This is a genomic window from Streptomyces sp. NPDC102514 (assembly GCF_055584525.1).
The window spans coordinates 115,344-216,574 of the sequence record NZ_JBVJLW010000011.1 but is presented as its reverse complement, the minus strand read 5'-3'; the positions used below and the strand labels follow the sequence as shown (position 1 = coordinate 216,574).

The window sequence follows — 101,231 nt, the reverse complement described above, 5'->3', positions numbered from 1 at the left end:
CGCCGCGCCCGCCCGGCGCGGGCGGCGGCGGGCCGCCGGGGCGCCGCCGCGCGCCCCCCCCCCACCACCCACGCCCGCCCGGCCGCCCGCCCCCCCCCCCCCCCCCCCCCCCCCCCCCGCCGCTTTTTTGTGGTCTCAGCCCAGCGGGTCCGGTTGTGGTGCCGGGGTCGGGTCCGGGCCGGGCGCGGGGCGCGGCGGCGGTCCCGGGACCGGGCGGGGCTTCGGGGTCGGCACCGGGTCCGGGAAGGGCTGCGGCCGGTCCGGGCCGGGCGTGGGATCCGGATGTACGGGGTCGGGGAACGGTTGCGTCATCATGTCCTCCAGCCAGAGGGAACGTCGGCTCTGGACTTCTCCCCCGCGTACCCGACTCCCGCGCACCCACTCACTCGGTCGCGGTCCCAACGGGGCCCATGTGGCCCCTTGAGAGGGGCCGGGCCCCGTGAGGGGCGCGGGGAACTGCGCGGCAAGCCCCCACCGTCCCGCACTGTGAACACCGACCCCGGCGACCCGACCCCGGCAAGGGGTTCGCTCAGAACAGACCAGGGTGCGCCTCAAGCCACCCCTTCGCCGCACTCAGCAACGCGGGGTCCGCCACCGGCGCCACGTCCGGGTGCCGCTCGGCCCACTTCACGACGTACGGGCAGAGCGGCGCGACCGGCACGCCCTCGCGCTCTGAGATCGCGTACAGCTCACGGGCGAGGGAGCCCGCGATGCCCTTGCCCTCGTGGGCGGGCTCCACGGTGGTGTGCACCGGGACGAGGGCGCGGCCGGGGCTTTCGAGGACGAAGTACGCGATGCGGCCCGCCACTTCGTCACCGGAGTACGCCTCCAGGCGACCGTGGTCCCGGTCGTCACGGATGGTGATGTCGCTCATGGATTCTCCTCGTGGGTACGGGTTGCGATGCCGGTACGAGTGCGCGTGCTGGTGTGGACGCGGGTCAGGCCGCCGGGACGGCTTGCGGGCTCCGCCGCTGGTCCGAGCCCGGTACCGGCTCGGAGGGGTCCGATCCGAGCGTCACGATCCGGTTGTCGCCGTCCACGTGCACGACCTGCGGCTTCAGCGCACGGGCCTCGGCGTCGGTGACCTGCGCGTAACTGATGAGGATCACCAGATCGCCGGGGTGCACGAGGTGGGCCGCGGCGCCGTTGATGCCGACGACCCCCGATCCGCGCTCACCCTCGATGACGTACGTCTCCAGACGGGCGCCGTTGGTGATGTCGACGATGTGGACCAGCTCGCCGGGCAGCAGGTCGGCGGCGTCGAGGAGATCGGCGTCGACGGTCACGGAGCCGACGTAGTGCAGGTCGGCCTGGGTGACGGTGGCACGGTGGATCTTGGACTTGAACAGAGTACGCAGCATTTCGGACTCCCAGAAGACAGCTCCCTGCTAGCTTTCTGCAGGTCAGGGGCGTACTTCACTGTACAGCGGCGGGTCTTCGACTCAAAGGCCCAGATCAGCGGGACGGCGGGTTGCGGCGCGGTGTGAGGACGGCGTTCGGCAGGGCCGGTGCGGGCAGGGGGCCGCCGGGAAAGTCCTCGATGACGCCGAAGCGGTCGGAGGACGCTTCCCAGTCCTCGCGGGCTTTCACCACGTCCTCGTGACTGCGGCCGACGAAGTTCCACCACATGACGATCTCCTCTCCGAAGGGAGGTCCTCCGATGAGGACGGCCCGCGCCGGGGCGTCGGTCTCGTTCACCATCGTCAGGGTGTCGGCGCCGGGAGGCACGTAGCCGAGTTCGGCGGGGCGCAGCACGGTGTCGATCAGGCGGATGTCCCCGCTGTCCACGAGGAGGCCGTGCTCGAAGGCCGCGTCCACGGCGAGGGTGAGCGTCGCGCGGGGTTCGACGACGATCTCGGCGCCGAGCAGCGGCGTGAAGGTCCGGGTTGGGGAGGTCCGGCCGGCGAGCGAACCGAGGAAGACCCTGATCACGGCCCCGTCGACCTGCACGGGTCCGGGTACGTGGTGCTGGAAGTCCCGGTCGGCGCGGCGGTGTTCCTCGGGCAGCGCGACCCATAGCTGGACGCCGTGGAGGACGGTGGTGTCCGGGGTGGAGACCTCCGAGTGGGCGATGCCGTGTCCGCCGGTCATCAGGTTCATCTCACCTGGCCGGATCAGGGCGTGGGTGCCGAGGGTGTCGCGGTGTTCGACCTCGCCGCTGAACAGCCAGCCCACCGTCTGCAGTCCGGTGTGGGGATGCGGAGGCATGTTCATGCCTCCCGAGACGGCGACCTCGTGCGGGCCGTAGTGGTCGGCGAAGCACCAGGCGCCGATGAGTGTGCGCGCCCGCTGGGGCAGGGTGCGCCGCACGCGCATCGCACGCGGGCCCCCGAGCGGGACGTCACGCGCCGACAGGACATCGACCGCGGGGGCCCCTGTCGGCCGGTCGCCCTCGACGACCGCACCGCCGTGCAGAGCCGCGCCGTCGGTTTCCGCGTTGCTCATCGAGAGCACCTCCCACAGGATTTGGTTGTCACATCAACTAGGATGGCACAGGGCGGGCCGACCGCCCAAGCACCGCACCACACAGGCCACTTCGAGCGTGGCCGGAAGGAAGCCCCGACGTGAGCGACCGCACCCAGGACTCCGAGCCCCGCCGGATCTTCATCGACAAACAGAGCCCCAAGGCCTTCCATGCCCTGGTGCAGGTCGCGGAGACGGTCCGGGCGACCGCCGCCGAGGCCGGCCTCGACCGCACCACCGTGGAACTGATCAACCTCCGCGTGTCCCAGCTCAACGGCTGCGCCTACTGCCTGGACAGGCACACCGGGGCGGCCCTGCGCGCCGGTGAATCAGCGCAGAGACTCGGAGTCCTGAGCGCCTGGCGGGACACCGGCCTGTTCTCTCCCCTTGAGCGCGCCGCCCTGGCGTTGGCCGAGGCCACGACGGATCCGACGGACGCCACGGCCCAGACCTCCGCCTACGAAGCCGCCCGACAGGTTCTCTCCGAGGACCAGATCTCGGCCGCGATCTGGGTGGCGGTCACCATCAACGCGTTCAACCGCGTGTCGATCCTGAGCAAGCACCCCGTACCGCCCGTCCACGACAAGCCTCACGACAGGGTTCCCACCGCGTAGAGGCGGCCGGCCCGCGCCCCCTCGCCGTGGGCGGACACCCTCGACCCATGGCCGGTCTCAGGCTCGGGGGCTCGGGGGCTCGGGGGCTCGGGGGCTCGGGGGCTCGGGCAACTCCCCGACCGGGACGGCATCGAGGAGCGCGGCCTCGTCACCGGCCGCAGGGTCCCGCGTGGTCGCAGTACGGCTGGAGGCGGGTCTGTCCGCAGCCGCACAGCATGACCCTGGTCTCGGCGCGTGCGCCCTGCGGCGTGTCCACGCTCAGCTCGCCGCGCACGGTCAGCTGCCCGGTGGCACTGCGGGTGATCGTGGTGGGCCCGTCGGGGGTTTCCGTTCCGCCGTCCACGAGTTCGTACCGCAGCGCGCCCGACGGACAGCGCCGCACGACGTCCGCCACGCGCTCGGCCGTGGAGGCGTCCGGCCGGATCCACGGCCGCTTCGTCGTGTCGAACACCTCGGGCAGGCCATGGACGCATTCGGCGGCATGGAGGCAGCGCCCGGCCTCGAAGGTCACCGTGATCGACTCCGCCCGGTACGTCTTCCGCTCGGGTTCGCCGCCCATACCCGCCTCCCCTGCCGCCGTGCCCGCCGTTTCAGTCACTGACCCTGCTGCGGGACTGGTACAGCAGGTCCTGGTACTCGGGGTGCCGGTTGATCCAGCCCGCGAAGAAGGGGCAGGTAGCCAGCACCCGCAGATTCGCGGCGCGCGCCTCGTCGAGGGCCGTGCGGGCCAGCGCGGAGCCGACTCCCGCACCCTCGTACGCCGCCTCGACCTCGGTGTGCACGAACGCGACCAGCTCCGTCGTACGGATGTACTGCGCGATGCCCGCCACCTTGGACTCGCCGTCGACGCGGGCCTCGTAACGCTTCGCCTCGGGTGCGTCGATCACTTCGACCGTCATGTGTCCTCCTCGTGGGGCCCGATCTCGCTCGACTCGGACTCTGCGAAATCCCGTCGGCCGGGGCATCAACCTAACTCCCTCAGGTTGATGCATCAACTTAACCACGACGGCCTCGCCGAGTGACGGCACCGTCACCACGACTGGATGAGGTGTCAACGATCTCGCTAGACTCCGGCCATGGACGCACCGCCGCGCTGGCTCAACCCGGAAGAGAAGGACGCCTGGGACAGCTTCATCCGCATGCACGAGAAACTCATCGGACGGCTGGCCCGCCGCATCCAGGCCGACTCCGGGATGTCCGCCTCGGACTACGTCGTCCTCGTCAGCCTCACCGAGAGGGGCGGCGGACGGATGCGCTTCCTGGATCTGGCGAAGCTCGTGGAGTGGGAGAAGAGCCGCATGTCCCACCAGGTCACGCGGATGGCGAAACGCGGGCTCGTGTCCAGGGAGGAGTGCCCCGACGACGGGCGCGGCGCGTTCATCGTCGCCACCCCGGCCGGTTACCAGGCGATCGAAGAGGCCGCGCCGCAGCATGTCGAGCACGTCCGCCGCCTGTTCATCGACGCCCTGACCCCGAACCAGCTCAGCACCCTCGGCCGGCTCAGCGAGCGCGTCCTGGACCACATGGAGCGGCAGCCGGACTGACCGGGCGGCAGTTCACTCACGTGCAGTCATGCTCGCCGCATCACCATGTGGTTGACACGACAACCAATCGAATGTCATGTTGACGCATCAACCGGATCGGCGGAGGTGGTGCGGGTGACCGCCGCACCTCGACACGACGAAAGCGTTGGACGAGTGAACACGACGGATGTCTCGCAGATCGAGTTCGGGATCGACAGCTTCGGGGACCGGCCCCGCAACGACCGGGGCATGATCCTCTCGCCCGCGCAGGCGATCCGCGCCGCGGTGACGGAGGCGGTTCTGGCCGACCAGGTCGGCATCGACGTCGTGGCGTTGGGCGAGCACCACCGACCCGAGTACGCGATCTCCAGCCCCGAGACGGTACTGGCGGGCATCGCGACGGCCACGAAGCGCATCCGGCTCGCCTCGGGCGTGACCGTGCTGTCCTCGGACGACCCGGTGCGGGTGTTCCAGCGATTCGCCACGGTCGACGCGCTCTCCAACGGCCGTGCCGAGGTGATCCTCGGACGCGGTTCCTTCACCGAGTCGTTCCCCCTGTTCGGGTACGACCTGAAGGACTACGAGGTGCTGTTCGAGGAGAAGATCGAGCTGTTCCACCGGCTCCTGGACGAGAAGCCGGTCACCTGGGAAGGCACCACGCGCGCCGCCCTGCACGACGCGGACGTGCACCCGAAGACGGATTCGGGACGCATCAAGACCTGGGTGGGAGTGGGCGGGACACCGCAGTCCGTGCTCCGCACCGCCCAGTACGGCTTCGGGCTCATGCTCGCCATCATCGGCGGCGCCCCCGACCGGTTCGCGCCCTACGTCGATCTCTACCGCAGTGCCAGTGCCGAGTTCGGCACGACCCCGCAGCCGGTCGGAATGCACTCGCCGGGGTTCGTCGCGGCCACCGACGAAGAAGCCAAGGAGCTTTTCCACCCCGGTTTCAAGGAGATCCGCGACCGGATCGGCGCGCAGCGCGGCTGGCCGCCGCTCCGCCGGGAGGAGTTCGACGCCGAGGTGGACCGCGGTTCGCTGTACGTCGGCTCGGTCGAGACGGTGGCGAACAAGATCGCCCATGCGGTACGGGTCCTGAACGCGGGCCGGTTCGACATGATCTACTCCGCCGCCGGCACCGTTTCGGCCTCCGCACGTCTCCGGTCGGTCGAGTTGTACGGCACCCAGGTCATCCCCCGGGTCCGCGAACTGCTGGCCGAGCAGCCCGCGGGCACGGCGGGCACTGGGGGGACGACAGGGGCGGCTGGCGCTGCGGGCGCGGCGGGGGCGACACGATGACCGACCCCGTCACGACCATCGGAATTCTCGGAGCCGGGAAACTCGGCACCGTTCTGGCGCGATTGGCGGTCGCCTCCAGCCATCGCGTCCTGATCTCCGGGTCCGGTGACCCGTCCAGGATCGCGCTCACCGCCAAGATCCTCACCCCGGGAGCGACGGCCGTGTGGCCGGCCCAGGCCGCGGGCGCCGCCGACGTGGTGGTGCTGGCCCTCCCGCTCGGCAAATACCTCGACCTGCCGGTTCCGCAGTTGGAAGGAAAGCTCGTCGTCGACGCGATGAACCACTGGTGGGAGGTCGATGGCCCGCGTGCCACGATCCTCCCGGCCGACACCTCGTCGAGCGAGGCCGTTCAGCGGTTCCTGCCGGGCTCGCGTGTCGTGAAAGCCCTCAACCACATGGGCTACCACGACCTCGAAGACGGGGCTCGTCCGGCCTCAGTCCCCGGACGCAAGGCCATCGCGCTCGCCGGCGACTCGCCCGAGGACCTCGCCGTCGTGTCCGCGCTGATCGACAGCCTCGGGTTCGACCCACTCGCCATCGGCGGCCTCGCAGCGGGTGTCCGGCTCGAACCCGGGACCCCCGCATTCGGAGCCAATGTCGACGCCGAGCGGCTTCGCGCGCTCACCGCCGCTCCCGCTCCCGCTCCCGCTCCCGCTCCGACGAGGCTGGCCGGATGACTCGGGAATTAACCGGCAGCTTCGGTACGTCCATGACGGTCGAGCTCGATCCCGCCGACCCGATCAGCTCCTACAGCGTAAGACGTGCCGACAGGACACCCCTCGGCACAGCCGACTTCGTCGTCGTTCCCGGCGCACTTCCCGGCGTAATTCCGGGCGCACTTCCCGGTGTGCGCGAAGAGCGAATATTTTTCCATACAGAGGTGTGCCAGGACTTCGGTGGGCGTGAACTGGTGGAGCTTCTGGTGAGCACGGCACTTACCGACAGCATGCGCGACAACGCCACGGTCGTGCCCTTGTGTCCGATGTTCGCCCGCCATCTGCGGGTGCACGGCGACACGTTCATCGCGAGGGGTGGCGTGTTCCGCCGGCCGGTCGCCGACGACATAGGAGTCATCACGCGCGCCACGCTCGGCGAGGTGTGAGGCGTTCGGAGCAGGTTGCCCCTCGGTTGACCCTCGACCTTGTCGAGGGCTCAGGGTTCCGGGTGTGGAGAACGAGATGCGCAGTATCGGGGAGATGGCCCGGGACGGTGGGCTGAGCGTGAGTGCGCTGCGGTTCTACGACCGTGCCGGGGTGCTGGTACCGGCCTGGGTGGACCCCGTCAGCGGCTATCGCTGGTACGAGCCGGGGCAGTTGGAGGAAGCCCACCTGCTGGCCCGGTTGCGCCGGGCGGGCATGCCGTTGGCGGACATCCGGCTCGTGCTGGCCGGGTGGGCGGGCGCGGACACCGATCTGGTGCGCGGGCTCCTCGATGCTCACCTGCGCCGCCTCGAACTGGGGCTGTCCGATGCCCGCAGTGAGTTCTCCACGCTCCGAGCTCTACTCGACCGCAGGGAGAACCCCATGACTTCGCTCCGCACCACCGCCGCGGCCACTACCGCTGCCGCCGCCACTGCCGCCGCCACTCGGGTGTCCACGTCGCCGCTGGAGCTGGCCGCCGCGCTGGACACGGTCCGTTTCGCGGCCGGCTCCGACCCGGAGCTGCCGATGCTCGCCGGCATCCTGTTCGACGTCGAAGGTGACGAACTCCGCCTGGTGGCCACCGACCGCTACCGGATGGCCGTCGCGCGAGCACACGCCACCGGGCACGACGGGGCCCGGACCCAGGTGCTCGTGCCTCTTCCGCTCGCCGACGCGATGCGGGCGCTGCTGACCGGCGGCGAGCCCGTCGACCTCGTGGTGGACGGTGACCGCGTCACGCTGGAGGCCGGGGAACGGCAGACGGCCGGGCAGGTCATCGGCCATGAGTTCCCGGACTACCGCCGCCTCGTCCACCTCCCGGCCGGCCGCCGGGTCCGCGTCGATACGGCGGTCTTCCGCACGGCGCTGGAGAACGGTCCTGTCCGCACGGGCGAGGCCGGGGAGCCGGACGGCGCGCCCCGCGACCTCAGCGTGCTCAGGGTGGCGGAGGACGGCAACGTGGTCGTGTGCGACGACGGTGGCGACGGTGACGACGAGCGGGACAACGTCGGTGTCGATCGCGAGTACCTGCTGCACGCGCTCACCGCCGGGGCCCGGGACGAACTGGTCCTGGAACTGGGTGCGCCCACGGCACCGCTCGTGATCCGCAGGCCCGACGACGAGGACGCCTTCTCGCTCCTGATGCCGGTCCGCCTGGAGAACTAGGCTCCGTGTCCGCCGACCTGCTGAGCAGGTCGGCGGACAGGCCGTGGTCGTGGTCGGGTTCGGCTTCGGCTTCGGCTTCGGCTTCGGCTTCGGCTTCGGCTTCGGCTTCGGCTTCGGCTCAGCCGGTGTGCGGGCAGTTGCCTCGGTACTCCTCGATGGTCGTACTCGCCGCGGGCAGCGGGCACAGGAACTGTTCGTAGCGGGTGTCGTTGTCGATGAACCGCTTCAGCCAGGAAATGCTGTACTTCGCGACCGTGGTGTTGGACGAGGTCGGGGCGGAGTGCGTGGCGCCGTTCAGCTCCAGGTACGCGCGGTTCAGCGCTGACGGCAGGCTGGTGTAGAAGGGCTCGGCGTGCGACGACACCGGGGCGACCGTGTCACCGTCCGCTCCGACGATCAGGGTGGGCGTCTGGACCTCGGGCCAGGTCTTGTCCGTGTTCCACGGTGTGAGCGGGACCGAGGCCTGCAACGACGGCCGGTCCTTGGACGCTTCGAGCGAGCCGCCGCCGCCCATGGAGTGCCCCATGACGCCGAGCCGGGTGCTGTCGATCCGGGTACGGACGCTGCTGCTCTGCGTCAAGTAGTCGAGTGCTGCCAGCAGTTGGTCACCACGGGCGGCCGGCTGGTCGAGGGTGCTGAGGGTGTCGATGGTGATCACGACGAAGCCCTGGGAGGCCAGCCTGGGACCCAGCCACGACACCGACGACTGAGAGGCGGTGAACCCGGGCGAGATGGCCACCGCCCCGAACGTGCCGTCACTGGTGCTGGTCGGGTAGTAGACGGTCCCGCCGCCGAAACCGCTGGTCCGGGACACGGTCGTCTGCGAGACGGCGTACGAGCCCCGGGCGGCCTCGATGCTGGCGTTGGTCGGCGCCGGGCCGCGCTCGTATGGGTTGTCCGCGGCGTCGGCGACACCGGTGAGGGAGGTGGTCAGACCGGCGAGCAGTGCGGCCGTGGCCGACAGCGCGGCGAGTCGGCCGCGCAGTCGGCGGCGGGGCGCGCGCTCCGCCCGCGCGGAGTGAGTGGTGGTGGATCTGGGTGTGGGGGATGCTTGCACGATCGGTCCTTTCACCAGGTTCCGTGGGTGACACGGGAGCGGTGACTCCGGTGGTGCGTGCCCTGCTCATGGCTGGTCGGGCGTACCCGTGGCTGGTCGAGCCCCGGCTTGCCCGGCCGTGTCCGACCCGAGTCGGAGGACGCGGTGTCACATCACGGAAGCAACGAGGTTGTCTCGGATGGCGCGTTGGGGCGGTGCACGGTCCTGTGTGCGAAATGAATCCGAAGGACGACCTGCGACCGGGCCGTGGGGGCCCGTGCCGCCTGAAGCAGCCTCACCATAGGGCCGCTCCGGCTCCACGCCATCGGTGATATCGCCGGTGTCATCGACGGCTCCGGCGTACTACGGCGTATTACGGGCGCTCGCTCAACCGCGCGACGGAACGAACGGCACCTCGCACCGCACGAGCGCCCTCGCGAACGGCTCGCCACTGCGCCGCGCGTACACCATCCGCTCACGGACCTCGCTCAGGGTCCGGGGCCGGTAACCGGGCCCACCGCAGCAGCTCTTGTGAAAACGGACGCCGGCGTGCAGCAACACGGACAGCGTCCGCCAGGCCGCGACGTCCCGACGCCGCGGCGCGGCAAAGGCGGAACCCACATGAATCAGCGACTGCGCACAGCGGGGGCAGATCCGCTCCCGGTCCCTGTCATAGGGCTGCTTGTACGAGGCCCTGCAGGGCAGGCAGGACAGGGCCCGTGGCAGGTCACTCACTCCTCCTGACCATCCACCGCCGATCCGTCAGTGATCGGGTGAGTTCGGCGTCGTACTGGTCGGCGTCGAAATAGAACGTCGGGGGCCGCTCCTTGTCCACAGGCACCTGCCAGTCGGACCACTCCACGAGCCCGCCTAGACGCTGCACGAACACGGACAGGTAGCCACAGCATCCGCCCGTGCACTCGGGCTCGCCCAGCACTACGCGTCGCCCCTCGCCGGTCGCCCAGAGAGGACCGTGACCGTGAGCGGGCAGCGCCTCCTCCGCGAACGGGCCGCGACCTCCCTCTCCCACCGCCTGTGCCACCACATCCTCACCGTCGATCCGGACCTGCACCCGGGCAGCCCAACGAAGGCCCGGCGGCACCACACTGACCTGAAGCCGATTGAACACCGGAGCACCCTACGTGTGTACCGGTCGCCACAGGAGTCAATTCACCGGCGGACAGCAGCAGTCGGATACACGAGGTTCGTGCCGTTCTTGTCGGACATCAGCCGTAGGGTGTTGCTGGAGTGCAAGGGGAGACGGGGAAACGATGATTGACTACCGCAAGGCAACCGTTCCGGTGTGGACACTGGCTACCGGCGACGTACGGGTGCCCGCAGTCGGCGGCGACGAGCCGATGACGGCCGAGCGCCTGGTCGAGCTGCGCGGTGTGCTGGCCGGTCTGGCCGCCCAGCCGATCGCCACACTTGAGTTGCATCCGCTGCCCGACGCGCTCGACCGCAGCCGAGGTATCCCGCTGGATGCCGTGAGTCCCTTGGCACAGCACCTGTCACAGCTCATTACACAGTCGGCGCGAAGTTCCTCCGTGGCGGCCAAGGCGACCGCTGCCGGCGATGGTCTGTATCGCATGGTGGTTCCCGCGAAGGTCGTCGCCCAGATCGGTCAGGGCATCGTTCGTCCGATGGCGGCGAAGGGCGTGGCCGGTGGCATCCGTGGCCCACTCGTGAACTCGGCGGGCCGCATCGCCGCCGGCGCGACGTTCGTGCCGGTCGGGCAAGCGGCAGCAGCGGGCGCGGTCGGTGGAGCCGGTGCGACAGCCGGTGCCGCACTCACCGGCAGCGCGGCGCTCACCGTGGCCGCGCCGCTCGTGCTCATGGCCATAGCGGTGGGAGTCAGCGCGAACGCCGATTCCAAGCGCCGACAGGCCATCGAACACATCACGGAGCTGCTGGAGCAGTTGCACGAGCACAAACTCGATGACGAGCACAGCGAACTCGACGGTTGTCGCGATGCCATCGACAAAGCAACCGCCATTCTCCTCGATCAAGGCAAGCTGGGCGTCTCCTTGGGACTGGACTCGGCCGTGCATGCCATCAACACCGCACTAGGCGCCGCCGACCGTCGCCTTGCCCGGTGGCGGAGCGCGCTCGACAAGCTGCCCGACGGCAAGGCTGTCGAGATCGACACGCTGACCAAGTCGTTTCCCGGCGTCGACGACCACGGGGGTACCTTCCGCGCCCATCTCGAACTCGCCGCCCTGGCGATCGCGCTGAAACGGCGGGTCACCGTCCTGCAGGCCGTCGAGCACGCCCAGGCCGACCCTGACAACCTGTTCGAGAACTTCGCCCGCGCTCTCAAGGCCGATCAACAGCGCCTCGACGAGCTGGAGTCGGGCATCGCCGGTGTACTGGTCCGTCTGTCGGCGCTGGAGCTGGCACGCCCTAACGGTCTACGGCCCGTTTTCACGACTGGTGAAGTCGATCGCCTGATGCGCGCGACACACCGGATTCACAAGCTGCGTGACGGCGCCGTGGACAACAGCCGCACGACAGACGTGGCGATCGAGATCGCCCGCGACAGCGACGGCTCGGTGATCGTGTTCCCCGCGGTGCCCGCGTCGGCGTAGGACGCGAACAGGTTTCGGGGTCCTGCGGATCAGCAGGTCAGTTCCCCCGTCGTGCCCGGTTCGTTGGCTCCTGTCGACAGGGCTATCTGTTTGACCTTGCCCGTGTAGTCGCCCACCGCTCCGTCCTCGGTTGCGCCGTCGGAGTAGAACATGGCTGACGCCCAGGGGGTCGCGTCCTTTTCCAGTCTGTCCGTCAGGGCCTTCATCGTCGATGTGCGGAAGTTGGTGTTCAGGCAGTCGCCGCCGAGGTACGACCAGTCGGGGTTGGTGCCCTCCGTCGGTTCCGTCGGTGAGGCGTCCGACGGGAGCAGGGCGAGTGCCGCCCTGCGTGCCCTGTCCTCGTCGACCGGGGACGCGAACACCACGTCCACGCTGATCAGGTAGTCCCGCAGGGGCGCCGCCGGCGGGACGGTGGCGCAGACCACCTCGTCCTTCGCCAGGCGGTAGGCCACGGGGTCACCGATGGGCATTCCCGTCTGTGCCGCGCACGCCTTGGACCACGAGACGCGCGGATAGCGTCCGTCCCACCAGGTCAGTGGTGAGGCGAGGCCCCGGCCGCCCAAGTCGTCCTTCGACGCCGCGTCGAGGGTCTGCTCGGGAAGCGGGGCCTCCTTCAACGCCTTGACGTTCGGGCAGAACTCCGTCCGCAGGAAGTCCGCCATCTCGGCGGCCTGTTCCTCGGTCGCGTCGTTCGCCTCGTCCGCGTACCGGATGCCCCGCCAGGTCCGGTAGCCGACGTCCACGTTGCGACACGTGTCCACCTGGACGACCGCCAGTCCACGGCGATCCTCCAGGTCGGTCTCCACACCCTCCCCGAGGCCGTAGCCGTTGGCGTCGCCGACCTCGCCGAGCCGGTTGACCAAGGCGTCGTCGACACCCGCGACCGTCAGGGCGTCCTCTATGGAGGTGTCGTCGGCCGTCACCGCGTTCGAGTCGTCCGTCGGTGGTGTCGGCTCGGCTTCCGTTTCCGTCTCTTCCGCCGGGACGGCCGAAGTACGCGTCGCCGACGGGGTTCCGCTTCCGCAGCCTCCCACGGTCAGCGCGGCGGCGATGAGCAGGGCGGTGCCGGCGGCACGGCGGTATCGGGGCATGGCGCAACTCCGTGCAAGCGACAGTTGATCAACATCAGTATGTGATCGACGCATTCAGTTCACAAGAGGTGAATATCCCTTTCGCGTATCGCTGTCACGGCCGGTGCGGACCTCCGCCCACACCGTTTTCGTGTATGTGTCGTGGACCGTGTGGCCCCAGCGGTCCGCGTAGGTCTGGACGAGGAGCAGGCCGCGGCCCGAGGGCTCGTCCGTGGGCTGTGGTGTCGCGGCCGGGGGTACGCGTTCGGGGCGGGTGTCCGTCACCTCGATGCGGAAGTGGGCGGGCAGGAGGTGCAGTGCCAGGCGGAAGTCCCGGCCGGGGAGGCTGCCGTGGCGCACCGCGTTCGACGCCAGTTCGGCCGTGACGAGGGCGACGGCCCTGGCCGGGTCGGAGTCGTACGGGAGGCCCGTCCACTCGGTGAACTGCTGGACGGTGAGTTGCCGGGCGAGGCGGGCGCCGCGTCTCGTGCCGCTGAGGCACAGGGCCAGTCGGCGGGCGGGCGTGTGCGGTGGCTTCGCCCCGTCGGTGAGCTGATCTTGGGTCACGGTTCCAGCGTGGGGCGACGAACGACCCCCTGAACAGGGATGACGGCCGTACTTCGTCCCTCTCGTACGGCACGCCCTTTGCTTGTACGGGAGTTGTACGGGCGTTGTACGGGTTCGGCGCGTGTCCCTGTTTCCGCGATCCGCGTTGGACATCGAACGGTGCGGTGCGGAGCGGATGGAAGGGCGTGGGCTGTGGGGACGGTACGGGGTGTCGGGGACACGCGGGCGGGGCGTACGGCGAAGCCGAAGGAGGAGGGGCCCGATCTGCCGGGGGCGTGGTCGGCGTACGGCGTGCTGCTCCGGCATCTGCGCAAACGGGCCGGCTTGAACCAGCAGCAGCTCGGCGAGGCGATCGGCTACTCCCTGGAGCAGGTCGCATCGGTCGAGCAGGGGCGGCGCCCGGCGAAGGTCGCGTTCACCACGGCGGCGGACCAGGCATTGAAAGCGGGCGGCGTCCTGGAGGTGTTGCAGGACGAGGTCGACCGGGCGAAGCTGCCGAGATTCTTCCGCAATTTCGCGTTGATCGAGGCGGGCGCCGTGAGCAGGTTCGAGTACGAGCCGCTGCTGATTCCGGGCTTGTTGCAGACGGAGGAGTACGTACGCGCCGTGTACGCGGGGCATCGGCCGAAGCTGGAGTCGGATGTCGTCGACAATCACACCGAGGCACGCCTCAACCGGCAGAAGATCCTCACGAGGGCCCCTGCGGTGGACCTGTCGTTCGTCATCGCCGAGACGGCACTGACCAACTCGGTCGGCGGCGCCGAGGTGATGCGCAGACAACTGCATCACCTGTTGGTGGTAGGCGAGTTGGAGAACGTACAGCTTCAGGTCATGCCCCCGGCACGCGACTTCCACCTGGGCCTCAACGGATCCTTCGTCGTGCTGGAGACAGGAGAGAACCAGCGGTTCGGATACGTGGAGTCACAGGGCGTCGGTGTCGTGGTGGCCCAGGTGGGCGCGGCCAGCCACCTCGGCCTGCGCTATGGGATGCTGCGGTCGCAGGCCCTCAACACCGAGCAGTCTGCACGCCTCATCGAACGTCTGGCAGGAGAGACAGCGACATGAGCAGCAGCGAGCGTCTGGCCTGGATCAAGAGCAGCTACAGCGGTTCGGACGGCGGCAACTGCGTGGAAGTGGCTGCCGGGTCGGAGGCTGTGTACGTTCGGGACTCGAAAGTCGTGAGTGACGCGCCCGTGCTGCGGGTCGGCCGTGGCGAATGGGCCTCGTTCATAGGCGGTTTGGCGCAACCCCTCGTTGGCTAGGGTGACAAGGGTGGCCTTAGAGACTGATACCCACCCAACATCCCCGGTGCTGCCCCAGTCGTTGCGCGCGGGGCTCGGGGTGATCGCGGTCCTCGCCGCCGCCGTTGTCGTCGCCCTCGGCGTCATGTACAGCGGGCACACCGAACCCGGCACCGTGGACAGGTGGTTCGTCGAGCCGACGGACGACAGTGTGCGGTCGCCGTGGCGGGGTGTCGCGCTCGCCATCGACTTCCTCGGCGAGCCCGTCGGAGCGGCGGCGCTCATCCTGGTCGCCGTGGCGGGCTGTCTGCTGCGTCGGCGAACGCGCGCCGCCGTGTTCGTCGTGGCCGGGGTCGGCGTCACCGTCGTGGTGGCGACCCTCTTCAAGTCCCTGGTGGGGCGGACCATCCACGGCCCCGACAATCTGTCCTACCCGAGCGGGCACACCGCGTTCCTCACCGCGCTCGCGCTCATCGTGGCGCTGCTCGCGGTCGGCCGGTCCGGTCTGGGCCGGGCGGCCGGCACGCTGCTCGTGCTCGGCGCGGGCCTGGTGGCGGGCGCCACCATGGGCTGGGCGCAGGTCGCCCTGGGCGCGCACTATCCGACCGACGTCCTCGGCGGCTGGTGCACGGCGCTGGCGCTGGTACCCGCCACCGCGTGGGTGATCGACCGGGCGGGCGACCGCCGTCGCCCGCCCGGTCAGCCGTAGTCCGCTGACGTCACCTCACACCGAGCGGCGGAACACCGGCTTCACCGGGCGTCCGGTCAGCCAAGGGGTGGGGTCACCCGCGTCCAGCGCCTTCCGGTACACCGCGCACGCCTGGGCCACCACGTCCACGGTGTGTTCGATGTCGGCGTCGCTGAGCGCGCTGCTCACCACGAACGACGGGGCGAGCACCCCGCCCGCCAGGAGCCGGTGCAGGAACAGGGTGCGGTACTCCTGCGACGGCTGCCCCTTCTCGTCGAGGGTCGCGAAGACCAGGTTGCTGGCCCGGCCCCGTACGACGACGTGGTCGCCGACGCCCATACCGGCGGCGGCCTCGCGGACACCGGCAGCCAGCCGCTCGCCGAGGGCGTGCAGTCGCGCGGTGATGCCCTCCTCGACGTAGGTGGTGAGTACCGCCATGGCCGCGGCGAGGGAGTGCGTCTCCGCGCCGTGGGTGGTGGACAGCAGGAACACCCGCTCGCCGGAGTGGCGCAGTCCGCCCCGCTCCATGAGGTCGCGGCGCCCGGCCAGCGCGGAGACCGCGAACCCGTTGCCGAGCGCCTTGCCGAACGTGGAGAGGTCGGGGACGACTCCGTACAGGCCCTGGGCGCCCGCCTCGGACCAGCGCAGGCCGGTGATCATCTCGTCGAAGATCAGTACGCAGCCGTGCCGGTCGGCCAGTTCGCGCAGGCCGGCGAGGTAGCCGGGCGGCGGCTCGGTGTGGGTGGCGGGTTCGAGGATCAGACAGGCGATCTCGTCCTGGTGCCGGGTGAGCAGTTCCTCCGTGGCGGCCAGGTCCCCGTACGGGAACGCGACCGTGAGGTCGGTGGTCGCCGCCGGGATGCCGGCCGCCATGGGTGTGGTGCCGATGAACCAGTCGTCGGTGGAGAAGAAGGGGTGGTCGCCGCAGATGGCGACCCGCGGGCGGCCGGTGACCGCGCGGGCCAGGCGTATCGCGGCGGTGGTGGCGTCCGAACCGTTCTTCGCGAACTTCACCATCTCGGCGGTCGGCACGGTGGCCAGGAAGCGTTCCGCCGCCTCGACCTCCAGGACGGACGGCCGGACGAAGTTGCTGCCGCGGTCCAGTTCGCGGCGTACCGCCTCGATCACGCGCGGGTGGGCGTGGCCGAGGCTGACCGACCGCAGGCCGGAGCCGTACTCGATGTAGCGGTTGCCGTCGACGTCCCAGACGTGGGCGCCGCGGCCGTGGTCGATGACCGGCGCCAGGTGCTCGGGGTACTGGTCGTCGCCCTTGGCGTACGTGTGCGCGCCCCCGGGGATCAGGGCGTGCAGCCGCTGGTTGGCCAGCGTCGACCGGGGCAGGGTGAACTCTTCGGTGTCCACGGTGACTTCAGCTCTCTCTCTGCTTCAGGACCTCGGCGAGGCTCGGGGCCTCCCGGTCCCGCTGGGACATCGAGGTGGCGGGCAGCGGCCAGGGGATGCCGAGTTCCGGGTCGTCGAAGGCGATCGTCACGTCCTCGGCCGGATCGTGCGGGCGGTCGATGCGGTAGGAGGTGTCGGTGGTCTCGGTCAGCGCCTGGAAGCCGTGCGCGCAGCCCGCCGGGATGTAGAGGGTCTTCTGCGTCTCGCCCGACAGCTCGAACGACGCCACGTTGCGGTACGTCGGCGAGTCCGGCCGCAGGTCCACGACGACGTCGAAGATCTTCCCGTACGAGCAGCGCACGAGCTTGGCCTCGCCCGCTCCGGAGCGCAGGTGCAGTCCGCGCAGGACGCCCCGGACCGAGCGGGACACGCTGTCCTGGATGAAGGCGTTCGGGTCCAGGCCCACCGAGCGGACCACGTCGGCGTCGAAGGTGCGGCAGAAGAAACCGCGCTCGTCGGCGTACGGCGTCGGTTCGAACAGGTACGCTCCGGCGATCGCCGGGACTTCGGTCGCTTTCATGAGGTTCACGAGGCCTTCCGCAGGGCGTGTTCGGGGTGGTCGGCCGGGAACAGGGCCGAGGTCAACGCGGCGAACTGGTCGTCGAGTTGGCGGGTGGCGAGCTGGTTCCGCTCGGTGAGGGTCCGCCGGATCTCCGGCGCTCTGCGCTCCAGTTCCCTGAACTGGCGCAGCAGTTCGTCGGGGTCGATCTCGCGGGCCGGGTGGGAGTACGCGTCGAGCCCCATCCGCGCCATCAGCGCGTCGCTCTTCGCCGCGTAGCTGAGGGCGAGCGTCGGTGTGCCGGCCTTCAGCGCGCAGACCAGGTTGTGGTAGCGGGTCGCCACGACGGTGTCGGCCGCCGCCATCTCCTTCATCAGGTCGGCCAGCGAGGACGCCTCGGAGGCGGTGACCAGGGGTGAGTCCACCGCGGCGAGGATCGCGGCGACCACCGACGCGTCGCACTCGTCGCCGGTGAGCAGCCGGACCGCTCTGCCGTCCTCGACGAGCGCGCGGACGAACCGGGTCGTCCCGTCGAGGTAGCGGCGGTGGATCTCCTCGGCGCGGGCGCGGTCGTCGTTGCCGCCGTGGAAGTCCATGACGCCGACGCAGACCGGGCCCCGGGAGCCCGCAGGCTGTTCGGAGGACGTGCTCGCCCGCGGTGTCGGCAGGGCGAACGCCAGGTCCGGGTAGACCTCGTCGTGTGCCGTGTCCACGCCCATGTCCCGCAGCGCGTCCCGCGAGAGGGCGTCCCGGTACGACCGGTACGCGGCCAGCCGCGCCGACCAGCGCACCAGGGCCCGGGTCGGCCGGTTGCCGATCGCGGCGGCGCCGACGCCGACGAGCGCGACGCGGGTGCCGAACAGCCGGCCGCTCGCGCAGAGCAGGAAGAGGGAGTAGGGGAAGCCCCACGGTCGCAGGGGCAGCGTGGCCTCCAGAACACCCATGCCCGGCACGATCACCACGTCGTGCTTGCGCACCCAGGCGGCGGTGCGGAAGACGTCGACGAACTTGCCGAGGCCCTTGCCCACCATCGAACCCAGGCGCGACGCGGTCCGGTACTCCCCCCGGTACCAGTGCAGCCGGGTCGCGGGGATCCGGTAGCGGGCCATGACGACGTCCGGTCCCCCGCACAGCGCGTCCACGGCCGCGTCCGGATGCCGGGCGCGGAGGTATCCGAGTACGGCCTCCAGCGATCCGTCGTTGCCGAGGTTCCCGGAGCCGAGAAGGCCGAACACCCCTACGCGCACCGGTGTTTCACCCCCAGGCACCCCGGCCGCCCCGGACCCGCCGGGCACCCCGGTTCCGGGCTTCACGCCTGCCTGCCCTCACGGCCGGCGACGACGGCGTCCACGGAGACGGCGTACCGGGCCGGGTCGACCGGGGCGCGGTCCTCGACCCGCTCGCCCGCGCCCGGCCGGACCCGGCTGGTCATCCACGAGGCCAGATGGCGGTGGCAGGCGCGCCGGTCGGCCGGGGACAGCGGCGCCCGCCGGATCGCCGAGGCGAAGCCCCACACGTACTCGGCGAGCAGCCGGGGCGTCGGGTGCAGGAGGCCTGCCCGGCGCGGGTCCAGGTTGACGCAGCGGGAGCGCTTGGAGGGGTTCGCCCGCTCGGCGCGGGTGGGGTGGTCGCGGCGGAAGTACAGCAGCTCCGGCACCTGGTGGAAGGGGCCGTGCAGGGTGATCTCGGCGACGAACGTGCGGTCCGCGTGGTGGTAGCTGTCGTGCGGCTTCACCCGGCGCAGCATGTCGGCCCGCATCACGCCGTAGAAGTCGTCGCCGCCGGGCTCGAACAGCAGGCTGCGGAAGCGCTCGGGCGCGTGCGGCGAGTCGGTGGCCAGCCCGTACTCGTAGGGGACCTTGACCTTGCCGTCGCCGTCGATGACGGCCTGGCCGCTGTGCGCGAGGACCACGTCGGGGCGCTCGTCCAGGATCTCGACACAGGCCCGCAGCAGGTCGCGGGCGTACAGGTCGTCGTGCGAGGCCCACTTGAACAGTTCGCCGCGGCACTCGGTGAACACATAGTTGTGGTTCGGCGCGGCGCCGATGTTGCGGGGCAGCCGGATGTACCGGATGCGCGCGTCCCGCGCGGCGTACTCGCGGCAGATGTCCTGGGTCCCGTCGGCCGAGGCGTTGTCGGAGATGACCAGCTCGAAGTCCTCGTACGTCTGGCCGAGCAGGGCGTCGAGCGACTCGGCAAGGTACTCCTCGCCGTTGTAGACGGGCAGGCCGACGCTCAGCCTGGGGTGGGCGGTCATGAGGTCCTCACTTCGGGAATGGGATGGTGGGCGCGCTCGCGCAGGGCGGACCGCAGTTGGAGCCACCAGACGGCCGAGGCGCAGACGGTCGCGGCGGCGACACCCCAGGCCGAGCCGACCGTGCCGGCCAGGGCGGCTCCGCCGAGGCCGCCGCCGACATAGCAGGCGGAGGCGAAGAGCTGGCAGCGCAGGCTGCGGCGGGCGGCGGCGAGCGCGCGCAGCCCGGCCGCCGCGCCGCTGCCGAGTCCGGCGCCCGCGACGCCGAGCGTGGCGGGCACGATGAGCTGCGAGGCGGAGTTCCAGACGTCGCCGAGCACGAACTCGCCCGCCCGGTCGGGCATCAGCAGCAGCGCAGCGCCCCAGAGCAGCGCGGCGGCGGCCTGTCCCCCGCCGAGGAGGAGGCAGAACTTGGCCAGCCGGTGCGGGGCCCGCCGCAGTACACGGGCCGCCTCCGCGACGGTGACCAGGGAAAGGCCCATGAGGAGGGCGAGGAACGGGCCGAGGAGCAGTTCCGCGCCCCGGACCGCGCCCACCGCGCCGACGCCGACGATCACGCCGAGCCCGTACGCGCGCAGTTGGCTCGCGCCGCTGAGGCTGACGTTCTCGACCAAGTACCGGTAGCCGAGGTCGCGTTGCTCGCTCAGCCAGCCGCCTGCCCGGGTGAGCCGGGGCCGGATGCCGGACTGGAGGCAGCCGTACCCGGCGGCGACCGCGGCGGACGCGCCCCAGGCGAGGACGAAGGCGGCGACGGTGTCCACGCGGGCCGCGATCACCATGGCCGGGACGAGCGCGACGCCCCACACGAGGTCGTTGACGAACGCCTTCCGTCCGGCGCCCGCGGCGAAGAACGCGAACCGCCACGCGTCCTGGAGGAGCAGTGCGGGCAGGACGACGCCGAGCGAGATGAACGCCGGTCCCACCCGTCCGCCGAGGCCGAGCCCGACCAGCAGGCACACCGCGCCGAGGGCCGCGCCCACGCCGAGCGCGGCCCCCGAGGAGCGGGCCGCCGCCGAGCGCCAGGACGCCTCGGGTACGCCGCTGAAGCGCACGACGAGCGGGTCGGTGGCCAGCCCGCGGGCGACGTTGAGCACCACGCCGTAGGTCAGCCAGGCCAGGCTGAACACGCCGAACGCGGTCAGTCCCAGCGACCGTGCCACGTAGATGCCCACCGCGAAGTTGGTCATGCTGGAGGCCGCCTGGTCGGCCAGTCCCCAGGACAGCCGGCCGACGATGCCCTTCCTGGCGGACGGGTCGGCGGACCGGTCGGCGGACCGGTCCGCGTTCGTGGCCCGGTCCGCCGGTGTCGGCGTCTTGTCCCCCTCGGTGGCCATCGGCGTCATGCCTTGATCAGCCCGGCGCCGTGCAGGGCGTCGGCCGCGACGGCGACGGTGTCGAACGGCAACTGCGACCGTTCGGCGACGTCCAGCAGGCTGTGTTCGCCGTCGGAGAGGCTGAGCACCCAGAGCATGGCCATCTGGGCCTGCTTGGCGTCGCTGCGCCCGCCGAGCGAGTCGTACAACCCGCGCCTTCCCAGCTGTGGTTCGCCGTAGGGGCTGAGGTTGACGTAACTGCGGTTGCGGTCGAGCACGGCGAAGGCCTCGCGGCAGACGGCGAGGGTGTCCTCCATCGCCTCCGGGGAGACGAAGTCCGGGTTGTCCCCCGAGGTGTGGTACTCGGGGTAGCCGGCGTACGGGGTCCGGCTGAGCGAGCCCACGCCGAGGTTGAACCCGGGTGAGCAGTACTGCCGCTCGTCGTAGCCGTACGGGGTGAACTCGTTGATCCGGTGCGGGCGTTCGGACGCGGTCAGCACATGTTGCAGCACGCGGTCGATCTCCGCGTCGCCGCGCCTGCTCTGCTTGTAGTTCACCTGGCCCGAGTCCCCCGCGCAGGCCAGTACGAGCCCGTGCTTGACGCGCTCGATCCGCTCCGCGTTGCGGGCCAGCCAGGTGATCGCCCCGACGGTGCCGGGCGCGAAGATGAACCGGTAGGTGTAGTACGGGGTCGTCTCCGCCAGGGCACGGGCCAGGTAGGTCGCCACCGCGACGCCCGCCAGGTTGTCGTTGGCCAGCGACGGGTGGCAGACGTGGCAGGAGACGATCACCTCGTCGGAGACCTGCCCCGGGACGACGTGCTCGGCGTAGGTGAGGTGTCCGTCGGCGAGCGTCGAGTCGATGCGCACCTCGTAGTCGCCGTCCGGCAGCCCGTCCAGGGTCTCCTGGGACAGGCAGAAGCCCCACTTCGGCTCGTAGTAACTCGTGCGGTACGGGACCAGGTCGGGCTGGTCCGGCAGGGTGTACAGGTGTTCGCGCAGCTCGGACAGCGGCATGGTGGCGGACACGGGGACGCTGTAGCCGAGCACGTGCAGGCTGGACGCGGCGAAGTCGACGACCCGGTTGCCCTCGGCATCGGCGATGTAGGCGTCCCGGATGTTCCACTCCTGCGGGACCGTCCAGTCGAGCACCTGCGTCCCGGTCGGCACCTCGTGCACCTGCAGCGGAACGTACTCGTCGACGATGTCCAGGGTGGCGCGCACCCCGTCGCCGGTGATGCTCCGGCAGAGCGGGTACAGCCGCTCCACCAGCGCGTGCATCTCCTCGCCGGGCGTGCTCATCGGCGCCACCGCAGGGTGTCGTCGACGGAGCCCGCCTCGGAGGCCGCGCGCAGCACGGCGAGGCGGGTGAAGCGGCGCTCGAAGTCCTCCTTGGTCAGCCCGTGTTTGCGGTAGGCGTCGGCGAGTTCGTGGGCGCCCTGCTTCACCGTCCACTCGCAGTCGAAGCCGGGGATCGCGGCGCGGAAGCGGGCGAAGTCCACGCGGTACGAGCGCGGGTCGGCGCCGTTCTCGCCGGTGATCCGCACCTTCGAGCCGGAGACCGCCTCGGCGACCTGTTCGGCGATCTCGGCGACCGTGACGTTGTTGACCTCGCTGCCGATGTTGAACGCGCGGTCGTGCACGGCCTCCCGGGGCGTGGTCAGCGCGGCCGTGAAGGCGCGGGCGATGTCGGCGGCGTGCACCAGCGGGCGCCAGGGTGTGCCGTCGGAGAGCACCAGCACCTCGCCGGACAGGAGCGCGTGGCCCACGAGGTTGTTCAGCACGATGTCGGCGCGCAGCCGGGGCGAGTAGCCGAAGGCGGTGGCGTTGCGCATGAACACGGGGCTGAAGTCGTCGTCGGCGAGCGCGTGCAGGTCGTCCTCGACCCGCACCTTGGACTCCGCGTACGGCGTCACGGGGCGCAACGGGGCGTCCTCGGCCACGAGTTCGTCGCCGCCGGCGGCGCCGTAGACCGAGCAGGTGGACGCGTACAGGAAGCGCCGCACCCCGGCCTCGCGGGCCAGCCGGGCCAGTCGTACGGAGGCGTGGTGGTTGATGTCGTAGGTGAGGTCCGGTGCCAGCGCTCCCAGCGGGTCGTTGGAGAGCGCGGCCAGGTGGATCACGGCGTCCACCCCGGCCACGTGCTCGGCCGTGATGTCGCGCAGGTCCACCCGGTGCCCCCGCGGGTCGTCGGGCTGCGGGCCGAGGACGCAGTCGGCGAACAGGCCGGCGTCGAGACCGACGACCTCGTGCCCGGCGGCGGCGAGGACCGGGGCCATCACGGTGCCCAGGTAGCCCTGGTGGCCGGTCAGCAGTACGCGCACGGTTCATTCCCCCAGTGGTGAAGTGCCCGGGTCACAAGTGCCCAGGTCGAGCGTGAGTTTGTGGACGGCGAACGCCTCGGCGTAGCGGGCGTGGCATTCGATGCCGCGGATGCGTGCGAGGCCGAGGAAGGCCTCCCGGTCGTACCAGGGCCGGTGCCGCTGCGAGGCGTAGTGCTCCTGCAGCAGCCGCACCTTCTGTTCGGCGGTGTCCGGCGTCAGCGGCTGGTACGCCGCCATCCGGCCGAGGTCGCCGTCCCATTTGACGATCTCGTAGCCCAGTACGAGGTGGTCGCGGAAGGCGGTGGGCAGCAGTTGCGCCAGGCCGCGGTGGTCCTGGTGCGCGTCGTCGGTCCGCGGTGCGAGGACCAGGTCCGGGTCGGTGCGCGCGCGCAGTTCCTCGACGGCGGCCTTGGCCTCCTCCCACTGCGCGGGCAGTCGGCCGTCCGCCAGTTTGAGCACGGTCAGCCGCAGGTCCGCGCCGGGGCAGAAGGCTTCGAGCGCGGCCTGCTCCTCCTGCTCGCGCTCGCTGCCGCCGCCGGTGAGGACCAGGGCGTCGACGCGGAGGCCGGGCCGGGCGAGGCACATCGTCAGCAGGGTGCCGCCGGCACCGATGGCGATGTCGTCGCAGTGCGCGCCCACCGCGACGATCCGGTCCAGGCGTCCGGACCCGAGCCCGATCACGCCGTCCCCGCCGAGACGCCGGCTCTGTGCCCGCTCACGCCGTCCCGCTCCCAGACGGCCCACGGGCGGTCGCCCCGGGCGTAGGCCTCGTCGAGCGCGGCCTTCTCCTTGACGGTGTCGGTCGGCTTCCAGAAGCCGCGGTGCTGGTGCGCCACCAGCCGTCCCTGCTTCGCCAGTTGGCCGCAGCCGTCGGCGACCAGGTCGCCGCCCTCCGGGATGTGGTCGAAGATCTCCTGGCGGAGCACGAAGTAGCCGCCGTTCTCCCACAGCGGCATGTCGCTGACCGCGGTGATGCCTCCCACCAGGCCGTCCTCGCCGAGGTCGACGCAGTGGAACGAGGACTGCGGCGGCACCACCATCATCGACGCGCCCGCGTCGCGGCGGGCGAACTGGTCGATCATCTGGGGCAGGGGTGCGTCGGTGAGCACGTCGGCGTAGTTGGCGAGGAACATCTCGTCGCCGTCGAGGTGGTGCCGTACCCGGCGCAGCCGCTCCCCGATCGGTGACTCGATGCCGGTCTGCGCGAACGTGATCGTCCAGTCGGCGATGTCGGTGGACAGCAACTCGGTCCGTCCCTGGCGCAGGACGAAGTCGTTGGACGTCGTCTCCTCGTAGTTGAGGAAGAAGTCCTTGATGTGGTGGGCCCCGTAGCCGAGGCAGAGGATGAACTCGGTGTGCCCGAAGTACGCGTAGTAGCGCATGACGTGCCAGATCAGCGGCCGGGGGCCGACCATGGCCATCGGCTTGGGCGTGTCGTCGGAGGCCCCGTTGCGCATGCGCAGCCCGTAACCGCCGCAGAACAGAACGACCTTCATGCTGCAATCTCCTTCACGACGCGTCCTCGACGATGCTGAGTTCCGGTATGGGAAAGACCAGCCGGCCGCCCCACTCGTGCACGAAGGACAACTGCTCGACCAGTTCGGTCCGCAGGTTCCACGGCAGGACGAGCACGTAGTCCGGCTTGTCGGCGGCGATCTGCTCGGGCGCCAGGATCGGGATGCGGGTGCCCGGGGTGAACCTGCCGTGCTTGTACGGGTTGCGGTCGACGGTGTACGCGAGCAGGTCGGGCCGGATGCCGCAGTGGTTGAGCAGGGTGTTGCCCTTGCCGGGGGCGCCGTAGCCGACGACGGTCTCGCCGCGCTCGGCCGCCTCGATGAGGAACTTCAGGAGGTCCCTGCGCACCTTGGCGACCCGGGCGGAGAACTCGGTGTACCCGGACAGTTCCTGGAGCCCGGCGGCCTTCTCCCTGGCCAGTACGTCGGCCACCCGCTGCGACGGTTCGCCCGCCACCTCGGCGGGGCGGGCATGGAGCCGGATGGAGCCGCCGTGGGTGGGCAGCAACTCGACGTCCACGAGGGCGAGTCCGCCGCTGGCGAGGGCCCGGATCGCGGACGCGACCGTGTAGTACTGGAAGTGCTCGTGGTAGATCGTGTCGTACTGGTTGTCCTCGATGAGGGTCAGCAGGTGCTGCACCTCGATGGAGACCCAGCCGTCGTCGGCGACCAGGGCCCGCAGTCCCTGGGTGAAGCCGACCACGTCGGGGATGTGCGCGTACACGTTGTTGGCGACGACCAGGTCCGCCGGGCCGTGCTCGGCGCGGACGGCGGCGCCGGTCTCCGGGGACAGGAACTCCGTGAGCGTGGGCACACCGGCGTCCCGTGCGGCGGCACCGACGTTCACCGACGGCTCGATGCCCAGGCAGCGGATCCCCCGGTCCACCACGTGCTTCAGCAGATATCCGTCGTTGCTCGCGACCTCGACCACGAAGGCGTCGGGGCCGAGGCCCACCCGCTCCACGGCGTCGGCGACGAACGTCCGCGCGTGCTCCACCCAGGAGGTCGAGAAGGAGGAGAAGTACGCGTACTCCTTGAACGTGTCCTCCGGGGTGATCAGCGGAGGGATCTGCGCGAGCCAGCAGTCGGTGCAGACCCGCAGGTGCAGCGGGTACGCCGGTTCGGCTTCGTCCAGTTGTTCCGCGGCGAGGAAGCTCTCGCACGGCGGGGTCGCTCCCAGGTCGACGACGCTTTCGAGCGCCGCCGAGCCGCAGAGTCGGCATCGTGTCATCTACTGCCCCCATCCCGCTCGCGCTGGTGCCCCCGGCGCGAGCCAGTGTTTCCGTCACGTATCGGCGGCGGGCTCTCCCCGCCGCCCGACCGCTCCGCGATCGCGGAGCGGTACCCCTCCACCAGGCGTTCGAGGCCGACGGCCGGGCTGAAGCCCTGCTCGTACCGGCGCCGGGCCGCCCGGCCCATTTCCTGGTTGCGCTCCTGACCGGCCGTGATCCGGCGCAGGCAGGCGGCGAGCAAGGCGGGGTCGCCCGGCCGGTGCAGCAGCCCGCTCACCCCGTCCTCGACGAGTTCGACGAACGCTCCGTGCGCGGCGGCCACGGTCGGGACCCCGGCCGCCATGGCCTCCACGACCACCAGGCCGAACGCCTCCAGCCAGGTCGAGGGGGCCACCACGGCGACCGACCGCGCGATGGCCTGCCGGCACCGGGCGGGGTCGTACAGGCCGACGTAGCGCACGTCGTCCCGGTCCGCCGCCCAAGCGGTCACCTCGGCCTCCAGCGGTCCCGTGCCGGCGATCATCAGTGGTACGCCCACCCCGCCGTTCGCCGCGAGCTCGTCCCACGCGGCCATCAGCAGCCGTACGCCCTTGGCCTCCGCGAGGCGGCCCAGATAGAGCACGTGCTCGCCGGGGCCCGTGCGGCGGACGTCCGGTTCGGGCACGAAGTTGTGCTTCACCGCGAGGCGTTCGGCGGGCATCCCGGACCGCACCAGGACGTCGCGCTGGGCGGCGGAGATGCAGAAGAACCGCTCCACGCCCGACCACCAGCGCCGCCGGTTGACCGACAGGCTGACCGCGAGCGGTACCGTCGCCAGCCGGGAGCCGCGGTAGCAGCCGTGCCGGACGGCGGGCAGCGGCGACGAGCCGACGCACTCGGTGCACGGCCGGCCGTCCCGCTGGAGCGTGCCGGGCGGGCAGACCTGGGTGTAGTTGTGCAGTGTGGCCACGGCGGGCACGCCCGCGTCGGCGCAGGCGGCGAGCACCGCGGGCGACAGGAGCGGGAAGACGTTGTGGATGTGCACCACGTCCGGCCGCTCGGCCCGGAGCCGGTCGGCGAGTTCCGAGCGGACCGCCGGGTTCCACGGCACCAGGAGCGGCAGCGCGGCCTTGCCCAGCAGGGACCGGCCGGCGATGTCGTCGCTGCGCCGCTCGAACAGGCCGACCCGGTGGCCGGCCGCGCGCAGCAGCTCGGCCTCCTGGTCCACGACGTTGTTCTCCCCGCTCGGCTGTGCCGAGTTGTAGCGGTTGTGCACCACGAGGACATGCATGGTCGAGGTCACCTCCCTTCCTTGGCCCAGCGCGGGACATGTCGTCTGGGGACCACTGGCTTCAATGGCGGCGCGGGCGGGGCGGGAATCGCCAGCAGCGAGGCGGCCAGGGCCAGATGGAGCAGGTACGGCGAGGCGTCGCCGAGGCCCGCCTCGGTGTACGACGCGATCGCGCAGTAGCTGATCAGGAAGATCGCGCAGGCCCTCGGCAGCGAGGGCGGCCGGAGCAGCGCGACCCCGCCCAGCACGGCGAACACGGCCGCCACGAGGACGACGCCGATCCAGCCCTGCTCGTGGTAGACGGCCAGCCAGCTGTTGTCGATCGGCAGCCCGCCGAACGACTTGTCGCCCAGGCCCATCCCGAACAGCTTCTCCCCGGTCGTCCGGGGCTCCGCCAGCAGGGCGTCCCAGACCTTGGCCCGGCCGGTGAGGCTGGTGAGGTTCTCCTGGCTCTGGCCGCGCAGGAACCAGGTCCGCAGCGCGGAGGCGAACCCCACCGCGGCCACCACGGCGACGAGGACCGCCCAGGTGAAGAAACGGCGGGCGGCGGCGCTGGTCAGGACGAGCGAGCCGATCGCCAGCACCAGCCCGATGAGCATGCCGATGGTGGCCGTGCGGGTGTGGGTCAGCGCGAGCAGGACCAGTGAGGGCACGATGACGACCGTCGCGCTGGTGCGGTCGGCCCGGCGGCCCAGCACGAGCAGCACGGTGAGCCCGATGATCACCGCTGCGTACTGTCCGATCTGTGGCGGGGTGAGCGGCCACAGGGCGCCGACCAGCCGTCCGCCGTACAGCTCGGGCATGGCCGCGCCCGGGGAGACGACCAGGCCCGCGGCGACCGACCCGAGGACCGCGAAGTACATCCGGATGTGGTGCCGTACGAAGGTCAGGTCGCCGTCCCACCAGCGGCTGAGCAGCCACAGCGTGCCGACGAAGAGGGCCAGCCGGGTGCAGCGGAACAACGCGCCGAGCCCCGACTCCAGTTGGAGGCTGGAGATCAGGCTCGGCACCAGCAGCAGGGTGAGCAGGAGCACGAAGGCGCTGGCCCGGATGCGCAGTTGGAGATTGAGCGCGAGCGCCAGCGTGAACGCGGCGACCAGCGCGCCCATGGTGACCAGCTGGATGAGCGAGCGCGGCAGCGGGACGATGGTCTTCGCCCCGGCGGAGCCCAGCGTGTTGAGGATCAGCAGGCCCCAGACGACGCCGACGAGTTTGGGTGTGCCGCTCCGCAGGTCCCCGGTCATCTCAACCACCGGCCTGCGGGTCGAGGGTGCTGCCGGTGTCCTGCTGGTAGGGCGTGCCCTGCCACTGGCCGAAGTCGAGCACCCGGCTGGGGTCGTGGGCGACGAACTGCCAGGGTCCGACGTACACGTTGTCGTGCCAGCGGTTGTGCTGCTTGCGGGTGATCGCCTCGGCCACCTTCTCGCCCTTGTACGGCGACCACTTGGGGTAGGTGCCGTAGTTGGACAGCACCGCCATGCGGTCGCACTTGGCCGTGCACTTGACGACGGACTTGTCCAGCGTGAAGCGGTTGTCGTGGATGTCCACGCGCTGGGTCTTCCACCGGCAGTCGCCGTACAGCGGTGCTCTGGCGATCGCGGGCCGCTTGCAGCGGTCGGTGTCCCGCATCAGCAGGGTGCAGTCACCGGACGAGGTGTTGGCGGGGCTGTTGCAGAACCGGTCGGCGTTCTCCCACAGGGTGATGCCGGACCAGTTGTTCTCCAGTACGTTCCCGTAGATCTCGATCTTGTCCGTGCGGGCGCGGACCCGGGGTTCGCCGCCGGACTCGGACAGGTAGACGGTCGCGAAGGGGAAGCTGTCGCCGCGCTCGGCGTACTTGCGGCCCTCGACCCAGTTGTTCCGCCGGATCGTGTTCTTCCGGATGACCGCGTTGTAGCTGGTCTCGTACATCAGCGCGGCGCCGTCGTTGTCCTCGAGGACGTTGTTCTCGATGCGGAAGTCGTTGTTGTTGGTGTCCGCCCACAGCCCGGCGCCACGGTTGTCGTGCACCCAGTTGCCGCGGATGTCGGCGCCGTCGACGGCCCAGAACTTGATGCCTCCGGTGCAGCCGCAGCCCTCCCGCCGCCGCTCCCAGTCGCCGGTGTTGTTGCCCGTGATCTCGTTGCCCTCGACCACCAGGTCCTTGAGGGGGTCGCCGGACTTGTACGCGTTCATGCCGTACTGGCCGTTGTCCCGCAGGCAGTTGGCGCGGACCTGCTGGCGGGCTCCGGCCATCAGCCCGGCGCCGGAGTTGCGCTGGATCGTGGCGTGCTCGATCACCCATCCGTCGGCCGAGTCGTGGTTGACCACGCCCTCGTCGTGCGGCGCGACGAAGTTCTGCACGGTCAGATGGCTGATGGTGACGTCACGGGCGGTGCCGCCGAACGCGTACTGGTTGGTCTTGTGGCCGTCGAGGACCGCGCCCGGCGCGCCGAGGTAGCGGTCCCCCTTCTTGGGGATGACCTGCGCGTAACGGTCCGCTTCGAGCCGGTGCGTGCCCGGCTTGAGCCAGAACGTGGTGTCCGGTGGGCTGCTCTTGGTCTTGGCGGCCAGGTCACCGGTCTTCGCGGGGTCGACCGTCACCGCTCCCGCCGGTGCCTTCGCCGGTCCGGGCGCGGGCTTGGCGCACACGCCCGCCACGGACCGGGCGCCGGACGTGGACGGCGCGGCGGTCGGCTCCGACGGGGCGTCCGACGTGCTCACACAGCCGCTCGCCAGGACGGCCAGCGCCGCCACCGGCAACGCCCGCCTCCGCCACTTGAATCGCACGCTTCCTCCCCCTTTCTGGTCGCGGACTTTCTAGTCGCGGAAGCTGAGTACGGTCGTGAACGGCTGGGCGCTGTCGGCGAATCCGGTGCCGACGAGCGTGGTGGCGGGCTCCTTGCGTCCGAAGCCCGCTGAGTACCAGCCGAGCGGCGGGTCGCTCTCGCCGCGGTGCGCCCGCCAGTTCAGCTCTCCGGGCAGATCGAGGACGGCGGAGCGGGTCTCGCCGTCGCGCATCCAGGTGAGTTCGGCCCGGTCCCCCGTCAGGTCCGCGGTGATCGCCGGCCCGAGGTGGAAGGCGAGGCGCGCGGCCCGGCGCGGGCCCCGTACCTCGTCGACCACGCGCAACTCGGCTGTTTCGGCGGTCAGTTCCACCCGGCGGCGGTGCACCGAGCCCTGGTAGCCGTCGTGTTCGGCGCACCAGCGGGAGACGCCCGCGTCGGAGGTGCGCGCGTCGAGGACGCGGGTGCGGGCGTGCCGGGTCCACAGGAACGGCCCGCCGGAGACGGACTGGTCGGTGCCGTCCAGTTGCAGGGTGTTGTGGCCGAGGGTGGAGCGGAAGTACTGCCGCCACTCGGGCTGCCCGTGGTAGCAGAACGTCCCCGGGTCGGCGAGGACGTCGACCCCGTCGTGCCGGACCTCCACGGACAGCGCGTCCGCGTGGGCGTGCGCGGCGATGGACAGGAAGCCGTGCGGACCGCCGTCGCAGCGGCACCAGATCCCGTCCGGGCCCCGGAGCACGGTGAGCCCGGCGTCGGCGAAGTGGGCCGGGCGCGATGCCGGGCGGGTCACCGCCGCCGTGGTCCCGTGGTGCGGGGACGGCTCGTTCTCCGCGTTCGGCCGCGCCTTCGCGGACGGGTGGATGAGCGCGGCCAGCAGCGGGGTGCGTACGTCGGTGCCGGTCACCTCCGGCCACCAGTCGAGCCGGCCGAACACGGCGTCCCCGGTGGCCAGCAGCGAGGCCCAGCGGTCGGTGCCCGTGCCGTCCACGATCAGACCGTGCCCGTCGTCCGCGTCCCCCTGGCGCGGTGGCCGCAGCCGGTCGTCCACGACGGCGGCGAGCGCGTCGGTCATCCGCAGCAGCACCAGACGCACCGTCGCGGGGACGGGTACGTCGGCGGCGTCCGCCTCGGCCAGCGCGGCCAGGCCGAGTTCCAGGACGAGTCCGTGGTACTCACTGGCCAGCTCGCGGTTGAGGCCGGAGAGGAAGGTGTTGGCACGCAGGTGCCGGTCGAGGGACCGCAGCGCGTCGGTGCGCCACCGGCCGGAGGAGGGGAACCAGTCGAACGCGCAGGCCGCGGCGAACTGTCCGGCGGTCTCGGCGACGATGTGGTTGTTCGCCGACGAGCCCCGGCTGGGGAAGGCGGCCAGCCAGCGCTGGTGGTGCCAGATCTGGTTCCGCGCCACCGCGTTGTCCTCGAACAGCCCGGCCGCGCCCTGCCAGCCGTCGAGGAGCCGGCGGATCCACACCCAGGACAGCAGCCGGATGCCCAGCTCGATACCGCTGATCCAGTGCACGCCCTGCAGCGGCGGGTTGGCCGTCCACCACGACCGCAGATGTGCGGCCACGCGCTCGGCGTACCGTTCGTTCCCGGTGATCGCGTAGGCGGCGGCGAGCACCGTGAGGTACTGGTGCCGGGACGGCTCCCAGATCTGCTTGATGTCCCCGGCCGCGTCCTCGCTGCGGTACGGCACGTCGAAGCCGTAGCCCCCCGGGGCCCGGCGCCCGGTCTTCGGGTCGTACCACCAGTCCGGGTCGGCCAGGTCGTCCCGGGCCACGCCGAAGAACTCGGCGTGGCCGTCCATCAGCCGGTCCGCCTCGGCGACGAGCCGTTTCGCGGCGTCCGGAGGTATCGCGGCGATCGTTCCCGCGGGCAGTGCCGCGGTGAACCGGGCGCCGGTCACGCTCGGCGCGTCGGGCGGCTGCGCCCGCCACCGCCGTCTGCGCACCGTGTCGCCCGCCCGGCCGGCGACCTCCAGCGGTCCCATCCGGGACAGCCGCCGCAGGTACCAGCCCGCGGTGGTGCTCACGGTCATCGCGCCCCCGTCAACGTCACCGGCGCGCCGCCGGCCAGGCCGGACGGCACGGCGAGGGTGGCCGCCGTGGTGGCGACCAGCGACTCCAGCGGCACCGGCATGGGCCCGCCGGTCCGCACGGCCCTGATGAACGCCGCCAGTTCGGCGTTCTGGCCCTTGTCCCGGGCCTTGGGCAGCCGTGAACTGACCCACCGCTTCCGTCCGGACCCGCCGTCGAAATACACCGAGGCACGGACGAAGTCGTCGAGCCGCAGCACCTTGCCGTCGGCGACGAGGTCCAGGGTCTCCTTGGGGAAGCCGGCCGCGCCCGTGGTGACGTAACTGATGGTGGCGGTGGACCCGTCGGGGTAGCGCAGCACGACGTTCAGGTCCTCGTTGCCGGGCGCGGCGGTGGCGTACACCGATTCCGGGTCCGCGTCGAGGAGCCAGCTCGCGGTGTCGATGAAGTGGCCGCCCTCACCGGCGAACCGGGAGCCCTCGGTGCCCTGCTGGAGGTACCAGCTGCCGCCCTGCAGGCGGCCCGCGTTGACCAGGTAGCGCAGGCTCGCCGGTCCTGTCCGGGCACCGAACTTCTTCCTGGCCTCCGTGAGCAGGGGCGCGAAGCGGCGGTTGAAGCCCACCTGCAGCCGGTCGTTGCCGGATTCCTCCACGGCAGCGAGCACACCGGCCAGCTCTTCCTCCGAGAGGGCGAGGGGCTTCTCCACGAACACCGCCTTGCCCGCGATGAGTGCCCGGCGGGTCAGTTCGGCGTGCGAGCTGTGCCGGGTGACGACGAACACCGCGTCGACGGACTTGTCGTCGAGCATGGCGTCGAGGTCGGTGCTCGCCTCCTTGAAACCGAACTTCCGCTTCGCGTTGGCCGCCGAGAGGGCCGTCGTGGTGACGACCGTGGTCAGCTCGACGCCGTCGCGCTGGGCCAGGTGCGGCAGCAGCATCGACGTCGCGTAGTTCCCCGCGCCGGCGAACGCCACCCGCACCGGCGCGTCGGCCGACCGGGCCGGGGCGGACGGTTTTCCACCGCGTCGCACCTCGGACACGGTCACCGTGGGCGCGGGGGTCCCCGCCCCGGCCGGGTCGTCGGCGCGGCCGGGGTAGCGGAACAGCACGGCTACGGCCTTCAACTCGCCGTCCTTGAGGCGCTGGTACGTCTCGACGGCGTCGTCGAAGGCGGCGACGTGCGAGATCAGGAGCTCCACGTCGACACGGCCACGGGCGGCGAGATCGAGGAAGCACGCCAGGTTGCGGCGCTCGGTCCAGCGCACATAGCCGATCGGGTAGTCCCGTCCCTCCAGCTCGTACGACGGGTCGTAGCGCCCGGGGCCGTAGCTGCGGGAGAAGCGGACGTCGAGTTCCTTCTCGTAGTACGCGTTCCAGGGCAGGTCCAGCCGGCACTTGCCGATGTCGACGACCCGGCCGCGGTCCCTGCAGAGCCGGGCGGCCAGCTCGACGGGCTGGTTGCTGCCGCCGCCCGCCGCCAGATACACCTGGTCCACGCCGTGGCCGTCGGTGAGTTCGGCGACGGCCGCCTCCACGGCCGCGGACGCGGGGTCCCCGCAGGCCGCGGCGCCCAGGCGTTCGGCGAGTTCGCAGCGCGCCGGGTCGGGGTCGGCCCCGACGACGCGTACTCCCGAGGCGGTGAGGAGCTGGGCCACGAGCTGCCCGATCAGGCCGAGGCCGATGACCAGCGCCACCTCGCCGAGCTGCGGCTCGCCCTGCCGGACGCCCTGCATCGCGATCGAGCCGACGGTACCGAAGGCCGCGTGCCGGGGCGCGAGACCGTCCGGGACCGGGGTGTAGAGGTTCTTCGGCACCCAGTTCACTTCGGCGTGCAGCGCGTGCTCGTTGCCCGCGCAGGCCACGAGGTCGCCGACCTTCACATCGTCGATGCCGGGGCCGACCTGCTCGACCACCCCGCACAGCGAGTAGCCGAGCGGGGTGTACGAGTCGAGCTTGCCCATCACCTTGCGGTAGGTGGCGGGCACGCCGTTGGTGGCCACGCTCTGCATGACCTTGGCCACCTGGTCCGGCCGGGAGCGGGCCTTGCCCACCATCGACATACCGGCCTCGGACACCTTCATGAGCTCGGTGCCGGTGGAGATCAGCGAGAAGGCGCTGCGGACCAGCACCCCGCCGGGCTTGCACCCCGGCACGGGCACGTCGAGCAGCGCCAGTTCGCCGCTCTTGTAGTTCTGCACAACCTGTTTCACCCGAGCTCCTCTTGATTTCTACGCCGTCGTGCCGTCATGCCGCCTGGCTCCGGTCGGAGCCGGAAGTAGCGTCGCGGTACCAGTACTCAAGGGTCAGCACATGCCACAGGTGCTTGGAGAAGTCCCGCTGTCCGGCGGCGTCCTCGGCGACCATGCGGGCCAGCGCGTCGCGGCGCAGGATCCCGGAGCTGACGAGCACACCGTCGTTCACCACCTCGCGCACCAGCGGTGCCAGGTCCCGGCTCATCCAGGCCCGCAGCGGGGCGCTGAACAGGCCCTTGGGCCGGTAGACGATCTCCCGGGGCAGGACCGAGGTGGCCGCCTCCTTGAGGACCGCCTTGCTCTGCCGTCCGGCGATCTTGCGACGGCCGGGGAAGGCGAACGCCGCCTTGACCACCTCGACGTCCACGTACGGCACCCGTACCTCGGTCGACGCGGCCATGCTGGAGCGGTCGGTGTAGGCGAGGTTCAGGCCCGGCAGGAACATCCGGGCGTCGCCCAGGCACATGCGGTTGACGAAGTCGTCGAGGTCGTTGTCCTCGTAGACGTCCGCGTGCTCGGTCAGCACGTCGTCGACCGTCCCGGCCAGGTCCGGATTGACCAGGGCGAGCAGTTCGTCCTGGTCGTACATGGTGTAGCTGCGCCGGAACGCGGTCTCCTCCGGCAGGTCGGCGAAGGAGAGGAACCGCTTCGCGAAGCGCACCGACCTCAAGCCGCGGCGCGAGGTGGCGACCGGCAGCCGGTCCACCGTCGCGGACAGGCCGCGCCGCAGGGGGCGCGGGATGCGCTGGTAGCGCAGCGCGAGCAGGTTGGCGAGGTGTTTGCGGTAGCCGGCGAACAGTTCGTCGGCGCCCATGCCCGAGAGCATCACCTTGACCCCGGCCTCGCGGGCGGCCGAGCAGATCAGGAAGGTGTTGATCGCGGCGGGGTCGCCGATCGGCTCGTCCAGGTGGTGGGTCATCCGCGGCAGCAGGTCGAGCACGTCCGGGGCGATCTCGATCTCGTGGAGGTCGACGCCGAACTGCTCGGCGACCTGCCGGGCGTAGCGCAGGTCGTCCGGCATCGCCTCGAACTTGGCGTCCTCGGGGCGGAATCCGATCGTGTAGGCGGAGATCCCGGGCCGGTCGCGGGCCGCCAGCGCGGTCAGATAGCTGGAGTCGAGGCCGCCGGAGAGGAAGGTCGCCACGGGCACGTCGGAGAGGAGGTGCTGCCGGGTCGACTCCTCGACGACGGCGGCCAGGTCGGGGAGTTCGCCACTGCGGGCGCGCTCCTGGCCCTCGGCGGCGACGTCCCTGAGGTTCCAGTACCGGCCGCGCTCGATCCGGCCGTCGGGCCGGCACCGCAACCAGCTTCCCGGCGGGAGTTTCTCCGCCTCGCTGAACGCGCAGCGCGAGTCCGGCACCCAGTAGTAGAGGAGGGAGGCCACCAGCGCGGCCTGGTCCACCTCCAGCGTTCCGCCGGTCACGGCGGCGAGCGCCTTGAGTTCGGAGGCGAACATCAGGCCCTTGCCGCGCCGGAGCAGGAACAGCGGCTTGATGCCGAGCTGGTCGCGGGCGAGCACGAGTTCCCCGGTCCGCTCGTCGAAGACGGCGAACGCGAACATGCCGCGCAGCCGGGGCAGGCAGTCGGTACCCCAGCGCCGCCAGGCCTCAAGGACCACCTCGGTGTCGGAGGTACCGCGGAACCGCACCCCGGCGGCGGCCAGTTCGGTGCGCAGTTGCGGCGCGTTGTACAGCTCGCCGTTGTACGTGAGGGAGAGGCCGTCGGAGACCATCGGCTGGGCGCCGGTCTCCGACAGGTCGATGATGGCCAGCCGGCGGTGCCCGAGGTGCACCTCGCCGTCACCGGCGGAGTGGCTGTAGCGGCCCGCGCCGTCCGGGCCGCGGTGGGCGAGGACATCGGTGAGCCGGTCGGTCACGGCCTTGCCGTCCGGCCACAGGTAAGTGCCTGCGATGCCACACATGATCTACCTGGCCTCCTGGTCGCTGTACGGGATGCGTGCGGCCGTCATGGAGGGCCGTTCCGTCCGCGGCTGGCCGGTCCCGTGCTGCCGGGCGGGCCGCTCATGGGCGCCGCGCAGCGCGGTCTGCAGCCCGTCCCACAGCGTGCCGTCGGTCCGGTCGCGCGGATCGGGGTCGATGAGCACCACGCCGATCACCGGGATGCGCTGGTCGGCGAGTTGCCGTGCCACGGTGTGCAGCCAGGCGGCGCTGCCGTGTCCGGCGCGCACGACGAGCACGCTCTGGCCGCCGAGGTACTGCAGATCGGTCCAGGCGGTGCCGGGGGCGACCGAGCCGACGCCGAGCCGGCGTGCCTGTTTCGGCACGGCCGCGGCGTCCTCGCCCCTGACGACGGTGGGGCCGCCGGGCTCCTGGCGGCTGTTGGCGAGTTCGCGTCCGGGCAGTCCGTCGATGACGACGACCGGGCCCTCCGTCGCCAGTGCTCGGGCGACGTTCAGGGCGATCACGCTCGTGCTGCGCGCACAGCCCAGTTCCAGCAGCGACACGGGTTCCGCGGAGCCCCGTACGGCGCGGACCAGGGTCGCGGTGAGGCGTTCGCGGGCCGCGCTGGTCCGCCGGGGCCGCCACAGCCCGGCCGACCAGCGGGGCACGGCGCGCAGTTCCGCGACGACCGAGGCGCCCAGGTTCGCCGCGATCTCCTTGCGCAGAACGGGCCGGTCCGCCACCACCGTGCCGACCGCGGCAAGGCCGAGGCCGAGGACGAGCCCGAGAACGAGCCCGATCACGGCGTTGGTGGCGGCCGACCGGGGCAGGGACTGCTCGACCGCGCGCGGGGCGTCCACGATCTGGGTGCCCGCGATGACCTTGGGTGTGCCGGTGCGCGCGTCCGCGGCGCGCTGGTCGAAGTCGGCGATCCGTGAGTTGAGCAGGGCCCGGCGGGCGAAGAGGGACTCCAGGCCGGCCGACGCCTGCGGGTCGCTCTCCGGTGAGCGGTCGCCGATCGCGTTGTTGACCTCGGTGAGTTCGTCCCGCATGCGGTCGCGCTGGTCGAGCAGGGCCTTGGCCTCGGCCTGCGCGGCTTCCCGCATCCTGCGCACATGGTCCGCGACGAACGCTTCGGCCAGCGCCTTGGCGCGGGCCACGGCCTCCTCCTCGGTCTTGCCCGTCACATCGATCTGCAGCAGGTTGTTGGTCAGGCCGGTGCCCCGGTAGTCCTTCATGAAGTCCTCGGGTTTCTCCGGGGACTTGAGGGCCTGCAGGGCCTTGTCGGCGATCCGTGTGGTGCCCAGCAGCGCGACGTCGGTACGGATCAGCGTCCCGGTGTCGTTCGGCTGGTCGTCCTGATGCACGACCAGCACCTTGGCCGTGGCGCTCGGCGGTGGCGGCAGCAGGACGGCCACGGCCGCGCCGAGGAGCAGCCCCAGCAGTGCCACGGAACTCCAGAGGCGGCGGCGCCTGCGCACCGCCACGACCAGTGCGTGCAGATCGAGCAGCGGAGTGGCGGCCGACGACTCCGCGGTCGTACTCGTCGTCATGCCGGACCTCCCGTGGTGGTGCCGGGAACCGCGAGCGCCAGCGGGGTGTTGTCCGCGGGCCGGTCGGCGGACCGGGTCGGCCGGGCCCGGACCGTGCCGGCGACGACGATGCCGACGACCTCGTGTCCGGCGTCCGCGCAGGCCTCGGCGACGGCGGAGAGGTCTCCGGCGGTCCAGCTGCCCGCGCTGAGCACGACCAGGACGCCGGACTCGGTGTCGCGGTCGGGCACCATCGGCTGGGTCACCTGGACGTCCACCACGCGCAGCACCGGATCGCTCTTGGCCTCGGTGACGAGCTGGTCGGCGGCCCGGCGGGCGGTTCCGTCGCCGTCCGGTACGACGACGAGCAGCCGCCGGGGGGCCGGCAGCTGGTTGCGCAGGCGTACGCAGACCCGCCGGTAGCGGATGCGCCGGCCGGCCTCGTCGCCGTACGTCTGCGGGTCCGGGGCGTCCCACCGGGTGTCGACGCCGAGCAGTCGGCGGATCCGGGCCGCCCGGCCGGTCTCCCGCCGCCCGTGCGCGGGGTGTTCCTCGGGTACGTCGACGGTGCCGAGGAGTGTGGAGCCCAGTGCCGCGGCGATCTCCGGTTCGGTGCGCAGCCGGCGGTTCATCCGGGCTGCGGCGAGATGGGCGACGACGGTGAGCAGGAACGCCAGCAGCGCCCCGCCGACGATGAGTTGCACCCTTGTCGGTGGCGCCTCGCCGGTCGGCCTGGCCGCCGGTCCCATGACCACCATGCCGGCCTTGCTGGTCGCCGGGTCGGCCTCGTCCAGTTTCTGCATGGCCTCTTCCAGCGCTGTGCGCAGATTCGCGAGCGCGGTGCGGGCCTGCACGCTCTCCACTGTCTGTCCCGGATCCGAGGCCTTGGACAGGTCGGTGATCCGGCGGTTGGTCTCCTCCACCTGCTGGCGCAGGGCCTCGGGGCCCGTGGCCGCGTCGGAGTCGGTGCTGTCGCCCGCGACGCGCGCGGCGAAGGCGACGAACTGCTGGGCCGACCGGTCGGCGAGCCGCTGGGCGCGCTCCGGAGTGTCGGCCGTGCCCGAGATCTTGATGATGTTCCCGTTGGCGGCGGCGGCGCTCACCTTCTTCCGCAGATCGCTGCCGCTGACGCCCTCCCAGTGGAGCGTGGCGGCCACGCGGTCGATCACGACCGAACTGGTCGCGATCTCCGCCTGGGTGAGCAGTTCGCGCTCCTCCCACTGCCCCGGCAGCAGGACCGATGCCGAGGCCGTGTACGCGGGTGGGAACAGCATCGAGGTGCCGTAGCCGACGAGCGCGCCCACCACGACGAGGAGGGCGAGGAGCCGCCGGCGCCGGCGGAGAATACGCCCGATCGTGACCAGGCGTATGGTGTCGTCGCTCAACGGAGCGGCCTCCTCCCTGTGCGGGTGGGGCCGCCCGCCGACACCGGAGTGCGGTCGCGGCAGGCAGCGGTGTAGGCGGCGAGCAGCGCCGCTTGCGAGTTCCGCCAGGAGAGCTGTCCGCTGATCCGCTCCTGGCCGGTCTTGCCCATCTCGGCGCGCATCGCCGGATCGTCCAGCAGCAGCGCGACGAGCTTCGCGAATTCGGCCTCGTCGTTGGCGGGCGCGTAGACGGCGGCGTCGCCGGCGGAGACACGTGCCTCGCGGAGGTCGAACGAGACGATCGGCCGGCCCATGGCCATGTACTCCAGGACCTTGTTCATGGTCGACACGTCGTTGAGCGGATTGCGCGGGTCGGGTGAGAGGCACACGTCCGCGGTGGACAGGTAGCGCACCAGGTCGGCGTCCGGGATGCGGCCGGTGAACTGCACCTGTTCGGAGAGGCCGAGCTGCCGGGACAGCTCCACCATGGCGTCGAAGGCGTCGCCGGAGCCGACGAACACCGCGTGCCAGTCGGTCCGGCCGAGGTCGTCGCGCAGTTTCGCGAGCGCCCGCAGGGCGTAGTCGACCCCGTCCTGCGGGCCCATGACGCCGAGGTAGCACAGCAGATGGGGCTTGCCGCGCTTGAGTTCCGGCTCGGGCGGTACCGGCTGGAACCGGTCGGTCTGCGGCGCGCTGCGCACCACGAAGACGTCCTGCGGCCGCTGCCCGCCACGGCCGACCGCGACGTCCCGGTAGCTCTCGTTGGTGGCGAGCACGACGTCCGCGGCCCGGTAGGTCATCCGTTCCAGTGCGCACACGCCGCGGTAGAGCAGGTCCTCGCCGCGGTCGAACCGGGAGAGGTACAGCTCGGGCACCAGGTCGTGCTGGTCGAAGACGAACCGGGCGCCGCGCCGCTTCATCCACAGCGCGGGCAGGAACAGCAGGTCGGGCGGGTTGCAGGCGTGGACCACGTCGACCGGGCCGACCCTGCGGGCCAGCCGGAGCGTGTGCCACAGCGCGGATCCGTACTCCCGCAGATAGCCGGCGGGTCCGCCGGTGGCGGCGCGCAACGGGTAGCGGTGGATCCGCACCCCGTCGATCACCGCCTCCGGCTCGGTGTCCCGTCTGGTTCCCTGCGGGCAGATGACGTGGACCTCCCAGCCCGCGTCGCGCAGCGTCGTGCACTCCTGCCAGACCCGCCGGTCGAAGGGCACCGACAGGTTCTCCACGAGGATCAGCGCGCGCCGGCCGGTCCTGTCGGTGCCGGTCGTCTCGTCGGACGATGTGTTACCAAGCAAGGCCCATGTACCCCGGTTCGGTCCGGCGCGCGTCGGCGTCGGGAAGGTGGATGAGATCGATGAGCACGGGGCCCTCGCCATGGGGCAGTGCCGACAGGACGGCCGGGTCCCTGGTGCCGACCAGGCAGACCTCGGCGTGGTCGAGCACCTCTTCGACGGAGTCCGCGAGGAGGTGTGCGAGGTGGGGCAGCCGGGTTTCGATGTACTCGCGGTTGGCGCCGAGCAGCCTGGAGAGGCTGACGTTGGCGTCGTAGATCTTCAGGTCGTACCCCTTGCCGAAGAGACGTTCCGCCAGTTCGACGAGCGGGCTCTCGCGGAGGTCGTCGGTGCCGGGTTTGAAGGACAGCCCGAACAGTCCGGCCCGGCGTTTTCCGGTGCGCTCGACCATCTCCACCGCGCGTTGCAGATGGGCGGAGTTGGAGGGCAGGACGTGGGACAGGATCGGTACAGAGACGTCGGCCCGCTGTGCCGCGTGGACCAGGCTGCGCAGGTCCTTGGGCAGGCAGGAGCCGCCGAAGGCGAAGCCGGGCCGCAGATAGGCGGGGCTGATGTTCAGCTTGCGGTCGGCCAGGAACACGTCGATGACCTGGTGCGAGTCCACGCCGAGCGCCTGGCAGACGGCGCCCAGTTCGTTCGCGAAGCCGATCTTGAGGCCGTGGAAGGCGTTGTCGGCGTACTTGATCGCCTCGGCCGTCGGGACCGGTACCCGGAACACCTCGCCGGGCAGGCCGTCGTACAGCGCCCGTACCGCGTCGCCGCTCGCCCGGTCGAGTTCGCCGATGACGGTCTTGGGCGGGTCGAAGAAGTCCCGCACGCTGGTGCCCTCGCGCAGGAACTCCGGGTTGACCGCGACCCCGACGTCCACCCCGGCCGTGCCACCGACGTACTTCTCCAGGATCGGCAGGAGCAGGTTCAGGCAGGTGCCCGGGAGCATGGTGCTGCGGAACACGACGGTGTGCCGCCCGCCCCGCTCGGCGAGCGCGGCGCCGATCTCCTCGGTGACACGCTCCAAATAGGTGGTGCACAGGCTGCCGTTGGCCTCCGAGGGTGTGCCCACGCAGACCAGCGAGATCTCGCTGCCCATGATCGCCTCACGGACGTCGTCCGTGGCTCTCAGGGCGCCGGTCCGTACGACGTCGGCGATGAGTTCGCCGATACGTTCCTCCACCACCGGGGCCTTGCCGTCGTTGACCAGGTCGACCTTGACCTGGTTGACGTCCACCCCGATGACCTCGTGCCCCATGCTGGCCAGGCACGCGGCTGATACGCAGCCCACGTAGCCGAGCCCGAAAACGCTGACCTTCATGATCCGTTTCTCCCCCCATGCAGGCCCTCCCGGCCTGCGGTCCGTGCGCCTACCGGCTTCCTGAGCCGCAGTCCCCCGCGCATCAGTACGCCCCGTGTCCGTAGAGCACCGCGCGTAGCGTCTTCCACAAGATCACCGTGTCCAGGGCGAGCGACCAGTCCTCCACGTACCGCAGGTCGAGGCGGACCGCCTCTTCCCACGGGAGGTCGCTGCGCCCGCTGATCTGCCACAGACCGGTGAGTCCGGGTTTGACCAGCAGCCGCCGCCGGATGTCCGGGCCGTACGCGGCGGACTCCTCCGGCAGCGGGGGTCTCGGGCCGACGAGCGACATCGATCCGGTGAGTACGTTGAAGAGCTGCGGCAGTTCGTCGATCGAGTACCGGCGCAGCACCGCCCCCAGCCGGGTCACGCGCGGGTCCCGGCGGAGCTTGAACAGCAGGCCGGCGCCCTCGTTGAGGTCGGCCAGTTCGGTTCGTGCCCGGTCCGCCCCGACGACCATGGTGCGGAACTTGAAGATGGTGAACTCGCGGCCGTCCTTGCCGACTCTTCGCTGGCGGTAGAGCGCCGCGCCTCTGCTGTCCATCAGCACGAGCAGCCCGACGAGCACCATCAGCGGTGCGAAGAGCAGCAGCAGGACGGCCGCGCCCATCCGGTCGACGACCCCTTTGACGGCCCGGCGGCCCCCGGTGAAGGTGGGCATGCTGACTCGCAGCAGCGGAATCCCGAGCACCGCGTCGACGTGCAGCCGCGGGCCGGCCACCTCCATCAGTACGGGGGCCACGACCATCTCGGCTTCGCTGCCTTCGAGGTTCCAGGCCAGCCGCTGCAGCCGGTCCGGTGACCAGTGCGGGTCCGGTGTGACGGCGACGACCCGGTAGCCGTCGCGCCGGACGTGGTTGGCGACATCCGCCAGCCGGCCGACGACCGGCACTCCGTCCAGTTGGTCACCGTCCGGCCCGAGACCGTCCGTCGTGCACACCCCGTCCACCTGCCAGCCGAGGTGCGGGAACTTGCGGGTGCGGTTGATCAGGTCGCGCACGGTGGCCGGGCTCCCGGCGGCGAGCACCGGTCTCAGGCACCGTCCTTCCTTACGCTGTTTGTGGAGCCGAAGGCGCAGCAGATACCGCGCGGTCATGGTGACGATCGCGATCGCGGGAATCGCGACGAAGATCCAGAGTTTGATGTTGCGCGAGGTCAGGGCGATTCCGCCGAGTGCCAGGACGACGGCCGCCGTGAACAGCGAGCGTCCGAGCCGGCGGAATTCCTCGGCCCCCTGGCCGAGCACGGCCGGAGCCCACGACCGGCTCACCGCGAGGGCTCCCAGCACCAGCAGTTCGGTGCCGAAGGCGAGAATCACCCATTTCTCGTGCCAGTTGGCCGCGTCCCGGGCCCCGAAGAAGTTACCGATCCCCGCCACCACGACCGCGGTCGCCACCGTATCGGTGATGATCACGGTACGGCGGTAGCGCTGTTCCCAGTCGCTCGCGGGCCGGCTGATGGTCTCGTTCGCCAGTCGCCCGCGTGCCGACGGAAAAGGGTTGACTAGATCCCCCCGTTGCACAGAACCCCCCAGGTCCCCAGTGGTTCGACGTGTTCGTACGACACCGCCCCTCCCCCCGGGAGGCCCCCGCCTCCCGCACCGGTCCTCCCCCCGGGAGGCACCGCCCCCCGTGTCGCGCCGTTCCCTCTTCTCGGGAGGCCCCCGCCTCCCGCGCATGCCGATTTCGCTGTGCGGGCGTTACTTGGTCGACGCACCCCGGCTACGGCGGACTCGAAGGTCGTGCCGGACTCTCAAGGTGCGCGGAATCCCCTCGGAACCCCGGGTGCTCCCCGCACTCGATGGTTCCTCCCGGGATCCGGGAGTGGATCACTGTCGCGTCGAGGGTCTGGGACGCGACTATTGCTTGTTTGTGGCGCCAAACCTTTTGATCGTTATTTGTCGCCATGTGTCCGAACAGCTGAAGCACGGTCAATCTAGACCATGAGGACCAGTATGTAGAGGGGATGTGTGCAACTTGCGCTCATCTTTTGAGTCTTGAGAGTGCCTTGACGAAAAACGCGTGCCGTGTGACCTGTGAACCGCACCGGGGTCCGTGGAAGCTATGCGCGTTGACTCCAGCCGCCGACTGGGGCCTGCGGTGGGCGTGATGGCCGCTCACGCGCTAGTGGGACGGGGTGCGCCCGGTCGAACCGTGAAAGCGCTGGTAGCCGAACCGGCCGATCCACTTCTTGGTGCCGGGACGGAAGCCGGGGAGGCCGCGGGAGGGCCCGCGGCGCTTGATCAACTCCCTTTCGCAGGAGCCGATCCGGGCTTCGGGAGCACCCGCTCCGAGGCGTCGCCGACCGTACCGATCAAGTCGCCGACGCCGTTCTCGAGGAGCCGTTCGTTGAACATGAAAGGCCTGTAATGACCGCCCGCGTCCGAATGACGAACCGCTCGGGCCCTCACAAGTGGCCTACGCGACCGCTTCTCCCGCAACCGCCCCTCCCGCACCGGCGATCCCGGTCACGCCGGCCCCGTCCGTGCGGGCCCGGCCGTCGCGGACCGGCCTGTCGAACTGGGTTCGGTACAGCTGTGCGTACCGGCCGCCCGCGGCCAACAGCTCGTCGTGCGTGCCGCGTTCGACGATGTGGCCCGCCTCCACCACCAGGATCAGATCGGCGGCCCGTACCGTCGACAGCCGGTGGGCGATGACGACGGCGGTGCGTCCCTCCAGGGCTTCGGCGAGGGCCGCCTGGACGGCGGCCTCCGAGGTGTTGTCCAGGTGGGCGGTGGCCTCGTCGAGGACGACGACGCGCTGGCGGGCGAGGAGCAGCCGGGCGATGGTCATGCGCTGGCGTTCGCCGCCGGAGAGCCGGTAGCCGCGCTCGCCGACCACCGTGTCGAGGCCGTCGGGCAGGGAGCGCACGAGGTCTTCGAGGCGGGCCCGGCGCAGTACGTCCCACAGGTCGTCCTCGGCGGCGTCCGGCCGGGCGAGGAGGAGGTTGGCGCGGACCGACTCGTGGAAGAGGTGGCCGTCCTGGGTGACCATGCCGAGGGTCGCGCGCATCGACTCGGCGCTCAGTTCGCGGACGTCGACGCCGCCGATGCGTACGGTGCCTTCGTCGGCGTCGTACAGCCGGGGCAGCAGCGCGGCGACGGTCGACTTGCCCGCGCCGGACGAGCCGACGAGGGCGACGGTCTGGCCGGGTTCCGCGCGGAAGGAGATGCCGTGCAGGACCTCGGCGCCGCCCCGGGTGTCGAGCGCGGCGACCTCCTCCAGGGAGGCGAGGGAGACCTTGTCGGCGGACGGGTACGCGAAGCGGACGTCGGTGAACTCGACGGAGGCCGGCCCCTCGGGCACCGCGCGGGCGTCCGGCTTCTCCTCGATGAGCGGCTTCAGGTCGAGCACCTCGAAGACGCGCTCGAAGCTGACCAGGGCGCTCATGACCTCGACGCGTGCCCCGGCGAGCGAGGTGAGGGGCGCGTACAGGCGGGTCAGCAGCAGGGCCAGCGAGACGACGGCGCCCGGTTCCAGGCTGCCGCGCAGGGCGTACCAGCCGCCGAGGCCGTAGACCAGCGCGAGGGCCAGGGCGGAGACGAGGGTGAGGGCCGTGATGAACACGGTCTGCGCCATCGCCGTGCGCACCCCGATGTCCCGTACGCGGCGGGCGCGGGCCGCGAACTCCGCGGACTCCTCGGCGGGCCGGCCGAAGAGTTTGATCAGGGTGGCGCCGGGCGCGGAGAAGCGTTCGGTCATCCGCGTGCCCATCGCGGCGTTGAGGTCGGCGGCCTCGCGCTGGAGTTTCGCCATGCGCCTGCCCACCCGGCGGGCCGGGATCACGAACACCGGGAGCAGGACGAGCGCCAGCAGGGTGATCTGCCAGGACAGGGTGAGCATCACGGCGAGCGTGAGCAGCAGGGTCACGACATTGCCGACCACTCCGGAGAGGGTGTTGCTGAAGGCGCGCTGGGCACCGATCACGTCGTTGTTGAGACGACTGACGAGCGCGCCCGTACGAGTGCGTGTGAAGAACGCGACCGGCATGCGCTGCACATGATCGAACACGGCTGTCCGCAGATCTACGATGAGTCCCTCGCCCAGCGTCGCGGAGAACCAGCGGCTCACCAGGCCGAGCGCCGCCTCGGCGAGCGCGATCACCGCGATGAGCAGGGCGAGCCGGACGACCGTCGCCTCGTCGCCGCCGGCCACGATCGCGTCCACCACACGTCCGGCGAGGACCGGCGTGGCCACGGCGAGCAGGGCCGTCGCCACGCTCAGCACCACGAACTGTCCGATCCGGCGCCGGTGCGGGCGGGCGAATCCGGCGATACGTCGGAGGGTGACGCGGGCGAAGGGCCGGCGCTCCCGCTGGGCGTTCATGACGCTGTACAACTGCGTCCAGGCTGTCGTCTCCATACTCATGGGACCGACCGTAGAACCTCAAGTTTTCTTGAGGTCAAGGGAATCACGATGACACTCACCGAAACGAATTACCTTCCCGGCATCCCGGCCCCCGCCGAGGCGGGCGACGCGAGGCCGTGCGCAGCGTGTCAGCCCGTGTCCCCGTGTCCGCAACCCCCCGTTGGTGCGGCACGGAAAGCCTCTTGCGATGTGACGGTCGAACGGCTCCCCCACAGCCTCCCCAGACGCCTTCCGGTCCGGCAGATCCTCTGTCTGCTCCCGCTCGCCCTCGTGGCCGTGGTCGCGGTGCAGCACCGGTCCGTGCTGGCGGAGGGCTTCGGGTATCTCGCCTCGGCGAAGTGGCCCTGGCTGCTGGCCGCTGCCGCCGCGACCTGTATGACGTGGGTGGCGGCCTCCGTCACCCGGCAGGGCGCCCTCGTCCAGAAGCTGCCCAAACGGCGGCTGCTGGCGACGCAGTTCGCGGCGGGCGCGGCCAACCACCTCCTGCCGACGGGCCTCGGCGCGAGCGCCGTCAATCTGCGGTTCATGACGGTGTGCGGGGTTCCGCTGGCCCGTTCGTCGTCCGCGCTCGCGCTGTATCTGCTGGCGGAGTCCATCGCACGGGTCGGGCTGCTGCTGGGCCTGCTGATCGCCTTCCCCGACGCGCTGCGGGTCGGCGGTCTCCTCCCGGACGGCGCGGTGGGACCGCTGCTGCTCACCGTCGGCGCGGTGGTGCTCGTCGCGGTGACGGTCCTGCTGCTCGTACGACGGGTGCGTACCGCCGTGTTCTCCTTCCTGCGGACCGCGCTGGGCGAGGCCCGGTCGGTGCACACGCGGCCCGTTCGCGCGCTGGCGCTGTGGGGCGGCTCGTTCTCGTTCCCCGTCTTCCAGGCGGCGGGGCTGGCCGCGGTCGGCCAGGCGCTGGGGCTGCCGGTGCCGCCGCTGCACATCGCGGTCGCCTACCTGGCGGCCACGGTCGCCGTCGCGCTGGTGCCGACGCCGGGCGGGATCGGCTCGGTGGAGGCCGCGCTCATCGTGGCGCTGGTCGCGGCGGGCGGGCCTGCCGCCCTGGCGACGGCGGTGGTGCTCGCGTACCGCATCATCACGGTCTGGCTCCCGCTGCTGCCGGGGGCGCTCACGCTGGGCGCGCTGGTGCGGCTGAAGATGATCTGAGCGGGTGCGCTGGCCGCTTGGTGGAGTGTCGTGGCGGTTGCGCTGGGCCGCTTGCTGAAGTGTGGCGGCTGCGGGTGCGCTGGGCCGCTTGCCGAAGTGCCGCTTGCCGGAGTGTCGCGGCTGCGGTTGCGCTGTGCCGCTTGCGGGAGTGTCGCGGCTGCGGGGGGTGTGTGGCTGGCCGCGCCGTTCCCCGCGCCCCTGAAGGCGGGGCTGCGCCCCTGCCTTCCGCGCACCGCGCCCCGCGCCCCTGAAGGCGGGGCTGCGCCCCTGCCTTCCGCGTACCGTTCCCCGTGGACCTGGAGGCGGGGCTGCGCCCCTGCCTCAGGGCGGTCCGTGACGTGTGAGGTGCCTGTGTCGATGGATCCAGGCCAACTTGGTACCTGGCCCGGAACAGCCTCGCCGTCGGCCCGCCGGGGCGGGCGGCAGGGCGGACTCGGTTCCCGTACCGGCCGGAGCGGGCGTCAACAGGCGCGGAGATGTACCGAGTTGGCGCCGTTGTCCGTGGGAGATGGCCTGACCTGTGCGGCTGCGCCGCGAAGCACCCGCACGCATGTAGCAAGATGAGCCAGTCCCGCCGGTCGACACCATGTCAGGACCGACGGGGCGGCACATCCCGGAATCGAGCAGCAGGTGGCTACCAGGTGACGACACACATGACGGGCGTACGCCCTCTCCCCCGCACGACGGGAGGCAGTCGGTGAACCGAGACCTCACTGCCCACGACTGGATCCTGGCAGGCGTCTGGCTGATCGCCGGGCTCGTGGCGACCGTCCTGCTCCGCTTTCTGCTGCGCTGGCTGGGCAAGCACGCGACCCGTACCCGGTGGACCGGCGACGACGTCCTCGTCGACGCGCTGCGCGCGCTGGTACCGGTCGCGGCGATCACCGGCGGAGTGGCCGCCGCGGCGGCGGCACTGCCGCTGTCCGGCAAGGTCAACCACACCGTCAACCAGATCCTGACGGTCCTGGTCATGCTCGCCGCCACCATCACCGTGGCCCGTGTCCTCGCCGGTCTGGTGCGGGCCGTCACCCAGTCCCGTTCCGGTGTCGCCGGATCGGCCTCGATCTTCGTCAACATCACCCGGGTCGTCGTCCTGGCCATCGGCTGCCTGGTCGTGCTGCAGACCCTGGGGATATCGATAGCCCCGCTGCTCACGGCCCTGGGCGTCGGCGGTCTCGCGGTGGCGCTGGCACTCCAGGACACCCTCGCCAACCTCTTCGCGGGCATCCACATCCTCGCCTCGAAGACGATCCAGCCCGGCGACTACATCCGTCTCACCAGCGGGGAGGAGGGGTACGTCGTCGACATCAACTGGCGCAACACCGTCGTACGCAACCTCTCCAACAACCTGGTCATCATCCCGAACGCCCAGCTGTCCAGCACCAACATGACCAACTACAGTCGGCCGGAACAGGAGATGACCCTGATGGTGCAGGTCGGCGTCGGTTACGACAGCGACCTGGAGCACGTGGAGCGCGTCACCTCCGAGGTCGTGACCGAGGTCATGACGGAGATCGACGGCGCAATGCCCGAGCACGAACCCGCCATCCGCTTCCACACGTTCGGGGACTCGCGGATCAGCTTCACGGTGATCCTGGGCGTCGGCGAGTTCAGCGACCAGTACCGGATCAAGCACGAGTTCATCAAGCGGCTGCACAAGCGGTACCGCCTCGAAGGCATCCGCATCCCCTCCCCCGCGCGCACGGTCGCGCTCCAGCAGAACGGCGTGGCGATTCCCCCGCAGCGCGACGGTTCCCTCTCCCTCCCGTAGAACAGGGAGGACGGAGAGAACGTCGAGACGAAGGCGGGGCGCGGGGACATGACGGTGCTCGGGGTCGACATCGGTACGTCCAGCAGCAAGGGCGTGCTGGTGGACGAGGACGGAACGGTCCTCGCGACGGCCGTACGGCCGCACACGGTCGACCGGCCGCGCCCCGGGCACGTCGAGATGGACGCGCGGGTGTGGTGGGACGAGTTCGCCTCCCTCGCCCGGGAGTTGCTGAAGTCCCCGCACGACGGCGTGTCCGTCACCGCGGTCGGCGTCAGCGGGATGGGCCCGTGCGTCACGCTCACCGACGCGGCGGACACCCCGCTGCGTCCGGCGATCCTGTACGGCGTCGACACCCGCGCCACCGAGCAGATCGCCCGTCTGGAGGCCGAGTTGGGCCGTGACGCCGTACTGCGGCGCTGCGGCTCCCTGCTCTCCACCCAGGCCGTGGGCCCCAAGATCGCCTGGCTGGCGGAGCACGAACCGGAGACGGTCGCGCGGGCCCGGCGCCTCTACATGCCCAGCTCGTACCTGGTACGGCGGCTCACCGGGGCCTACACGCTCGACCACCACTCGGCGAGCCAGGCCGTCCCGCTGTACGACTCCGTCGCCCAGGAGTGGTACGCGCCGTGGACGCGGCACATCGCACCCTGGCTGGAGCCGCCCCGGCTGCTGTGGCCCGGGGACATCGCCGGGCGGGTCACGGCCGAGGCCGCGGACGCCACCGGCCTGCCCGTCGGAGTCCCGGTGATCACCGGCACGGTCGACGCCTGGTCCGAGGCGCTGAGCGTGGGGGCCCAACACACCGGTGACCTCATGCTCATGTACGGCAGCACCATGTTCCTGATCCACACCCTGGCCGACCGTCTGCTGGTGCCCGAGCTGTGGAGCACGGTCGGGGCCCTGCCCGGCACCCGCAGCCTCGCGGGCGGCATGGCCACGTCCGGCGTGATCACGGACTGGCTGCGGGAGTTGTCCGGGGCACCCGACCACGCGACCCTGCTCGCCGAGGCCGCGGCGTCCGGGCCGGGTGCGCGCGGGCTGCTGATGCTCCCGTACTTCGCGGGCGAGCGGACGCCGGTGGCCGATCCGCACGCCCGGGGTGTGATCGCCGGGCTGACGATCGAGCACACCCGCGGCGATCTCTACCGCGCCGCCCTGGAGGCCACGGCCTTCGGTGTCCGGCACAACGTCGAGGCGATGCGCGCGGCCGGGGCGGACGTCCGCCGGGTCGTCGCCGTGGGCGGCGGCGTCCGCGGCGGCCTGTGGACCGGGATCGTCTCCTCGGTGACCGGCCTGGAGCAGGAGGTCAGGACCGTGTCGCTCGGCGCGAGTTACGGGGCCGCGTTCCTGGCCGCCGACGCGGTCGGCGACCCGCGCATCGACGCGTGGAACCCGGTACGCGAGCGGGTCGCCCCCGACCCGCTCCTGCGCGCCCGCTACGACGAGTTGTACGCCCTGTATCTCGGGCTGTATCCGGCGACGCGGGACATCTCCCACGCGCTGGCCGGACACCAGCTGTCCGGACACCAGCTGTCCGGACACCAGCTGTCGGGAGACGGGCCGTCCGTCGACAGGCAGTCCCGCGACGGGCAGTCCGGTCGCCGGCGGGACGCCCACGGCTGAGCGTCCCGCACGGCGGCCCTCACCGTGGGCTCAGTGGGCGGTGACCAGCCCCTGAGGCGTGTCGCTCCCCGCCGCCCGCTTGGCGCTGCGCAGCGCGGCGATGCCGATGAAGACCATCGACGACAGGCCCGCGATCGCGAAGGCGGTGAAGCCCCAGTCGCCGTTCCCGGCGGCGAGCAGCTGCCCGCCGAGCCAGGGCCCGAACACCGCGCCGAAGCGGCCCATGCCCGAGGTCCAGCCGACGGCGGTGGCGCGGCTGTCGGGGGTGGAGCGGATCGAGACCGTCGCGTAGATCATGACCTGGGCGCTGTTGAGGAACACCCCGGTGAGGAAGACGACCACGAAGGTGAGCTCCAGCGGCATGTGGACGCTGAGCAGGAAGACCCCGGCGGCGGTCAGCGCGAACCAGAGCGAGGAGATGCGCGGGGCGCCGAACCGGTCGGCGGCCCGTCCGGCGACCAGCATCCCGACGATGCCGCCGAGGTTGAAGAGGACGACGAAGGTCAGGGCCGAGCCCAGTTCGTACCCTTCGCCGCGCATCAGCGTGGGCAGCCAGGTGGCGACTCCGTAGACCAGCAGCAGACCGCCGAAGGAGGCCAGCCAGTACAGCAGGGTCTGGGTCCACTCGCCGCCGCGGAACAGGTTCGCGAGGGCGTTCCAGCGGTCACCCGCGGCCTTCTTGCCGCTCTCGGCGGGCAGTTCGACCTCGAAGCGGCCGGCCAGTGCGCGGGCCTCCTCGGTGCGGCCCTTGGCGACGAGGAAGCTCAGCGACTCGGGCATGAACTTCGCGAGGGCCGGGACGAAGAGCAGCGGGACCACGCAGACCCAGAACGCGGCACGCCAGCCGAGGGGTTCCACGATCCACAGGGCCACGTAGGCGGAGAGGATGCCGCCCGCGTGGTGGGCGGTCATCAGCAGGCCGATGGTGAGGGCGGCGCGGGTGCGCGGGGCGTAGTCGGAGACCATGCTGATCGCGGTGGGCAGCAGCCCGCCGAGACCGACACCGGCGAGGGTCCGGCCGAGGCCGAAGACCGCCACGCTGCCCGACAGGGCGCAGAGGCCGGAGGCCAGCGAGAAGAGCGTGACGCAGGCGACCATCAGCTTCTTGCGGCCCACCCGGTCGGCGACGGTCCCCGCGGTCAGCGCGCCGATCAGCATGCCGAAGGTGGCGTAGCTGCCGAGGTCGCCCGCCCGGTCCGGGGTGAGGCCGAGGGACTTCTCGGCCAGCATGTGCGGCAGCACGGAGCCGTAGATGAACATGTCGAGGCCGTCGAAGAGCACGGCCAGCCAGCACAGGCCCAGGACCAGGAGGGCCATTCTGCTGCCGCGTGAGGACAGGGCGAAGGAGGAAGAGGAGGGGGACATCGTTGTTCCTCTCGTCCAGGAGTCGGGTTCCTGGAGGGGATTCGGGAGGTGGGCCGCGCGATCCGTGCGACTGACGGCCGACGGCTGACCCGGTGATGCGCTTGACGCTAGGAATCCGCCCTATGATTGTCAACGTTTTTGTCAACAATCATAGGAACCGACGGGGTGGGCGGTCGCCGGAACGGCAACCGGTGGCGTGGCGGCCTACGGAGCGGATACCGGCGGAGTGCCGTGGGTGTGGAAGGACTCGATGGTCTTGAGACCCCACGCCTGGCCCTTCTTGCGCTCGTTCTCCGTCCAGGTGACCAGCGGCCAGTCGGGGGCCAGTACCAGCCTGGTGAGCGGGTTGCACAGTTCGATCCGGTTGCCGCCGGGCTCGTACACGTACAGGAAGAACGTCTGCTGGATGGCGTGCTTGTGCGGGCCCGTCTCGATGAACACACCGGTGTCCAGGGCGAGATCGGCGGCCCGCAGGATGTCCTCACGGGTGTCCGTGGCGAACGCGATGTGGTGCAGGCGCCCGGTCGAGCCGGTCCAGTCCTCGGTGTAGACGACGTCGTACGACTTGCTGCTGAAGGTCAGCCACTGGGCGGCGATCCTGCCGTCGTCGAGCTGGATCTGCTCGGTCGGGCGGGCGCCGAGCACCTCGTGGACGAAGTCGCCGTTCGAACCGACGTCGGAGGCAAGGAAGTTGACGTGGTCCAGACGGCGTACGCCCACGCCGTGGCCGGGCTTGGCCTGCGGCTGGTTCTTCAGGCCCGGCTTCAGGCCGTCCGGCGCCCTGTACCACTCGCTCTCCCAGTAGAGGGCGATCTCGTGGCCGTCGGGGTCGGTGGTGACGTACAGCGGGCCGAGGCCCGGCTCGTCCTCGACCCAGCGGCCGGTGCGGCCGGCGCTCTCGGCCTCCTTCACCCGGCGCTGGAGCGCCTCCTCGCTGGAGGCGCGCAGAGCGGTGCGGCGGATACCCGATGTCTCGTGCGCGGTCAGGACGAGGCTGTGGTGTTCGTAGTCGTCCCAGGTCCGCAGGTAGACGGAGGTCCCGTCCGCCGAGCGGCCGTTCTCGGTCAGCCCGAGGTACTGGGTGAAGAACCGGACGCTGGCGTCCAGTTCGGGGGTGAGCAGTTCGACGTGCCCGAGGTGGGCGATGTCGCCGAGCGGCGGGGCCATGAGGCCTCCTCAGGGGTGGGGTGCGGCTCAAGGGCGGTACTCGGCCAGGGTGGTGCGCGGCCAGGGCTGGTGCTCGGCTCAGACGGGCCGGGGGAAGACCGTGCCGTCGAAGATCTTGCGCGCGGTACGGACGACGGCGGTGCGCCGGGCGACGGGCGCGCCGCCCGGGAGGTCGTGGGCGAGGGCCGTCTCGATGTCGAGGAAGCCGGTGGGGTGCTCGATGCGCATCCGGTCCCCGTGCTCCGGCACGCTCGCCACGCCCTCCCCGACCCCTCCCTCGATACGTAGTCCCGCGGCGACGCTCGCCGCGCCCAGGACCCCGATCGAGGTGTGGCAGCGCACGGGTATGAAGGTGCGCGTCATGACCGCGCCGCCGTCCGACGGGGTTGCGAGCAGGCTGAGTTTGGGCACGGTGGTGTTCTCCACATCGCCCAGGCCCATGAGTTTCCCGGCCTCCAGCCTGATCTCCCTCAGCCGGTCGGCGAGTTGCCGGTCGGCCTCCAGGTCGGCGGGCTCCTCGTAGCCGGTGACACCGAGCGAGGACGCCGCGATCAGTACGGTCGGCATGCCGTTGTTCACGCACGTCACCGGGGTGCCGGCGACGAGGTCGCGCGCACGGCCGGTCGGCAGCAGCGGGCCGGTCCCCGGCGGGAACTCGATGACCACCGGCGCGGCGGACCCCGGTACACCGGAGATCTCCGCCGAGCCGGAGTAGTCGACGCGCCCGCCCGGCGTGGGGAACTCCGCGACGGCGAGGTCCCCGGTGTTCAGCATGCGGATCCGTACGGAGCTACGGTCGCCGTCCGCCGGGACCAGACCGCGCTCCACGGCGAAGGGGCCCACGCCCGCGAGGAGGTTGCCGCAGTTCTGACGGTCACTCACCTCGGGCTTCTCTACGCCGACTTGGAGGAACAGATAGTCGACGTCCGCCTCCGGGTCGGCGGACACGGAGACCACCGCCACCTTGCTGGTCAGGGGATGCGCACCGCCCAGGCCGTCGATCTGCCGCGGGTCGGGGCTGCCCATGATCCGCAGCAACAGGGCGTCGCGCGGGGCGGGTTCGGCGGGCAGGTCCCCGGCGAGGAAGTAGGCGCCCTTGGAGGTACCGCCGCGCATGAGCATGCAGCGCACCTCGTCGGTACGGACTCCCGTGGGGGCCTGCGTACGGGGATCGGCGGCGCCGGTCACGACCCGCCTCCGTGCCGCTCACCGCGCCGCCCGCCGTCCCGCTCCCCCTCGCGCTCCCGCTCGTACTCGTCGTACGACTGGTAGGAGACACCGAGGCGTACGAGGGTCTCGCGCAGGCCGTAGCGGTCGAGGCCGAGCTGGCCCTCCTGGAAGGCGGCGCGGGCCCCGGCCTCCTTGGCCTCCCGGGCCTCGGACGCCTCGGCGGTCCTGCGGGCCCGCTCGCGCGGCACGCACACCACGCCGTCGTCGTCGGCGATGATCACGTCGCCGGGACGGATCACCTGGCCGCCGACGACCACCGGCACGTTCACGCTGCCGCCGGTCGCCTTGACCGTGCCCTGCGGGCTGACCGCGGCGGACCAGGCGGGGAAGCCCATCTCGCGCAGCTCCACGGTGTCCCGGATGCCCGCGTCGATGACCAGGCCGCGCACTCCGCGCCGCTGCAGCGCGGTGGCGAACAGTTCGCCGAACATGCCGTCGGTGGAGGGCGAGGTGGTCGTGACGACCAGGATGTCGCCCTCGCCGCACTGCTCGACGGCCGCGTGGATCATGAGGTTGTCGCCGGGCCAGGAGAGCACCGTGACCGCGGTGCCCGCGACCCTGGTGTCCTGCTGGACGGGGCGCAGATGGGTGCCGAGCAGGCCGGTGCGGCCCATCGCCTCGTGCACGGTGGCGACTCCGTAGGCGGCGAGCGCCTCGACGTCCTTCGCTTCCGCCCTGGGCGGGTCGGTGACGATCACGCCGCTCATGCCAGCTCCCCTGTGACCTGCGGATAGGGCCGCATGTACGCCTCGGCCATGGTCTTGTGTGCCAGACCCAGATTGGGTCCGGCGTTGCGCTTCAACTGGACACCGCGGCGGACGGCGAGGTCCGTGTAGTAGTCCCACAGGTGCTGCTGGGCGGCCAGGCACTCCATCGCCTTGCGCTTGGTCTCCCAGACCTCCGAGATGTCGAGGAGCACCTGCGGCTTGAAGCCGCACATCTCGGGCTGGTGGGGCTCGAAGAAGAACACCGGCGGGGCGCCGATGATCTCCCCCTCGGCCGGGTAGCCGATGGCCTGCGCGAGGACACGGGCGTCCAGGGCCATACGTGCGGCGGCCGGGTGGTCGCCGTTGTAGGGGTCGTCGAGCGGGTGCGTGAGCACGACGTCGGGCTGGGACGCGCGGTAGACGCCCACCAGACGGTCGGTCAGTTCCGGGGTGACGGTCAGGGGGTAGTCGCCGGCGTCGAAGAAGACGACCTCGGCGCCGAGCGCGGCGGCTGCCGCCTCGGCCTCGCCGCGGCGGATCCCCTTGATCTCCTCCAGGGACTTGCCCGCGCGCCACGCCTTCGCGGACTCGCCGCGCTCGCCGTAGGTCAGGCAGGCGATGGTGACCTTCTCACCGCGGGCGGCGGCGAGGGCGATGGCTCCTCCCGCCCGCCACACGAAGTCCCCGGCGTGGGCGGTGACGACGAGCGTCGACCGTGGGGTGTTGGGCGCGTTGCCGTGGGTCATACCTGCAATCTCCTTGCTGGACAGGCCGGTTGACCCACCCCGCGGCGTCATGCACGCGTTACGTCATTCACGCAGCGCGTCGATCACACCCGCGAGGTGGGAGCGGACGGCCTCTTCGGCCGCCTGCGGGTCCCGGGCCCTGATCGCGTCGATCATGGCCAGATGCTCACTCAGGGACTTCTGGGGGCGCCCCGGGCGCAGCGCGAGCTGGAAACGGTGGCGTACCAGCTGGGCGTTGAGCCGTTCCAACAGTCCCACGGCCACCTGTTGGCCGCTGAACTGCCGGATGTGGGCGTGCAGTTCGTGGTTGAGGTCGGAGTAGGTCACCGGTTCGCCGTCGGCGACGGCCTTGGACATCGCCTCGCCCAGGGCGGTCAGCTGGTCCAGCTGCTCGTCGGTGGCCTCGACGGCGGCCTTGCCCGCGCACAGTCCTTCCAGGACCATGCGGCACTCGGTGATGGCGACCGCCTCCTCCACGGTCACCACGCGGACGCGGGAGCCGCGGTTGCGGATGCGTTCGACGAGCCCTTCCGACTCCAGCTCGATCAGGGCTGCGCGGACACTGGCCCGGGTGACCTCGAACTGCTCGGCGAGTTCGTTCTCCACGAGGCGTTGGGCCGGGGCCATGTCGCCCTGCAGGATGGCTTGCCGCAGCTGCGTGAGCGCATGCTGCTTGGCTTGCTCTCCGGTGCTCGGACGGGCTTCTTTCGGCATGTGCGCCCTCCCTGAGTGAGTGCGTGTCGAACCTAAATCTAGACGAACAAGATTGTCAACAATTTTGTTCGTGATTTGGCTCGACATGCCCCTGCACCTCACGGCGGCTTGTCCGTCACCTGCGGCCCGGTGGGGGCTGATCGCGCAGTTCCCCGCACCCCCGCCCCGTCAGGGGCGCGAGGAACGGCGCGGGCAACGTCACACCGGCCCGCAGCCAACGTCACACAGCCATCAGACGGCGCCCCTCAGGGGCGCGGGGAACTGCGCGACCAGCCACAACGCACCCGCAGCCAGCGACAGCCAGTCGCCACGCGGCGCCCCCAGGGGCGCGAGGAACGGCGCGGGCAACCCCCACCGGCCTGCGGCCAACGACAGCCGGTCGTCGGACCGCGGCCTTCAGGGGCGCGGGGAACGGCGCGGCCGACCCCCACCCACCCGCACCCGACGATGGTGGGCAGTCATCCGTTGGGAAAACCCGCGCTGCGCAGAACCCCCCGCCCCGCGTCCACCGCGAACACCTCGCACCCCCCACGCGCCGCAGCCCACTCCACCCCTTCCGCCCCCATCGCGAAGCCCGCCGTCGCCACCGCGTCCGCCTCCGTCAGGGTGGGCGCCACGACGGTCAGGCTGAGCAGCCCGGTCGCCGGCAGACCCGTACGGCCGTCGAAGATGTGGTCCCCCCGCTCGTACCGCCCGGACGTGGCCACCGCCCCCTCCGCGACCTCCGCCACCGCGCAGACGCGATCGGCCCGCTCGGGATGCCGTATCCCGATCCGCCAGGGCCGGCCCGCCGCGACCACGTCACCGCCCGCGTTGAGGCAGAACGTGGTCACCCCCGACGCCCGCAGCAGCTCGGCCCCACGCTGGACGGCCCAGCCCTTGACCATGGCGCAGGGATCGAGCCCCCGGCCGGGCAGCCGCACCTGGAACGCGCCGCCGCTCTCGACCCGGTACCGCTCGCACAGGTCGAGGACCTCGACGAGATCCGGGCTCAGCCCGTCGTCCGCCAGTTCGCCCCGGTCCAGCCGGGACACCTCGCTGTCGGGCAGGAAGGGGCTGAACCGCGCGTCGACCTCACGCAGCCAGGCGAACACCCGGTCCGCGGCGTCGACGGCGTCCCGGGCCGGGACGCCGTCCTCGATCCGCAGGGAGATCGGCAGCCCCATGATCTGCTCGACCCGATGGACCGGGCCGGTCACGGAGGCTTCGACACCGGGTACGACCACTGTCATCAGCCCCTCGCGTCGAGGGCCGCCTGCAGCGACTCGACGTATCCCTCGCTCGTGATCGTCGCGCCGGACACCGCGTCGATGTCGGCGCTCTGCGCCTCAAGCGTCGACGCGATGAGCTTCGGCACGGCCGCCTCGGTCTGCGGATGGTTCGGCTGCTGGAGCATCCGTACCGAACCGATGGTGTCGCCGTCGAAGGTGACCTCGACCTGGACGGTGCCCTTCTCGGTGTTCACCGCGGACCCCGCAACGACCTGGGACGCGGCGGCCGACGCGGACGGCGAGGAGGAGGCCGCCGCGGCGGACTCGGCCTGCGCGTCGATGGCGGCCTGCAGCGACTCCCGGTAACCGTCGCTGGTGATCGTCGCCCCGGACACCGTGTCGACGTCGGCGCTCTGCGCCTGGAGCGTCGACGCGATCAGCTTCGGCACGGCCGCCTCGGTCTGCGGATGGTTCGGCTGCTGGAGCAGCTTCACGGCCGTGATCTTGTCGCCGTCGAAGGTCACCTCGACCTGGACGGGACCCTTCTCGGTGTTCACCGTCGTGCCCTTGACCACCTGGGACGAGCCGTCCCCGGAGGAGGACGCGGAGGGCGTCGAGGCGGGCGCCGAGGCCTCGGTGGTCGTCGTCGTGCCGTCCGAGGGGGCGTAGCGCCACACCGGGATCAGGCCCGCGACACTCAGGACCAGGACAGGTATTGCTCGCTTCACGATGTCTCTCTCATCCTCATCCCGCTCACGGTGTCTCTCAGCCCGCCAGGCTGAAGCGCTCGAAATGGATCTGCGGCTTGGGTACGCCCAGCTCGCGCAGGCTGCCGAGGACCGCGTTCATCATCGGCGGCGGCCCGCACAGGAAGACGTCCCGGTCGTTGATGTCCGGCACGAGCCGCGCGAGCTCGTGCGGTGCCAGCTTGTCGGGGCTGACAGGACCGGACACCAGGTGCAGCTCGGCACCCTTGGCGTGGGCGAGTTCGCGCAGTTCCTCGTACAGGACCGCGTCCCGGTCGGAGCCCACCCGATAGATGACCACGGCGTGCCCGTGCAGTTCCTCCAGCAGGGCCCGGATCGGGGTGACTCCGACGCCGCCGGCGATGAGTACGGCCTCGGAGCGGGTGCGGTGCATCGCGGTGAAGGCGCCGTACGGGCCCTCGGCGAAGACCCGCGTGCCCACCTTGAGGTGTCGCAGGGCGGCGGTGCCGTCACCGGCGGTCTTGGCGGTGAGCCGCAGCGAGCGGCCGTCGGGGGCCGCCGACAGGGAGAACGGGTTGGCCTGCCACCAGCGGTCCCTGGTGAGGAACCGCCACAGGAAGAACTGCCCGGCGCGGGCCGGCAGCCGGTCGAGGTCGCGTCCCGTGATGTAGACGGACACGACGGTGTCGGACTCGGGCACCACGGCGGAGACCCGCAGCTGGTGGCGCATGTTCCGCCACAGCGGCAGCACGACCCGGCCCAGGAGCACCGCGCCGAGGGCGACGCCCCACAGCACGTACCAGTACGTCGTGGCGGCGGACGACGCGGTGAACGTCGTACCGGCCGCGACCTGGTGCGTGAACGCCAGCACCACCGCGACGTACGCGTACAGGTGGATGAAGTGCCAGGTCTCGTAGGCGAGCCTGCGGCGGGCGAAGCGGGCCGAGACCCCGCCGATCACGAGGATCAGGCCGAGCGCGACGATCGCGCGGAACACGCCCTCGACGGTCTGCCCGAGGTCGATCAGCTGGTTCACCGGGTCCATCGAGGACGACTGGGCGTAGCCGAAGGTGATGAACACGGCGTGCCCGAGCAGGGTGATGAGCAGGCCGAAGCCCACCCAGCGGTGCCAGGAGGTCAGCCGGTCCATGCCGATACGGCGGTCGAACCACGGCAGCCGGGCGACCAGCAGCAGCTGGAAGGCCATCAGGAGCGCGCCGTACAGGCCAGCGAGTCTGCCCAGCACGATGAGGGCGTTCGAGGCGAACCCTGCCTGGATGAAGAACACGGTCACGACGACCACGTTCAGGGCCAGCACGCCGTACAGGCCGGCGCGGGCCACCATCTTGGGGCGCACCGCCGCGGTAGGCGGCGGAACGGTCGTCTGGACAGTCGTCACGGACGGCAACTCCTTGATCGGGTCCTCGGACCCTCGAATCGGGCCCTGGATCCTCATTCGGGTCCTGGGACTCCGAGCCTGCCTCGCCAACCCTGTCGTTTTCCTGTCGATGAACTTTCAAGTGTTTATCGATCTGGTCCCGGAGGGTCCTCGCCCATGACGCATCCGGCCACGTGAAGCACTATGGGCACGTGGAAAAAGTACGGCTTCTCGTCGTGGACGACGACCCGCCCATCGCCGACCTGGTCGCGACGGTCGCCCGCTACGAGGGCTGGGAGGCGGTCACCGCGAACTCCGGCGAGGAGGCGCTGCACCGCGCCGCCGAGTTCCACCCGGACATCGTGGTGCTCGACCTGATGCTGCCGGGGCTCGACGGTTTCGCCGTCCTGGACCGCCTGCGCCTCTCCGGAACGATGGTCCCGGTGGTCTTCCTGACCGCCCGGGACGGCGTGGCGGACCGGGTCGCGGGCCTCACCAGGGGCGGCGACGACTATCTCGTCAAACCGTTCGCGGTGGAGGAGCTCATGGCCCGGCTGCGGACCGTGCTGCGCCGCAGCGCGGGACCCGCCTTCCAGCGGTCCGTGCTGACGGTCGCGGACCTCACGATGGACGAGGACACCCGCGAGGTGCGCCGGGGCCAGCGGCTGCTGACGCTCACCCCGACCGAGTACGAGGTCCTGCGCTACCTGATGCGCAAGTCGCCCACCGTGCTGACCAAGGCCCAGATCCTCGACCACGTCTGGGAGTACGGCTTCGGCGGCCGCTCGAACGTGGTGGAGCTGGTCATCAGCCGCCTGCGCCGCAAACTCGACGGCGACCCCGACACGACCGCCGACGCCAAGGACGACGAGCCGCAGCTGATCCACACCGTCCGGGGCGTCGGCTACGTCGTCCGGCAGGTCACCGAGTGATCGGCCGGCCCGATCTCCGCGTCGTCCAGGAGAACGTCGTCCGCGCACCGTCGCGCGAGCGGCGGGCAGTGCTGTCGGCGGAGTGGCAGGTCAGCCCGTGTCCTGTGCGGACGACTCGGGCCCGGATCGCCGAGCGGTTCCGCGCCCGGAACGAGCTGCTCCGGTGACATGTGCACCGGCAGGAACCCGGGGTCGGCAAGCTGCTCGAACGCGGCGCACCCTCGCCCCCCATACGACGGCGACGGGACAGGCGGAGTGGTGAACGTCAAGGGCACCCCCTCTTCGCCCCTACCGATTTGACCCGGTTGCCTAGATCTTCCCGAACGTGCGCACGGTCGCTCGCGAGGCATTGACACCGGTGCGGCCACCTCCCCATCCTGATCACGACCCGGCGGCCACCGGTGCGAACACCCCCCTCGTCCCACCGCACGGCACCGCTGTGCCCGCGCGCGGCTAGGCGATGAACACGAAGCGTGCGCCGCTGTCGCACGGTCCCGGGCCCAGACCTGGAACCGGATCCGATCCCACGTTCGGTCCCGGACCGCGCGGTCCGGCCGTGACCGAAGGAGAGCACCGCGTGGCACGTGGACCGCAGTCCGATCTGCCCGTCGGGGCACTCCACGGCGTCGAGCGCCGCACGGGCCGGGATTCGGCGGAGCGGGTGGCGGAGCCGGCCGCGTGCCCCTGCGCCCGGGACGCGTACCGACCGCTGGAGGCCGGGCGGCCCCTGGAGGCCGAAAGGCCGTGCCCGCTGCCTCAGTACACCGGCTTCGGTACGGCGACCGCGGCCAACGCCCGCTATCAGCAGCTCGTCTCCAGAGGCACGACGGCCCTGTCGGTCGTCTTCGACCTGCCCACACAGATGGGGTACGGCTCCGACGCGCCGCTCGCCCTGGGCAAGGTCGGCAGGTCGGGAGTGGCCGTCGACTCCCTCGACGACATGCGGGTGCTGTTCGGCGGCATACCGCTCGACCGGGTGTCCACGTCGATGACGGTCAGGGCCCCGGCCGCGCTGTTGCTGCTGATGTACCAGCTGGTGGGCGAGGAACAGGGCGTACCGGCCGACAGGTTGACCGGGACCATCGAGTACGACGTGCTCACGGAGTACATGGCCCGGGGCAGCCACGTCTTCCCGCCCGAGCCGTCGCTCCGGCTGGTCGCCGACACCATCGGGTACTGCCGGACCCAGCTCCCCCGGTGGAACACCGTGTCCTTCTCGGGCCGCCACATGGCCGCGGCGGGGGCCACTGCGGCGCAGGAGGTCGCCTTCGCGCCGGCCGACGGCATCGCGTACGTGCGGACCGCGGTGGCAGCGGGGACGGACGTGGACGACATCGCTCCGTGGCTGTCCTTCTCCTTCGCGGCGCGCGTCCCCGCGTCGGAGGAGGTCGCCGGGTTCCGGGCGGCACGACGGATCTGGGCGCGGGTGACGCGTGGGGAGTTCGGGGCGGAGCACCCGGCGTCGTTGACGCCTCGTCCCGGCACGCGCAGATACGGAGTGCTGTCTGCCGCACACCTGCCCGAGGCGAACCGGATGACCGCCGACATCGAGGTGGCGGTCGTCGAACTGCTGGCCAGGATCGAGGAGTTGGGCGGCGCGGTCGGCGCCGTCGAACACGGTTTCCAGAAGGGCGAGATCGAGCGTTCGGCGCGCGACGTCACCCGGCGGGCCGGCGCCCGCGAACGCGTCACGGTCGGCGCCGACGGTGCACGGCCCGCCGGGGAGGAGCCTTGCGCGTTCCTTCTCGTCGACCCGGCCGTCGAGGCCCGACAGGCCGAACGCATGGCGAAGTTACGGGCCTGGCGCAGCCATGAGCGGGTGGACGCGGCACTGACCGGGATGCGGCGGACAGCCGCGAGCACGGGCAACGTGCTGTATGCGATGAAGGACGCCCTCGCCGCCGGTGCAACGGTCGGCGAAGTCTGCGACGCCTTGTGTGAAGTGTGGGGCACCTGCACCCCGCGCGGCTTCTGACAGCGGTCCGCGGCCGATTGTCCACGAGCCCGGCGATACGGCACGCACCCGCCGATCGGTGTCACATCGGACTTCAATTGTATTACCTCCGGGTAAGGACGACGTGAACGGCTCACCCGCTGTCACGGGCCTTGCCCGGACGGGCAAAAGAACGGGCAATCTTCAAAGCGGACGAAGGCACTCGTCGTCGCGGCGAAGTGAACTTGCACACGCCCGACAGGCATTTGTTGAACGACGCTCTGCTTTTCCGGAACCTCCCGCCGCGCGCCCGGGCAAGATCGAATCCTGACCTCATCGGGCCGGAGCGCGGAACGCGGATGCAAAGTAGATCACGCCAACACTTTCGCGCCATGCGGCCCGTACTGCCTCCGTACGGGAAAACCCTCTGGCGGACGCGCGTATCACCCCGTCCGGGGCACCACACTTTGCTCTGCCCCCGGGAGTCGGCGACCGCTAACACGACCGCGTCGACGGTCGGCCGGTGGAGCTGCCGTCAGACCAGAACCGGACAGTAATGTTCCCCTTCCCAGGGTTAAAAAAAAGACAACACAACACCTCCTATGGGCACCTTCTCGGAGAGATCCAGCCACCCGATCGGGCATGACTCACGGGTAATTTCGTCTCGGCATCGACAAAAACACAGTTCAGAGCAGCAATGGGGGCGTGCCCGAGAGCGCTCGACCAGTCGCGGCACGCCAAATATTTGGCTGCTGGACATTGCCCGAATGAATGTCACAAACTTGCAGGGCTTCCGTCGCATACCACGTCGGAGGCGGGCCGGCTCCATGCTCAAAGATTGACAGGGGTGTTCCAAGCAGTGTTACGGGAACGCAGCAAATTACTCGAACAACTCGACGACGTGCTGATCCAGTCCTCGCGCGGCAGCGGCGTCATCGCCACCGTCAGCGGGGCCACCGCGGTGGGGAAGACAACGTTATTCCGCACTCTGACGGAACGGGCCGCCTCGGCGGGCACCATGGTGCTCAGCGCTGTGAGTTCAGCCGATGAGCGACACGTCCCCTACAGCGCACTCGCCCAGCTCATGCATTCGATCAATGCCCACTCGTCCGCCACCGGTGCCGGGTACGCCGGGAACGCAGGCAGCGCCCGGCCCGACAGGCAGTCGGGCCTGACCATCGTTCCCACGCCGCCCGACGCCCGGGACGATCCGCTGACCGTCGCACGGCAGACCTACCGGATCATCACGCAACTGGCGGCCCGGCGGCCCGTGCTGATCGTCGTGGACGACGTCCAGCACACCGACCCGGCGACGCTCTCCTGCCTGCGCTACCTGGCTCAGCGCCTGAGCCAGCTGCCACTGGCGCTGGTGCTCATGCACGGTGTCTCGGTGGACGAGCAGCCACCGCCCGTCCTGCACGATCTGCTGTACCGGACGAGCGCGAAGCACCTCTACCTGGAACCGTTCTCGCCGCTTGGCATCAAGGAACTGGCCGCGAACCGGCTCCCGTCGCTGCCTTCGGACCGGGTCGTCGTCGAGATACACCGGATGAGCGGCGGCAATCCGTTGCTCGCCGAGGCACTCGTCGAGGAGCACCGGCTGCACGCCGCATCCGGATCCGCATCAGCCGCGGAGCCGACGTCCGTCGACGCGGCGATCGGTCCCCTCTTCCACCAGGCGGTCCTCGCCTACCTGCACCGGCTCGGTCCGCGCGCGGTCCGGCTCGCCCAGTGCCTCGCGCTGCTGGACGCCCCGGTCAACCCCGTCCTGCTGAGTCGTCTGAGCGGCATCGACCCGGAACTGCTCAAACGTTACAGCGGGTTGTTCTCGGGCGTCGGCGCGCTGGACGGGCCCCGGCTGCGGCAGGCGGGGGTGCGACAGGCGATCCTCGGCGAGATGTCCCACCACAAGGTGACGCACCTGCGGTACCGCGCCGCCCGTCTGCTGCACGACAGCGGGGCCCCGCCCCAGACGGTCGCCGTGCACCTGGTCGGCATCGGCCCGCTGCACGAGGAGTGGGTGCTGCCCGTCCTCCGTGCCGCCGCGGCCCAGTCACTGGAGGAGGGGGCGCTGCCGCAGGCCATCCGGTACCTGGAGCTGGCCCGCGAGTGCTCGTCGGACGAGACACAGCGCCTGTCGGTGAGGTCCCAGTACGCCTACGGCCAGTGGCAGCTCAGTCCCGCCGACTCCGCCCTGCACTTCCTCGGCCTCAAGGACCCCATACTCGAAGGGAAACTGACGGGGGACGACGCGTGGTGGATAGCCGAGGGCATGCTCTTCCACCTCAGCTTCGACGAAGCCGTGGAAGTGGTCGACCACCTCAACGACAACGACGAGGAGGCGGCGACCGCGCTGTACAGCACGCGGATGCTGATGGCCTCGGAGGTGCCGGGAGTGCTCGACCGGCTGAGTCGTCCGCTGGAGGCCACCACGGCGCCGGCGACGTCCCACTCGGAACTGCGTGCGAGGCACGCCCTCGCCCTCGTTCTGGAACGGGGGGCCGACGAATACGCGGTGGCCCTGGCGGACCAGACGTTCCAGGGCACCAGGAACCGGCCGACGTCGCAGCTGAGCGGCCTGCCCAAGGCACTTCTCGCCCTGTGCTACGCGGACCGGATCGAGGCCGCCGACAAGTGGTACGAGGTGATCGCCGCCGACGCGGGGAACTCCGACGCACCCGGCTGGCGGGCCCAGGGTGAGTGCGTCGGCGCGCTGATCGCGCTGCGGCGCGGCCGGCTGGACGATGCCGTGCGCCGAGCGGAGGCGGCGTACGCGAGGTTGTCCGGGCCGAAGTGGAACGTCAGCAGTGCACTGGCACTGGCCATCCTCATAGAGGCCCACACCGCTCGGTGCGACCACCGTGCCGCGGCCAAGTACCTGGTGGCCGAGCCGCCGCCCGCGTTGTTCCTGACCCGGGCGGGGCTGCACTATCTGTACGCGCGGGGCCGCCATCACCTCGCGACCGGCAACACGTACCTGGCGCTCAGCGACTTCCAGGAGTGCGGCCGGTTGATGCGCCGCTGGAATCTCGACACACCCGCCCTCGTGCCGTGGCGGCTGGGTGAGGCCGACGCGTGGCTGCGGCTGGGCGAGAAGGACCGGGCGGTCCGGCTCATCGAGGAACAACTCGCAAAACCGGACAACGGGCTCACCCGCTCGCACGCGATGGCCCTGCACTCACTGGCCCTGACCCAGGCGGCCGCGAAGCAACTCCCGCTCCTGCGGGACGCGTTCAGGCTGCTGGAGACGTGCGGTGCACGGTACGAGGCCGCCGCCGTCCTGGCCGACCTGAGCCGCGCCTACCAACGGCTGGGCGACAAGCGGGCGCAACCGACCGCGCGACGGGCCTGGCGGCTGGCCAAGGCCTGTCAGGCGGAGTTCCTGTGCCAGTCGCTGCTTCCGACGTCCACGCCCCAGAGCGTCGCCTCCCGGGACAACGCGGCTTGCCGCACCGGTGACAGCACGGGCCAGGACGACTTCGACGGGCTCAGTGAGTCCGAGCGGCGCGTCGCCGTCCTCGCCACCCAGGGGTACGCCAACCGCGAGATCGCCGAGAGGCTGTTCGTCACCGTCAGCACCGTGGAACAGCACCTGACCCGCGTCTACCGCAAGATGGGCATCAGGAACCGCGAGCAGCTCCTGCAGGCAACCCACACCGTCACCCCCCAGTCGGCCTGACACCCTTCGCCGTCGTCCGCCCGGCCCGTCACCACGGGCCGGCCGGCTTCGTCGGTCCCGCCGGAGTCCCTTCCCCCGATGGCCCCGGCCGACACATGTGGCACAACAGCACCTGGCGGCAGGGGCTTTGGTGTGAGCCCTGCCGCCAGGTGCACCGCCCGCCACCGGCACCTGCCGAGCAGGTCACCGAGACCACGACGGCCCCGACGGAGTCCTATAGGGGGCTGTACGGGTAGCTGGGGGTGGGTGGCGGAACCAATCATCAATCCCTCAGGACGAACGCCAGTCCGGGCGTTTTCGGAGCGCGTGATGAGGGAGGCGCTCGCCACCATGACGAGTGATCTTGTGCACGGTACTGACGCCATCGCCATCACCGGCTTGTCATGCCGCCTCCCCCAGGCACCGGACGCCGGCGCCTTCTGGGAGCTGTTGCGCGCGGGCCGGAGCGCGATCACCGAGGTACCCCCGGACCGCTGGAACCCGGACGAGGTGCTGCCGGACGCGTCGGAGCGGCACCGTGCGGGACTGCGCCGGGGCGGGTTCCTCGACCGGCTGGACGGTTTCGACGCCGAGTTCTTCGGGATCTCACCGCGCGAGGCCGTCGCGATCGACCCGCAGCAGCGGCTGTTCGCCGAGCTGGCCTGGGAGGCGCTGGAGGACGCGGGCATCGTGCCGGAGACGCTGCGCTCGACCTCGACGGGCGTCATCGTCGGGGCGATCGCCGGCGACTACGCGGCGCTGGCACAGCGCGGTGGCGCGATCACGCAGCATTCGCTGCCGGGTCTGAACCGCGGTGTCATCGCCAACCGGGTGTCCTACGCGCTGGGCCTGCACGGCCCGAGCCTGTCGGTGGACTCCGCACAGTCGTCGTCACTGGTCGCGGTCCACCTGGCGGTGGACAGCCTGCGCAGGGGCGAGTGCACACTGGCCCTCGCGGGCGGTGTGGCGCTCAACTTCGCGCCCGAGAGCGCCGAGGTCGCCGGACGCTTCGGCGGTCTGTCGCCGGACGGACGCTGCTTCACCTTCGACAGCCGCGCCAACGGATACGTACGCGGTGAGGGCGGCGGAGTCGTCGTGCTGAAGCCGCTGGCACACGCGGTGCGCGACGGCGACACGGTGTACGGGGTCATCCTCGGCAGCGCGGTCAACAACGACGGCGCCACCGAAGGCCTCACCGTGCCCAGCGCCGAGGCTCAGGCGACGGTGCTGCGCCAGGCCTGCCTGGACGCGGGCGTGGACCCGCAACAGGTCCGCTACGTGGAGCTGCACGGGACGGGCACCCCGACCGGCGACCCGCTGGAGGCGGCCGGCGTGGGCGCCGCGTACGGCAGCGCCCGTCCCGCGGACTCCCCCGTCCTCGTCGGCTCGGCCAAGACCAACGTCGGGCACCTGGAAGGTGCGGCGGGCATCGTCGGACTGATCAAGACGGCGCTGAGCATCCGGCACCGGGAGATCCCGGCCAGCCTCAACTACGAGACCCCCAACCCGGCCATCGACCCCAGGACGCTGAACCTGCGCGTGCAGACCGAGTGCGGTCCGTGGCCGGACGCGCCGCTGCTGGCAGGGGTCAGCTCCTTCGGTGTGGGCGGAACGAACTGCCACGTGGTGCTCGCCGAGGCGCCGGAGCCGGCCACGGCCGAGGAGGAGGCGCCGGGGGCCGGCGAGCCGGAGATCCCGCTGGCCCCGTGGCCGGTGTCCGGACGAACGGACGCGGCTCTGCGGGCCCAGGCCGGAAGGCTGCTGGAGCGGCGGGCCGCCGACGCCGACGCATACGACGTCGGGTCGTCGCTGGCCGGCTCGCGCACGCACTTCGAGCACCGCGCGGTCGTCCTCGGCCCCGACCACGACGCGCAGTTGGAGGCGTTGCGGACGGGCGCCGAGATCCCCGGGCTCATCACGGGCCTCACCGGCGACCACGGCAAGGTCGCACTGGTCTTCCCGGGTCAGGGCTCCCAGTGGGAGGGCATGGCGCGCGAACTGCTGCGTACGTCGGCGGTCTTCCGTACGTCGATCGAGGCGTGCCACGAGGCCCTCGCCCCGTACGTCGACTGGTCGCTGGTGGACACACTGCGCGGGGAACCCGGCGCGCCCGCGCTGGACCGTGCCGATGTCGTCCAGCCGGTGCTCTTCGCGGTGATGGTCTCGCTCGCCCGGGTCTGGGAGTCGCTCGGTGTGCGGCCGGACGCGGTGGTCGGGCACTCGCAGGGCGAAGTCGCCGCGGCCCACATCGCGGGCGCGCTGGACCTGGCGGACGCCGCGCGGATCGTGGCGCTCCGCAGCCGGACGATCATGACGCTGGCGGGCACCGGGGCACTGGCGTCGGTGCCGCTGCCTGCCGACCGTGTCACCGAGTACATCGCCCCGTCCGACGGGGAGTTGAGCATCGCCGCGGTCAACGGGCCGGGTGCCACGGTCGTGGCCGGGTCCCCCGCCGCCGTGGCCGAACTGCTGGCACGCTGCGAGGCCGACGGGATCCGCGCGAAGGCCGTCCCCGCCGTGGACTTCGCCTCGCACTCGCCGCACATGGAGGCCATCCGGGAGGAGTTGCTGGAGCAGCTCGACGGGGTGACGCCGCGTTCGTGCGACATCGCGTTCTACTCGACGGTCAGCGCGAGCGCCGTCGACACGGCGGGGCTGGACGCCGGGTACTGGTACACCAACCTCCGTCAGCCGGTTCTCTTCGAGGCGACGCTGCGGGTCATGGCGGAGGCGGGGTTCGGCACGTTCGTCGAGTCGAGCCCGCACCCCGTTCTGACGCTCGGGGTGCGCCAGACGCTGCCGGACGCGATCGTCGTGGGGTCGCTGCGCCGCAACGAGGCGCCGTGGCCGCTGCTGTTGACCTCGCTGGCGGAGCTGCACGTGCGCGGTCTGCCGGTGGACTGGTCGGCCGTCTTCACGGGACGGCCGCCGCGCCGTGTCGAGCTGCCCACCTACGCCTTCCAGCGCAGGAGTTACTGGCCCGAGGTGCCGGACACGTTCCGGTCCGCCGCGCCGGCCGCGGCGCCCGACCGGCCGGAGGAGCTCGACGAGGCCCCGGCGGCGGGCCCCGCGTGGCCGGACCTGCTGGCGGCGCTCCCGCGGGAGGAACGCCATCGTGAGGCGCTGAAGCTGGTGCGGCTGCGCACGGCCATCGTGCTCGGTCATCTGAGTACGGACACGGTGGACGTCGACCGTGCGTTCCGTGAGCTGGGCCTGGACTCCACGATGGCGGTCCAGCTCCGGCAGAGCATCGCGAGCGCCACCGGACTGGCCCTGCCCGAAAGCCTCGTCTTCGACCACCCGAGCCCGTCGCGGCTCGCCCGTCGACTGTGCGAACTCGCCCTGGACGAGGGCCCCGTACCGGCCGTGGCCCAGGTGGTGACGTCGGCGGTGGACGCCGACGACCCGATCGTGATCGTCGGCATGGGCTGCCGATTCCCCGGCGGCGCCGGTTCGCCCGAGGACCTGTGGCGGCTGGTCGACGACGGGGTGGACGCCATCTCGGGCTTCCCCACCGACCGCGGCTGGGACCTGGACGCGCTGTACGACCCCGAGCCCGGCGTGCGCGGCAAGACCTACACGCGGCAGGGCGGATTCCTGCACGACGCCGCCGAGTTCGACACCGAGTTCTTCGGCATCAGCCCCCGCGAGGCCACCGCGATGGACCCGCAGCAGCGGGTGCTGCTGCAGGTCGCCTGGGAGGCGGTCGAACGCGCCGGCATCGATCCAGGTGAGCTGCACGGCAGCAGCACCGGCGTGTTCGTGGGTGCGATGTCCCAGGAGTACGGCCCACGGCTGCACGAGGGCGACGACGGGCTGGGCGGCTATCTGCTCACCGGCAACACCGCGAGCGTCACCTCGGGCCGCCTCGCCTACACCTTCGGTCTCGAAGGGCCGGCGGTGACGATCGACACGGCCTGCTCGTCGTCGCTCGTCGCGATGCACCAGGCGGTGCAGTCCCTGCGGGCCGGTGACTGTTCGCTGGCCCTGGCGGGCGGTGTCACGGTCATGGCGACCGCGGGCATGTTCGTGGAGTTCGGGCAGCAGCGGGGCCTCGCGGCCGACGGCCGGTGCAAGTCCTTCGCGGCCGGCGCGGACGGCACCATCTGGGCCGAGGGCGCGGGCATGGTCCTCCTCGAACGCCTCTCCGACGCCCGGGCCAAGGGACACACCGTCCTGGCCGTCATCCGTGGCTCGGCCGTCAACCAGGACGGTGCCTCCAACGGCCTCACCGCACCCAACGGCCCCTCCCAGCAGCGCGTCATCGGCGCGGCGCTGGCCGGGGCCGGGCTCACCCCCGACCAGGTGGACGCGGTCGAGGCCCACGGCACGGGCACCTCGCTGGGCGATCCCATCGAGGCGCAGGCCCTGCTGGCCACGTACGGACAGGATCGTGACGAGCCCCTCTGGCTGGGTTCGCTGAAGTCGAACATCGGCCACAGTCAGGCGGCGGCCGGTATCGGCGGGGTCATCAAGATGATCCAGGCCATGCGCCACGGCACCCTGCCCCGGACCCTGCACGTCGACGAGCCCAGCCGGTCCATCGACTGGAGCGCGGGCAACGTGAAGCTGCTGACGGAGGCCCGCCCCTGGCCCGAGACCGGCCGGCCCCGTCGCGCCGCCGTCTCCTCCTTCGGCATCAGCGGCACCAACGCCCACCTCATCCTCGAAGCCCCACCCGCACCACAGGACACGGACACCCCACAGACACCGGACGTTCCCGAGGGAACCCTCCTGCCCTGGACGCTGTCCGCCAGAACCGGACCGGCTCTTCGTGAGCAGGCCGAGCGGCTTCTGGAGCACGTCACCCGGCATTCACACCTCCACCCGGCGCACATCGGCCACGCCCTCGTCGCCACCCGCGCGCGCTTCGGGCAGCGGGCCGTGGTCGTCGGCAGCGGGCGCGACGAACTGGTCGCCGGTCTGCGGGCGCTGAGCCGCCAGGAGGCATCGCGCGCGGTCGTCACGGGCGTGGCACGCGAGGGTGCGACGGCGTTCCTGTTCACGGGTCAGGGGTCGCAGCGAGCAGGCATGGGACGACGCCTGTACGACACCCACCCCGTCTTCCGCGACACCTTCGACGAGGTCTGCACCACCCTGGACCACCACCTCAACGCCGAACACAGCGTCAAGGACGTCGTCTTCGACGACGACCCCACCCTCCTCAACCAGACCCGCTACACCCAGGCCGCCCTCTTCGCCCTCGAAACAGCCCTGCACCACCTCGTCACCTCCTACGGCATCACACCCGACTTCGTCACCGGCCACTCCATCGGCGAAATCACCGCCGCCCACGTCGCAGGCGTCTTCTCACTCGACGACGCCTGCCGACTCGTCGCCGCCCGCGGCACCCTCATGCAGGCCCTCCCCACCCACGGCGCCATGATCGCCCTGCGCACCACGGAGGACGAGGTCCGTCCGCTGCTCGAAGGTCTGGAGCAGCACGTCTCCATCGCGGCGGTCAACGGCCCCTCCTCCCTCGTCATCTCGGGCGACGAGGACCTGACCACGGACCTCGCCGCCGTCCTCAAGGAGCACGGTGTCAAGACCCGGCGCCTCACCGTCTCCCACGCCTTCCACTCACCCCACATGGATCCCATGCTGGAGGCGTTCGAGCGCGTCGCCGCGGACCTCACCTACCACGCACCGGCCATCCCCCTCGTCTCCAACCTGACCGGCCTGATCGCCGATCCCGACCACCTCACCACCCCCGCCTACTGGGTCCGTCACGTCCGGGAAGCGGTCCGCTTCGCCGACGGCGTCAGCACCCTCCACGAACAGGGCGTCCGCCACTTCATCGAACTCGGCCCCGACCCGGTCCTGACCGCGCTCGTGAACGAGGCCACCGCGGGGAAGGCCACCGGCACCGCCGTCCTGAGGACCGGGCACCCCGAGCCCGTCACCTTCCTCACCGCCCTGGCGCAGGTCCACGCCAACGGGGCACCGGCCGACCTGACCGCGCACCTCGGGGCGCCTCGCACGCTCCCCGACCTTCCCACCTACGCCTTCCAGCGGGAACGGCACTGGTTCACCGCCGGCACCACGGGCGACGTGGCGTCGGCGGGTCTGACCGCCACGGGACACCCGCTGCTGACGACCGCGGCCGAACTGCCCGACCAGGGCGGGCTGCTCCTGACCGGCCGGGTGAACGCCTCGGCCCCCGCCTGGGCGGCCGAGCACGCCGTCTTCGGCACCCCGGTCATGCCGGGCGTGGCTTTCGTGGACATGCTGCTGCACGCCGCGACCCTGGTGGGCTGCACCCGCGTCGAAGAGCTGGTTCACCACGCGTTCCTGGCCCTTCCCGACCGCGGCGCCCTGCACCTGCGGGTCCTCGTCCGGCCGGCGGACGACACAGGGCGGCGGGCCTTCGCCGTCCACACCCGGCCCGAGGACGCCCCATGGGGCTCCGACTGGACCTGTCACGTCACCGGCACGCTCACCGACGCGCCGGCGGGCAGCGCCGCACCCACCGCTCCGGCCCCGGACGCGGACTGGCCCCCGGCCGCCGCGGAGCCCCTGGACACCGACGGCTTCTACCGGCGGATCGCCGAAGCGGGGCTCGGCTACGGACCGGTCTTCCAGGGCATGAAGGCCGCCTGGCGGGACGGCGACACGCTGTACGCCGAGGTCGCGCTGCCCCCCGGTACCGGCCCGGATCGTTACGGCGTCCACCCCGGTCTGCTCGACTCCGCGCTGCATCCGTTCCTGCTGGCCACGTCCGACGCGGACGGCACGATTCATGTGCCCTTCGCATGGAGCGAAGTGACCCTGCACGCGACCGGTGCGCACGCCCTGCGCGTCCGGATCACCCGCCCGGCACCGGAGACGGTTTCGCTGCGGATCACGGACCCCTCCGGCCTGCCCGTCCTGACCGCCGCCTCCCTCGCCCTGCGTCCGGTCCGCCCCGAGCAGCTCGAAGCGGCCCACTCCGGCCGCGACGGCGCGCTGCACGAGGTCGTGTGGCGCACGGTGCCCACCCCGCCGGACGCCGCCGCATCCGTCGAGGGGAGCACCTGGGCCCTGGTGGGAGAGGCGAGCGACCGGCTCGGCGCCGCGGTCCTCGTGGCGCTCGGCCCCGCCGCACAGGCGTACCCGGACGCGGCAGCGCTGCGTACGGCCCTGCGCGGCGGTGCGATCCGGCCCGGGACGGTCGTCGCCAGGGTCGCCGCCGGCGACGGCACCGACCTGGCTCAGGCGGCGCACACCGCGACCGCCCACGTGCTGGAACTGCTCCAGGAGACGCTGGCCGACGGGGGCGCCGGCTCCCGCCTGGTCGTCCTCACCGAGGGCGCGGTGTCCACGGACGTGGCCGCGGGCCTCGGCGGCTCCGACGCCGGTCCGGCCGCCGCGGCGGTATGGGGCCTGATCCGCTCGGCGCAGTCCGAGCACCCGGACCGGCTCACCCTCGTCGACCTCGACGGCTCACCGGCCTCCGCCGAGGCCGTCGGCGCGGCCCTGGCTGCCGGGGAGCCGCAACTGGCCGTGCGTGAGGGCCGGTTGCTCGTCCCCCGGCTCGTTCCCGTGACCGTCGACCCGCTGCCCGTCACGGCGTTCGACGCGGAGCGGACGGTGCTCGTCACCGGTGGCACCGGCGCCCTCGGTGCCCTTCTCGCCCGCCACCTGATCACCCGGCACGGTGTCCGCAGGCTGCTGCTGACCAGCAGGAGTGGGCCCGACGCGGCAGGCGCCCTCGTCGAGGAGCTGACCGGTCTCGGCGCCGAGGTCACCGTCGCGGCCTGCGACGTGGCCGACCCCCGGTCACTGGAGGATCTGCTCGCCGGGCTTCCGGCGGAGCACCCGCTCGGCGCGGTCGTGCACTGCGCAGGTGTGCTGGACGACGGAGTGGTCACCGAACTGGACCGCGACCGGCTGGACGCGGTGCTGCGTCCGAAGGTGGACGGTGCGTGGAACCTGCACCGACTGACCCTGGACATGGACCTGAACGCCTTCGTGCTGTTCTCCTCCGTGGTCGGTGTCCTCGGCTCCCCCGGCCAGGCCAACTACGCCGCCGCCAACACCTTCCTCGACGCACTCGCCGAACACCGCCACACCACCGGACACCCCGCCACATCCCTCGCCTGGGGCCTGTGGCAGACCGGCATGGCCGACACCCTCGACGAACAGGACCGCGCCCGCATGACCCGCGGCGGGCTGGCCCCGATGCCCGCCGCACGCGCGCTGGCACTCTTCGACACGGCCCTCGGTACGGAGCGGGCGGCACTCGTGCCCGCCGGCGTCGATGTCGCCGGTGCCCGCGCGGGACGCGCGCCGGCTCGGCTGTCCCCGATGCTGGCGGACCTCGTTCCCGCGCAGGCACCGCCCGCCGCCGAGCGGCGGAACGACCCGGGCCAGGACGACTCCTCGCTCGGCCGGCGCCTCGCCGCACTCGACGAGGAGGAACAGCACGACCTCCTCCTGGACGTGCTCAGCAGGCACGCCGCGATCGTCCTGGGCCACAGCTCCCCGCCGGTGATCGACCCTGAGCACCCGTTCAAGGACCTCGGCTTCGACTCGCTGGCCGGCATAGAACTGCTCCTCGCCCTCGGCGAGACGCTGAGCCTGCACCTGCCGTCCACCATGCTCTTCGACTACCCCACGCCCGCCGCGCTGATCGCCTACCTCCGGAACGAACTGGTCGACGACCAGGCTCCCTCGACGGCCGAGGCCGCGGAGCCACTCCGCGGCGCGGAGACCGGGACCATGGGCACCGCGCCCGACGACGACCCGATCGCCGTCGTGGGCATGGGGTGCCGCTTCCCGGGCGACGCCGGTTCGCCGGAGGACCTGTGGCGGCTGGTCACCGAGGGAGTGGACGCCATCGGAGCGTTCCCCGCCAACCGTGGCTGGGACCTCGACGACATCTACGACCCGGATCCCGACGTGCGGGGGAAGTCCTATGCCCGTGAGGGCGGCTTCCTCTACGACGCCGACCGCTTCGACGCCGAGTTCTTCGGCATCAGCCCACGTGAGGCCCTCGCACTCGACCCCCAGCAGCGACTCCTCCTGGAGACCGCGTGGGAGGCCTTCGAGAACGCGGGCATCCGCCCCGACACCCTCCGCGGCAGCGCCACCGGCGTCTTCGCCGGAGTGGTCACGCAGGAGTACGCGTCGCTGACCTACCAGGACGGCGAACCCGTCGAGGGCTACCTCCTGACCGGCACCACCGCGAGCGTCGCCTCCGGACGCCTCTCCTACACGTTCGGCTTCGAAGGCCCGGCCGTCACCGTCGACACCGCCTGCTCCTCCTCACTGGTCGCCCTCCACCTCGCCTGCCAGTCCCTGCGCAACGGCGAAACCACCATGGCACTCGCCGGCGGCGCCACCATCATGGCCAACCCCGGCATGTTCATGGAATTCAGCCGCCAACGCGGCCTCGCCCCCGACGGCCGCTGCAAATCCTTCGCAGCCGCCGCCGACGGCACCATCTGGGCCGAAGGCGCAGGCATGGTCCTCCTCGAACGCCTCTCCGACGCCCAGGCCAACGGACACACCGTCCTGGCCGTCATCCGCGGCTCCGCCGTCAACCAGGACGGCGCCTCCAACGGCCTCACCGCACCCAACGGCCCCTCCCAACAGCGCGTCATCAAAGCAGCCCTCGCCAACGCCCGCCTCACCCCCGACCAGGTCGACGCCGTCGAAGCCCACGGCACCGGTACCTCGCTGGGCGATCCCATCGAGGCGCAGGCCCTGCTCGCCACGTACGGACAGGACCGTGACGAGCCCCTCTGGCTGGGCTCGCTGAAGTCGAACATCGGTCACGCGCAGGCGGCGGCGGGTATCGGCGGGGTCATCAAGATGATCCAGGCCATGCGCCACGGCACCCTGCCCGCGACCCTGCATGTCGACGAGCCCAGCCCGCACATCGACTGGACCACCGGCAACGTACAACTCCTCACCGAAGCCCGCCCCTGGCCCGAGACCGGCCACCCCCGACGCGCCGCCGTCTCCTCCTTCGGCATCAGCGGCACCAACGCCCACCTCATCCTCGAAGCCCCGCCCGCGCCACAGGACACGGACACCCGACAGACACCGGACGTCCCCGAGGGAACCCTCCTGCCCTGGATCCTGTCCGCCAAGTCCGAACAGGCACTACGCGCCCAGGCCGAGCGGCTGCGTGTCCATCTCGGTCGTGAGTCGGGGCTGCGTCCGGAGCGGGTCGCGCATGCTCTCGCCACCACCCGCACCCTGTTCCCGCACCGGGCCGTCGTGATCGCCGACAGGCACGAGGACTTCGACCGCGCCCTCGACGCCCTCGCGGCCGGCGGACCGTCACCCGCCCTGGTCCGCGGCACCCCGCACACCGGTAGGACGGCGTTCCTGTTCACGGGTCAGGGGTCGCAGCGAGCAGGCATGGGACGACGCCTGTACGACACCCACCCCGTCTTCCGCGACACCTTCGACGAGGTCTGCACCACCCTGGACCACCACCTCAACGCCGAACACAGCGTCAAGGACGTCGTCTTCGACGACGACCCCACCCTCCTCAACCAGACCCGCTACACCCAGGCCGCCCTCTTCGCCCTCGAAACAGCCCTGCACCACCTCGTCACCTCCCACGGCATCACACCCGACTTCGTCACCGGCCACTCCATCGGCGAAATCACCGCCGCCCACGTCGCAGGCGTCTTCTCACTCGACGACGCCTGCCGACTCGTCGCCGCCCGCGGCACCCTCATGCAGGCCCTCCCCACCCACGGCGCCATGATCGCCATCGAAGCCACCGAGGAGGAAGCGACCCCGCACCTCACCGAACACACCGGCATCGCCGCCATCAACGGACCCCACGCCCTCGTCATCTCGGGCGACGAACACGACGTCACCACCATCGCCCAGCACTTCGCCACCCAAGGACGACGCACCCGCCGCCTCACCGTCTCCCACGCCTTCCACTCACCCCACATGGATCCCATGCTGGAGGCGTTCGAGCGCGTCGCCGCGGACCTCACCTACCACGCACCGGCCATCCCCCTCGTCTCCAACCTGACCGGCCGGGCTGCCGCCCCGCGTCGCATCACCACCCCTGCCTACTGGGTCCGTCACGTGCGGGAAGCGGTCCGCTTCGCCGACGGCGTCGGCACCCTCCACGACCGGGGCGTCCGCCACTTCATCGAACTCGGCCCGGACGCCACGCTGACCACCATGGCCAAGGAGTGCGTGCCGCAGGGCGACGACGTCACGTTCGTCCCCCTCATGCACCGCGACCGGAACGAGGCCCAGGCCTTCCTCGCCGCCCTGGCCGCCGCGCACACCCACGGCAGCAGCCTCGACTGGACCCTGCTGACCGGCACGGCTCCCGCCGCCGCCCTTCCCACCTATCCCTTCCAACGCCAGAGCTACTGGCTGGAGGCGCCGAAGCCCACCGCGGGTGCCGGCGGTCCGGGGCTGACGGCGACGAGCCATCCGGTACTGACCACCTCGGTCGAGCTGCCCGACGGCGGCGGACACCTGTTCATCGGCCGCGTCTCGGCTGCCGACCCCGCCTGGATCCCCGAACACACCGTCTTCGGCACCCAGGTGCTGCCCGGCGCGGCGTTCGTCGACCTTCTCCTCCACGCGGCGGGGCACGTGGGCTGTGAGCAGATCGAGGAACTGACCCACCATGTGTTCCTCGCCGTGCCGGACCGCGACGCGCTCCAGCTGCGGGTCCTCGTCGAGGCCGCGGACGAATCCGGACGCCGCCGGTTCGCTGTCTACTCCCGGCCGGAGGACGCGCCGACGGGCGACGACTGGACCCGGCACGCCACCGGCGCACTCACCGCCGAGCCCGGTGCGGTCCCCGCGTCGGCCGACGTGTTCTCGGACGACCTCTGGCCCCCGGCCGCCTCGGCCTACCTGGACCCGGAGGAGTTCTACGACCGGATCTCCGAAGCGGGACTGGGATACGGGCCGCTGTTCCGCGGACTGCGGTCGGCCTGGCAGGACGGGGACACGCTGTACGCGGAAGTCGCCCTCCCCGCGGGCACGGACCCGGGCACGTACGGCATCCACCCGGCCCTGCTCGACGCGGCGCTCCAGCCTGCGGCGTTCGTCGCGGGTGACGGGACGGCCGGCGACTCCGTCAGGGTCCCGTTCTCCTGGAGTGGTGTGTCCCTGTACGCCACGGGAGCGACCGCGCTGCGGGTCCGCATCGAATCCTCCGCCCCGGACACCGTTTCGCTCGTCGTCGCCGACCGGACGGGTGCGGCGGTGCTGACGATCCGCTCCCTCAGCCTGCGGACCGTCGGCGCCGACCAACTCGCTGCCGTGCGTTCAGCCGACACCGCGGAGCTCTACGGGGTCGACTGGCTCGCCCTTCCCGTACCGGCGGACAACGACCGGGCCACTGCCGAGACCGCGTGGACCGTGGTCGCCGATCCGCACAACCACCACCTCGCGTCGCCGCCGACGGCGCTCGGCACCGCGGTGGAGGTCCGGCCGGACTCGATGACGCTCCCGGCGGCGGCACCGCCGGACAGGGCTTCCGGACCGGCGGTGTTCGTCACCTGGTGCGTCTGCGAACCCGGCGCCGACACGGTGCGGTCCGTACGTTCCGTCACGCGCCACGTGCTCGGCCTCGTCCAGTCGGTCGTGGCCGACGAACGCACCGACTCCCGTCTGGTGGTCCTCACCAGGGGCGCGACGACCACCGGCAGCGGCGACGAGTCGGCCGACCTGGCCGGAGCGGCGGTCTGGGGGCTGATCCGCACCGCGCAGTCGGAACACCCCGGCCGGTTCACCCTGATCGACCTCGACGGCTCGGACGCGTCCCTGCGGGCCGTACCGGCCGCCCTGGCCACCGCGGAACCGCAGCTCGCCGTACGCGACGGTTCGCTCCTCGTGCCGCGTCTCGGCCGCATCCGTCCCGGCGCCCCCGTACCGGCGCCGGACGGCTCGGAGTCGCAGGACCCGACGTCGAACGGCTCGGAGCCGGACGGCTCACCGGTGCGGTTCGACACGGACCGGACGGTCCTCGTCACCGGCGGAACCGGCGCCCTGGGCAGGCTCCTCGCCCGTCACCTGGTGGTCACGCACGGCGTCAGGAGGCTGCTGCTCACCAGTCGCCGCGGCGCAGCCGCGGGCGACACGCTCGTCGGCGAACTGGCCGAGCTGGGCGCCGAGGTCACGATCGCGGCCTGCGACGTGGCCGACCCCCGGTCGCTGGAGGATCTGCTCGCCGGGCTTCCGGCGGAGCACCCGCTCGGCGCGGTCGTGCACTGCGCAGGCACCCTCGACGACGGCATCGTGACGGCGCTCACTCCCGAGCGGTTCGACGCGGTGCTGCGTCCGAAGGTGGACGGTGCGTGGAACCTGCACCGGCTGACCCTGGACATGGACCTGAACGCCTTCGTGCTGTTCTCCTCCGTGGTCGGTGTCCTCGGCTCCCCCGGCCAGGCCAACTACGCCGCCGCCAACACCTTCCTCGACGCACTCGCCGAACACCGCCACACCACCGGACACCCCGCCACATCCCTCGCCTGGGGCCTGTGGCAGACCGGCATGGCCGACACCCTCGACGAACAGGACCGCGCCCGCATGACCCGCGGCGGGCTGATCCCGATGCCCGCCGACGATGCGTTCGCGTACTTCGACGCGGCGCTCGGCGAGGACCGTGCGGTGGTGGTCCCGGCCAAGCTCGACCTGGCGGGCCTGCGCACCCGTGCCGCGTCCGCCCCGGTGGCTCCGGTCCTGCGCGCACTGGTCCGCACGCCGCTGCGCACCGCGGCGCAGTCAGCCGAAGCACAGCAGGACGTCGGCGGTCTGCGGGAGTCGCTCGCGGGCCGCACCGAGTCCGAGCAGGAGCGGATCCTGCTGGACTTCCTGCGCGGTCACGTGGCCGCCACCCTCGGGCACGCGTCGTCCGACGCGATCAACCCCGCGCAGTCCTTCAAGGATCTGGGCTTCGACTCGCTCAGCTCGGTGGAACTGCGCTACTCGCTGGACGAGGCGTCCGGGATGCAGCTCCCGTCCACGCTGCTGTTCGACTATCCGACCCCCGCGGTGCTGGCCGCCCACATGCGGCGCGAACTGCTGGGCGACGAACAGGCGGAGACCGCCCTCGCGGAGGCCGCCGACACGGTCCGTACCGTGCCGGCGGACGGCGACGCGGACGATCCGATCGCGATCGTCGGTATGGGGTGCCGTTTCCCGGGAGGCGCCGATACGCCGGAGGAGCTGTGGCAGCTGCTGGCGGACGGGCGGGACGCGATCGGCGCGTTCCCGGACAACCGTGGCTGGGACATCGAGAACCTCTTCGACACCGATCCCGACGTGCGGGGGAAGTCCTATGCCCGTGAGGGCGGTTTCCTCTACGACGCGGACCGCTTCGACGCCGAGTTCTTCGGCATCAGCCCGCGTGAGGCCCTCGCGCTCGACCCTCAGCAGCGACTTCTCCTGGAGACCGCGTGGGAGGCCTTCGAGAACGCGGGCATCCGCCCCGACACCCTCCGCGGCAGCGCCACCGGCGTCTTCGCGGGTGTGGCGGCCGGGGAGTACGCGTCGCTGACCTACCAGGACGGGGAACCCGTCGAGGGCTACCTCCTGACCGGCACCACCGCGAGCGTCGCTTCGGGACGCCTCTCCTACACGTTCGGCTTCGAAGGCCCGGCCGTCACCGTCGACACCGCCTGCTCCTCCTCACTCGTCGCCCTCCACCTCGCCTGCCAGTCCCTGCGCAACGGCGAAACGACCATGGCACTCGCCGGCGGCGCCACCATCATGGCCAACCCCGGCATGTTCATGGAATTCAGCCGCCAACGCGGCCTCGCCCCCGACGGCCGCTGCAAATCCTTCGCAGCCGCCGCCGACGGCACCATCTGGGCCGAAGGCGCAGGCATGATCCTCCTCGAACGCCTCTCCGACGCCCAGGCCAACGGACACACCGTCCTGGCCGTCATCCGCGGCTCCGCCGTCAACCAGGACGGCGCCTCCAACGGCCTCACCGCACCCAACGGCCCCTCCCAACAACGCGTCATCAAAGCAGCCCTCGCCAACGCCCGCCTCACCCCCGACCAGGTCGACGCCGTCGAAGCCCACGGCACCGGCACCACCCTCGGCGACCCCATCGAGGCGCAGGCCCTGCTGGCCACCTACGGACAGGACCGCCGCCCCGACCTGCCGCTGTGGCTGGGCTCCTACAAGTCCAACATCGGTCACGCGCAGGCGGCGGCCGGTATCGGCGGGGTCATCAAGATGATCCAGGCCATGCGCCACGGCACCCTGCCCGCGACCCTGCATGTCGACGAGCCCAGCCCGCACATCGACTGGACCACCGGCAACGTACAACTCCTCACCGAAGCCCGCCCCTGGCCCGAAACCGGCCGGCCCCGACGCGCCGCCGTCTCCTCCTTCGGCATCAGCGGCACCAACGCCCACCTCATCCTCGAAGCCCCACCCACACCACAGGACACGGACACTCAACACGCACCGGACGTCCCCGAGGGAACCCTCCTCCCCTGGATCCTGTCCGCCAAGTCCGAACAGGCACTACGCGCCCAGGCCGAACGGCTCCTGGAGCACGTGAACGAACACCCCGAGCTCCACGCTGCCGACATCACCCACTCCCTGGCCACCACGCGCACCACCTTCGAACACAACGCCGCTGCCGTGGGCGCCACCCGTGAGGAGTTGCTCGCACAACTCGGCGCCCTCGCGCAGGACCCCTCCCCCGTCGCCTTCCGTGCCCAGCCGCCCACCGAGAAGGTCGCCTTCCTCTTCACCGGTCAGGGCTCCCAGCACCCGGGGATGGGACGCGCTCTCTACGACACCTATCCGGTCTTCCGCGAGGCCTTCGACGAGGCCTGCGCCGCTCTGGACCGGTACCTCGACGCCGAACACAGCGTCAAGGAGGTCGTCTTCAGCGACGACCCGGCCCTGCTGAACGAGACCCGCTACACCCAGCCGGGGCTTCTGGCGCTGCAGACGGCGCTCGCCCGGCTCGTGGTGGACCGGTTCGGCGTCTCGCCCACCCACCTGATGGGCCACTCCGTCGGTGAGATCGCGGCCGCCCATGTGGCGGGAGTCCTCTCACTCGACGACTCCTGCCGACTCGTCGCCGCCCGCGGCACCCTCATGCAGGCCCTCCCCACCCACGGCGCCATGATCGCCGTCGAAGCCACCGAGGACGAAACAACCCCACACCTCACCCAACACACCGGCATCGCCGCCATCAACGGACCCCACGCCCTCGTCATCTCCGGCGACGAACACGACGTCACCACCATCGCCCAGCACTTCGCCACCCAAGGACGACGCACCCGCCGCCTCACCGTCAGCCACGCCTTCCACTCACCCCACATGAACCCCATGCTCGACGACTTCGAGCACATCGCCGCGGACCTCACCTACCACGCACCCGCCATCCCCCTCGTCTCCACCGTCACCGGCGGGTTCGCGGGTTCCGAGGTCACCGGGGCCGGCCACTGGACCGACCACGTCCGCAGCACCACCCGCTTCCACGACGGCCTCAAGGCACTGCACAACGACGGCGTCACGCTGTACCTGGAGATCGGCCCGGACGCCGTCCTCACCGCGCTGGCCCGCGAGGCACTGCCCCAGGCGAGCGCCGCGGCGCTGGTCCGGCCGGGGGCCCCGGAGCCGGCCACCCTGCTCGCCGGCCTCGTCCAGGCACACGCGGGCGGTGTCGCCGTCGACTGGACGGGCGTCCTCGCCGGGCGCGTGGCCCGGAACGTCACTCTTCCCACGTACGCGTTCCAGCGTCGTCGTTACTGGCTCGACGCACCCGAGCCCGCCGGTTCCCCGGCCGTCCTCGGCCTGGAGTCCACCTCGCATCCGCTGCTGGCCACGGCGACCGAACTCCCGGACGGCAGCCACCTGTTCACGGGCCGGGTGACCCTCAACTCGCACGCGTGGCTGAGCGATCACATCGTCATGGGGACCGTGGTCCTGCCGGGCACCGCGTTCATCGAGCTCGCGCTGCACGCGGCCCTGACGGTGGGTCTGGACGAGGTGGCGGAACTCGTTCTGAACGCGCCCGTCACCTTCGGCTCCGAGGACGCCGCGCTGCTCCAGGTGGTCGTCGGTCCCGAGAATCCGGCGGCGGGCCGCAGCCTGACGATCAGGTCCCGCTCGGTGAAGGACCACGCGTGGACGGACAACGCCACCGGCACGCTGGGCGTGCCCGCGCCGGTTCCTTCCTGACCCCGGCCGGGCCGGCGGCCCCTCCCGTCGACAAGCCTGCGCCCCCTCACCGCTTGGTGAGGGGGCGCAGGCTTGTCGACGGGAGGGGGTGCCCCACCAGGACGGTGGGCACCATGGCCCCGCCAGGGGCGTGGGGAACTGTGCGCTCAACCCGCGGTGACCGACACACAGCTCCTCGCGCCTCTTGCTGGCCCTGCGCGTTCCCCGGACGGCGAACGCCCTCCCGCCGGTTCGGCGGGAGGGCGTTGTCGGGCTGTGCCGGGAGGTCAGCCGAAGCGCAGCGGCGTGAAGGGCAGTACCTGCGCCGGCGGCGCCGTGTCCGTGAGGTAGGCGGCCATCGCCGCCGCGGTGACCGGAGCGAGCTGGACGCCCATGCGGAAGTGGCCGGCGGCCAGGTACACGTCGGGCACGGTGCTCGGGCCGATGACCGGGAGTTCGTCGGGTGAGGCGGGGCGGAGCCCGGCGCTCATCTCGGCGAAGCGGAGGGCGCCGACGCCGGGGACGATCTCGGCGGCGCGGGTCAGCAGGTCGTGGGTGCCCTCGGCCGTGATGGTCTCGTCGTAGCCGCGTTCCTCGTAGGTGGAGCCCACCACCAGCTCGCCGTCCGTGCGGGGTATCAGGAGGAGGGAGCGGCCCTTGGACAGGGCGCGGGTGGCCACGCTGACCAGCGGTGGGTCGGAGTGCAGGCGCAGGATCTGGCCCTTGACGGGACGGATCTCCGGAACAGCGTTCTCGGGCAGCCCCCCGATCTGGTGCGTCCAGCAGCCGGCCGCGAGGACGAGCCGGTCGAAGGCGACCTCGTCGCCGTCGTCGAGGACGACGGTGTGGTCCCCGACGCGGACGGCCCGCTTGCGGACGACGGTGCCGCCCAGGGCGGCGATGGCCGTGAGCAGCGCGGCGTTCAGGGTGCGCGGGTCGACGGCGCCCTCGTCGGGCGACAGCAGGCCGCCCGCGGTCGGGGCGAACGCCGGCTGGAGCTTGGCGCACTCCTCGGGGGTGAGCCGTTCGGTGCGGACGCCGAGCGACTCCTGGAAGGCCTGCTGGCGGTCGAGGCTGTTCAGGGAGTCTTCGTCGAAGGCCGCGTCCAGTACGCCGTCACGCCGGAACCCGGCGGGGGCGAACTCCTCCAGCTCCGCCACGAAGGTCGGGTAGAGCGCGCGGGAGGCGAGGCACAGGCGGCGGAGGTCCTCCTGGTCGTAGAGCTGCTCGTTGACAGCCGGGAGCATGCCTCCCGAGACGTGGGAGGTCTTGCCGGCCGGTGTGGGGTCGATGACGGTGACGGAGAGGCCTTGGCGTGCGGCTCGCCACGCGGTGGCCAGGCCGATCACGCCGCCGCCGACGACAACGGTGTTCACTGTTTGTTCTCCTGAAGGAGTCGCCGCAGGTGGGAAGCCAGAGCCGCGGGGGTCGGATGGTCGAAGACGAGGGTCGCGGGGAGTTGCAGTTCGGTGGCGGTCGACAGGCGGCGGCTGAGTTCGAGATTGCCGATGGAGTCGAGGCCGAGAGCGCCGAACTCCCGCTCGGCCTCGATGTCGTCGGGGCTGTCGTAGCCGAGGACCGAGGCGGCGACCGCGCGGACGGATTCCAGGACGGCGGCGTCGCGCTCGGACTCGGGCAGATCTGCCAGCAGGGCGCGCAGCCGGTGGGTGTCCGGGCCGGCGGAGGCGGCGGGCGCCAGGTCGGCGAGGACGGGCGGGACGTTGCCGGTGAGGGCCGCCTCGTTCAGTCGTACGGGTGCGAGGACGGCCTCCTCGGCGGCGAGCGCGGCGTCGAAGAGCGCCAGGCCCTGTTCGTGGCCGAGCGGTGCGAAGCCGGAGCGCCGGATGCGCATGAGGTCGGTGGCGGAGAGGCCGGAGCCCATACCGTCCTCGCTCTCCCACAGGCCCCAGGCGAGGGAGAGTCCGTGCAGGCCGAGGGTGCGCCGGCGGTGGGCGAGCCCGTCGAGAACGGCGTTGGCGGCGGCGTAGTTGGCCTGTCCCGGGTTGCCGATCAGGCCGGTGACGGACGAGAACATGACGAAGGCGCAGTCGGGGTCCCTGATCAGGTCGTTGAGGTGGAGCGCGGCCTCGGCCTTGGGCCGCAGGACCTTGTCGAGCCGGCGCGGGGTCAGGGCGTCGACCGTGACGTCGGACAGCACGCCGGCGGTGTGGATGACGGCGGAGGGCGCCGGCACGTCGGCCAGGGCGCCTTCCAGCGACGTACGGTCGGAGGTGTCGCAGGCGACGATGTCGACGCGGGCGCCGTGCGCGGTGAGTTCGGCGCTCAGGTCGGCGGCTCCGGGGGCGTCCGGGCCGCGGCGGCTGAGCAGGACCAGGTGCCGCACTCCGTGGCGGACGACCAGGTGCCGGGCGAGCAGGCTGCCCAGCGCTCCGGTGCCGCCGGTGATGACCACCGTGCCCGTGAGGTTCGTGCGCCGGGGCGGTGGGAAGCGGACCAGTCGGGGCCGGAACAGGGCGCCGTGGCGGACGGCGAGCTGCGGTTCGTCACAGGCCGCGGCGGCGACGAGGGCGCGGCCCGAGTCGTCGGGGTCGTCGACGTCGACCAGTACGAAACGGCCGGGGTGTTCGGACTGGGCACTGCGCAGCAGTCCCCACACGGCGGCGCCCGGCAGGTCGGACAGCGCCTCCTGGCTGTGGGCCGCGACGGCTCCGCTGCTGACCAGGAGGAGGCGGGCCCCGGCGAGGCGTTTGTCGGCCGACCACTCCTGTACGAGCATGAGGGCGCGCTGGGCGGCCGAGCGCACGGGCGAATCCTGGTCCGTGCACGACACCACGACCACGTCGGGTGCCGGTGCGCCTTTGCGGAGGGCGGCGTCCAGCGCGGCGAGCGAGGCGTAGGAGTCGAACGAGCGGCGGACGGACTTCAGAGCGCCGGTGACACCGATGTGGTCGGTGCCGAGGAACGCCCAGTGCTGCTGGTCCACGGAGGCCGGCCTCTGCTCCACGGCCTTCCACACCGGGCGGAGCAGGCGGGTGCGCTGTGCCGCGGCGTCGAGCTGGTCGGCGGTGACGCGGCGTCTGACGAGGGTGCCGACCGTGACGACCGGTTCGCCGTCCGCGCCGGTGAGCGCGAGGGAGACGCCGTCCTCGCCGGGCACGGTGTGGACGTTGACGCTGCGGGCACCGGCCTTGTGCAGGCGGATCCCCCGCAGCGCGAACGGCAGGAAGGTGCTGTCGTCGTGGTCGAGGTCCGGCACCAGCGCGGTCTGCAGGGCGGCGTCGAACAGCGCGGGGTGCAGGAGGTAGCCGTCGTCGCGGGCGGCGGCGCCGTCCAGTCCGGCTTCGGCGTAGACCTCCTCACCGTGCGACCACACGGCGCGCAGGTTGCGGAAGGCCGGACCGTACCGCAGGCCTCGGTCGGCGAGACGGCCGTATATGTGCTCGATGTCGATCTGCTGTGCTTCCTCCGGAAGCCCAGGCCGTTGCGTGCTGCTCATCGTCGCGTCCTCCGCGGAGCCGGGCCGGTTCACTTCTCGGGCGGATTGGTGATGGCGGCGCCGATCTCGCCGTGGCTCTCGCCGCCCTGCTCGTCCCAGTAGTGGCACCGGGTCCGCAGCATCACCAGGGCGTCGCGCAGATCGTTGCCGTCCCAGTCGGCGATGTCGGCGATCTCGATGCGGCCGCGGAAGTGCCGGCCGCTCATGGCGCTGCGGAAGCTGCTCCTGAAGTCGGTGATGAAGATGTCCCCGAGCTGGCGGGTCCAGAACTCCTCGATCGTCCAGCGGGAGAACGGTTCGATCAGCGACTCCTTCACCGCCTTGGCGACGAGGTAGTAGGCCATCTGGTTGAAGCAGATGTTGAACTCGACCGAGTTGAAGTGCCCGGTGTCGTCGATGTAGCAGGACTCGGGGATCAGGAAGGAGCAGTCGGCGCTGAGCCGGGCGCCGTCCTCGGCGGTGTCCTTGAGGACGACCGTGGCCGAGGTGAGGTACTCGCACCGCTTGGCCCGGTAGGGGGTCAGTACGCGGTGCAGCAGTTCCTCGTCCGTGGGGTAGACGCGCTGTTCGGTGGCGTCGAGCAACTGGGTCATGTCGGATCTCCTGATCGTCGTGCGGTGAGGAGCAGCTCGGCCAGGCTCATCTTCTGGATCGCCGCGGTGCGGTCCGGGGCGTCCTCGGCGGGCTCCTGTGCTGTCTCCGGTGCCGGGTCCGGTTCGCCGAGCGCCAGTTCCGCGAGCAGGTGGCGCGTGAGGACGAGCGCGGTCGGGTGGTCGAAGACGAGGGTGGCGGGCAGCCGTTCCCCGACGGCCTCGCCGAGGGCGTTGCGGAACCGCACGGCGGCCAGGGAGTCGAAGCCCATGTCGCGGAACGACCGTTCCGCGTCGACCTCGTCGGCGTCCGCGAAGCCCAGGGTGGCGGCGGCCTGGGTACGGACGATGTCGAGCAGTGTCTGTTCGCGGCGGGCCGGCGACAGGGTGGCCAGTCGGTCGCGCAGGCTCTCGGCGGGCTCGGGGGCGGCGGTGGCCTCGACGACCCGCCGGGCCGGGCCACGCACCAGGTCCCGCATCAGGTACGGCAGGTCGGAACGGCGCTGTCCGGTCAGGTCGAGCCGGACGGGGGCCAGGAACGCCCGGTCGAGGCGTCCGGCGGCGTCCAGCAGCGCCAGGCCCTCGTGGGAGGCGATGGGCAGGACACCGTCGCGCTGCATGCCGGCCACGTCGGTCTCGTCCAGGGTTCCGGTCATGCCGCTGGCCTCCTCCCACAGTCCCCAGGCCAGTGACTGCGCGGGCAGGCCCCGTGCGCGCCGCAGGGCGGCGAGGCCGTCGAGGAAGGAGTTGGCGGCGGCGTAGTTGCCCTGGCCGGCGCCGCCGGTCACGCCCGCCGCGGACGAGAAGAGCACGAAGGCCGAGAGTTCCTGACCTGCGGTGAGTTCGTGCAGGTTGAGTGCCGCGTCGACCTTGGGGCGCATCACCGCGGCCATCTTCTCCGGTGTCAGGGAGGAGATGATCCCGTCGTCGAGGACGCCCGCGGTGTGCACGACTCCCGCGAGGATACGGCCGGCGAGTACGGCGGCCAGGGCGTCCCGGTCGGCGGCGTCGCAGGCGGCCACCTCCACGCGGGCGCCCAGCTCGGTGAGTTCGGCGGCCAGTTCGGCGGCGCCGGGTGCGTCGGGGCCGCGGCGGCTGGTGAGCAGCAGTTCGGTGACGCCGTGGGAGGTGACGAGGTGGCGGGCGACCAGGCTGCCCAGGGTGCCGGTGCCGCCGGTGACGAGCACGGCTCCGGGCCGGTCGCCGAAGGCCGTCGAGGGGGTTTCGGCACCGGTCCGGCCGGCGGTGACGCGGGTCAGGCGCGGGCGGTGGAGGGTGCCCGAGCGCATCGCGATCTGCGCCTCGCCGGTGGCCACCAGCGGGCCGGGGTCGACGGAGGCGTGGCCGGTGTCGCCCGGGTCCAGGTCGATCAGCACGACGCGTCCCGGGTTCTCCGTCTGGGCGCTGCGGACCAGGCCCCAGACCGCGGCGCCGGCGAGGTCGGTGACGTCCTCGCCGTCGACCGACACGGCGCCCCGTGTGACGACCGACAGCACGGCGTCGTCGCGGTCCTCCGCGAGCCAGGACCGGAGGATGTCCAGCACCGAGGCGGTCTCCGCGTGGACGGCTTCCGCGGTCGTGCCGCCCACGCAGCGGTGCACGACCGTCGCGGACGCGGTCCCGCCCGGTTCGACGGGGGTCCAGGTGAGTTCGAACAGCGAGTCGTGGGACACGTCCGTGCGGACGAGTCCGCCGGCGGACACCGGACGCAGGACGAGCGACTCGACCCGGGCCACGGGTCGGCCCGTGGTGTCGGTCAGGCGCAGCGCGAACTCGTCCTCGCCCAGGCGGGTCATCCGCAGCCGCAGTGCGGCCGCGCCTGCGGCGTACAGGTCGACCCCCGTCCACAGGAACGGGAGCGTGATGCGCCCGTCGTCGGCGGCGAGCAGCGCGGTGGCGTGCAGGGCCGCGTCGAGCACGGCCGGGTGCAGCCCGTACCGGACGGCCTCGGTGGCGGTCCGCTCGGGCAGCTCGACGTCCGCGAACACCTCGTCGCCGGACCGCCAGGCGCCGCGCAGGCCCTGGAAGGCGGGCCCGTACAGCAGGCCGTCGTCGGAGGCCGGGTCGTAGAAACCTGTGAGGTCGACGGGTTCGGCGCCCGGCGGCGGCCAGGACGTGGCCTCGGGGTCCGGTTCGGGGCTGGCCTCGGCGAGCGTGCCCTGGGCGTGCCGGGTCCAGGCGCCGTCGGCGGGGGCGTCCTCGGACCGTGAGTGGACCGAGACGGTGCGCAGGTCGACGACGACCTGGATCGCCACGCCGCCGCGCTCCGGCAGGACAAGGGGGGCCTCCAGCATCAGTTCGTCCACGCGTCCGCGGCCGACCTCGTCACCGGCGCGTACGGCCAGTTCCACGAAGCCGGAGCCGGGGAACAGGACCGTGCCGCCGACGGCGTGGTCCGCAAGCCACGGCTGGCCGGCGAGCGACAGGCGGCCGGTGAGGAGCACTCCCCCGGCCCCGGCGATGCGTACCGCGGCGCCCAGCAGCGGGTGGTCGGCGGAGGCCTGCCCGTTGGCCTGCGGATCGGCGGTCTCCTCGGACATGTGCAGCCAGTAGGACTTGCGCTGGAACGGGTAGGTGGGCAGGTCCACGCGCCGGGCGCCGGTTCCGGCGAACGGGGTCTCCCAGTCGACGCCGGCGCCCCGCACGTACACCTCGGCCAGTGAGGTGAGGAACTTCTGCGGGGTGCCGGACTTGCGGCGCAGCGTGCCGACGAGGGTGACGGCCGCGCCGGCCGACTCGGCGGTCTCGCCGAGGCCGGTCAGCAGGCCGGGGTGCGGGCTCGACTCGACGAAGATCTCGAAGCCGTCGGCCAGCAGGGCCCGGGTCGTCTCCTCGAAGCGCACGGGCCGGCGCAGGTTGGTGTACCAGTACTCGGCGTCGAGGCCCGCGGTGTCCAGGGTTGCGGCGGTGACGGTGGAGTAGAACGGGACGGACGAGGTCCGCGGCGTCAGACCGGTCAGTTCGGTGAGGAGCCGCTCGCGGATCTCCTCCACGAACTCCGAGTGGGAGGCGTAGTCCACGGGGATGCGGCGGGCCTGGACGCCGTCGGCGTCCAGGCGGGCCCGCAGTTCGTCGAGGGCCTGCGGGTCGCCGCAGACGACGACGGAGCCGGGACCGTTGACGACGGCGAGCTGCAGCCGGCCGTCCCAGTCGGCCAGGTGCTCCGTCGCGCGGTCGGACGACAGGGCGACGGACATCATGCCGCCCCGGCCCGCCAGGTCCTGGCGGATGACGCGGCTGCGCAGGGCGACGACGCGTGCGCCGTCCTCCAGCGACAGGGCGCCCGCGACGCAGGCGGCCGCGATCTCGCCCTGGGAGTGGCCGACGACGGCGGCAGGTTCCACGCCGGCGGCGCGCCATGCCTCGGCCAGTGACACCATCACCGCCCAGAGCACGGGCTGGACGACGTCGACGTCGTCCAGGCCCGGCGCGCCGGGCGCGCCGTTCAGCACGTCGAGCAGGTCCCACTCGACGTACGGCTCCAGGGCCTTGGCGCATTCGCCGACACGGGTGGCGAAGGCCGGGGAGTACGACAGCAGGTCGACGCCCATGCCCTGCCACTGCGAGCCCTGGCCGGGGAAGACGAACACGGGGCGCGGGTCGCCGCGTTGCACGCCCTGGACGACGGAGGCGGACGGCTTCCCGGCCGCGAGGGCGTCGAGTCCGGCGAGCAGAGCGGCCCGGTCGGTGTCCACGACCACGGCCCGGTGTTCCAGGGCGGCGCGGCCCCGGGCGAGCGAGGCGGCGACGTCGAGTTCGTCGAGGTCCTCGTGGTCGCGCAGGTGGGCGGCGATCCGCGCCGCCTGGTCGCGCAGTGCCTCGGCGGACGCCCCCGACACCGTGAGCGGGACGGCCGGGGGCCGTTCGCCGCGCGGTTCCTGCGGGCCGGGAGGCGGCGCCTCCTCGATGACCACGTGGGCGTTGGTGCCGCTGACACCGAACGAGGACACGGCGGCGCGACGCGGCCGGCCGTGTGCCGGCCACTGCCTGGCCTCGTCGAGCAGTTCGACGGCGCCCTCGGTCCAGTCGATGTGCGGGGAGGGCGTGTCGGCGTGCAGGGTGCGGGGCAGCACGCCGTTGCGTATCGCCATCACCATCTTGACGATGCCGGCGACTCCGGCGGCGGCCTGGGTGTGCCCGACGTTGGACTTGATCGACCCGAGCCACAGCGGTTCGCCGCCCGCGCGTTCCTGTCCGTACGTGGCCATCAGCGCCTGGGCCTCGATGGGGTCACCGAGGGTGGTGCCGGTGCCGTGGCCCTCGACCGCGTCGATGTCGGCGAGGGTGAGGCCGGCGGAGGCCACGGCCTGCCGGATGACGCGCTGCTGGGCCGGGCCGTTGGGCGCGGACAGGCCGTTGGACGCGCCGTCCTGGTTGATCGCGGAGCCGCGGACCACCGCGAGCACCGGGTGTCCGGCGCGGCGCGCGTCCGACAGGCGTTCCAGCAGGAGCAGTCCCGCGCCCTCGCCCCAGCCGGTGCCGTCGGCGCCGGCGCCGTACGCCTTGCAGCGGCCGTCGGGGGCCAAGCCGCTCTGCAGGCTCATCCCGACGAACGTCTCGGGGGTGGCCATCACGGTGACGCCGCCCGCCAGGGCCATCGTGCACTCGCCCTGTCGCAGCGCCTGCATGGCCCAGTGCATGGCGACCAGGGAGGAGGAGCACGCGGTGTCGATGGTGACGGCCGGGCCGTGCAGGCCGAGGGTGTAGGCGATGCGGCCGGAGGCGATGCTGCCGAGGCCGCCGCCGGCGGTGAAGCCCGCGAGGTCCTCGGGAACGGAGCCCGAGCGGTTCGACCAGTCGTGGTACATGACCCCGGCGAACACGCCCGTGGAGCTGCCCTTCAGGGAGTGGGGGTCCAGCCCGCCGTTCTCGACGGCCTCCCAGGCGACCTCCAGCAGCAGCCGGTGCTGGGGGTCCATCGCCTGCGCCTCCTTCGGGCTGATGCCGAAGAACGCGGGGTCGAACTCGGCGGCGTCGTACAGGAAGCCGCCCTCCCGGGTGTAGGTGGTGCCGTGCTTGCCGGGCTCCGGGTCGTAGATCTGCTCGGTGTTCCAGTCGCGGTCCTCGGGGAAGGCGCTGATCGCGTCGGTGCCGTCGGCCACCAGCTGCCAGAGCTGCTCGGGGGTGGTCACCCCGCCGGGGTAGCGGCAGGCCATCGCCACGATCGCGATGGGTTCGTCCGCGGCCACCCGCACGGTGGCCGGCGCCGGGGCGGCGGCGGGGGCCGCGCCGGCCACCTTGTCGAGTACGTGCTCGGTCAGGGCGCGCGGCGTGGGGTGGTCGAAGATCAGCGTGGAGGTGAGGCGCAGTCCGGTGGCCGTGCCGAGGGCGTTGCGCAGTTCGACGGCGGCCAGGGAGTCGAAGCCGAGGTCGGTGAAGGCACGGCGGGGGTCGATCGCGCCGCCGCTCTCGTGGCCGAGGACGCCCGCGATCTGCGCCCGGACCAGGTCGGAGACGATGCGTTCGCGTTCGGCGTCCGTCTTCCCGGCCAGCCGGTCGGCGAGCGCCCCGGAGGATCCGGCCGCGCCCGCGGTGGCGGCGTGCCTGCGGACGGGCCCGCGGACCAGGCCGCGCAGCATCGGCGGGATGCCGTCGGGGCGGGCGCGCAGCGCGGGGGCCTCGACGCGCAGGGGCACCAGGGCCGGTACGCCGGCGGTGAGGGCCCGGTCGAGGAGGGCGAGGTTCTCCTCGGCGTCCAGGGCGGGCAGTCCGGAGCGTTCGGCACGGCGGAGGGTGACCTCGTCCAGGTGGGCTCCCATGCCCGCGTCGCCCGCCCACAGGTTCCAGGCCAGGGAGGTCGCCGGCAGGCCGCTTGCGGCCCGGTGCTCGGCCAGTGCGTCGAGGAAGGCGTTGGCGGCGGCGTAGTTGCCCTGTCCGGGTGAGCCCACGGTGCCGGCCGCGGACGAGAACAGGACGAACGCGGCGAGCGGGCGGTCGCGGGTCAGTTCGTGCAGGTGCCAGGCGCCGTCGGCCTTGCCGTGGAAGACGGTGCGGACCTGTTCGGGCGTGAGCGATCCGGCCAGTCCGTCGTCGACGACGCCGGCGCAGTGGACGATCCCCGTCAGCGGATGCCGGTCGGGGACCGTCGCCAGCAGGGCGGCCAGGGCTTCGCGGTCGGCGACGTCGCAGGCGGCGACGGTCGCCTCGGCGCCCAGCGCGGCCAGTTCGGCGGTCAGTTCGGCCGCGCCGGGGCCGTCCGGTCCGCGGCGCCCGGTGAGCAGGAGGTGCCTGACGCCGTGGCGGCGTACGAGGTGACGGGCGACGAGGCCGCCCAGTCCTCCGGTGCCGCCGGTGATGAGTACCGTGCCCTCCGGATCCCAGGCGACGGGCCGCGGGTCGTCCGGCACGGGTGTCCGGGTCAGTCGTGGCACGTACGTCTGCCCGTCGCGCAGGGCCAGTTGCGGCTCTCCGCAGGACAGCGCGGTCCGCACCTGCGGTTCGGGCACGTCGTGGTCCGCGCCGATGAGCACGAACCGGCCGGGATTCTCGGCCTGGGCGGACCGCACCAACGCCTGGACGGGGGCGAGTGTCAGGTCGCCGGGGGCGTCGCGCGTGACGATCGCCAGCCGGGTGTCGTCGCGCAGCGCGTCCTGGACGAGCCCCAGGGCGTGCAGTGTCGCTTCCTGCGCCGCCTCGGCGGGGGAACCGGCGAAGGTGTCGGGGACGAATGCCAGGTGGAACTCCGCGGCGGCCGTGTCCGGTTCGGCCGGGGCCTTGATGCCGGTCCATTCGACGTGCAGCAGCGAGCCGTCCCGCGCCCCGGCCGGCCGTACGCCGTCCAGCGGTACGGGTCGCTGGACGAGCGATGTGACGGTGGCGACGGGTGCGCCGGTGCTGTCGGCGAGTTCCACGGACATCTGGTCCGGAGCCGTCAGGACCGCGTGGACGCGCAGGTCCGTGGCGCCGGCGGCGTGCAGTTCGACGCCCCGCCAGGCGAACGGCAGGTGCACCTGGCCGTCGTCCTGCGGTCCCTCGACAGCGTGCAGGGTGGCGTCCAGCAGGGCGGGGTGCAGCCCGAACCGGTCGGCGCCCGCGTCGTCGAGGGAGACCTCGGCGAAGAACTCCTCGCCGCGCCGCCAGGCTGCCCGCACGCGCCGGAACGCCGGCCCGTAGCCGTATCCCTGGGCGGCCTGGCGGTCGTAGAGACCTTCGACGTCGATCGGTTCGGCGTCGGCCGGCGGCCACTGCGTGAACACCGCCGGGTCGCCCTGCGCACCCTGGCCGTGCTCGGCGAGCACTCCGCTGGCGTGGCGCGTCCAGGTGTCGTCGCTGCGTGCGGGACGCGAGTGGATCTCGACGCTGCGTCGGCCCGTCGGGTCGGCGGCGCCGACGACGGCCTGGATCTCCGCGCCGGCGTCCGAGGTCAGTGACAGCGGCGCCTCAAGGGTCAGTTCCTCGACGACGCCGCTGCCCGCCTCGTCGCCGGCCCGGACGGCCAGTTCGACGAGCGCCGTGCCGGGTACGAGGACGACGCCGGCGATGACGTGGTCGGCGAGCCACGGCTGTGCCCGGGTGGACAGCCGGCCCGTGAGGACCAGCGAGTCGGTGCCCGCCAGAGCGACGGCGGTGTCCAGCAGTGGATGTCCGATGGTGCCAGGGCCGCTCCCGGCGTCCAGCCAGTAGCGCTTGCGCTGGAACGCGTAGGTGGGCAGGGCGATCCGCCGGGCGCCCCGGCCGGCGAAGAAGCGGTGCCAGTCGACGGTGGCGCCGCCCGCGTGCGCCAGGCCCAGCGCGGTGACGGTCTGGCGCTCCTCGTCGTGTCCTTCGCGCAGCAGCGCGGCGAACGCGGCGGGCGTGCCGTCGTCGGTGAGGCAGTCGCGTCCCATCGCCGACAGGACGGCGTCGGGGCCCAGTTCCAGGTACGTGGTGGCGCCGTGGGACTCCAGCCAGCGCATGCCGTCGGCGAACCGGACCGGTTCCCGTACGTGCCGCACCCAGTAGTCCGCGTCGAACGCGTCGACCGGCTCCCCGGTCAGGTTGGACACGACGGGGATGCGCGGCGCCGCGTAGGCCAGGGTTTCGGCGACTCGGCGGAAGCCGTCGAGCATGGGGTCCATCAGCGGCGAGTGGAACGCGTGCGAGACGCGCAGCCGCCGGGTCTTGCGTCCCTGCTCCGCGAAGCGTGCCGCGACGGCCAGGACCGCGTCCTCCTCGCCGGAGAGCACGAGGGCGGACGGACCGTTGACGGCGGCGAGGGCCACCCCGCCGGTCAGGTACGGGGCGACCTCCGCCTCGTCCGCCTGGACGGCGATCATCGCGCCGCCGCCGGGCAGTTCGTCCATCAGGGTGCCGCGCGCGCCGACCAGCAGCGCCGCGTCGGCGAGGGTCATGACGCCGCCGACGTGTGCGGCGGCGATCTCACCGATGGAGTGTCCGGCGAGCAGGCCGGGCGTGACGCCCCAGGACTCCAGCAGCCGGAACAGGGCCACCTCGACGGCGAAGAGCGCGGCCTGTGCGTACCGGGTCCGGTTCAGCAGGGCGGCCTGCCGCGAGCCGGGCTCGGCGAAGAGCACGTCGCCCAGGGGCTCTTCGAGGTACAGGTCGAGGTGGTCGGCGGCCTCCTGCAGCGCCTGCGCGAACGCCGGGAAGGCGCGCGCCAGTTCGCGGCCCATGCCGGGGCGCTGGCTGCCCTGGCCGGTGAACAGGAACGCGGTCCGGCCGGTGGCGGCCGTCGTACCGGTGACCAGTCCGGGCGCGGTGGTGCCCTCGGCGAGGGCGGTCAGGGCGCGGCGCAGTTCGTCGCGGTCGGCGGCGACGACCGTGGCGCGCTCGCGCAGGGCGGCGCGGGTGGTGGCGGCCGAGTACGCGAGGTCCGGCACGGACGTCTGGCCGACGCTCTCGAGGAGCCGTGCGGCCTGGCCGCGCAGCGCGTTCTCGCTCTGGGCCGACAGGACGACCGGCACGGGGCGGGCGTCCGCGGGCGGTACCGCGAAGGCGGCGTTCGCGCCGTCGACGGCGGGTGGTTCCTCGATGATGACGTGGGCGTTGGTGCCGCTCGCGCCGAACGAGGAGACACCGGCGCGGCGCGGCAGGTCCGCGGCCGGCCAGGGGACGGGCTCGGTGAGCAGCCGGACGGTGCCCTGCGACCAGTCGACGTGGGTGGTCGGCTCGTCGACGTGCAGGGTGCGCGGCAGTGTGCCGTGGTGCATCGACTGGACCATCTTGATGATGCCCGCGGCGCCGGCCGCGGCGCCGGTGTGCCCGATGTTGGACTTCACCGAGCCCAGCCACAGGGGGTTCTCCGACGTGCGTCCGCGACCGTAGGCGGCGACCAGGGCCTGGCCCTCGATGGGGTCGCCGAGCGTGGTGCCGGTGCCGTGGGCCTCGACCGCGCCGACTTCTTCGGGGGTGAGGCCCGCGTCGGCGAGCGCGTTGCGGATGACCCGCTGCTGGGCCAGCCCGTTGGGTGCGGTAAGGCTGGCGCTGGCGCCGTCCTGGTTGATGGCGGTGCCGCGGACCACGGCCAGTACCCGGTGTCCGTCGCGCAGCGCGTCCGACAGCCGGGCCAGGACGAACACGCCCGCGCCCTCGGCGAAGCAGGTGCCGTCCGCCGCCGCGGCGAACGCCTTGATCCGTCCGTCCGGTGCCAGGCCGCGCTGGCGGCTGAACGTGGTGAACGTGCCGGGGCTGGAGATCACGGTGACGCCGCCCGCCAGCGCCAGTCCGCACTCGCCGTTCTGCAGCGACCGCACCGCGAGGTGCAGGGCGGTGAGCGAGCCGGAGCAGGCGGTGTCGACGGTGAGTGTGGGCCCTTCGAAGCCGAGCGTGTAGGCGACGCGGCCGGACACGACGCTGGGCAGGTTGCCGCCCATGACGTAGCCGTCGAGGCCGTCGGCGGCCTCGTGCGTGCGGGGCCCGTACTCGTGCGGCTCCACGCCGATGAAGACGCCCGACGCGGTGCCGCGCAGGCGGCCGGGGTCGATGCCCGCGCGTTCGAGGGCCTCCCAGGAGGTCTCCAGCAGCAGCCGCTGCTGGGGATCCATGGCGAGCGCCTCTTTGGGGTGGATGTTGAAGAAGTCCGCGTCGAAGTCGGCGGCGTCCGGCAGGAATCCGCCGCGCCGTACGTAGCTGGTGCCGGCCACGGACGCGTCGGGGTCGTAGAGGCGGTCGAGGTCCCAGCCCCGGTCGTCGGGGAAGTCGGTGAGCACATGGGTGCCGTCGGTGAGGATCCGCCACAGGTCCTCGGGCGAGTTGACCCCGCCCGGGTAGCGGCAGCCGATACCGACGATGGCGATCGGCTCGTCGGACACCGTGGCCGCGGCGGGCGCCGTCGGGGCGACGGCGTCCTGCGGCTCGGCGGTGCCGTCGACCACGTTCGCCAGGTGGTCGGCCAGGGCTGCCGGCGTCGGGTGGTCGAAGCAGACGGTGACGGGCAGTTCCACGCCCAGTTCGGCGGTGAGCCGCCGGTGCAGCTGGACCAGGCTCAGGGAGTCCAGGCCGCCGGTCAGGAACGGGTGGTCGGCCGCGATGCCGGTGGGTCCGTCCCCGTGGGCACCGGGGTCGACGGCCCGCAGCACGGCGTCGGCCTGAGCCAGCACCAGCTCCAGCATCGCGGCTCTTGACTGCTCGATCATGTGCATACTCCGCAACGAAGAAGAGGCGTGGAGGCCGAAGGTGTGGAGGCCGAAGGTGTGGTCAGGACGCCGCAAGCGCGGTCAGGGCCGCGCGATCGACCTTGCCGTTGACCGTCAGCGGGAACTCGTCCACCACATGGAGCAGGTGCGGGACCATGTAGCCGGGCAGGGCCGAGCGGCAGAAGGCGATGACCTCCTTGACCGCCGGCGTGGGGCGGTCGGGATCGCTGGTGACGAACGCGTGCAGCACCGGGTCGTCGTCCACGCGCGGCAGGATCATCGCGACCGCGCCGGTTATCCCCTCGAACCCGCCGATGCGGCGCTCGACCTCGCCCAGTTCGACGCGGTTGCCGCGGATCTGTACCTGGGAGTCGGCGCGGCCGTGGAAGTACAGCTCACCGTCGGCCCCCATGGAGGCCAGGTCGCCGGTCCTGAAGACGAGTTGTCCCGACTCGGGGTGGAGCGGGTCGGGGACGAGGACGGCCCGGGTCGCCTCGGCGTCGTTCCAGTAGCCGGAGAAGAGCGACGGGGTGCGCAGATAGATCTCGCCGAGCACTCCGGGCCCGTCCACGAGTGAGCCGTCGGGCCCGATGAGTGTCATCTCCGTGCCCGCGACCCCGTAGCCGATCGACAGGCGCTCGGTTTCGGGCGGCAGCGGGTTCGGCACGTCGGTGATGGACGAGGCCATCGTCTCGGTGGCTCCGTAGCCGTTGGTGAAGTGGACCTTGGGCAGCAGGTCCTGCAGCTGTCGCAGCTCGTCCAGCGGGAAGGCCTCCCCCGAGAACAGGATGCGGCGCAGGGTGCCCTCCTGGCCTAGTTCGGCCAGCAGTTCGGACTCGTGCCGCAGTACCGACCGCCAGGCCGAGGGCACGCCGTCGACCTGTGTCACCCCTGTCATGCGCAGGTACGACAGGAAGCGGCGGGGCCAGTTGAGCCGGTCGCGCGGCACGGGCACCAGCGCGGCTCCGTGGCTGAGGGAGAACCCGATGTCGAACAGCGCGAAGTCGAACTGCAGCGGAGAGGTGCCCGCCACCCGGTCCTCGGCCGTGATCAGCTCCGCGGCCTGCGCGCCGCGCAGGAACGAGACGACCCCGCGGTGGCTCATGACGACGCCCTTGGGCCGGCCCGTCGTTCCCGAGGTGAAGGTGATGTACGCGGTGTCGAGCGGTGTCACCGCGCGGCGGCGGCGGACCCGTGGTGTCGGCGGTCGCTCGACCGTGAGGCCGCCTGGGCCGAACCGGGCGGTGCCGACCGATTCGGGGATTCCGGTGCGCCGTCCGCTCTCGGCCTGGAGGTAGAGCGCGGGCGCGGCGCTGTCGATGACGCTCAGGAGGCGCTCGTCCGGCACCTCGGGGCTGGCCGGGACGAACGGCAGGCCCAGGGTGGCGCAGGCCAGGAGGGCCGCGACGGCGTCGGCGTCGGTGTCGGACTCCAGGACGACGCGGTCGCCGACGTCGAGGCCGAGGGCGTCGAGAGCGTCGACCAGGCGGTCGGTGCGCCGTTCCAGCTCCCGGTAGGTGACCGTCTCCAGGTCACCGTCCGCGGTCGTCCGGACGACGGCCGGCCGGTCGGGTGCCGTGCGGGCGGCAGCCAGCAGATATGTCCGCAGGTTGTCCACCGATGCGTGCGCCCGGGCAGGACGCGCTCCATTCGGGCTCATGCGCCACCCTTCCGATTTCCGGCGTACTCAGCCAATGCAAGGCCGTTTCTAACAGGGTCCTTTTACGCGGCACAAGAACCCCTGGCCGATCAACGGCGTCCTAGGGGGCTTTAGGGGTTATGCCGGTACCAGGGGCCCACAAGACTTACCGGAAACAGTAAGATCGAACCGTTTGACTTCAGGAACCCACGCCGTGTGCGTGACGAAAGGGATAACGAGAATATGTCGGCGATCGTCTTTCCCGGAATCGGCCCGACACGGTTCGCCGATTCGGCGCGGTTCCTGGTGGCCCATCCGGTGGCCCGGCGGTTCGTCGCCGAGGCCGACCGGGTGCTGGGCCACTCCCTGGTCGACCGGTACCGGGAAGCCGAGGCCCGGGGCGACCAGGGGGCGTTCCCGGAGCCGGCCCGCCTCGCCTTCCTCGTCTCGTGTCTGGCACTGGCCCGGAGCGCGGTCGCCGAGCACGGGGTGGAGCCGGTCGCGTGCACCGGCGCCAGCTTCGGCGGGACGGCGGCGGCGGTGCAGTCCGGAGCGCTGCCGTTCTCCGAGGCCGTGACGATGACCGCCGAGTGGGGCCGTCGGGTGGAGGCGTACTTCACCCGTGAGCACCGCGACGTCGTCACCCAGTCGTTCGCCCGCGTCCCCGCCGACCGGCTCGCCGAGATCCGCGCCGAACTGGACGCGCGCGGCGAGTGGAACGAGGTGGCCTGCCACGTCGACCACGACTTCCACCTGCTGTCGGTGCGCGAGGACTCGCTGGAGTGGCTGCAGAAACGACTGCGGGCGGCCGGCGGCCTGCCGCTGTACGTCATGCGGCCTCCCATGCACTCGGCGCTGTTCGGCGCCCTGCGCCAGGAGATCGCGGCCGAGGTCGTCGCGGACGTGGAGTTCTCCGATCCCGAGACGGTCGTCGTGTCCGATCACGACGGATCGCTGGTGCGCACGGCCGCGGGGGTGCGCGACCTGCTGCTGGACGCGACGACCCGTACGGTGCGGTGGCCCGCCGTCGTCGACACCCTCAAGGGGCTCGGTGTGGAGCGGGTGCACGTCGCCGGGCAGGACGCCCTGTGGAGCCGCGTGGACGTCATGACCGAGGCGTTCGAGGTGGTGGCGCTGCGGCCGGACACGGCTATGCGACCGCGCCGGCGCAGCACGATCGCATAGCGGCGGACGGCGTGCGGGTCAGCGCATGGCCGCCAGGGTCTTCCAGAGAGTCTCGGGCGTCGCGAAGTTGTCGATGTGCAGAGCGTCGTCGACGAAACGGACGTCGTATTCGGACTCCAGCGAGGAAAGCATGGAAACCATCGCCATGGAATCCAGGCCATGGTCACGCAGACTCAGGTCTGCAGTGATTTCGTCCCCCGATTCGATGAGCGGGAGGTTTTTGCGGAGAATCCGCTCGAAAGACTCGTCCCACATGCGTTCTCCCATTTTTCCGGCGTTCACCAAGTAGACGGCTTCGCCGACAACCTAAACGTAATACC

General features: G+C 71.7%; 65 protein-coding genes and 2 pseudogenes. 20 read left to right on the top strand and 47 right to left on the bottom strand.

Features of this window, described 5'->3' with window-relative positions; all coding sequences use genetic code 11:
- Positions 1-529 precede the first annotated feature (529 nt).
- The 3 genes from ACZ60E_RS26925 to ACZ60E_RS26915 form a co-directional block, all read right to left on the bottom strand.
- Positions 530-874, bottom strand: coding sequence for a GNAT family N-acetyltransferase (locus tag ACZ60E_RS26925; RefSeq protein WP_384811823.1), 345 nt, complete (start codon positions 872-874; stop codon positions 530-532).
- A 64-nt stretch (positions 875-938) separates the two neighbouring features.
- Positions 939-1,361, bottom strand: coding sequence for an aspartate 1-decarboxylase (panD, locus tag ACZ60E_RS26920; RefSeq protein WP_469443750.1), 423 nt, complete (start codon positions 1,359-1,361; stop codon positions 939-941).
- A 94-nt stretch (positions 1,362-1,455) separates the two neighbouring features.
- On the bottom strand, positions 1,456-2,445 hold the full coding sequence (locus ACZ60E_RS26915; protein ID WP_469443748.1) for a pirin family protein: 990 nt from the start codon (positions 2,443-2,445) through the stop codon (positions 1,456-1,458).
- A gap of 119 nt (positions 2,446-2,564) precedes the next feature.
- On the opposite strand from ACZ60E_RS26915, the gene ACZ60E_RS26910 reads away from it, so the two are divergent.
- Complete coding sequence (locus ACZ60E_RS26910; RefSeq protein WP_384811831.1) at positions 2,565-3,077, top strand: carboxymuconolactone decarboxylase family protein; 513 nt, start codon at positions 2,565-2,567, stop codon at positions 3,075-3,077.
- A 148-nt stretch (positions 3,078-3,225) separates the two neighbouring features.
- Here ACZ60E_RS26910 and ACZ60E_RS26905 read toward each other — a convergent pair whose 3' ends face one another.
- The gene (locus tag ACZ60E_RS26905; RefSeq protein WP_469443745.1) at positions 3,226-3,636 is read right to left on the bottom strand and encodes a (4Fe-4S)-binding protein; all 411 of its coding nucleotides are present in this window, start codon (positions 3,634-3,636) and stop codon (positions 3,226-3,228) included.
- 31 nt (positions 3,637-3,667) lie between these two features.
- Positions 3,668-3,976, bottom strand: a complete 309-nt coding sequence (locus tag ACZ60E_RS26900) for a GNAT family N-acetyltransferase (protein ID WP_107019354.1) — start codon at positions 3,974-3,976, stop codon at positions 3,668-3,670.
- Positions 3,977-4,153: 177 nt separating this feature from the next.
- On the opposite strand from ACZ60E_RS26900, the gene ACZ60E_RS26895 reads away from it, so the two are divergent.
- The 5 genes from ACZ60E_RS26895 (at position 4,154) to ACZ60E_RS26875 (ending at position 8,205) form a co-directional block, all read left to right on the top strand.
- Complete coding sequence (locus ACZ60E_RS26895) at positions 4,154-4,621, top strand: MarR family winged helix-turn-helix transcriptional regulator (protein WP_384811837.1); 468 nt, start codon at positions 4,154-4,156, stop codon at positions 4,619-4,621.
- A gap of 153 nt (positions 4,622-4,774) precedes the next feature.
- Positions 4,775-5,899 carry an LLM class flavin-dependent oxidoreductase gene (locus ACZ60E_RS26890; protein ID WP_469443743.1) on the top strand — a complete coding sequence of 375 codons (1,125 nt, stop codon included), beginning with the start codon at positions 4,775-4,777 and terminating at the stop codon, positions 5,897-5,899.
- Positions 5,896-6,576, top strand: coding sequence for an NADPH-dependent F420 reductase (locus ACZ60E_RS26885; RefSeq protein ID WP_469443741.1), 681 nt, complete (start codon positions 5,896-5,898; stop codon positions 6,574-6,576). The genes ACZ60E_RS26890 and ACZ60E_RS26885 overlap by 4 nt, the downstream gene beginning before the upstream one ends.
- A 32-nt stretch (positions 6,577-6,608) precedes the next feature.
- Complete coding sequence (locus ACZ60E_RS26880; protein WP_469443739.1) at positions 6,609-7,001, top strand: N-acetyltransferase; 393 nt, start codon at positions 6,609-6,611, stop codon at positions 6,999-7,001.
- A gap of 76 nt (positions 7,002-7,077) precedes the next feature.
- Positions 7,078-8,205, top strand: coding sequence for a DNA polymerase III subunit beta family protein (locus tag ACZ60E_RS26875; protein ID WP_469443736.1), 1,128 nt, complete (start codon positions 7,078-7,080; stop codon positions 8,203-8,205).
- 118 nt (positions 8,206-8,323) lie between these two features.
- On the opposite strand, the gene bdeA is transcribed toward ACZ60E_RS26875, so the two are convergent.
- From bdeA to ACZ60E_RS26860, 3 genes are all read right to left on the bottom strand, one after another.
- Entirely contained in the window at positions 8,324-9,262 is a 939-nt protein-coding gene (gene bdeA, locus ACZ60E_RS26870) for a bis(hydroxyethyl) terephthalate hydrolase (protein ID WP_453794379.1), read from the bottom strand.
- 366 nt (positions 9,263-9,628) lie between these two features.
- On the bottom strand, positions 9,629-9,976 hold the full coding sequence (locus ACZ60E_RS26865; protein ID WP_469443733.1) for a deoxyxylulose-5-phosphate synthase: 348 nt from the start codon (positions 9,974-9,976) through the stop codon (positions 9,629-9,631).
- Positions 9,969-10,370, bottom strand: coding sequence for a hypothetical protein (locus ACZ60E_RS26860; protein WP_469443731.1), 402 nt, complete (start codon positions 10,368-10,370; stop codon positions 9,969-9,971). The genes ACZ60E_RS26865 and ACZ60E_RS26860 overlap by 8 nt, the downstream gene beginning before the upstream one ends.
- A gap of 142 nt (positions 10,371-10,512) precedes the next feature.
- Here ACZ60E_RS26860 and ACZ60E_RS26855 point away from each other — a divergent pair, with 142 nt between their 5' ends.
- Complete coding sequence (locus ACZ60E_RS26855; RefSeq protein WP_469443729.1) at positions 10,513-11,829, top strand: hypothetical protein; 1,317 nt, start codon at positions 10,513-10,515, stop codon at positions 11,827-11,829.
- 29 nt (positions 11,830-11,858) lie between these two features.
- Here the strand turns inward: ACZ60E_RS26855 and ACZ60E_RS26850 are convergent, their stop codons facing one another.
- Positions 11,859-12,920 carry a hypothetical protein gene (locus ACZ60E_RS26850; RefSeq protein ID WP_469443727.1) on the bottom strand — a complete coding sequence of 354 codons (1,062 nt, stop codon included), beginning with the start codon at positions 12,918-12,920 and terminating at the stop codon, positions 11,859-11,861.
- A 54-nt stretch (positions 12,921-12,974) separates the two neighbouring features.
- Entirely contained in the window at positions 12,975-13,466 is a 492-nt protein-coding gene (locus ACZ60E_RS26845) for an ATP-binding protein (protein WP_469443725.1), read from the bottom strand.
- A 192-nt stretch (positions 13,467-13,658) separates the two neighbouring features.
- On the opposite strand from ACZ60E_RS26845, the gene ACZ60E_RS26840 reads away from it, so the two are divergent.
- Genes ACZ60E_RS26840 through ACZ60E_RS26830 form a run of 3 tightly spaced genes read left to right on the top strand, consistent with a single transcriptional unit; the run spans position 13,659 to position 15,416 of the window.
- Complete coding sequence (locus ACZ60E_RS26840; protein WP_469443722.1) at positions 13,659-14,531, top strand: helix-turn-helix domain-containing protein; 873 nt, start codon at positions 13,659-13,661, stop codon at positions 14,529-14,531.
- Positions 14,528-14,728 (top strand): DUF397 domain-containing protein, encoded by a 201-nt coding sequence (locus tag ACZ60E_RS26835; RefSeq protein WP_469443719.1) that lies wholly within the window; start codon positions 14,528-14,530, stop codon positions 14,726-14,728. The genes ACZ60E_RS26840 and ACZ60E_RS26835 overlap by 4 nt, the downstream gene beginning before the upstream one ends.
- Before the next feature lie 10 nt (positions 14,729-14,738).
- Positions 14,739-15,416 (top strand): phosphatase PAP2 family protein, encoded by a 678-nt coding sequence (locus tag ACZ60E_RS26830; protein ID WP_469443716.1) that lies wholly within the window; start codon positions 14,739-14,741, stop codon positions 15,414-15,416.
- Between the two features lie 15 nt (positions 15,417-15,431).
- Here the strand turns inward: ACZ60E_RS26830 and ACZ60E_RS26825 are convergent, their stop codons facing one another.
- The 22 genes from ACZ60E_RS26825 to ACZ60E_RS26720 form a co-directional block, all read right to left on the bottom strand.
- Positions 15,432-16,757 carry a glutamate-1-semialdehyde 2,1-aminomutase gene (locus ACZ60E_RS26825; protein ID WP_469443714.1) on the bottom strand — a complete coding sequence of 442 codons (1,326 nt, stop codon included), beginning with the start codon at positions 16,755-16,757 and terminating at the stop codon, positions 15,432-15,434.
- A gap of 7 nt (positions 16,758-16,764) precedes the next feature.
- The gene (gene rfbC, locus ACZ60E_RS26820; RefSeq protein WP_385832751.1) at positions 16,765-17,316 is read right to left on the bottom strand and encodes a dTDP-4-dehydrorhamnose 3,5-epimerase; all 552 of its coding nucleotides are present in this window, start codon (positions 17,314-17,316) and stop codon (positions 16,765-16,767) included.
- A gap of 5 nt (positions 17,317-17,321) precedes the next feature.
- Complete coding sequence (locus ACZ60E_RS26815) at positions 17,322-18,542, bottom strand: polysaccharide pyruvyl transferase family protein (protein ID WP_469443713.1); 1,221 nt, start codon at positions 18,540-18,542, stop codon at positions 17,322-17,324.
- A gap of 62 nt (positions 18,543-18,604) precedes the next feature.
- Positions 18,605-19,552, bottom strand: coding sequence for a glycosyltransferase family 2 protein (locus ACZ60E_RS26810; protein WP_469443711.1), 948 nt, complete (start codon positions 19,550-19,552; stop codon positions 18,605-18,607).
- Complete coding sequence (locus ACZ60E_RS26805) at positions 19,549-20,892, bottom strand: hypothetical protein (protein ID WP_469443709.1); 1,344 nt, start codon at positions 20,890-20,892, stop codon at positions 19,549-19,551. The genes ACZ60E_RS26810 and ACZ60E_RS26805 overlap by 4 nt, the downstream gene beginning before the upstream one ends.
- Positions 20,889-22,163 carry a DUF4910 domain-containing protein gene (locus ACZ60E_RS26800; protein ID WP_469443708.1) on the bottom strand — a complete coding sequence of 425 codons (1,275 nt, stop codon included), beginning with the start codon at positions 22,161-22,163 and terminating at the stop codon, positions 20,889-20,891. The genes ACZ60E_RS26805 and ACZ60E_RS26800 overlap by 4 nt, the downstream gene beginning before the upstream one ends.
- Positions 22,160-23,185: an NAD-dependent epimerase/dehydratase family protein gene (locus ACZ60E_RS26795; protein WP_469443706.1), complete on the bottom strand. Its 1,026-nt coding sequence runs from the start codon at positions 23,183-23,185 to the stop codon at positions 22,160-22,162. The genes ACZ60E_RS26800 and ACZ60E_RS26795 overlap by 4 nt, the downstream gene beginning before the upstream one ends.
- 3 nt (positions 23,186-23,188) lie before the next feature.
- On the bottom strand, positions 23,189-23,866 hold the full coding sequence (locus ACZ60E_RS26790) for a PIG-L deacetylase family protein (RefSeq protein WP_469443705.1): 678 nt from the start codon (positions 23,864-23,866) through the stop codon (positions 23,189-23,191).
- Entirely contained in the window at positions 23,863-24,681 is an 819-nt protein-coding gene (locus ACZ60E_RS26785; protein WP_469443704.1) for a glycosyltransferase family protein, read from the bottom strand. Before ACZ60E_RS26785 ends, ACZ60E_RS26790 begins: the two co-directional genes overlap by 4 nt.
- A gap of 13 nt (positions 24,682-24,694) precedes the next feature.
- The gene (locus ACZ60E_RS26780; RefSeq protein WP_384811891.1) at positions 24,695-25,930 is read right to left on the bottom strand and encodes a class I SAM-dependent methyltransferase; all 1,236 of its coding nucleotides are present in this window, start codon (positions 25,928-25,930) and stop codon (positions 24,695-24,697) included.
- On the bottom strand, positions 25,927-27,201 hold the full coding sequence (locus ACZ60E_RS26775) for a glycosyltransferase (protein ID WP_469443922.1): 1,275 nt from the start codon (positions 27,199-27,201) through the stop codon (positions 25,927-25,929). Before ACZ60E_RS26775 ends, ACZ60E_RS26780 begins: the two co-directional genes overlap by 4 nt.
- 8 nt (positions 27,202-27,209) lie before the next feature.
- On the bottom strand, positions 27,210-28,445 hold the full coding sequence (locus tag ACZ60E_RS26770) for an O-antigen ligase domain-containing protein (protein ID WP_384811894.1): 1,236 nt from the start codon (positions 28,443-28,445) through the stop codon (positions 27,210-27,212).
- A gap of 1 nt (position 28,446) precedes the next feature.
- A complete protein-coding gene (locus tag ACZ60E_RS26765) occupies positions 28,447-29,970 on the bottom strand; it encodes a right-handed parallel beta-helix repeat-containing protein (protein ID WP_469443702.1) in 1,524 nt (507 codons plus the stop codon).
- Between the two features lie 30 nt (positions 29,971-30,000).
- On the bottom strand, positions 30,001-32,001 hold the full coding sequence (locus ACZ60E_RS26760) for an alginate lyase family protein (RefSeq protein WP_469443700.1): 2,001 nt from the start codon (positions 31,999-32,001) through the stop codon (positions 30,001-30,003).
- Positions 31,998-34,208, bottom strand: coding sequence for a bi-domain-containing oxidoreductase (locus ACZ60E_RS26755; RefSeq protein WP_469443698.1), 2,211 nt, complete (start codon positions 34,206-34,208; stop codon positions 31,998-32,000). The genes ACZ60E_RS26760 and ACZ60E_RS26755 overlap by 4 nt, the downstream gene beginning before the upstream one ends.
- A gap of 34 nt (positions 34,209-34,242) precedes the next feature.
- Positions 34,243-36,171, bottom strand: coding sequence for an asparagine synthase (glutamine-hydrolyzing) (gene asnB / locus ACZ60E_RS26750; protein WP_469443697.1), 1,929 nt, complete (start codon positions 36,169-36,171; stop codon positions 34,243-34,245).
- Between the two features lie 3 nt (positions 36,172-36,174).
- Positions 36,175-37,704 carry a Wzz/FepE/Etk N-terminal domain-containing protein gene (locus ACZ60E_RS26745; RefSeq protein WP_469443695.1) on the bottom strand — a complete coding sequence of 510 codons (1,530 nt, stop codon included), beginning with the start codon at positions 37,702-37,704 and terminating at the stop codon, positions 36,175-36,177.
- Complete coding sequence (locus tag ACZ60E_RS26740) at positions 37,701-39,068, bottom strand: Wzz/FepE/Etk N-terminal domain-containing protein (protein ID WP_469443694.1); 1,368 nt, start codon at positions 39,066-39,068, stop codon at positions 37,701-37,703. The genes ACZ60E_RS26745 and ACZ60E_RS26740 overlap by 4 nt, the downstream gene beginning before the upstream one ends.
- Positions 39,065-40,345, bottom strand: coding sequence for a glycosyltransferase family 4 protein (locus tag ACZ60E_RS26735; RefSeq protein WP_469443693.1), 1,281 nt, complete (start codon positions 40,343-40,345; stop codon positions 39,065-39,067). Before ACZ60E_RS26735 ends, ACZ60E_RS26740 begins: the two co-directional genes overlap by 4 nt.
- Positions 40,335-41,651, bottom strand: a complete 1,317-nt coding sequence (locus ACZ60E_RS26730) for a nucleotide sugar dehydrogenase (protein ID WP_384811914.1) — start codon at positions 41,649-41,651, stop codon at positions 40,335-40,337. The genes ACZ60E_RS26735 and ACZ60E_RS26730 overlap by 11 nt, the downstream gene beginning before the upstream one ends.
- An 82-nt stretch (positions 41,652-41,733) precedes the next feature.
- Entirely contained in the window at positions 41,734-43,212 is a 1,479-nt protein-coding gene (locus ACZ60E_RS26725; RefSeq protein ID WP_469443691.1) for a sugar transferase, read from the bottom strand.
- Positions 43,213-44,107: 895 nt separating this feature from the next.
- The gene (locus ACZ60E_RS26720; protein WP_469443689.1) at positions 44,108-46,057 is read right to left on the bottom strand and encodes an ABC transporter ATP-binding protein; all 1,950 of its coding nucleotides are present in this window, start codon (positions 46,055-46,057) and stop codon (positions 44,108-44,110) included.
- A 189-nt stretch (positions 46,058-46,246) separates the two neighbouring features.
- Between ACZ60E_RS26720 and ACZ60E_RS26715 the strand changes: the two genes are divergently transcribed.
- The 3 genes from ACZ60E_RS26715 to ACZ60E_RS26705 all read left to right on the top strand — a co-directional run bounded on the left by ACZ60E_RS26715 (position 46,247) and on the right by ACZ60E_RS26705 (position 50,603).
- On the top strand, positions 46,247-47,209 hold the full coding sequence (locus ACZ60E_RS26715) for a lysylphosphatidylglycerol synthase transmembrane domain-containing protein (protein WP_469443687.1): 963 nt from the start codon (positions 46,247-46,249) through the stop codon (positions 47,207-47,209).
- A gap of 697 nt (positions 47,210-47,906) precedes the next feature.
- Positions 47,907-48,980, top strand: a complete 1,074-nt coding sequence (locus ACZ60E_RS26710; RefSeq protein WP_384811923.1) for a mechanosensitive ion channel family protein — start codon at positions 47,907-47,909, stop codon at positions 48,978-48,980.
- A gap of 48 nt (positions 48,981-49,028) precedes the next feature.
- Positions 49,029-50,603, top strand: coding sequence for an FGGY-family carbohydrate kinase (locus ACZ60E_RS26705; protein WP_469443685.1), 1,575 nt, complete (start codon positions 49,029-49,031; stop codon positions 50,601-50,603).
- Between the two features lie 30 nt (positions 50,604-50,633).
- Here the strand turns inward: ACZ60E_RS26705 and ACZ60E_RS26700 are convergent, their stop codons facing one another.
- The 9 genes from ACZ60E_RS26700 to ACZ60E_RS26660 form a co-directional block, all read right to left on the bottom strand.
- The gene (locus ACZ60E_RS26700) at positions 50,634-51,968 is read right to left on the bottom strand and encodes an MFS transporter (protein WP_469443683.1); all 1,335 of its coding nucleotides are present in this window, start codon (positions 51,966-51,968) and stop codon (positions 50,634-50,636) included.
- Between the two features lie 204 nt (positions 51,969-52,172).
- Positions 52,173-53,135 (bottom strand): catechol 2,3-dioxygenase, encoded by a 963-nt coding sequence (locus ACZ60E_RS26695; RefSeq protein ID WP_469443681.1) that lies wholly within the window; start codon positions 53,133-53,135, stop codon positions 52,173-52,175.
- 78 nt (positions 53,136-53,213) lie between these two features.
- On the bottom strand, positions 53,214-54,257 hold the full coding sequence (locus ACZ60E_RS26690; RefSeq protein ID WP_469443920.1) for a 4-oxalomesaconate tautomerase: 1,044 nt from the start codon (positions 54,255-54,257) through the stop codon (positions 53,214-53,216).
- A gap of 62 nt (positions 54,258-54,319) precedes the next feature.
- Positions 54,320-55,072: a 4-carboxy-4-hydroxy-2-oxoadipate aldolase/oxaloacetate decarboxylase gene (locus ACZ60E_RS26685; protein WP_469443680.1), complete on the bottom strand. Its 753-nt coding sequence runs from the start codon at positions 55,070-55,072 to the stop codon at positions 54,320-54,322.
- Positions 55,069-55,818 (bottom strand): PIG-L deacetylase family protein, encoded by a 750-nt coding sequence (locus ACZ60E_RS26680; protein ID WP_469443677.1) that lies wholly within the window; start codon positions 55,816-55,818, stop codon positions 55,069-55,071. The genes ACZ60E_RS26685 and ACZ60E_RS26680 overlap by 4 nt, the downstream gene beginning before the upstream one ends.
- Before the next feature lie 63 nt (positions 55,819-55,881).
- On the bottom strand, positions 55,882-56,532 hold the full coding sequence (locus ACZ60E_RS26675) for a GntR family transcriptional regulator (protein ID WP_469443676.1): 651 nt from the start codon (positions 56,530-56,532) through the stop codon (positions 55,882-55,884).
- A 458-nt stretch (positions 56,533-56,990) separates the two neighbouring features.
- Positions 56,991-57,764, bottom strand: coding sequence for an FAD:protein FMN transferase (locus tag ACZ60E_RS26670; RefSeq protein WP_469443674.1), 774 nt, complete (start codon positions 57,762-57,764; stop codon positions 56,991-56,993).
- The gene (locus ACZ60E_RS26665) at positions 57,764-58,471 is read right to left on the bottom strand and encodes an FMN-binding protein (protein WP_469443672.1); all 708 of its coding nucleotides are present in this window, start codon (positions 58,469-58,471) and stop codon (positions 57,764-57,766) included. The genes ACZ60E_RS26670 and ACZ60E_RS26665 overlap by 1 nt, the downstream gene beginning before the upstream one ends.
- Before the next feature lie 37 nt (positions 58,472-58,508).
- Positions 58,509-59,795 carry a ferredoxin reductase family protein gene (locus ACZ60E_RS26660; RefSeq protein ID WP_469443919.1) on the bottom strand — a complete coding sequence of 429 codons (1,287 nt, stop codon included), beginning with the start codon at positions 59,793-59,795 and terminating at the stop codon, positions 58,509-58,511.
- 245 nt (positions 59,796-60,040) lie between these two features.
- On the opposite strand from ACZ60E_RS26660, the gene ACZ60E_RS26655 reads away from it, so the two are divergent.
- The 6 genes and pseudogenes from ACZ60E_RS26655 to ACZ60E_RS26630 all read left to right on the top strand — a co-directional run bounded on the left by ACZ60E_RS26655 (position 60,041) and on the right by ACZ60E_RS26630 (position 83,487).
- Complete coding sequence (locus ACZ60E_RS26655; RefSeq protein ID WP_385832778.1) at positions 60,041-60,760, top strand: response regulator transcription factor; 720 nt, start codon at positions 60,041-60,043, stop codon at positions 60,758-60,760.
- A 577-nt stretch (positions 60,761-61,337) separates the two neighbouring features.
- Positions 61,338-62,735, top strand: a complete 1,398-nt coding sequence (locus tag ACZ60E_RS26650; RefSeq protein WP_469443671.1) for a methylmalonyl-CoA mutase family protein — start codon at positions 61,338-61,340, stop codon at positions 62,733-62,735.
- 805 nt (positions 62,736-63,540) lie between these two features.
- Positions 63,541-66,372: a helix-turn-helix transcriptional regulator gene (locus tag ACZ60E_RS26645; RefSeq protein WP_469443669.1), complete on the top strand. Its 2,832-nt coding sequence runs from the start codon at positions 63,541-63,543 to the stop codon at positions 66,370-66,372.
- Positions 66,373-66,450: 78 nt separating this feature from the next.
- Positions 66,451-69,621: pseudogene (locus ACZ60E_RS26640) on the top strand (type I polyketide synthase); the annotation flags it as partial.
- A gap of 153 nt (positions 69,622-69,774) precedes the next feature.
- Positions 69,775-78,576 (top strand): annotated as a pseudogene (locus ACZ60E_RS26635) (type I polyketide synthase); the annotation flags it as partial.
- 198 nt (positions 78,577-78,774) lie between these two features.
- Positions 78,775-83,487, top strand: a complete 4,713-nt coding sequence (locus ACZ60E_RS26630; protein WP_469443918.1) for a type I polyketide synthase — start codon at positions 78,775-78,777, stop codon at positions 83,485-83,487.
- A 266-nt stretch (positions 83,488-83,753) separates the two neighbouring features.
- On the opposite strand, the gene thiO is transcribed toward ACZ60E_RS26630, so the two are convergent.
- From thiO to ACZ60E_RS26605, 5 genes are all read right to left on the bottom strand, one after another.
- A complete protein-coding gene (thiO, locus tag ACZ60E_RS26625) occupies positions 83,754-84,842 on the bottom strand; it encodes a glycine oxidase ThiO (protein ID WP_469443667.1) in 1,089 nt (362 codons plus the stop codon).
- The gene (locus ACZ60E_RS26620; protein WP_469443664.1) at positions 84,839-86,923 is read right to left on the bottom strand and encodes a type I polyketide synthase; all 2,085 of its coding nucleotides are present in this window, start codon (positions 86,921-86,923) and stop codon (positions 84,839-84,841) included. The genes thiO and ACZ60E_RS26620 overlap by 4 nt, the downstream gene beginning before the upstream one ends.
- A 29-nt stretch (positions 86,924-86,952) precedes the next feature.
- The gene (locus tag ACZ60E_RS26615; protein ID WP_384814176.1) at positions 86,953-87,516 is read right to left on the bottom strand and encodes an FcoT family thioesterase; all 564 of its coding nucleotides are present in this window, start codon (positions 87,514-87,516) and stop codon (positions 86,953-86,955) included.
- Entirely contained in the window at positions 87,513-98,087 is a 10,575-nt protein-coding gene (locus ACZ60E_RS26610) for an SDR family NAD(P)-dependent oxidoreductase (RefSeq protein ID WP_469443662.1), read from the bottom strand. Before ACZ60E_RS26610 ends, ACZ60E_RS26615 begins: the two co-directional genes overlap by 4 nt.
- Positions 98,088-98,148: 61 nt before the next feature.
- Positions 98,149-99,747, bottom strand: a complete 1,599-nt coding sequence (locus ACZ60E_RS26605; protein WP_469443661.1) for an AMP-binding protein — start codon at positions 99,745-99,747, stop codon at positions 98,149-98,151.
- Positions 99,748-99,969: 222 nt separating this feature from the next.
- On the opposite strand from ACZ60E_RS26605, the gene ACZ60E_RS26600 reads away from it, so the two are divergent.
- Positions 99,970-100,911, top strand: a complete 942-nt coding sequence (locus ACZ60E_RS26600; RefSeq protein WP_469443659.1) for an ACP S-malonyltransferase — start codon at positions 99,970-99,972, stop codon at positions 100,909-100,911.
- 18 nt (positions 100,912-100,929) lie between these two features.
- Here ACZ60E_RS26600 and ACZ60E_RS26595 read toward each other — a convergent pair whose 3' ends face one another.
- Positions 100,930-101,166: an acyl carrier protein gene (locus ACZ60E_RS26595; protein ID WP_384814185.1), complete on the bottom strand. Its 237-nt coding sequence runs from the start codon at positions 101,164-101,166 to the stop codon at positions 100,930-100,932.
- Positions 101,167-101,231: the final 65 nt, after the last annotated feature.

Coding starts and splice junctions, on each gene's coding strand:
- ACZ60E_RS26760 (WP_469443700.1), bottom strand. CDS start 32,001: ATGACCGTGAGCACCACCGCGGGCTGGTACCTGCGGCGGCTGTCCCGG.
- ACZ60E_RS26785 (WP_469443704.1), bottom strand. CDS start 24,681: ATGAAGGTCGTTCTGTTCTGCGGCGGTTACGGGCTGCGCATGCGCAAC.
- ACZ60E_RS26915 (WP_469443748.1), bottom strand. CDS start 2,445: ATGAGCAACGCGGAAACCGACGGCGCGGCTCTGCACGGCGGTGCGGTC.
- ACZ60E_RS26880 (WP_469443739.1), top strand. CDS start 6,609: ATGACGGTCGAGCTCGATCCCGCCGACCCGATCAGCTCCTACAGCGTA.
- ACZ60E_RS26595 (WP_384814185.1), bottom strand. CDS start 101,166: ATGTGGGACGAGTCTTTCGAGCGGATTCTCCGCAAAAACCTCCCGCTC.
- ACZ60E_RS26850 (WP_469443727.1), bottom strand. CDS start 12,920: ATGCCCCGATACCGCCGTGCCGCCGGCACCGCCCTGCTCATCGCCGCC.
- ACZ60E_RS26770 (WP_384811894.1), bottom strand. CDS start 28,445: ATGACCGGGGACCTGCGGAGCGGCACACCCAAACTCGTCGGCGTCGTC.
- rfbC (WP_385832751.1), bottom strand. CDS start 17,316: ATGAAAGCGACCGAAGTCCCGGCGATCGCCGGAGCGTACCTGTTCGAA.
- ACZ60E_RS26775 (WP_469443922.1), bottom strand. CDS start 27,201: ATGCATGTCCTCGTGGTGCACAACCGCTACAACTCGGCACAGCCGAGC.
- ACZ60E_RS26615 (WP_384814176.1), bottom strand. CDS start 87,516: ATGACCCAGTTGCTCGACGCCACCGAACAGCGCGTCTACCCCACGGAC.
- ACZ60E_RS26610 (WP_469443662.1), bottom strand. CDS start 98,087: ATGATCGAGCAGTCAAGAGCCGCGATGCTGGAGCTGGTGCTGGCTCAG.
- ACZ60E_RS26780 (WP_384811891.1), bottom strand. CDS start 25,930: ATGACACGATGCCGACTCTGCGGCTCGGCGGCGCTCGAAAGCGTCGTC.
- ACZ60E_RS26835 (WP_469443719.1), top strand. CDS start 14,528: ATGAGCAGCAGCGAGCGTCTGGCCTGGATCAAGAGCAGCTACAGCGGT.
- ACZ60E_RS26875 (WP_469443736.1), top strand. CDS start 7,078: ATGCGCAGTATCGGGGAGATGGCCCGGGACGGTGGGCTGAGCGTGAGT.
- ACZ60E_RS26925 (WP_384811823.1), bottom strand. CDS start 874: ATGAGCGACATCACCATCCGTGACGACCGGGACCACGGTCGCCTGGAG.
- panD (WP_469443750.1), bottom strand. CDS start 1,361: ATGCTGCGTACTCTGTTCAAGTCCAAGATCCACCGTGCCACCGTCACC.
- ACZ60E_RS26700 (WP_469443683.1), bottom strand. CDS start 51,968: ATGTCCCCCTCCTCTTCCTCCTTCGCCCTGTCCTCACGCGGCAGCAGA.
- ACZ60E_RS26695 (WP_469443681.1), bottom strand. CDS start 53,135: ATGGCCCCGCCGCTCGGCGACATCGCCCACCTCGGGCACGTCGAACTG.
- ACZ60E_RS26670 (WP_469443674.1), bottom strand. CDS start 57,764: ATGACAGTGGTCGTACCCGGTGTCGAAGCCTCCGTGACCGGCCCGGTC.
- ACZ60E_RS26885 (WP_469443741.1), top strand. CDS start 5,896: ATGACCGACCCCGTCACGACCATCGGAATTCTCGGAGCCGGGAAACTC.
- ACZ60E_RS26805 (WP_469443709.1), bottom strand. CDS start 20,892: ATGACGCCGATGGCCACCGAGGGGGACAAGACGCCGACACCGGCGGAC.
- ACZ60E_RS26660 (WP_469443919.1), bottom strand. CDS start 59,795: ATGGTGGCCCGCGCCGGCCTGTACGGCGTGCTGGCCCTGAACGTGGTC.
- ACZ60E_RS26630 (WP_469443918.1), top strand. CDS start 78,775: ATGACGCTCCCGGCGGCGGCACCGCCGGACAGGGCTTCCGGACCGGCG.
- ACZ60E_RS26900 (WP_107019354.1), bottom strand. CDS start 3,976: ATGACGGTCGAAGTGATCGACGCACCCGAGGCGAAGCGTTACGAGGCC.
- ACZ60E_RS26675 (WP_469443676.1), bottom strand. CDS start 56,532: ATGCCGAAAGAAGCCCGTCCGAGCACCGGAGAGCAAGCCAAGCAGCAT.
- ACZ60E_RS26895 (WP_384811837.1), top strand. CDS start 4,154: ATGGACGCACCGCCGCGCTGGCTCAACCCGGAAGAGAAGGACGCCTGG.
- asnB (WP_469443697.1), bottom strand. CDS start 36,171: ATGTGTGGCATCGCAGGCACTTACCTGTGGCCGGACGGCAAGGCCGTG.
- ACZ60E_RS26855 (WP_469443729.1), top strand. CDS start 10,513: ATGATTGACTACCGCAAGGCAACCGTTCCGGTGTGGACACTGGCTACC.
- ACZ60E_RS26680 (WP_469443677.1), bottom strand. CDS start 55,818: ATGACCCACGGCAACGCGCCCAACACCCCACGGTCGACGCTCGTCGTC.
- ACZ60E_RS26600 (WP_469443659.1), top strand. CDS start 99,970: ATGTCGGCGATCGTCTTTCCCGGAATCGGCCCGACACGGTTCGCCGAT.
- ACZ60E_RS26730 (WP_384811914.1), bottom strand. CDS start 41,651: ATGAAGGTCAGCGTTTTCGGGCTCGGCTACGTGGGCTGCGTATCAGCC.
- ACZ60E_RS26720 (WP_469443689.1), bottom strand. CDS start 46,057: ATGAGTATGGAGACGACAGCCTGGACGCAGTTGTACAGCGTCATGAAC.
- ACZ60E_RS26905 (WP_469443745.1), bottom strand. CDS start 3,636: ATGGGCGGCGAACCCGAGCGGAAGACGTACCGGGCGGAGTCGATCACG.
- ACZ60E_RS26685 (WP_469443680.1), bottom strand. CDS start 55,072: ATGAGCGGCGTGATCGTCACCGACCCGCCCAGGGCGGAAGCGAAGGAC.
- ACZ60E_RS26605 (WP_469443661.1), bottom strand. CDS start 99,747: ATGAGCCCGAATGGAGCGCGTCCTGCCCGGGCGCACGCATCGGTGGAC.
- ACZ60E_RS26620 (WP_469443664.1), bottom strand. CDS start 86,923: ATGAGCAGCACGCAACGGCCTGGGCTTCCGGAGGAAGCACAGCAGATC.
- ACZ60E_RS26800 (WP_469443708.1), bottom strand. CDS start 22,163: ATGAGCACGCCCGGCGAGGAGATGCACGCGCTGGTGGAGCGGCTGTAC.
- ACZ60E_RS26745 (WP_469443695.1), bottom strand. CDS start 37,704: ATGACGACGAGTACGACCGCGGAGTCGTCGGCCGCCACTCCGCTGCTC.
- ACZ60E_RS26810 (WP_469443711.1), bottom strand. CDS start 19,552: ATGACCGCCCACCCCAGGCTGAGCGTCGGCCTGCCCGTCTACAACGGC.
- ACZ60E_RS26690 (WP_469443920.1), bottom strand. CDS start 54,257: ATGCTCATGCGCGGCGGTACCTCCAAGGGCGCCTACTTCCTCGCCGGG.
- ACZ60E_RS26705 (WP_469443685.1), top strand. CDS start 49,029: ATGACGGTGCTCGGGGTCGACATCGGTACGTCCAGCAGCAAGGGCGTG.